The organism is Prevotella sp. C0026C3 (assembly GCF_056590795.1).
Genome location: NZ_JBWPWW010000004.1, coordinates 1 through 115,343 on the forward strand (window position 1 = coordinate 1; position 115,343 = coordinate 115,343).

The 115,343-nt window shown below is 45.6% G+C and carries 92 protein-coding genes, 1 tRNA gene and 2 pseudogenes (1 of these 95 running past the window's edge); 47 read left to right on the forward strand and 48 right to left on the reverse strand.

The features are described 5' to 3' along the window. Window positions 1-231: 231 nt before the first annotated feature. The gene (locus AC1EK4_RS03380; protein WP_480357002.1) at window positions 232-768 is read left to right on the forward strand and encodes an LOG family protein; all 537 of its coding nucleotides are present in this window, start codon (window positions 232-234) and stop codon (window positions 766-768) included. Between the two features lie 95 nt (window positions 769-863). Here the strand turns inward: AC1EK4_RS03380 and AC1EK4_RS03385 are convergent, their stop codons facing one another. The 3 genes from AC1EK4_RS03385 to AC1EK4_RS03395 form a co-directional block, all read right to left on the reverse strand. Next, complete coding sequence (locus tag AC1EK4_RS03385; protein ID WP_036898792.1) at window positions 864-2,048, reverse strand: FprA family A-type flavoprotein; 1,185 nt, start codon at window positions 2,046-2,048, stop codon at window positions 864-866. Window positions 2,049-2,056: 8 nt separating this feature from the next. Next, a complete protein-coding gene (locus AC1EK4_RS03390) occupies window positions 2,057-2,995 on the reverse strand; it encodes a carbohydrate kinase family protein (RefSeq protein WP_480357003.1) in 939 nt (312 codons plus the stop codon). 159 nt (window positions 2,996-3,154) lie between these two features. Continuing rightward, window positions 3,155-3,901: a four helix bundle protein gene (locus AC1EK4_RS03395; protein ID WP_062432304.1), complete on the reverse strand. Its 747-nt coding sequence runs from the start codon at window positions 3,899-3,901 to the stop codon at window positions 3,155-3,157. A 297-nt stretch (window positions 3,902-4,198) separates the two neighbouring features. Here AC1EK4_RS03395 and AC1EK4_RS03400 point away from each other — a divergent pair, with 297 nt between their 5' ends. Continuing rightward, a complete protein-coding gene (locus AC1EK4_RS03400; protein ID WP_480357004.1) occupies window positions 4,199-4,864 on the forward strand; it encodes a Crp/Fnr family transcriptional regulator in 666 nt (221 codons plus the stop codon). Between the two features lie 4 nt (window positions 4,865-4,868). Then, window positions 4,869-6,488 (forward strand): pseudouridine synthase, encoded by a 1,620-nt coding sequence (locus tag AC1EK4_RS03405; protein WP_480357005.1) that lies wholly within the window; start codon window positions 4,869-4,871, stop codon window positions 6,486-6,488. A 13-nt stretch (window positions 6,489-6,501) separates the two neighbouring features. Here AC1EK4_RS03405 and AC1EK4_RS03410 read toward each other — a convergent pair whose 3' ends face one another. Further along, the gene (locus AC1EK4_RS03410; protein ID WP_480357007.1) at window positions 6,502-8,163 is read right to left on the reverse strand and encodes a putative transporter; all 1,662 of its coding nucleotides are present in this window, start codon (window positions 8,161-8,163) and stop codon (window positions 6,502-6,504) included. Between the two features lie 127 nt (window positions 8,164-8,290). Between AC1EK4_RS03410 and AC1EK4_RS03415 the strand changes: the two genes are divergently transcribed. Further along, window positions 8,291-9,466 (forward strand): acyloxyacyl hydrolase, encoded by a 1,176-nt coding sequence (locus AC1EK4_RS03415; RefSeq protein WP_480357009.1) that lies wholly within the window; start codon window positions 8,291-8,293, stop codon window positions 9,464-9,466. Here the strand turns inward: AC1EK4_RS03415 and AC1EK4_RS03420 are convergent. The 5 genes from AC1EK4_RS03420 to AC1EK4_RS03440 all read right to left on the reverse strand — a co-directional run bounded on the left by AC1EK4_RS03420 (window position 9,463) and on the right by AC1EK4_RS03440 (window position 20,155). After that, entirely contained in the window at window positions 9,463-10,680 is a 1,218-nt protein-coding gene (locus tag AC1EK4_RS03420) for a sialidase family protein (protein WP_480357012.1), read from the reverse strand. The two genes, AC1EK4_RS03415 and AC1EK4_RS03420, sit on opposite strands and share 4 nt — an antisense overlap. A gap of 165 nt (window positions 10,681-10,845) precedes the next feature. After that, on the reverse strand, window positions 10,846-12,516 hold the full coding sequence (locus tag AC1EK4_RS03425) for a SusD/RagB family nutrient-binding outer membrane lipoprotein (RefSeq protein WP_036898811.1): 1,671 nt from the start codon (window positions 12,514-12,516) through the stop codon (window positions 10,846-10,848). Between the two features lie 22 nt (window positions 12,517-12,538). Next, window positions 12,539-15,664 (reverse strand): SusC/RagA family TonB-linked outer membrane protein, encoded by a 3,126-nt coding sequence (locus tag AC1EK4_RS03430; RefSeq protein ID WP_480357015.1) that lies wholly within the window; start codon window positions 15,662-15,664, stop codon window positions 12,539-12,541. Between the two features lie 575 nt (window positions 15,665-16,239). Continuing rightward, a complete protein-coding gene (locus AC1EK4_RS03435; RefSeq protein ID WP_480357016.1) occupies window positions 16,240-18,108 on the reverse strand; it encodes a heavy metal translocating P-type ATPase in 1,869 nt (622 codons plus the stop codon). A 64-nt stretch (window positions 18,109-18,172) separates the two neighbouring features. Further along, entirely contained in the window at window positions 18,173-20,155 is a 1,983-nt protein-coding gene (locus AC1EK4_RS03440) for a glycerophosphodiester phosphodiesterase family protein (RefSeq protein WP_480357017.1), read from the reverse strand. Between the two features lie 229 nt (window positions 20,156-20,384). Between AC1EK4_RS03440 and trxB the strand changes: the two genes are divergently transcribed. Then, on the forward strand, window positions 20,385-21,317 hold the full coding sequence (gene trxB, locus AC1EK4_RS03445) for a thioredoxin-disulfide reductase (protein WP_062432277.1): 933 nt from the start codon (window positions 20,385-20,387) through the stop codon (window positions 21,315-21,317). A 314-nt stretch (window positions 21,318-21,631) separates the two neighbouring features. Then, window positions 21,632-23,506, forward strand: a complete 1,875-nt coding sequence (locus AC1EK4_RS03450) for a DEAD/DEAH box helicase (protein WP_036898825.1) — start codon at window positions 21,632-21,634, stop codon at window positions 23,504-23,506. 110 nt (window positions 23,507-23,616) lie between these two features. Here AC1EK4_RS03450 and AC1EK4_RS03455 read toward each other — a convergent pair whose 3' ends face one another. Then, window positions 23,617-23,757, reverse strand: coding sequence for a hypothetical protein (locus AC1EK4_RS03455; protein ID WP_156431006.1), 141 nt, complete (start codon window positions 23,755-23,757; stop codon window positions 23,617-23,619). Between the two features lie 273 nt (window positions 23,758-24,030). Here AC1EK4_RS03455 and AC1EK4_RS03460 point away from each other — a divergent pair, with 273 nt between their 5' ends. Then, the gene (locus tag AC1EK4_RS03460; protein WP_036898829.1) at window positions 24,031-25,176 is read left to right on the forward strand and encodes a TlpA family protein disulfide reductase; all 1,146 of its coding nucleotides are present in this window, start codon (window positions 24,031-24,033) and stop codon (window positions 25,174-25,176) included. Between the two features lie 238 nt (window positions 25,177-25,414). On the opposite strand, the gene AC1EK4_RS03465 is transcribed toward AC1EK4_RS03460, so the two are convergent. From AC1EK4_RS03465 to dapB, 6 genes are all read right to left on the reverse strand, one after another. After that, window positions 25,415-25,864 carry a carboxylesterase family protein gene (locus AC1EK4_RS03465; protein ID WP_480357021.1) on the reverse strand — a complete coding sequence of 150 codons (450 nt, stop codon included), beginning with the start codon at window positions 25,862-25,864 and terminating at the stop codon, window positions 25,415-25,417. Then, window positions 25,836-27,074: a carboxylesterase/lipase family protein gene (locus tag AC1EK4_RS03470; protein ID WP_480357022.1), complete on the reverse strand. Its 1,239-nt coding sequence runs from the start codon at window positions 27,072-27,074 to the stop codon at window positions 25,836-25,838. The genes AC1EK4_RS03465 and AC1EK4_RS03470 overlap by 29 nt, the downstream gene beginning before the upstream one ends. A gap of 17 nt (window positions 27,075-27,091) precedes the next feature. Then, the gene (locus AC1EK4_RS03475; protein ID WP_036898834.1) at window positions 27,092-27,706 is read right to left on the reverse strand and encodes a WbqC family protein; all 615 of its coding nucleotides are present in this window, start codon (window positions 27,704-27,706) and stop codon (window positions 27,092-27,094) included. After that, window positions 27,700-28,107: a signal peptidase I gene (gene lepB, locus AC1EK4_RS03480; RefSeq protein ID WP_036898837.1), complete on the reverse strand. Its 408-nt coding sequence runs from the start codon at window positions 28,105-28,107 to the stop codon at window positions 27,700-27,702. The genes AC1EK4_RS03475 and lepB (AC1EK4_RS03480) overlap by 7 nt, the downstream gene beginning before the upstream one ends. A gap of 135 nt (window positions 28,108-28,242) precedes the next feature. Continuing rightward, the gene (gene lepB, locus AC1EK4_RS03485; protein ID WP_062432262.1) at window positions 28,243-29,691 is read right to left on the reverse strand and encodes a signal peptidase I; all 1,449 of its coding nucleotides are present in this window, start codon (window positions 29,689-29,691) and stop codon (window positions 28,243-28,245) included. A gap of 177 nt (window positions 29,692-29,868) precedes the next feature. Then, window positions 29,869-30,633, reverse strand: coding sequence for a 4-hydroxy-tetrahydrodipicolinate reductase (dapB, locus tag AC1EK4_RS03490; RefSeq protein WP_480357024.1), 765 nt, complete (start codon window positions 30,631-30,633; stop codon window positions 29,869-29,871). A 491-nt stretch (window positions 30,634-31,124) separates the two neighbouring features. On the opposite strand from dapB, the gene AC1EK4_RS03495 reads away from it, so the two are divergent. From AC1EK4_RS03495 to dprA, 5 genes are all read left to right on the forward strand, one after another. Then, window positions 31,125-34,313 carry a SusC/RagA family TonB-linked outer membrane protein gene (locus tag AC1EK4_RS03495; protein ID WP_232223179.1) on the forward strand — a complete coding sequence of 1,063 codons (3,189 nt, stop codon included), beginning with the start codon at window positions 31,125-31,127 and terminating at the stop codon, window positions 34,311-34,313. Window positions 34,314-34,334: 21 nt separating this feature from the next. After that, on the forward strand, window positions 34,335-36,326 hold the full coding sequence (locus AC1EK4_RS03500) for a SusD/RagB family nutrient-binding outer membrane lipoprotein (RefSeq protein ID WP_480357026.1): 1,992 nt from the start codon (window positions 34,335-34,337) through the stop codon (window positions 36,324-36,326). 160 nt (window positions 36,327-36,486) lie between these two features. Next, window positions 36,487-37,788, forward strand: a complete 1,302-nt coding sequence (locus AC1EK4_RS03505; RefSeq protein WP_480357027.1) for a DUF2851 family protein — start codon at window positions 36,487-36,489, stop codon at window positions 37,786-37,788. A 35-nt stretch (window positions 37,789-37,823) separates the two neighbouring features. Next, the gene (locus AC1EK4_RS03510) at window positions 37,824-38,222 is read left to right on the forward strand and encodes an acyl-CoA thioesterase (protein WP_036898852.1); all 399 of its coding nucleotides are present in this window, start codon (window positions 37,824-37,826) and stop codon (window positions 38,220-38,222) included. Continuing rightward, window positions 38,219-39,343: a DNA-processing protein DprA gene (gene dprA / locus AC1EK4_RS03515; protein WP_480357029.1), complete on the forward strand. Its 1,125-nt coding sequence runs from the start codon at window positions 38,219-38,221 to the stop codon at window positions 39,341-39,343. Before AC1EK4_RS03510 ends, dprA begins: the two co-directional genes overlap by 4 nt. Before the next feature lie 378 nt (window positions 39,344-39,721). Here dprA and ybeY read toward each other — a convergent pair whose 3' ends face one another. The 5 genes from ybeY to ruvB all read right to left on the reverse strand — a co-directional run bounded on the left by ybeY (window position 39,722) and on the right by ruvB (window position 42,857). After that, window positions 39,722-40,147: an rRNA maturation RNase YbeY gene (ybeY, locus tag AC1EK4_RS03520; protein ID WP_036898858.1), complete on the reverse strand. Its 426-nt coding sequence runs from the start codon at window positions 40,145-40,147 to the stop codon at window positions 39,722-39,724. A gap of 357 nt (window positions 40,148-40,504) precedes the next feature. After that, window positions 40,505-40,966, reverse strand: coding sequence for a pantetheine-phosphate adenylyltransferase (gene coaD / locus AC1EK4_RS03525; RefSeq protein ID WP_036899211.1), 462 nt, complete (start codon window positions 40,964-40,966; stop codon window positions 40,505-40,507). Further along, window positions 40,963-41,373 (reverse strand): PIN domain-containing protein, encoded by a 411-nt coding sequence (locus AC1EK4_RS03530; protein WP_036899214.1) that lies wholly within the window; start codon window positions 41,371-41,373, stop codon window positions 40,963-40,965. Before AC1EK4_RS03530 ends, coaD begins: the two co-directional genes overlap by 4 nt. After that, window positions 41,370-41,612, reverse strand: a complete 243-nt coding sequence (locus tag AC1EK4_RS03535) for a hypothetical protein (protein WP_036899216.1) — start codon at window positions 41,610-41,612, stop codon at window positions 41,370-41,372. Before AC1EK4_RS03535 ends, AC1EK4_RS03530 begins: the two co-directional genes overlap by 4 nt. Window positions 41,613-41,822: 210 nt before the next feature. Next, window positions 41,823-42,857, reverse strand: coding sequence for a Holliday junction branch migration DNA helicase RuvB (gene ruvB / locus AC1EK4_RS03540; protein ID WP_036899218.1), 1,035 nt, complete (start codon window positions 42,855-42,857; stop codon window positions 41,823-41,825). Window positions 42,858-43,472: 615 nt separating this feature from the next. Here ruvB and AC1EK4_RS03545 point away from each other — a divergent pair. Both AC1EK4_RS03545 and AC1EK4_RS03550 read left to right on the forward strand, forming a co-directional pair. After that, window positions 43,473-43,673: a hypothetical protein gene (locus AC1EK4_RS03545; RefSeq protein ID WP_062435859.1), complete on the forward strand. Its 201-nt coding sequence runs from the start codon at window positions 43,473-43,475 to the stop codon at window positions 43,671-43,673. Between the two features lie 18 nt (window positions 43,674-43,691). Next, window positions 43,692-44,621 (forward strand): annotated as a pseudogene (locus AC1EK4_RS03550) (porin). On the opposite strand, the gene AC1EK4_RS03555 reads toward AC1EK4_RS03550, so the two are convergent. Together AC1EK4_RS03555 and AC1EK4_RS03560 are read right to left on the reverse strand one after the other, a co-directional pair. Continuing rightward, on the reverse strand, window positions 44,618-45,826 hold the full coding sequence (locus AC1EK4_RS03555) for an SGNH/GDSL hydrolase family protein (protein WP_480357033.1): 1,209 nt from the start codon (window positions 45,824-45,826) through the stop codon (window positions 44,618-44,620). The pseudogene AC1EK4_RS03550 and the gene AC1EK4_RS03555 sit on opposite strands and share 4 nt — an antisense overlap. A gap of 57 nt (window positions 45,827-45,883) precedes the next feature. Beyond that, window positions 45,884-47,560, reverse strand: coding sequence for a S41 family peptidase (locus AC1EK4_RS03560; RefSeq protein WP_036899222.1), 1,677 nt, complete (start codon window positions 47,558-47,560; stop codon window positions 45,884-45,886). A 165-nt stretch (window positions 47,561-47,725) separates the two neighbouring features. Between AC1EK4_RS03560 and AC1EK4_RS03565 the strand changes: the two genes are divergently transcribed. The 3 genes from AC1EK4_RS03565 (at window position 47,726) to AC1EK4_RS03575 (ending at window position 48,928) form a co-directional block, all read left to right on the forward strand. Continuing rightward, window positions 47,726-47,799, forward strand: a tRNA-Asn gene (locus AC1EK4_RS03565). Between the two features lie 491 nt (window positions 47,800-48,290). After that, a complete protein-coding gene (locus tag AC1EK4_RS03570) occupies window positions 48,291-48,437 on the forward strand; it encodes a 30S ribosomal protein S7 (RefSeq protein WP_480357035.1) in 147 nt (48 codons plus the stop codon). Continuing rightward, window positions 48,434-48,928, forward strand: a complete 495-nt coding sequence (locus tag AC1EK4_RS03575) for a DUF6169 family protein (protein ID WP_480357037.1) — start codon at window positions 48,434-48,436, stop codon at window positions 48,926-48,928. The genes AC1EK4_RS03570 and AC1EK4_RS03575 overlap by 4 nt, the downstream gene beginning before the upstream one ends. Window positions 48,929-49,077: 149 nt before the next feature. Here the strand turns inward: AC1EK4_RS03575 and AC1EK4_RS03580 are convergent, their stop codons facing one another. The 6 genes from AC1EK4_RS03580 to AC1EK4_RS03605 form a co-directional block, all read right to left on the reverse strand. Further along, a complete protein-coding gene (locus tag AC1EK4_RS03580; RefSeq protein WP_480357039.1) occupies window positions 49,078-49,641 on the reverse strand; it encodes a YceI family protein in 564 nt (187 codons plus the stop codon). A gap of 168 nt (window positions 49,642-49,809) precedes the next feature. Further along, the gene (locus tag AC1EK4_RS03585; protein WP_480357041.1) at window positions 49,810-51,765 is read right to left on the reverse strand and encodes a beta-N-acetylglucosaminidase domain-containing protein; all 1,956 of its coding nucleotides are present in this window, start codon (window positions 51,763-51,765) and stop codon (window positions 49,810-49,812) included. A 345-nt stretch (window positions 51,766-52,110) separates the two neighbouring features. Next, a complete protein-coding gene (locus AC1EK4_RS03590; protein WP_036899226.1) occupies window positions 52,111-52,869 on the reverse strand; it encodes a succinate dehydrogenase/fumarate reductase iron-sulfur subunit in 759 nt (252 codons plus the stop codon). An 81-nt stretch (window positions 52,870-52,950) separates the two neighbouring features. After that, window positions 52,951-53,304, reverse strand: coding sequence for a four helix bundle protein (locus AC1EK4_RS03595; protein WP_480357043.1), 354 nt, complete (start codon window positions 53,302-53,304; stop codon window positions 52,951-52,953). 136 nt (window positions 53,305-53,440) lie between these two features. Further along, a complete protein-coding gene (locus tag AC1EK4_RS03600; RefSeq protein ID WP_480357044.1) occupies window positions 53,441-55,423 on the reverse strand; it encodes a fumarate reductase/succinate dehydrogenase flavoprotein subunit in 1,983 nt (660 codons plus the stop codon). A gap of 26 nt (window positions 55,424-55,449) precedes the next feature. Continuing rightward, window positions 55,450-56,133 carry a succinate dehydrogenase/fumarate reductase cytochrome b subunit gene (locus tag AC1EK4_RS03605; RefSeq protein WP_480357045.1) on the reverse strand — a complete coding sequence of 228 codons (684 nt, stop codon included), beginning with the start codon at window positions 56,131-56,133 and terminating at the stop codon, window positions 55,450-55,452. Window positions 56,134-56,421: 288 nt separating this feature from the next. Between AC1EK4_RS03605 and mnmG the strand changes: the two genes are divergently transcribed. From mnmG to AC1EK4_RS03645, 8 genes are all read left to right on the forward strand, one after another. Next, on the forward strand, window positions 56,422-58,293 hold the full coding sequence (gene mnmG, locus AC1EK4_RS03610) for a tRNA uridine-5-carboxymethylaminomethyl(34) synthesis enzyme MnmG (RefSeq protein WP_480357047.1): 1,872 nt from the start codon (window positions 56,422-56,424) through the stop codon (window positions 58,291-58,293). A gap of 82 nt (window positions 58,294-58,375) precedes the next feature. Beyond that, complete coding sequence (locus AC1EK4_RS03615; protein ID WP_062433643.1) at window positions 58,376-58,906, forward strand: adenine phosphoribosyltransferase; 531 nt, start codon at window positions 58,376-58,378, stop codon at window positions 58,904-58,906. 123 nt (window positions 58,907-59,029) lie between these two features. Then, the gene (uvrC, locus tag AC1EK4_RS03620; protein ID WP_480357048.1) at window positions 59,030-60,871 is read left to right on the forward strand and encodes an excinuclease ABC subunit UvrC; all 1,842 of its coding nucleotides are present in this window, start codon (window positions 59,030-59,032) and stop codon (window positions 60,869-60,871) included. Between the two features lie 24 nt (window positions 60,872-60,895). Next, window positions 60,896-61,348 carry a D-aminoacyl-tRNA deacylase gene (gene dtd / locus AC1EK4_RS03625; RefSeq protein WP_036899239.1) on the forward strand — a complete coding sequence of 151 codons (453 nt, stop codon included), beginning with the start codon at window positions 60,896-60,898 and terminating at the stop codon, window positions 61,346-61,348. A gap of 53 nt (window positions 61,349-61,401) precedes the next feature. Then, window positions 61,402-61,746, forward strand: a complete 345-nt coding sequence (locus AC1EK4_RS03630; protein ID WP_036899241.1) for a nucleotide pyrophosphohydrolase — start codon at window positions 61,402-61,404, stop codon at window positions 61,744-61,746. A 97-nt stretch (window positions 61,747-61,843) separates the two neighbouring features. Next, window positions 61,844-62,815 (forward strand): deoxyribose-phosphate aldolase, encoded by a 972-nt coding sequence (deoC, locus tag AC1EK4_RS03635; RefSeq protein ID WP_036899242.1) that lies wholly within the window; start codon window positions 61,844-61,846, stop codon window positions 62,813-62,815. 673 nt (window positions 62,816-63,488) lie between these two features. Then, entirely contained in the window at window positions 63,489-64,628 is a 1,140-nt protein-coding gene (locus AC1EK4_RS03640) for an acyltransferase family protein (RefSeq protein WP_480357050.1), read from the forward strand. Between the two features lie 25 nt (window positions 64,629-64,653). Next, complete coding sequence (locus AC1EK4_RS03645) at window positions 64,654-67,137, forward strand: glycoside hydrolase family 95 protein (protein WP_480357052.1); 2,484 nt, start codon at window positions 64,654-64,656, stop codon at window positions 67,135-67,137. Window positions 67,138-67,336: 199 nt separating this feature from the next. Here the strand turns inward: AC1EK4_RS03645 and AC1EK4_RS03650 are convergent, their stop codons facing one another. Further along, complete coding sequence (locus AC1EK4_RS03650) at window positions 67,337-67,531, reverse strand: hypothetical protein (RefSeq protein ID WP_480357053.1); 195 nt, start codon at window positions 67,529-67,531, stop codon at window positions 67,337-67,339. 15 nt (window positions 67,532-67,546) lie between these two features. Further along, window positions 67,547-68,524, reverse strand: a complete 978-nt coding sequence (locus AC1EK4_RS03655; RefSeq protein ID WP_036899250.1) for a polyprenyl synthetase family protein — start codon at window positions 68,522-68,524, stop codon at window positions 67,547-67,549. Between the two features lie 89 nt (window positions 68,525-68,613). Between AC1EK4_RS03655 and polA the strand changes: the two genes are divergently transcribed. The 4 genes from polA to lgt all read left to right on the forward strand — a co-directional run bounded on the left by polA (window position 68,614) and on the right by lgt (window position 75,718). Next, window positions 68,614-71,376, forward strand: coding sequence for a DNA polymerase I (polA, locus tag AC1EK4_RS03660; protein ID WP_036899253.1), 2,763 nt, complete (start codon window positions 68,614-68,616; stop codon window positions 71,374-71,376). A 513-nt stretch (window positions 71,377-71,889) separates the two neighbouring features. Continuing rightward, entirely contained in the window at window positions 71,890-73,380 is a 1,491-nt protein-coding gene (locus AC1EK4_RS03665; RefSeq protein WP_480357054.1) for a butyryl-CoA:acetate CoA transferase, read from the forward strand. 337 nt (window positions 73,381-73,717) lie between these two features. Beyond that, the gene (gene ychF, locus AC1EK4_RS03670; protein ID WP_036899257.1) at window positions 73,718-74,821 is read left to right on the forward strand and encodes a redox-regulated ATPase YchF; all 1,104 of its coding nucleotides are present in this window, start codon (window positions 73,718-73,720) and stop codon (window positions 74,819-74,821) included. Between the two features lie 72 nt (window positions 74,822-74,893). Then, on the forward strand, window positions 74,894-75,718 hold the full coding sequence (gene lgt, locus AC1EK4_RS03675) for a prolipoprotein diacylglyceryl transferase (protein WP_036899259.1): 825 nt from the start codon (window positions 74,894-74,896) through the stop codon (window positions 75,716-75,718). A gap of 31 nt (window positions 75,719-75,749) precedes the next feature. Here lgt and mutS read toward each other — a convergent pair whose 3' ends face one another. Continuing rightward, a complete protein-coding gene (gene mutS / locus AC1EK4_RS03680; RefSeq protein WP_036899261.1) occupies window positions 75,750-78,407 on the reverse strand; it encodes a DNA mismatch repair protein MutS in 2,658 nt (885 codons plus the stop codon). A gap of 244 nt (window positions 78,408-78,651) precedes the next feature. On the opposite strand from mutS, the gene AC1EK4_RS03685 reads away from it, so the two are divergent. Then, window positions 78,652-79,938, forward strand: a complete 1,287-nt coding sequence (locus AC1EK4_RS03685) for a histidine-type phosphatase (protein ID WP_036899263.1) — start codon at window positions 78,652-78,654, stop codon at window positions 79,936-79,938. Here AC1EK4_RS03685 and AC1EK4_RS03690 read toward each other — a convergent pair. From AC1EK4_RS03690 to AC1EK4_RS03700, 3 genes are all read right to left on the reverse strand, one after another. Continuing rightward, the gene (locus AC1EK4_RS03690) at window positions 79,926-80,594 is read right to left on the reverse strand and encodes an HAD family hydrolase (protein WP_036899265.1); all 669 of its coding nucleotides are present in this window, start codon (window positions 80,592-80,594) and stop codon (window positions 79,926-79,928) included. The two genes, AC1EK4_RS03685 and AC1EK4_RS03690, sit on opposite strands and share 13 nt — an antisense overlap. 90 nt (window positions 80,595-80,684) lie before the next feature. Further along, window positions 80,685-80,777 (reverse strand): smalltalk protein, encoded by a 93-nt coding sequence (locus tag AC1EK4_RS03695; protein ID WP_156431043.1) that lies wholly within the window; start codon window positions 80,775-80,777, stop codon window positions 80,685-80,687. A gap of 80 nt (window positions 80,778-80,857) precedes the next feature. Continuing rightward, complete coding sequence (locus AC1EK4_RS03700) at window positions 80,858-81,319, reverse strand: HU family DNA-binding protein (protein WP_480357057.1); 462 nt, start codon at window positions 81,317-81,319, stop codon at window positions 80,858-80,860. Between the two features lie 332 nt (window positions 81,320-81,651). Here AC1EK4_RS03700 and metG point away from each other — a divergent pair, with 332 nt between their 5' ends. The 4 genes from metG to AC1EK4_RS03720 all read left to right on the forward strand — a co-directional run bounded on the left by metG (window position 81,652) and on the right by AC1EK4_RS03720 (window position 87,304). Continuing rightward, on the forward strand, window positions 81,652-83,715 hold the full coding sequence (gene metG, locus AC1EK4_RS03705; RefSeq protein WP_036899271.1) for a methionine--tRNA ligase: 2,064 nt from the start codon (window positions 81,652-81,654) through the stop codon (window positions 83,713-83,715). 142 nt (window positions 83,716-83,857) lie between these two features. Beyond that, window positions 83,858-84,406 carry a transposase gene (locus AC1EK4_RS03710; RefSeq protein ID WP_480357058.1) on the forward strand — a complete coding sequence of 183 codons (549 nt, stop codon included), beginning with the start codon at window positions 83,858-83,860 and terminating at the stop codon, window positions 84,404-84,406. Window positions 84,407-84,690: 284 nt separating this feature from the next. Then, complete coding sequence (locus AC1EK4_RS03715; RefSeq protein WP_036896267.1) at window positions 84,691-86,757, forward strand: TonB-dependent receptor plug domain-containing protein; 2,067 nt, start codon at window positions 84,691-84,693, stop codon at window positions 86,755-86,757. Between the two features lie 100 nt (window positions 86,758-86,857). After that, entirely contained in the window at window positions 86,858-87,304 is a 447-nt protein-coding gene (locus AC1EK4_RS03720; protein ID WP_036896266.1) for a copper resistance protein NlpE N-terminal domain-containing protein, read from the forward strand. Window positions 87,305-87,383: 79 nt separating this feature from the next. On the opposite strand, the gene AC1EK4_RS03725 is transcribed toward AC1EK4_RS03720, so the two are convergent. Further along, complete coding sequence (locus tag AC1EK4_RS03725) at window positions 87,384-88,844, reverse strand: glycoside hydrolase family 18 protein (protein ID WP_062433664.1); 1,461 nt, start codon at window positions 88,842-88,844, stop codon at window positions 87,384-87,386. A gap of 160 nt (window positions 88,845-89,004) precedes the next feature. On the opposite strand from AC1EK4_RS03725, the gene AC1EK4_RS03730 reads away from it, so the two are divergent. Together AC1EK4_RS03730 and AC1EK4_RS03735 are read left to right on the forward strand one after the other, a co-directional pair. Next, on the forward strand, window positions 89,005-89,481 hold the full coding sequence (locus tag AC1EK4_RS03730) for a regulatory protein RecX (protein WP_062433666.1): 477 nt from the start codon (window positions 89,005-89,007) through the stop codon (window positions 89,479-89,481). Then, the gene (locus AC1EK4_RS03735) at window positions 89,465-90,169 is read left to right on the forward strand and encodes a ComF family protein (protein WP_062433669.1); all 705 of its coding nucleotides are present in this window, start codon (window positions 89,465-89,467) and stop codon (window positions 90,167-90,169) included. The genes AC1EK4_RS03730 and AC1EK4_RS03735 overlap by 17 nt, the downstream gene beginning before the upstream one ends. Window positions 90,170-90,704: 535 nt before the next feature. Here the strand turns inward: AC1EK4_RS03735 and ribD are convergent. Next, a complete protein-coding gene (gene ribD, locus AC1EK4_RS03740; RefSeq protein WP_052052753.1) occupies window positions 90,705-91,679 on the reverse strand; it encodes a bifunctional diaminohydroxyphosphoribosylaminopyrimidine deaminase/5-amino-6-(5-phosphoribosylamino)uracil reductase RibD in 975 nt (324 codons plus the stop codon). A gap of 474 nt (window positions 91,680-92,153) precedes the next feature. On the opposite strand from ribD, the gene prmC reads away from it, so the two are divergent. From prmC to AC1EK4_RS03790, 10 genes are all read left to right on the forward strand, one after another. Further along, window positions 92,154-92,999 (forward strand): peptide chain release factor N(5)-glutamine methyltransferase, encoded by an 846-nt coding sequence (prmC, locus tag AC1EK4_RS03745; protein WP_036896259.1) that lies wholly within the window; start codon window positions 92,154-92,156, stop codon window positions 92,997-92,999. A 540-nt stretch (window positions 93,000-93,539) separates the two neighbouring features. Continuing rightward, window positions 93,540-93,866, forward strand: a complete 327-nt coding sequence (locus AC1EK4_RS03750) for a nitrous oxide-stimulated promoter family protein (protein ID WP_480357061.1) — start codon at window positions 93,540-93,542, stop codon at window positions 93,864-93,866. Then, window positions 93,863-94,129 carry a DUF1294 domain-containing protein gene (locus tag AC1EK4_RS03755; protein WP_480357063.1) on the forward strand — a complete coding sequence of 89 codons (267 nt, stop codon included), beginning with the start codon at window positions 93,863-93,865 and terminating at the stop codon, window positions 94,127-94,129. Before AC1EK4_RS03750 ends, AC1EK4_RS03755 begins: the two co-directional genes overlap by 4 nt. Window positions 94,130-94,370: 241 nt before the next feature. Continuing rightward, entirely contained in the window at window positions 94,371-95,522 is a 1,152-nt protein-coding gene (locus AC1EK4_RS03760; protein ID WP_480357064.1) for an N-acetyltransferase, read from the forward strand. Window positions 95,523-95,555: 33 nt separating this feature from the next. Then, on the forward strand, window positions 95,556-96,707 hold the full coding sequence (locus AC1EK4_RS03765; RefSeq protein WP_480357065.1) for an N-acetyltransferase: 1,152 nt from the start codon (window positions 95,556-95,558) through the stop codon (window positions 96,705-96,707). A gap of 13 nt (window positions 96,708-96,720) precedes the next feature. Further along, on the forward strand, window positions 96,721-98,682 hold the full coding sequence (locus AC1EK4_RS03770; RefSeq protein ID WP_036896255.1) for a DNA topoisomerase IV subunit B: 1,962 nt from the start codon (window positions 96,721-96,723) through the stop codon (window positions 98,680-98,682). A gap of 69 nt (window positions 98,683-98,751) precedes the next feature. Beyond that, window positions 98,752-100,383: a S41 family peptidase gene (locus AC1EK4_RS03775; protein ID WP_480357066.1), complete on the forward strand. Its 1,632-nt coding sequence runs from the start codon at window positions 98,752-98,754 to the stop codon at window positions 100,381-100,383. Between the two features lie 19 nt (window positions 100,384-100,402). Then, a complete protein-coding gene (locus AC1EK4_RS03780; protein ID WP_480357067.1) occupies window positions 100,403-101,605 on the forward strand; it encodes a THUMP-like domain-containing protein in 1,203 nt (400 codons plus the stop codon). Window positions 101,606-101,633: 28 nt separating this feature from the next. After that, entirely contained in the window at window positions 101,634-102,500 is an 867-nt protein-coding gene (locus AC1EK4_RS03785) for an endonuclease/exonuclease/phosphatase family protein (RefSeq protein ID WP_036896253.1), read from the forward strand. Between the two features lie 197 nt (window positions 102,501-102,697). Then, window positions 102,698-103,147: a GNAT family N-acetyltransferase gene (locus AC1EK4_RS03790; protein ID WP_480357069.1), complete on the forward strand. Its 450-nt coding sequence runs from the start codon at window positions 102,698-102,700 to the stop codon at window positions 103,145-103,147. 275 nt (window positions 103,148-103,422) lie between these two features. Here AC1EK4_RS03790 and AC1EK4_RS03795 read toward each other — a convergent pair whose 3' ends face one another. Then, on the reverse strand, window positions 103,423-104,025 hold the full coding sequence (locus AC1EK4_RS03795; protein ID WP_036896251.1) for a ribonuclease HII: 603 nt from the start codon (window positions 104,023-104,025) through the stop codon (window positions 103,423-103,425). 141 nt (window positions 104,026-104,166) lie between these two features. Here AC1EK4_RS03795 and AC1EK4_RS03800 point away from each other — a divergent pair, with 141 nt between their 5' ends. After that, complete coding sequence (locus AC1EK4_RS03800; protein ID WP_062433696.1) at window positions 104,167-104,430, forward strand: hypothetical protein; 264 nt, start codon at window positions 104,167-104,169, stop codon at window positions 104,428-104,430. Here the strand turns inward: AC1EK4_RS03800 and AC1EK4_RS03805 are convergent. From AC1EK4_RS03805 to AC1EK4_RS03850, 10 genes and pseudogenes are all read right to left on the reverse strand, one after another. Further along, a complete protein-coding gene (locus tag AC1EK4_RS03805; protein ID WP_062433698.1) occupies window positions 104,427-105,626 on the reverse strand; it encodes a cysteine desulfurase in 1,200 nt (399 codons plus the stop codon). The two genes, AC1EK4_RS03800 and AC1EK4_RS03805, sit on opposite strands and share 4 nt — an antisense overlap. 2 nt (window positions 105,627-105,628) lie before the next feature. Continuing rightward, entirely contained in the window at window positions 105,629-106,969 is a 1,341-nt protein-coding gene (gene sufD / locus AC1EK4_RS03810; protein ID WP_480357072.1) for a Fe-S cluster assembly protein SufD, read from the reverse strand. 18 nt (window positions 106,970-106,987) lie between these two features. Beyond that, window positions 106,988-107,737, reverse strand: coding sequence for a Fe-S cluster assembly ATPase SufC (sufC, locus tag AC1EK4_RS03815; RefSeq protein WP_036896248.1), 750 nt, complete (start codon window positions 107,735-107,737; stop codon window positions 106,988-106,990). Window positions 107,738-107,826: 89 nt separating this feature from the next. Further along, window positions 107,827-108,093 carry a four helix bundle protein gene (locus AC1EK4_RS03820; RefSeq protein WP_480357130.1) on the reverse strand — a complete coding sequence of 89 codons (267 nt, stop codon included), beginning with the start codon at window positions 108,091-108,093 and terminating at the stop codon, window positions 107,827-107,829. Window positions 108,094-108,269: 176 nt separating this feature from the next. Beyond that, window positions 108,270-109,727, reverse strand: a complete 1,458-nt coding sequence (gene sufB / locus AC1EK4_RS03825; RefSeq protein ID WP_036896247.1) for a Fe-S cluster assembly protein SufB — start codon at window positions 109,725-109,727, stop codon at window positions 108,270-108,272. 141 nt (window positions 109,728-109,868) lie between these two features. Further along, the gene (gene infB, locus AC1EK4_RS03830; protein WP_480357074.1) at window positions 109,869-112,745 is read right to left on the reverse strand and encodes a translation initiation factor IF-2; all 2,877 of its coding nucleotides are present in this window, start codon (window positions 112,743-112,745) and stop codon (window positions 109,869-109,871) included. Window positions 112,746-112,772: 27 nt separating this feature from the next. Next, on the reverse strand, window positions 112,773-114,038 hold the full coding sequence (nusA, locus tag AC1EK4_RS03835; protein ID WP_036896245.1) for a transcription termination factor NusA: 1,266 nt from the start codon (window positions 114,036-114,038) through the stop codon (window positions 112,773-112,775). A gap of 64 nt (window positions 114,039-114,102) precedes the next feature. Continuing rightward, window positions 114,103-114,570: a ribosome assembly cofactor RimP gene (gene rimP, locus AC1EK4_RS03840; protein ID WP_062433704.1), complete on the reverse strand. Its 468-nt coding sequence runs from the start codon at window positions 114,568-114,570 to the stop codon at window positions 114,103-114,105. 444 nt (window positions 114,571-115,014) lie between these two features. Next, a complete protein-coding gene (locus tag AC1EK4_RS03845; protein ID WP_480357076.1) occupies window positions 115,015-115,272 on the reverse strand; it encodes a helix-turn-helix domain-containing protein in 258 nt (85 codons plus the stop codon). Window positions 115,273-115,297: 25 nt separating this feature from the next. Continuing rightward, window positions 115,298-115,343 (reverse strand): annotated as a pseudogene (locus AC1EK4_RS03850) (transposase family protein); its annotated part runs 194 nt beyond the window's last position; the annotation flags it as partial.

The following is a 115,343-nucleotide window of genomic DNA, read 5'->3' on the forward strand; positions in this document are numbered from 1 at the left end:
TTGTATTGCTGGTTGTTTCTTTTTCCTCGCCGAGAGATGCAGACAACCTCTCGCTACGCTTCGAGAACGTCTGCATCTCTCGGCGAGGCCTACTCTTTTATTGCACTTCGTTTTGGAACTTGCACATAATCTAGAACATAAACAAGGCAAGAAGTTATTGACACGAATTGTCATTGGTTATTTCCCACGAAATTATTATATTTGCAGAATTCGTTTCAAAAGATTAATAATATGAGGATTACAGTATTTTGTTCAGCAAACAACAATATCGACCCGGATTTCTTCAAAGCAACGGAGGAACTAGGGGCATGGATGGCTGCAAATGGGCATACTTTGGTATATGGGGGAACCGACCAAGGGCTGATGGAATGTATTGCCAAGGCCGTTCATGAGCACGGTGGGCAGACCATTGGAGTCGTACCGACGAAGGTAGAAGAGCACGGGCACACCTCCAAATACAACGATGTGGAAATTCCATGCGACAATCTAAACGACCGCAAACAGCTTATGCTGCTACATACCGACATCGCCATTGCCTTGCCGGGAGGCGTGGGTACACTCGACGAGATCTTCTCTATGGCTGCCTCCAAGTCTATAGATTATCACGACAAACGCGTGATACTCTACAATATGAAAGGCTTTTGGGACAAAACCATCGAACTCTTAAATGATATGCAACACCGAGGATTCATCCGTGGTGACTATCATCGCCTGATTACACCGGTGAATTCGTTGGAGGAATTAAAAGCCATTCTATCCGAAGAGTAATCTTCCTATTCCCCAATTATCGAATACAAGAAGTGCTGACAGACATTCCATATCATCGCATGGAGTCTCTGCCAGCACTTTCGTGTTTATAGATTTTATCCTCTCAGCTTCTCGGCCATTGCCTGACCAAGTGCCCTACACTTCTCTTTGGTTTCTTCCGTGAGTGCTTGTTTCATCTCTACCGGCTCACCCACTACGTCGAAATGGATGTGTTGCTCGTTCCATTCGCCTATCTTTTGAACGGCCTTGCTAGCCCATCCATAACTTCCGAACCAACCGATATAATGATTCTTGATGTCGCGATTGGCAATCTCTTGCAACAATACGTCCATCTCATGATAGAGACCATTGTTATAAGTCGGTGCACCAACTATCAAACCGCGATAGCGGAAGATGTCACGTAGAATATAAGAGTGGTGAGTCTTCGACACATTATACACCATAATATTCTTCACACCAGCCTGCGAAGCAGCACGAGCAATGGTTTCTGCCATACGTTCCGTGTTGCCATACATCGTACCATAGCATATTACCAAACCCGGCTCAGTTTCATATTTCGACATACGATCATACATAGAGACCACCTGATTGGCCTGTTCATGCCATACAGGTCCGTGTGTCGGGCATATATAATCAATCTGTTCTGCAGCCAATTTCTTCAATGCATTCTGTACAGGTGTACCATATTTGCCCACGATATTGCTGTAATAGCGGGTCATTTCCAGCCACGCCCAGTCGGTATTAATATCGCTATCAAGCAGTCCACCATTCAATGCTCCGAAACAACCAAAAGCATCTCCGGAGAAGAGCACGTGGTCTTCAACATCAAGAGTCATCATGGTTTCAGGCCAATGTACCATCGGTGTCATGAAGAACTTCAATGTATGGTGTCCCAAATCGAGCGTATCACCATGCTTCACTTCCAAATGATTGTCATCCATACCATAGAAACCGCTCAGCAAATCAAACGATTTCTTGTTACCAATCACCTGAATTTCAGGATAATATTTACGCAACAATTTGATGGAACCGCTATGATCCGGCTCCATATGATTTACCACCAAATAGTCTATTTTACGGTCACCCAACACCTCATGGAGACTTTCTATAAACTGTGAAAAGAAATCTACTTCTACTGAATCTATCAAACAGACCTTGTCATCATCAATCAGATAGGAGTTGTATGTTACTCCCGAAGGTAGAGGCCACAGCCCTTCAAACAGACTCTTATTACGGTCGTTGACACCTACATAGTAGATTTTGTTTTTTAATTCTATCATGATTTCGTCTAAACGTTTAAAGATTTCATTTTATTTCCGAACTCCGTTGATACGTAGTTAAATATATCTTTGCAACTCTCGGCAGAGAACATCTGCCCATATCCAATGGCTTTATCCCATTGTTCTTCGCTCAATCCACGGTCAATATCGTCGCGTGTCACCCCACCTTTCAGCAATCCATAGATGAATCCGGCATTGAAATTGTCACCGGCTCCGATGGTACTCACCACCTCTGTATCCATTACAGGATACTGTTTAGCTAGCTTATTCTCCGCTCTCAATTCGGTAGGAGCATCTCCGCAAGTGCAAATGAACTTCTTACAGTAGAAAGATATTTCCGCATTATATACTCTTTCGGCCTCTTTCAAGCGATAGAGTATCTCAAAATCCTCAATGCTCCCACGCACAATGTCGGCATATTCCAAATTTTCAATGAGGTTCGGCGTTATCTTCATAATCTCATGACGGTGCGACGAACGATAATTCACATCGTAGTAAAGAATTGCTCCGCGACTATGTGCATACTCCAAGAACGCCGCCACCTGCGGTCGAATCACCGGATTCACAGCAAAGAATGAGCCGAAAAGCACGATGTCATCGCGCTGTACATCGGGATAGATGAAGTCTAATTGATCGTGCGGATGATCTTTATAGAAGATATAATCGGCATTATTTTTCTCGTCCAAGAAGGCCAAAGAGATGGGTGACTTACTCTCAGCAAATACATTCACACTATCCGCATTCACACCGTTGTCGCGCAGAAAACTTACCACATACTCCCCTATCCGGTCGTTTCCAGCCTCACCGATAAACGTGGTATTCACACCAGAGCGTCCCAATGAGATCGTGGCATTAAACGAAGAGCCACCGGGAACCGCCGAAATGGGTTGTCCGTTCTTAAATATAATATCGAGTACTGTTTCCCCGATTCCTATTACCTTGCGCATAGATATATTAATAATGATATGCCCCTATCTGCATTCCAAGATTCCGGAATACAGCCACGGCTTTTCTTCAGTATGCAAAGATAATCTAAATATTCATATATCGTGACAATGCCAACCGGATTTTTAAAGAATTATTGAGGGAGAAGGGGGTGGAGACGATTATATATTCCGTGTTCCCTGACAATTCGGATAATCGCTACAACTCCAAAAATCTCGTCCTGCATTCGTTCCTCGCTTAGCCGTACGCCGTATCATTGGTTTGCCACATACAGGGCAAGATGGTGAACCTTGTGCCACAGCTTGTTCCCTCTGTGTACTCACTCGTTCTCGGGTGAGATTCTCAGTAAATCCACCTTCTTGTTTAAAGCGGTCTAACTGACTGCTTATCATCTTTTGCAACATAGAGATATTACGATTTATCAACAGCATCATTGCATTGAGTCGAGTTGACAAATCAGCACATTCTGTCCACAGTGCAAACTTCTTACGCTCGTTTTGGATATGTACCCAAGCATCATGTTCTATATCATCGCTGTATTGAGGACGAGATAATTGGATGGCATTAAACTTTTGATAATTTGCTGATTGCTTCGACCATGGCTCACATCCTATCTGCAACGACAAACTAAAAAAGTCGCCAAGCAATTCTGAAAGGCTGGCGCGAGCTACATCATTGAGCTTCATTTCTGTTTCACGTGATGTCTGATGCCTAGAACATCCCTCTGCTATATTGGCCGTAACCGACCGGGCAGCCATCGTCATTTGGTCGTATAAACGTCCACACGGGTCGTTATGCTGATTCAAATACCCTTTACAGAAAGCCAATGTGGCTTGTTGTACGATGTTGGCCATAATCCATACATCCAAAAAATAATAACCTTTGATAGATTTAATGGTAATAGACATAAGCTAATAGAATTTTATTCTTGACCGATTATTCGACTAATCGATTACTCGAATGGTCGATACAAATATACGAAAAAATCACATACACTCTGCTGCAAAGCCCTTGCAACATCACTGCAAAGGCGAGGCAGGAATGCTGAAGAGGGCACGCAGCATTGCTGCCACGGCCTTGCAGGATGACAATAGACGAATAAACGAGTTGACAAGTAAACAAGATAGAGTGACAAAGAGGACGGAAATGAGTTAACAAATGGAGGAGATTTGGCTGCTCAACCGATTTTTAGTATATTTGCCAACATGGACAATAAGATATTGAAAGCACTCAAGCTATGCCCGCTATTCGCCGGAATGAGCGACATAGAGATAGAGATGATACTCTCGGCAGCGCACTACCGCATCGTAGAATACGATAAAAAGGACGTATTTTCGCTCACGGGAATGCCTTGTCAGTACGCTGATATCGTCATCAGCGGTGTACTGATATGCCGCATGGTGGGTCTCAGTGGCAAGCAGGTAGAGGTGAGTCGGCTCACCGAAGGCGACATCGTGGCACCCGCTTTCATCTTCGCCAAGAACAACAAGATGCCGGTAAGCGTAGAGACCGATACCAAAGTGAGCGTTCTTCGCATGAAACCGGAGATGCTCATGGAACTGATGAACAACGACCCGAAGCTGAATCTGAATTTCATACGCGTGCTTTCAAACATCGACGTATTCCTCACCAATAAGATGAAAGTGTTGTCGTTGCTCACCGTGCGTGAGAAAGTGGCCTACTTTTTACGCGAGGCTGCTGGCAAACAAGGTTCACTCACCATCAAGATAGACCAATCACGACAAGAGATAGCCGACTCTTTCGGCATTCAGAAATATTCGCTCTTACGCGTATTGTCGGAGATGTCGGCCAATAGAACCATCAGCATCAACGGCAAAACCATCACCATTCTAGACCGCAGCAAACTGTAATAGCATGGTTTTTCATCCGCTTACAGGCAATAACGAGTGCCCACCACGCTTCAACAATCCCTTCTATTATGAGCCTCATTCACTCTGTTTGACAGCCGTCGAACAGCTAAAGGCAGAGTTATCAGCAGCAACTTCCACACCTTTCGGTCGTGAAATCGCTGCCGGAAAGATGTTCGGTGTGCTCATCGTAGAACGAGACAACGGTGAAATGGGATATTTACAGGCCTACAGCGGACAAATATGTGGGCGCAGCGATTGGCCAGATTATGTGCCGGCCATATTCGACTACCTGCAACCCAATGGCTATTTTAAGACCCATGAGCAACAAATCAGCGCCATCAACGACGAAATCAAACGCATAGAGAGTAGCCAAGAATATCGCCAACTACAGCAAGACTTGGCAACCACACAAGCAGAGGCACAAGACAGGATATCGGCTCAACGCAGCTTGATGGAACAGAGCAAGAAGCAGCGCGACCAACTCCGACAATCGGGCAAAGGCTTCGATGAAACCGCACTTATCAGAGAGAGCCAGTTCCAAAAAGCCGAATTGCGACGTATCAAACTACAATATGCTGACAAAGAGCAGCACATTATCGATGGAATCGGTCGTTTTGAATCAAATATACAAAAGTTAAAGACTAAGCGACATCAACGTTCGGACGCGCTACAGAGATGGTTATTCGAGCATTTCTCCTTGCTTAACGCGCGTGGAGAGACGCGTAATCTGCTTGATATCTTCGCTCCAACAATAAGCAAGATTCCCCCATCGGGCAGTGGGGAATGCTGTGAGCCTCGGCTGTTACAATATGCCTACGAACACCACATGCACCCACTACAGATGGCCATGTTTTGGTGGGGCGCATCGCCCAAGCAAGAATTGCGGCGCCACGGACAATTCTATCCAGCCTGTAACGGGAAATGCAAACCCATTTTAAATTGGATGTTGCAAGGACTGGACGTAGAACCTAACCCACTAGATGCCGACAATCATAACGAATTGCGCACGATAGACGTCGGCGAACACTATGTAGTAGTGAATAAACCGGCCGGCATGTTGAGCGTTCCGGGAAAGAGTAAACGCGAGTCGGCAGCCTCTATCTTGCGCGAACGATACCCAAAGGCCGACGGTCCGATGATGGTTCACCGGCTCGACATGGCTACATCGGGATTGCTCATCGCCACCCTTGACATGCCCACCTATATCTATTTGCAACGTCTTTTCGCTACCCACCGCATACGAAAACGCTACGTAGCCATCCTTAACGGCGAAATAGAAGTTCCTACAGAGGGTACCATTGCCCTACCATTGGCTCCCGACATCATGGATCGTCCACGCCAAAAGGTAGACCACGAACACGGTAAGCGAGCCATAACGCGATACCACATCATAGAAAGAAAGAACGGAAAAACACGCATAGCACTCTTTCCTGAGACAGGGCGTACCCACCAATTGCGCGTACACTGTGCCCATCCCGAAGGACTCAATTGCCCTATCTTGGGAGACGAACTATACGGTAAGAAGGCCGACAGGATGTATCTGCATGCCGAAGAAATAGAAATTGCGCCCGACGAAGTCAGTCCGTGGGGCGCAATGAAATGGATATGTAAAGCCGATTTCTAACATTCGGCCTTGTTCAAACAAAGAACATAACGATGACTTGGGCGATAATCACTCGCACAAACATGCTCAACGGATAAACCGTGGCATAACTTACATTGGCCGTCTCGCCCTCAAGTGTGTCATTAGCATAGGTCAATGCCATCGGATTGGCCATGCTTCCACAAAGTATTCCACAGATGGTTCCGAAATCAAATTTCTTCGTCTTCAGCGCGATGAAACCGACAATAATGACAGGTAGCACCGTGACAAGGAAGCCTAATCCTACCCATAACGCACCTTCTGGGCGCAACACGGTATCCATAAAATGCTTACCGGCTTCAAGCCCAAGTCCGGCTAAGAAGATTGCCAAACCGAGTTGGCGAAGCATCAGGCCTGCACTACGCGTCATATAAGAAATAAAATGAACGCGCGGACCGAGTGAACCAATGAGGATTCCCACTATGATGGGACCACCGGCAATACCTAGCTGGATAGGAACACTCATGCCGGGAATGACGAGAGGAATCGTACCAACGGCCAATCCAAGAATCATTCCGAGGAAGATGGCACCCAAATTAGGTTCGCTAAGCGTCTTCACGGCATTCCCCATAAAGCTCTCCACATGGTCTACATCTTCGGGAGCGCCCACCACTGTAACACGGTCGCCATACTGAAGGCGTAGGTCGTCGGTGGCCAAAAGTTTAATATCGCCACGGATAACACGACTGACATTCACGCCATACGTATTGCGTAGCTGCAAATTGCCAAGTAGTTTACCATTGAGCGTAGTGCGTGTGACCACGATAACGCGGCTTTCTACCTTGGTATCGAGCGCATTCCAATCTATCTGATCTCGATTCCAATCGGTCTCAACCTTCTGTCCGAAGAGCAACGTCATGGCCTCAACCTCCTCCTTATTCGACACCACAAGCAGGCTATCTTTAAGTTCCAAGCGCGTAGTCGCAAGCGGAACGATGACCTGACTATTACGCCAAATACGCGAAATGATGAACTTACGATGAGTCATATTGGAAATCTCGACGATGGTTTTGCCCTTCAATGCCGGATTGACGACAACAAATTGTCCCACAGAAGTGTGGTCGGCATCGTCTTTAATACGTGCTTTGAGGTCGTCGGGCTTGACAAACAACTTGCGCAACACAATCATGCCGAGGATAACACCTACCACACCCAAAGGGTAAGTGACGGCACATGCCAAGGCTGCCCCTTGACTAGGCAAGCCCATTTGAGCCAGCGTTTGCTGAGCAGCACCCAACGCAGGCGTATTCGTGGTGGCTCCACAAAGGATTCCAACCATATCGGGAAGCGACACGGGCGTGAAGATTGACAATAAAATAGTCATAACCGTGGCAACCAATGCCAGCGCCAATCCCCATAGATTAAAAGCCACTCCCTCGTGGCGCAAGGCTCCGAAGAAGTTTGGTCCCACGTAGAGTCCAAGGGTATAAACAAACAATGTGAGTCCGAAACTTTCGGCATAAGAAATCATTTGCGAATCTACCGTTAGGCCAAAATTGCCTACCACAATACCAACAAAGAAGACAAAAGCGATTCCAAGAGAAATTCCCTTGTAATGAAGTTTGCCTAATGCTAATCCGAGCGAGCAGATAAGCGACAATACGACGATAGCCTGTATCGCCGAATGCATACTGAATAAGCCCTCAAGCCATTCCATAAAAATGTGTTATTTTCTAACCATTGAAAAAAAACTTGCACAAAGTTACGACAAATACCTTGGGTCGGCAAAAATAAAAGGTATATATTTGCAAGTTTATAGAATAAATCCTAAATTTGTTGGGAAAATGATAACCATGAAAAGAGTGACGGCGCTTTGGCTCTCACTATGTTGTATATATCCTACAGAGATACACGCACAAGAGCCTGATACCACAACAACCATACACCATATTGAAGCAGATGTAATTCCATCGACCATCCTTCATACCAACCGTTACCTCCAAGGAGGCAACGCAGAAAGGCGTACGATGAACTACGCTTTCACCGCTCGACTGAAGTGTGCGTTCGCTTCGCCCGAAGGAAGCATGCAAGAACGCATCTACAGAGGTGCATATCAAGGTATCGGTATGGCCATACACGATTTCAATTGGCAACTAGGTCATCCTTGGTCGGCATTCATTTTCCAAGGCGCACGTATCAAGACCATCTCGCCATATATCAACCTGAACTACGAATGGAATCTGGGATTGACCGCAGGATGGCACCCTTACGACATAGAAAAGAATCCGGATAACAAGGTCATCGGTTCGCGCGTGACGGCTTATATAGATGCCGATTTATACTTAAACTTCCGCCTCTCACGCCATTTCGACCTGAATGCCGGTATTTCGGCCATTCATTTCTCCAACGGAAATACCACAGTACCGAATGCCGGATTGAACGTATTGGGCGGACGGATGAGCTTGGCGTACTATCTAAACCGGCCCAGACAAAGGACTCAAAAACAAGATACCATCCCCCATTTTCACCGTCATCTATACTATGACTTAGTGGCTTATGGAGCATGGTACCAATTGGGATATAACACAGACGACGGTCCGGTGATTATACCGGGTAAATATGGTGTCTTCGGATTCAACTTTAATCCGATGTATGGCATCAACCATTGGTTCAGTACCGGGCTCTCAGTCGATGGTGTCTACGACAGAGGAGCCAACATCTACAAACCTCTCGACAAAAAAGACAAATCGGTTGTGACGCTTGTACCGAATAAACCTAAGACCTTGGAACAAATGGCTATCGGCTTATCGGCACGTGCCGAGTTTATCATGCCATACTTTTCTATCAACGTAGGAGTAGGCCATTACCTGCTAGGAGCACAGGGCGACCTGAATGAGTGGTATCAGATACTCGCCCTGAAAGTGCATTGTACGCACCATCTATTCCTACATATCGGCTATAGTCTGCGTGATTTCAAGTACCCAAACCATTTGATGTTGGGTACAGGATGGCGATTCTAGTAGGTGTTACGCGTTAAAGTGGGCGTAAAGTAGCGCCCATTGGTAATCTCGCTGATAGACAACACCTCATAAGCTATATTATAAGTGGTAGGTCCTTCTTCCCATAAAAAGCCGATATTACCACCGATAAGCTGGGTCATCGTGGAATAAGCAGACAACTGTTGGCTTACTTGTAAGCCACGTGTCCATCCTGTGACAAGACCGGCTGTGCCAATATGAGTGGTGGGAAGTTCGCGATAGAAGAAGCCTACGTGGCGACGTTGCGGGCCGAAAGGTACACTCTGCAAAGCCAACCACACATCGGTTTCGTCGGAAGCACGACGTGCCTTAACCACTAAAATTTCTCCGTTGCAAGCATTCTGAATGCCATCGAAAGACTGACTCTTCATAGGTACATCCCAAGAGCCGCGACCTTTCTTGACATTAGTGAAGGTATAGACGTTGAACAAGCGGCCGTTGGCACGAGAACTAAGGATAACACTGCCATCGGGGAGTTCATCACACTTAGGCTCATCGCCTTTTGGACAAGGCGATTGAGTGGTGTTGCCTAAAGCTTTCCACGACTTTCCGAAATCATCGCTGTAAACAACGAAGTTGCCTTGTAGCGTACAAAGGGCTGCATAGAGACGATAGTAGCGCCCCACCTTAACATAACGGCTCTGGTGTATCTTACCCGAACCGAAGAAAAGGCTTTGTACTGGGCCGTCCTTATGCTTATCGAAGAGGCGGTATATTTTCTCAGTAATCTCCTCACCTTGATTCCATGTGTGGCCATTATCATCGCTATAGAAGCGAGCTACACGATTAGGATTGTTGCGACGAGCCTTGGTATAAGGGGTCTTTCCACACACACCGATAGCTAAAACACGTGGGCTGGTGCGGTCGGCCACAAGTGCACAGTCGCCAAAAGCGTAATTCCAACCAACAGAAGATTCGTCGCCTGTACCGTCGGCCAGCTTACGTTCGGCGCTCCAAGTCTTGCCTTGATCGCTGCTTTCGCGGAAGTGGAGGTCGATAGCACCATAACCTATATCGCTACCACAATAACGATAGTCGGCCACAGCAATGATATTCCCATTCTGAGCTTGGGCAATGGCCGGGATGCGATAAGGCACACTGTCGGGCAATGTACGGAAAAGAATCTGATGGAAATGCCCTGCCTGCGAGCAGAGAGCTACGGCCGAAAGGGCTACGGTCAATAGAAATTGTCTCATGGAGTATTGCTTTTTTAATCTTTTATACTATATATTGCAAACTTACAAAGAAATTTCCAAATAACCAACCACATAAGAAAGAAAAACGTCTCAGCCCTATACAACAAAAAACGAGTGCACTCTTGAGAATGCACTCGCTATTTTTGAATAGGGAATTAAATCGTATTATTTATCCCACCATACTCGTGTATCAAATCTATCCTTACCTTGACGAGCAATAGCTGCGTCGTAGTTGGCCTTATTTACCTGAGATTCCTTGCTAGGATAGATGAAGCGACGTGGGATAGAACCATCCTTTGTAGCACACTGACCATCTTCCTTAGCCATTGCATTAGGTGTCAATACAGGGAAACCAGAGCGACGCCAGTTTGTAAACACCTCATGAGGATCACCGAAAGTAGTGATGTAATACTGTGTATTAATCTGTTCCAAAGCCTTAGCTGCGTTGTAAGGATTAGCAGCGAGATAAGCATCTACCTTACCATCTAAGTACTGCTGATAAATCTTACCGGCATTGGGGAATTGCTTAAACTGCAAGAATGCAGCCTTTACACCGTCTTCATAGAACTTCTTAGCGTCACCGCTGATGTATCCACGAACTACAGCTTCTGCCAACAAGAAGTTTGTCTGCGCAGCTGTTACAACAAATGTAGGAGCTGTGGGGTCATTATAAGTGTAACGGTTAGGGATTGAGAAGTAGTTGGTGTAACGATCATACCAGTAAACAGGTGTACTCTTACCGTCTTTTACGACATGGTCAATGATGTGAGCATCGTCTTTTTTGAATCGAGGATCAACTTTAGCCATAGCGTAAGGACTGGTAGGGTTCAAGCTATAACCACCAGAAAGAAGACCTTCTTGCTTCTCTGGAGTCATATCACCATAGTCTTCGGCAGACAAATCTTTCTCAACCGACTTGATACCATTGGTTGCTGCAACAGTCGCAATCAAAGAGATACGTGGGTCTTGAGAATCCTTCAACATATCAACGAAAGTCTTGCTGAGGAAGAACTCACGGTCTTCTTTGGCATTGATTTTAGCAAATGGCTCAGCAGAATCATCCGAAGGAGATGCTCCGGGATGGTCCAATTTCACATTATCTGCGTAATCTGTGATAACACCATTGGCAAAAGCCTTAGCAGCATACTTCTTTGCTGTAGCCTCATCTACCTTTACTAGGCGCATAGCCAAACGAAGCATGAGAGAGTTAGCAAACTTCTTCCACTTAGCGGCATTACCTGCAAAATAGACATCATGGGCTCCCATGTCAGCAGTTCCAGATGCCAAATTAGCCTGAGCTTCATCCAATTCCTTCAGCATATCAGTGTAAATATCCTTCTGGCTATCGTAAACCGGATAAGAGAATTGGTCAGGACGACCAGCTTGAGAGTAAGGAATATCTCCGTAAAGGTCTGTCATCTTGCCGAAAGCATAAACACGCATCACACGAGCGATGTTCCAATCTATCTTCAATTTGTCGTTTCCTTTCCACTTATCAACGCAGGTAGTGACGTCACGCAAAGCTCCACGGTCACCATTGAAAGTATCCCAGAACGAAGCAGAGTAACCATCGCTGTAGTTATAGCGGCCATAACTATCCCACCAGTCGATAGATGTAAGTTGCTGAGTAAACTGAGCTGAGTAGATACATCCGGTACGCCACATATCCCAGTCGGAGCCCAATGCCTGATGTTCCGCATTTGTGAACAGCATAGCCGTAGGCACATTGGCCTCATTCAAGTGCTCCGGATCAATATTGAGGTCACCAAAATCTCCACAACTAGAGACTCCGAGTGCAACTACCGAAGCTAATGCTATATATTTAAACTTTTTCATTTTATTTTCTCATTAATGATAATTAGAACTTAATATTCACATTGAAACCAATGTTTCTAGTTGTAGGATAACCGTTCAACTCAAGTCCTTGACCGTTACCAGCATTGACTGCAGACTCTGGATCAATGTTCGGAGTATGCTTCATGATTGTCCATAGGTTACGAGCAACAAGAGATAGGCTCAATCCCTTAACAAAGTTCATGTGAGTAAACATTGATTTCGGGAATGTATAGCCTAACGACAACTCACGCAACTTGATGAAGTCAGCACTGTAAACGAACTCTTCGCCAATGTTTGCCTTGCAAATTGCCTGATAATAGTCTTGAGCTGATACAGAAACAGTGTTGGCCTTGCCGGTAGCTTCATCAATACCCGATGCCACGATAGCACCCTTTGCATTGTCGGCTGTACGACCGTTCAATGTGTTCTTGTGCATACCATAGGAGTAAAGCTGGTAGTTTGTACCAGAGAAAATCTTAGCACCGAACTTTGCATCAATCAAGAATGCCAATGTAAAGTTCTTATAGCTGAAAGAGTTACGGAAACCACCGGTCCACTTATAAACCCCATTACCGAGTATAGTCTGCTCACCTGCTTGTGGAAGCCCCTTACTCAACAGAAGATTACCATTAGCATCTCTCTTATACTTGTTACCGATAATCTGACCATAAGGCTGTCCTACAACATTGTAGATATAAACATTACCGTTACGGCTCTGAGCTCCATCGATAGACAAACGGTCTACACCATCACCCAAAAACTCTACATTTGAGTTGTTATAAGCAAAGTTCAAAGTAGTATTCCACTGGAAATTTTTGTTTCTGATAGGATATGCATCAACCATAAACTCAAAACCGTTGTTCTTCAATTTACCAACATTGGCAACCTTAGAACCATAACCTGATGCAGAAGATGTAGATACTACAGCGATGTCATCGGTGGTCTTCTTTACATAGTAAGCCATATCAAAGTTCAAACGACTCTCGAAGAATGACAGGTTCAAACCTACTTCAAACTCAGAAATATGAACCGGCTTCAATGTATTGCTAGGATACTTGTCACCATTGTTCTGTGTTGCTGCAATCTGTCCATTAACCTTATAGTTACGCAATTGGTAAAGAAGGAGGTTCTGATAAGGAGAAGTTCCGTTAGATGCAGAAGCCAAACCGGCACGCAACTTACCGAAGTCGAACCAAGCAGGAAGCTGGTTACGGAATGTATCGGTGAACACCCAAGAAAGTGTTGCAGATGGGTAGAAATAGCTATTGCTATTGTCTGCCAATGTAGAGAACCAGTCGTTACGAGCTGTAAGGTTCAAGAACACTTGGTTCTTCCATCCTAAATCAGCTGTACCATAGAGAGAATTAACCTGATAACGCTCTGTCTTTATAGCCGGACGCTTGTCACTCAAGTTGTTCACAGACCACAAACCGTCTACTACGAATGGGCGACCACCATCTGAAACCAAGAATATCTTGCTGATATCAAACTGCTTGTTACCACCGAAGGTAGCACCAACAGTCCAATCACCGAATGTTTTATTGAAGCCCAAAAGGAAGTTGTAGTTGTTCTCATGGAAGTTCTTAGAGTACTGAGTCATCCAACCTGCAGGGTCAGCAGCTGCACCAACAGGCTGTACCTGCTTGTATTCGAAGTTATAACCATCGTGTTGAACGGCACCTTGGATATACAACCAGTCTGTAATATCCCAACGTAAATTGACAGCACCAACCAAACGTGTGCGGTTCATATCGTTGGTCTTACGATATTGCAACCAATAAGGGTTGTTGAAATAAACATTGGTACCACCAATCATTTCGCTTCCGTCAAGGTTAGTACCCCAACCTTTTTCGGTTCCCTTCATCCACTCTATGTCGAAAGAGTTACCACGATAAAGCAGAGAAGCATTGGTATTACCGTTACCATCAGAAAGGTTTGCACGACCATTCGACTTATCCGTAGTATAGTTAGCGGTCACTGTCAAGTGCAGATTCTTAAAGATGTCATAGGTAGTATTCATATTCAAACCTACCTGGCGATTACCTGCGTTAGGCAGAATACTCTTCTCCTTATTATAAGAAGCACCGAAACGATAAGTAATATTTTGTGCAGAACCAGAAACTGAAGCCGAAGTATTAGTTGTAATACCGGTACGATAGAATTTAGACCAGTTGTCTACATCCTTATAAGCATAAGTATTACCAAGGAAGTTGGTAGCTTCAGAGCCATCTAAAGCGGCACCCCAGCTATTGCTTTCGCCTTCTTGAGCAGCCTTTACGTTAGTAGGCTTCACACCATATTTACCCAAACCGAAAGTCTTTTGCCAATCGCGATAGTCATAAATAGAGTTGAAAGTCAAGTTCTCATTTACTTCAATAGATACCGGCTGATTCTTCTTACCACTCTTAGTAGTAATCAAGATAGCACCGTTACCACCACGATAACCGTAAAGGGCAGAAGCGGCAGCCCCCTTCAACACCTGAATACTTTCGATATCATCAGCGTTGATGTTGCTCAAACCGTCACCCATATCCGAGCCACCCCACATACCTGCGGAGCCTTGGTTGGTATTATCAAATGGCACACCGTCCACTACATAGAGAGGCATGTTGTTACCTGTAAGTGAAGCATTACCACGAATGACTACACGAGAAGTACCTGTAGAACCTGTACCATTACCCGCTACGTTCACACCGGCAATCTTACCAGAGAGAGCATTACCAATATTGGGATCACGTGCCAGCTGGAAATCCTCACCACCTACCTTCGTTGTAGAATATCCCAACGAACGAGACTGGCGCTTGATACCCAAGGCTGTTACCACAACTTCATCGATAGCGGTAGCTTCAGGAGTCATTTTCACGTCTACCTTAGAGCGGTTACCCACTTTTACATAAGCTGTCTTGTAGCCTACATAAGACAATTCGAGTGTTCCGTTAGCCGGACAGTTAATCGAATAATTACCATCGATGTCGGTAATTGCATTGATGTTAGTACCCTGTACCTTGACAGTTGCACCAATAACCGGCTGACCGGTCTCATCAAGGACATTACCTTTGACTGTTGAGTTCTGTGCGAATGCTCCAAAAGCGAAGCATAACATCAGAACAGTTAGTTTGGTTCTCATTGAGATCCAAAAGAACTTCATTCCTTTACACATTTTGAATTAAGTTTAGTTACAGTTACCCTAAACAGGGATTGTTAAAGTTATATATCTGGTTTTACACAAGGCAAAATTAGCAAATGATTTGATAAATGCAAATTTTTTAATACTTTATTTTAAATAAATCAAACAAAATTACAACTTTAAAAATTCATATAAACCGCTCAATACGAATATATTACACCGTTTTTAAGCGTTTATAGACCGTCATGGCATTCCTATATACTCATTTGAAACAGTTTTGCTATTAAAATATTTTTAGAACTATACAGAAGTTACAAAACTAAAACCATTCCACATTTTTTAAATCATAAAAGCATATTATTTAATACTTAGAATAGCAAACAGAAAGAAAACTTAGCTTTAAAAAGAAAGAAATGAAAGCTAGATGGTTCTAATTTTCTAGTTTATTCTCCTTTTCTTACCCTTCATCAGGGAACAAAGAAGCTTTATATATAATATGGTGTAAATCCAACTGAAAGCCCCCGTGTCCCAAGAACAACCCATCTATAGTCGGCAAGTTAGAGTAAGTAGGGGCATACAGCCCCATCCTACCCTTTCTATCTCTTCCTTTCCAACAATATCCTTGTGGCATTCATCACGGCCAACAACGCCACGCCGCTATCGGCAAACACAGCTCCCCACAGATTGGTCAAGCCTAGCACGCCTAGCAACATCACCAGTGCTTTTACACTAAGAGCCAAGAATATATTCTGCCAAGCAATCACATACGTACGTCGCCCCATCTCCACAGCCTCGGCAACTTTCGTCGGTTGGTCGGTCTGCAAGATAATATCAGCCGTCTCAACAGCCAAATCCGATCCCATGGCTCCCATCGCTATGCTCACATCACTCATGGCCAATACCGGCGCATCGTTGATACCGTCGCCCACGAAAGCCACCTTCCGACCTTGTCGCTGCAACTCTTGGATATGTGCCACCTTATCTAGAGGCAACAAGTCACCATATCCATGCTGTATATGCAGTTCATTGGCCACCCTGTGTACGAGTTCCTGCTTGTCGCCCGATAATATTTCTACATGATTGACACCTTGAGAAGCCAAGCTTTCCACAACATGCCGAGCATCCTCTTTCGGCGTATCTGCCAATTTCAAGCAACCCACATATCGCCCATTACAAGCACAAGCCACCAATGTCTCGCTCACTTCTTGCAGCTCAACCGGATAGACCACCCTTTCTTGATCCAGTAATCTGAGTGTTCCCACGAGCCATCTGTCCTTACCATTGTGTGCTTCCAACCCATAACCGGGAATATCTTTGGCATCCAATCGCTTATCCGTGGGATGATATTCTGCTATGGCCTGCGCCAACGGATGATTGTTACTACTTTCCATTGCCGACACTACATCCTGCATTTCAGGCGTCAGGCCTTCCACCGAAGTAACGGTAAACTGCCCCGTAGTCAGTGTTCCGGTCTTGTCAAACACAACGGTATCTACCTCACGAATGGCATCTAAAAAATTTCCACCCTTAAAGAGGATACCGCGACGCGATGCCGCTCCGATACCCCCAAAATAGGTTAAAGGCACGCTAATAACCAATGCACAAGGACAAGAAATAACCAAGAACACCAAAGCACGGTGCAACCAAGTACTAAAAACAAAGGAAAAATCGGCCGTAATCAAACTATATAGCCACGGCAAAATCACCGTCAGCACGGCCAATAGCACGACAATGGGCGTATAAACACGTGCAAATCTACGAATAAAGAGTTCGGTCGGAGCCTTGCGTTCACCTGCTTTCTCGACCATCTCTAAAATACGCGAGATAGCAGAATCGCCAACCTTACGCGTCGTACGAATCCTAACTGGGCTGTCCACGACTATCATTCCGGCCAGCACCTCACTTCCGCCATCTATCAGCCTAGGCAGACTCTCACCCGTCAGAGCCGCTGTGTTGAAAGTAGCAGCGCCATCTTGCAGCACACCGTCCAACGGAACGCGTTCGCCGGGTTTCACTTCTATCACACTGCCCACACCTACTTCTGCCGCTTCGCGAGCCTCAACCCCACCGTTAACAATCACCATTGCACGGTCAGGACGATAGGCCACCAAGTCTTTGATATGGTCTTTGGCACAGTCTACCGCTTTATCTTGCAGCAGTTCGCCAATACAATAGAGAAGCATCACAGCCACAGCTTCCGGATATTCGCCTATGAAAAACGCACCAATAGAGGCCAACGACATCAGTGTAAACTCCGTAAACACATCGTGCTTCTCGCTGATATGCTCCCAAGCCTCTTGCATCACTCCCCATCCTACAGGCAGGAATGCAATGATATACCATGCCAAAAGCACCCACCAATGCCCGAACCAAGCCACATCAAGCCATGTCATCACCATCCCGACAACAAGCATCACTGCCGAGACTACTAGTTTCCAAGGTTGCATTATTTCTTCCTCTTCCATCTTTATAAATTTTGATTCATCGACAAAAGTAAAAATAAAAACATGCAACTCGGTTGCAAACTCCTTATTTACTCAGATATTCCACCAATCGTTCAGGTCGATTGGTCTTGATGATTGTACCTCCTTGTCGTATCAAGTCGCCCCACACGAGCTCGGCATCTCCATCCTTTTCCACATCTACATGGTTACCGGCAAGTCCTTTCTCGGTTGTATTGAAGCATACACGAGCATGTCCGCGCACCAGCGAGATGGCATGTTTGAGCAGCGAATTATTATTTTTGGAAAATCGTAATTCCACCATCACCGGCCACGACTTCAACGCCTTGCGTACACGAAGGATTGCACGTGGAGCGTCAAGGTCTACCACTGCCTTATGCATCCAGTTGCCTTCGTCTTTCACCGCACCCGGTAGTATGGCCACACTTTGCGCTCCTGCTTCTGCTACCACATCGCGAATATCCGACAAGAGGGCATCGGGAGCATTAATATCTACCAAGATACGCCCCTTGGCATAGTTCAAAACCTCTTTCAACGTAGGCATTACCCATTTAGTCACCTGCCCACGGTCGTCTTTCATCTTCAGTGCTTTTAATTCCGCCAGAGTCTTGTTGCCAACAAGTCCCTTACCATTAGTCAGTCGTTCTAAAGTCCTATCAGAGAAGCAAACGAGCTGTCCGTCCTTGGTCTTACGCACATCTACCGACACCATTTGGCGTCCTCGCTCCACCGATTTAAACACAGCATTTAGCGAATTTTCCGATGTTCCGTGCCAATCACCACGATGCGCATCGAGCAACACTTCTTTTCCTGTGACGTTAAGTAGGTGGGCACGCAATTCGTCTATATTCTTAGAAAGTCGTTGATCGAACAACCATTCACCCATACCCGGTATGCTATAGGCCACACGCCAAGCATCCTTACCGTCTCCACCCACCAATCGTGTGTGTTTGATATTACTTCCTGTGAGCATCAGCTCGTGCACTTCGGCAGCTCGTTCGGCAGCTGTAGCCTCCAAAGGCCAGTCTTTCTCGCTCACCATGGCGTCGTGTTCGTCCCATTCATCGAGCATCTTATCAACACCGGCTATCGTTTTCGTATCCTTTTTACCCGATACCAGCCACAGATTTTTCTTGGCCAAAGGTCCCAATTTTCTTGCATCCCAATGCCCAGAAACCAACAATGCCGAGGCAAAAAGGTCGGGGCGGCGTAGCAACATCACATAAGCCGACATGGCTCCCATGCCTTGTCCTGTGACATACAAGCGGTCGGCATCGAGCGGATACTGCTTTTTAAGGAAATCGACCAGCGACTGACAAGCGCGTATTTCGTCGCCATAATGATACGTATCGTCTGCCGTCAGGCGGTCGAACTGCGGTGCCACCACTACACAAGGATGTTTTTCCTGCCATTCGGGCGACGCCCACACCGTGGCGCCATTGCCTTGTACGAGTGGATTCTTCAGTTCCTTGCCCACCCCGGAGGCATCGTGCAGAAACAGCACCAATGGATATTTCACGCCGGGTTCAAACTTTCGGGGTATAAAGATATTGTAACGCAATCCTAAACCAGTCGACCGGTCTTTATAAGTCTGCTGCTTGAAGTCGTCTACCGCAATGTTTTGTGTCGACAAGGTGTAGATGGTATCTCTCAATGCCTTCACCTTTCCGCCTCCAAGAACCTTGATTTTTGCCTTCTGTACGACTGCGGCCGCACCGATCAATTTAGCTGCCGAGGCACGTTTAGAGGGCAAAGCTATAGGCGACTTCAGCGCGATAAGCACATACCGGCCACGCTTCGAGACTGCCGACTTCTCTGCTCGGTCGTTGGTATAGACCCTTGCCACCTCGCCCCCACGCACAGTGTATGTTTTCAACGTTAAACTTGTAGAGTCTATCGGGGCATCATATTCCAGCGCAACTGCCGTCAATTTTAGTCCGTCGCCAAACACCTCGTTGATGGCTTTGGCCCATTTCAACATGTGGTTACCGGCATTTGCCAGTGTAGCAGAGACCAGTAGTCCTGCCAATAATATCGTTCTTTTCATCATTCCAGATTGTTATGAGATTGCTGCAAAGCATCGGCAGCAATGCTGAAAGGCCTTTTCAGCTATTTTGCAAAGGTACAGCAGAAAAACTGCAATGCCTCTGCAGTTTCTCCAAAAAAGGTTAAATATATCTTCATTCAATCCATAATATCAAGCAAAAGAGTTACCTTTGTATCGCGGGCGTTAGAATATAACATATTGATATAACAACTATAACAAAAGGATAATAGACATGGAAAAGATTGATACACTGATTATCGGTAGCGGACCTGCCGGATATACGGCAGCCATCTATGCCGGTCGCGCTAACTTGAAGACCATCCTCTACTCAGGATTACAGCCGGGTGGACAGCTCACCACAACTTCCGAAGTGGAGAATTTCCCCGGTTATCCGCAGGGAGTAGACGGCAATCAGCTCATGATGGACTTGCGTGAACAGGCCGGAAGATTCGGTACCGAGATTAGAGATGGTGAGATTGTAAAAGCCGACTTGAGCAGCCGACCCTTCCATTGCGTCGACGACAGAGGCAACGAGATTGAAGCTCGCTCGGTCATCATTGCTACCGGTGCCACAGCAAAGTACTTAGGACTGCCCGACGAAGAGAAATATCGCGGTCAGGGAGTGAGCGCCTGCGCCACCTGCGATGGTTTCTTCTATCGTAAAAAGGTCGTTGCTGTCGTTGGAGGTGGCGATACAGCCTGCGAAGAAGCGATGTATCTGTCGTCTCTGGCAGCCAAGGTTTACCTCATTGTTCGTAAACCTTTCTTGCGTGCAACGGAGATTATGAAGCAGCGTGTCATTGATAAAGAGAATATCGAGATACTGTTCGAGCACAACACCGTGGGACTCTTCGGAGAGAATGGTGTCGAGGGTGCTCACGTAGTGAAGCGTTTAGGCGAACCTGATGAAGAGAGATACGACATCGCTATCGACGGTTTCTTCTTGGCTATCGGCCACAAACCGAATACCGAACTATTCAAAGAGTATTTGGATTTAGACGCTCAGGGCTTCATCAAGACCGTTCCCGGAACATCAAAGACAAACGTAGAAGGCGTCTTTGCAGCCGGCGACGTAGCCGATCCCAACTATCGTCAGGGCGTGGTAGCAGCCGGTTCAGGTGCTATGGCAGCCATCGATGCCGACAGATTCTTGCAAGCTAATTAGTTAAATAAGGAGGAAGAAGGAGTTAAATGCCCCCATCGGGCATTGGAGTTATCAGTAGTTAATGGACATTTGTCTGCTAACTACAAGTCTTAAAGAGACACTTACTCTTGATAGTTCCCGAAAACTCCTAAACCTACTCAAGCTATCCTATAAATTATAAAAAGAGAGAAGAGGCAGCAGTCTTTTCTCTCTTTTTATTTCGTAATGTCATTATTATTTCATACCTTTGCACCCGTTCAAACCGAGAAGACCATTTTTATTAGGATAAGTAGGGAGGTCCAAGAGCTTGAACAGGAATTTATATACATTTTATTTTGAAGACATTTGAAGAGTTAGGCGTTAACGAAGAGATTCGTAAAGCCATTCAGGAGATTGGGTTTGAGCATCCGATGCCTGTTCAAGAAGAGGTAATCCCGTATTTATTAGGTAATGGAAATGATGTCATAGCGCTCGCGCAGACCGGTACAGGTAAGACTGCCGCCTATGGAATCCCATTGTTACAAAAGGTAGATCCATCACAGAAAGTCACTCAGGCACTCATTTTGAGTCCTACACGCGAGCTTTGTTTGCAGATTTCCGACGACCTCAACGACTTTGGTAAGTACATTCCGGGCTTACATGTAGTACCCGTTTACGGCGGAGCATCTATCGAAACCCAGATTCGTTCACTCCGTCATGGCGTGCAAATCATTGTGGCTACACCCGGTAGATTGATTGACTTGATGCACCGGGGAGTCGCTAAGCTGGAGCATGTGAACAACGTTGTGCTCGACGAAGCGGACGAAATGCTCAACATGGGCTTCTCCGACAGCATCAACGAAATCTTTGAAGGCGTGCCAAGCGACCGCAATACATTGCTCTTCTCAGCTACAATGAGCCGTGAGGTGGAGCGTATTGCAAAGAATTATCTGCACGATCACAAGGAGATAGTAGTGGGCAGCCGCAACGAAGGAGCCGAGAATGTAAACCATATCTATTATATGGTGCATGCCAAAGACAAGTATTTGGCACTCAAACGCATCGTAGACTATTACCCACGTATATTCGGTATCGTCTTCTGTCGTACCAAATTGGAGACTCAAGAGGTTGCCGACAAACTCATCAAAGACGGATATAACGCTGAAGCATTGCATGGAGACCTGAGCCAACAACAGCGCGATTTAACCATGCAGAAGTTCCGTAACCACCTCACACAGTTGCTTATTGCTACCGATGTGGCTGCACGTGGACTCGATGTCGACGACTTAACGCACGTCATCAACTACGGAATACCCGACGATGTAGAGAGTTATACTCACCGAAGTGGCCGTACCGGTCGCGCCGGAAAGAAGGGTACAAGTATTTGTATCATCCACTCACGCGAGAAATTTAAGATTCGTCAGATTGAGAAAATCATCAGCAAAGAGTTTGTAGACGGCACACTGCCTTCGCCCGAAGAGATATGCAAGAAGCAACTCTACAAGGTTATGGACGACATTATGAAGACCGATGTGGACGAAGAGCAGATAGCTCAGTACATGGAAGAAATCAATCGACGATTCGAATATATTGATAAAGAAGACATCATCAAGAAGATGGTGACCATCACTTTCGGTCGTTTCCTCGACTACTACCGCAATGCACCGCAGTTAGAGAAACCTGTGACCGGTGGCAGAAAAGAGCGTTCGGAAGCCGGCAACAGCCGTGGACGCCGCTCAGAGGGTGGTCGTCGCAAGGCCGAAGGCGGTTATAAACGTCTCTTTATCAACCTTGGTAAAGACGATGGATTCTATCCCGGCGAGATGATGCAGTTCTTAAACAAGAATGTACGTGGCCGTCAAGAGGTGGGACATATCGACTTATTGAGTAAGTTCTCGTACTTTGAAGTACCCGAAAGCGACGCCCAAAAGGTGATGCGTGCCCTCAGTGGCTTGCGTTACAAGGGCAGAGAAGTGCGTTGTAACGATGCCGATGAGCCACAACGTGGCGGTGGTCGTCGCGAAAGAAGCGACTATAGCGAGCGTCGCGGACGCAGTGAGGCGCGTGGAAGACGTAGCGATGCACCTCGCAAGAGTGCTCCCCGTCGTCGTAATGACGATACCAACGCAACCGATTGGCGCTCTTTGATGAATGCCGGAAATAAGACCTTGAAAGGCGAAATCCCCGATTTCACCGAAGAGGGATGGGCAAGAAGAAAGAGTAAAAAGTGAAAAATAAGGAATCAAAGTATTGAGATAAGAAAATAGGGAGCGTTTGGCTCTCATGAAATATCAAGGAGGTAGGCACGAGCTTACCTCCTTTTTGTTATGCTATCAACACGCTATACAATGACCATATCTATCCTTATAAACCGCCAATCAGCCAATCCTACCTCATTAAAGCCATCACTTCCCACTCCTAACTTCTCAATCTCAACTCGCTGCAAAGGCTTCGCAACCTTGCTGTCTCGGCTCTGCAGCATCGCCGAATAGGCTTTGCAGTATCGCTGCCTCGCCCTTGCAGTAAACTAATGGACATCTAAACAAGTTAACAAGTAGGCGAATTAAGAGTGAGAAGTGAATTGTTTTGGCTACGACGAGGGCAAAAAACACTACTGCACACGGCCTCCTTTCATGTGCGAGACCTCCCCAAACAACTGCTTTTAGTTAAATACATTGAAAAGATTTTGAATGCTTTCGGTATTTAGCGAGAACGATATATATTTGCAAAATAACCAATTATAAAAGGAGAAATAATGAAGAAAAAATTGTATACTACCTTACTGACCAGCCTCATGATGGCCAGTGCAGTATCGGCACAAGCCGCTGACGACTTGCTACATGTCAAAGGTAAACTGGCCAACTTCGGCGATTCGGCCGTCGTTGCCTATGGAACGTTCGGCGGGGAAACTAAACAAACCAATGTCGTATTGAAGGATGGAACCTTCGATTTCACGCTCCCGATGAAGGAAGTCTCTTACGTTCAGATGGCCACACCGGCTACCATGCGCGACCAAGACAGAACTAGAGTGCTCGTAGTGGGTGTTCCCGGCGAGACGTTGGAGTTGACCGGTGACATGAAAACACGCTATGATACCGGTGGCTCTAAATTCTATCAACAGTACCATGAGGTGAACCTAATGTTGGAGAACTCATCTAAAGAGATGCAAGAATACAGCATGGGCATTCAGAAGAGACTGGATGCAGGTGAGAATCGTGAACAGGTGATGAAGGAATATCGCGAAAAAGCTGCTGAAATAGAGGAAAAGGCACAGCAACGTATGCTCGACTTCGTCAAGCAACATCCCGACTATGAGGCCAGTGCCGTCGTTATCAGCTTCCTCGAAGACGTAAAGAAGATGGAACAAGCAGCCACTCTTCTCACCCCCGAAGTGCAAAACGGGCGCATGAAATCGTACTATTCATTCTTCATAGACAGGGCTAAACAGCGTGCCGAAGCAGAAGAGAAAGCCAGCAAGACACAGGCTGCGGGTGTACAAGCTCCCGACTTTACACTTAATGACTTGGCTGGAAAGCCACTCGCCCTGAGCAGCCTGCGCGGCAAATACGTGGTTCTCGATTTCTGGGGTTCATGGTGTATATGGTGCATCCGAGGCATTCCAAAAATGAAAGAGTATTATAACAAGTACAGAGGACAATTTGAAATTCTTGGCATCGACTGTCGTGATAGCGATGAGAAGTGGCGTGCTGCCGTGAAGAAACACGACCTTCCATGGCTCCATGTGTACAATCCGGAAAACAGTAAGGTACTATCCGACTATGCCATTCAGGGCTTCCCAACCAAAATTATCGTTGGTCCCGACGGCAAAATCGTAAAGACCATCGTGGGTGAAGACCCTGTATTCTACACTATACTCGACGAGTTGTTCGGTAAAAAATAAACGGTTCAAGTTTAGAAAGATAAGAAGTTATCGGGAGAAAACGAGAGAAAAAGCCTCCAAGAGCCTTAAAGTCAATAGACATTTGTCCGTTAACTCTCATTCGTAATTTCTACGCCCAAAAGGCGTTTAACTCCCGATAACTCCGAAGTGGAGCGATATAGCAGAACGAAAATAAAGCAATGAATAAGGCCTGTGACACTCAATTGTATCACAGGCCTTATTGTTTCTACTCGTATTATCACTTTTGGAACACGAGTTTATCGAATAGTTGATAACGTCGATCCATCGTAGGATTGGTCTCAACACGCGTATTTACATCTATTTTCATCACTGGAACAGGATTCTTTCCGTTGATGGCGGGCCAGTCGGGGAGGCCCAGTCCATTGGGATTTCCGGTCTTAATGAAGTTCACATAGAAGTTCATGAAGATGCCGGAAACAGCATAATCATCGGCATTCCAGTCGAAAACTTCATTCGTAGAGAGGTTGCCCATGGCGTATTCTATATCCGATGAGTGGCTCGCTCCGATGTATTCATCCACCGGTTCAGTAGGTTTGGTATCGGTAGCCTTGGATGTTCCACCGGCCAGTTTGGCCACTAAACCTTTCTGTTTCATCGCCGGACGAGGATGACAATACTGATAACGATACACCGGACAATTACTTGTGGTACGGTGAAGTTCGCTCAAACGCCACGTACTGGTAGCAATAAACAAGAGTAGAACCAATCAGTGTGCCCGGCTCTTTGAACAAGTCGGCATCGTTATGAAAGCCATATAACTGCAACATCTCGTCGGTTGCATCGCCGAAAAGTGGCGTGATACGAGCCTTGACCGTCTCCAATGTGGGAGCACCGCCAAGCAAAACAGACCACGCAGCAGCCTCTTTCGAGGTACCACCGATAAGCAGTGGCACCTGTGCTTGCTCACCTTTCTTGAACACTTCCTCCGGTTGTTCGGTGAAGAAAAGGCCGTCTACTGTTCCGCGCGACATGCTTCTGACACCTGCTTGGGTCATCAATTCCTCGGCAGGCATGGCTCTTAGCTCCTTCAAACTCTTACAACCAATCTTTTTCATAGTCTTGACACCCTCGCTTTCAGCCTCTTTGAGCGATGGTAACTGACCATAAGCGATGTATAGATTACCTTTCTTGTCGACCTCATTATGCAACAATCCCACAATAGCACCACTCGAACCAATGACTTGAGAGAATGTTCCTTTGCCCATAGGTGATGCCATCAAAGCGCTCACCGACACCGAACCAGCCGATTCGCCCACGATAGTAATGCGTTTAGGATCGCCTCCAAAAGCTGCCACATTCTGTTGCAACCATTGTAAAGCAGCTACCTGATCCATGTAACCGTAGTTACCCGACCCTTTATACGAGGCCTCCTTAGAGAGTTCGGGATGCGAGAAGAAGCCGAAAATACCCTCGCGATAGTTTACCGTGATGCCCACTATACCACGTCGAGCCATGTTCAGTCCGGCGTAACGAGGCTCACTTCCGCTTCCTGCCATCAGTCCGCCACCATTGAAATATACCAACACCGGCAACTTCTCCTGCATGGTTTTAGCGGGCGTCCAGACGTTAAGATAAAGACAATCTTCGCTTTTTGTCTTCGCACCGAAGTTCATATCACCAAATATCGGTTCCTGCATGGGGTCGGGACCGAAGTCATCTGCCATCCTCACACCGTCCCAAGCAGCCAACGGTTGTGGCGCTTTCCAACGCAAATCACCTACAGGTGGTGCTGCATAAGGTACACCCTTGAAAACTTTAATACCCGAAATTTCAGTACCTTGCAGCACACCTTGTGCCACTTTTACGCGTGGTTGGTCTTGCGCACTTGCGCCTATTACCAAGCAAAACGCCAGCATTGATACAATAATTCTTTTCATTTGATTTAGTTTAGTTATTACAAGTAGAGTACACTCTCGTTACCTTCATTGAACAAGAGGTCTAAGATACTAAGGTTAGGTTGGAATCCATGTCGCTGCAAATAGACTTGATAATACGGTTTAGCAACAAATTCGGCATCCTCACCGGGATGCTTCGGCCGAATCACCTCACGAAAATCGGCATACCCTTCGACCTCATCCATGTACGAAGAGGTAAGTTTTACCGTCGGTTCTATGTCTAATAAACTGCACATTTTCTCCATGATTTCCATGTTGAAATCAAAGAGATACTTCCATTTTCGTTCAAAGAAAGGGCGCAAATCATCGGAATAGAACTCGAAGAAAGGGCTTTCTCCATAAGCACTCAATAATGCATTCCAGTGGATATGACGCCAGTTGCCATGGTCACTTATCTGTACATCGCGCATCGGACACTTCAAATTATCGGTTCGTTCCACCGGTACGGTGAGCGATTGCAAGCCATTGGCCGTCGCTATCGTGCACCGATTACGGTACGTTTGCTTCACAAAATTGTCGTGTTGTTCGATGAAACACACGCCATAACGGTTCAGTTTCTGATACCACTGCACCGGTCCGAAGTATGAGGAAGTGAGTATTGCGTTCTTTACCATGGTAGATAGAATAATCGGAAAGCCTGTCCAACCATTTGGTGTTGGTACACCAGCCGTCGGTCTTTGCCCGTATTGACCAAATAGAGTTTACAGTCTGCGCTCTGACAACGCTGACAACAGCGCGTCGGAACAAGATAGTGCGTGCCTCGTAGAGTGATGGTATCACCGGGAAGAGCCTCTACCCGACCAATGATAGTACCTTGTTGATGGAACACCACCATCGCCCCCGGCTTCAATTTTCGGTGTATAAATCTATCCACCATCACCCTATCGCCTGTCTTAAGCATCGGCCTGAGAGCCGAATCTGTCACTGTATAAACGGTGAAAGCGTATGCCCTGACGGCCAACATCAGCAAAACAGCCGCCACAAGCCCCAATATGAACTTGAAAGGGAAGCGCACTTTTCTTTATTAATAATTCATCATTGAGAATGGATAATTATGAAATGCGGATAAGGGAAAGCAGGACTAATATTCAGTGAATCACAATGCTGCTCATCATATCATCATTATCCATTTTCAATTTCCCATTATCACTTACTTAATATTATCTACCAAACTGAACAATCTGCTCCATCTGATACCGCTAAAGCCCTTGTGATCGGGGTCGTGCGACCACCAAATGAAGATAGGTTTACCCACGATGTGGTCTTCGGGAACGAATCCCCAATAGCGCGAGTCGGCCGAGTTGTGACGGTTGTCGCCCATCATCCAGTAGTAATCCATCTTGAATGTATAGCTGTTGGCAAGTTTTCCGTTGATGTATATCTGCCCATTGGTCACCTTTAAGTCGTTACCTTCGTAGGTACGGATGGGACGTTCGTAGACTGCTATATTATCCATCGTAAGCTTCACAGTAGCTCCTTTCTTCGGAATCCAGATGGGACCGTAGTTGTCACGAGTCCATCCCGTATAGCCATTGAGCGGATAAAGGTCGCCCGTAGTAGCATCAGTATTCAGTCGGATGCTTGCCACGAGGTCTTTACGAGCCTTCAATGCCTCGTAAGCCTTCTTGGTCAGAGGCAAGAAACCAGCCTGATTCAAGCTCATCATATCTTCCATTGAAATACCCAATTCGGCCATCACCTCTTCGGGCATGGGCTTCTTCAATTTCACATAGTAAGTATATTGCACATTATCCGGTTCCTTATTGGCCTTGCCATCAAGGTAGACGATGTGGTTTTTAATCTGCAACGTTTGGCCGGGTAAGCCCACACAACGCTTCACATAGTTCTCGCGACGGTCTGTGGGACGTGTGATAATGTCTCCATAGTCTTTCGGATTATTCGCTATATAGTTGCGACCAACGGCATATATCTGCCCAAAATATTCGTATTGCTGCTCCCGAGTAAGCTCAGCCAAGTTGGGTAACAGACCTTGTTGTTGTTCCACGAGCTGCTGACCAAATGAATATGCCATCTGATAGAAGTCGCTCTGCTGCCATTGTTCTTCGTTGACAAGCGTGTCACCGGCAGGATAATTGAACACTACAATATCATTGAGCTTCACATTACCTAGACCCTTCACACGACGATATTCCCAATGTGGCCAGTCCAAATAGCTCTTCACATTGATACCGGGCAACGTGTGTTGCGTCAAAGGCATAGTGAGTGGAGTCTGCGGAATGCGCGGACCGTAGCTCACTTTGCTCACAAACAGATAATCTCCCGTAAGCAACGACTTCTCCAAAGAGGAAGAAGGAATAACGAAATTCTGAAAGAAGAAGAGATTGATGAAGTACACTGCCACCAGCGCGAACACCAAAGCATCTACCCAACTCATGATAAATCGCACCGGACCTTCGGCATCTTTCCACCATTGCCAGCGTATCTTCTTTGATATATACACGTCGTATATAAAGGGAATAACTATCAATCCCAACCAACTCTTTAACCAAAAGAGGAATATAAGATACAATACCAGTACAACGACAAACTTAGTCCATTGTACTTTCATATTCAGTTTAGCTTTTTCTTTGTCTATCATAATCTTTTAATCGGTCTAATTTTGGGAATTAAGAAGGAGTTAGAAAGGAGTTCAAAGGGAGTTATCGGACAAATGTCCGTTATCTCCTGTTACCTCCCGTTACCTTCCCTTAGCCCCCATTACCTTTCGTTATCTCCTCAATATCCTTCAACTTGCGAAAGCCAGATTTATATTTTCTCAGCCCAATACTTCTTTAAACAAATCACTGGTAGTAAGCAATCCCGTATGGTCTTTGGTATACTCGGCAGCCAGTACAGCCCCCAACGCAAATCCTTTACGGCTATGTGCATCGTGAGAAATCACAATCTTGTCGGCCTCACTATCGTAAGTGATGGTGTGAATACCCGGAACTTCGTCGCGACGAACGCTCGCTATAGCCAACTCATTAGCTGCCACATGGTTCGTTCCGGTCACAGTGCCATCGGCATTATGCTGTTCTCCCTTCACCCACGTGTCTTTCCTGTCGAGTCGGTCGATGATTTCCTCAGCCAAAGTGATAGCTGTTCCCGACGGCGCATCAAGTTTATGGATATGATGGGTCTCCTCCATCTCTACCTGATACTGTGGGAAGCCGTTCATAATCTTGGCCAAATAGCGATTCACGGCAGAGAAAATGGCCACACCAACCGAGAAATTGGAAGCCCAAAACAAAGTCTGTCCCTCGTCACTACACAACCGTTCTACATCGGTCTTATGTTCGCTCATCCATCCTGTGCTGCCCGAAACCACCTTCACATGATGCTTAAACGCACGCAGATAGTTGTCGTAAGCCGCTGTGGGATTGGTAAACTCGATAGCAACATCAGCCGAAGCGAAAGCCGGACTGTCAAAGTCCTGCATGTTGTCAATATCTATAATACTCACGATTTCATGGCCGCGAGCTTTGGCAATCTGTTCTATCATCTTGCCCATCTTGCCATAACCGATTAATGCTATTCTCATTTTTGATGCTTTATTTTATTCTCATTTTCGTTCATACTCGTATATCTGCAAAGGTACTGTAAATCAGATGAAAAGCAAAAGAATCCTTTCTATTTTCTCGCTTTTGTCACATTTTTCATCTCATCTCATTCCATTTGTAATTTGAATCAGTATCTCTTTCATCCTCAAACCATCCACTTCTCACTCCTAACTCCTCACTCTTAACTCACTGCAAGGACGCCGCAACATTGCTGCCAAGCCTTTTCAGGATTGCTGCAGAGCCCGAACAACAAGACTGCTAGGGCTTTGCAGAAATTTGAGAGTGATGAGTTAAGAGTGAATAAAAACGTAGTCAAGTCACTAAATACCATGACTATAGCGATTTAAAGTATATTCATGCAGCTTTTATATAGGTTTGTATGTTTTAGAGCTATTTTTAGATTAATTAATAATCAATTCAAGATTGTTTCAAAATTTTCAACTAAATTCACCGCCATCTAATATCGATGCATATGAGAAAAAAACATTATCTGTTACCAGCATTCCTGCTTGCGCTGAGTATGGCAGTCCCCTATTCAGCCTCAGCTTTGGAATCTTCACCTGACTTACGAATCAGTCAGAAGTCGAACATCGTTACCGGTACAGTGGCCGACGAAAAGGGTGAGCCCATCATTGGCGCCAGTATCACACTCAAGGGAACTCGTGTGGCTACCGTTACCGATATTGAAGGTCACTTCAGTATCGAAGCTCCTGTGGGCAGTATCCTACAAATCACCTACGTAGGTTACGACGTCAAGGAGGTAAAGGTTACTTCGGCAAAGGCTTATTCCATCTCAATGACTGAGAATAGTCAGAACTTGAACGAAGTGGTCGTGACAGCCATGGGCATCCGAAAAGAGCGCAAAGCACTAGGATATTCGGTGTCTGAGCTCAACTCTAATGAAATTTTGAAAAACAAACAGACCAACATCGTTAACTCATTGGCCGGTAAAGTGCCGGGCGTCAACATCACCCAATCGAGCGGTGCAGCCGGAGCTGGGGCCACCATCATTATCCGTGGCGGTAACTCGGCGAGCGAATCGCGCGACAACCAACCGTTGTTCGTGGTTGACGGCATCATCTACGACAACTCCACACCTAACAGTGGAAACTCAGCTACCGACGGTGTGACGAAGAACAATACCAGCTTCTCTAACCGCGCCATGGACATTAACCCCGAAGATATAGAGTCGCTCTCGGTGCTGAAAGGTGCCGCGGCCGCTGCTTTGTACGGTTCTCGTGCTGCCGATGGTGTGGTCATCATCACCACAAAGAAAGGTAGCGAGGGCACGGTACGGGTGAACGTAAGCAGTAAGGTAAGCACGTCGTGGGCTACCAAGACGCCTGAATACCAGAAGACTTACGGTCGCGGATACTACAACGAGAAAGGTATCTTCAGCGATTACTCCACCCAATCGTGGGGTGAAAAGATTGGAGAGAGCAAGACTCTGAACCAAATATACGACAATGTAGGCAACTTCTTCCAAAACGGAGTGGTTTACGACAACAGCGTAAGCGTATCGGGAGGTTCAAAAAACGGGTCATTCTTCCTCAGTGCATCAAACTTCGACCAATCGGGTATAGTACCGCAAACAGGTTATAACAAGACAACTTTCCGCCTCAACGGTGAACAGAAGTATGGCAGACTGACCGTCGGAGCCAACGTGGCTTATACCAAAGCACACACCAAGAAGACGCTTACATCGGGCGGATTATGGGAACACGGCGGCAACGGTACAATGACAGCGCTCTATGGTTGGCCGCTTACCGACAATCTTACGCACTGGTTGAACGACGACGGTACCAAGTATCGCATGTTCGACGGCCTACAAGAGATTGCAGACGACGTGGAAAATCCATATTGGATAATCAATCGCAATAAGATGACCGACGACAACGACCGCTTGACAGGGTCTATCAATGCCAGCTTTAAACTCACGGATTGGTGGGACATCAGCGCCCGTGCCGGTCTGGATATGTATAAGACAGACTCTTATACCTACACCGCGCCTAACGGAGCTGTGGTAGAAAAGTATCAAAACGGCTTCTTGTCGAAGAACTACTCGAACTACCAATACATCACAACCAACGTGATGAGCAACATGCATAAGACATTAAAGGACTTCGACTTGAACTTCTTGCTCGGTACAACGACCGAAGCTACCAAGAGATGGTCGCAATCTCACTGGGGATATAAGTTTGTAATGCCCGGCACCATCAGCTTTAATAACATCGCAACAGCCAACCAGTTCTTTAAAGATGGTACCACTCGCAAGCGCATGGTGGGTGTATACGGTGAGTTCAGAGCCTCTTATAAGAGCATGGCCTACCTTACCGTAACCGGACGTAACGACTGGTCGTCTACACTTCCAAAAGAAAACCGTTCTTATTTCTATCCATCTGTGAGCGGAAGTTTTGTATTTACGGAACTGTTACCGAAGAGTAATATCCTCTCTTTCGGTAAGGTGAGAGCCTCATGGGCACGTGTTGGTAAAGACGCTGACCCCTATGTGACAAACAATTACCTATGGGCTGTGGGCACATTGAATAATGGCAAGCTCGGTTCGGGTAACAGTTGGACTGGTGGTGCGCCCGATTTGAAACCGGAAATACAAACCTCTTATGAACTGGGAGCGGAACTTCGCTTCTTCGACGGACGCTTAGGTATAGACTATACCTATTATCATACACAAACCAAGAACCAGTTGTGTTCTCCCCGTCTGGCCCAGTCTACCGGCTATATCTTCCTCACGCTGAACGGTGGGTCGGTCATCAATGACGGTATGGAAATAGCTATCACCGGCACACCCATCAAGACCAAGGACTTCAAATGGGAATCGATGCTTAACTTCTCATTTAATAATGGTACTTTGGGTAACTTCATTGACGGTGTAGGTATCTTCTATCCCACCGACGCACAGATAGGTACTGTCAAGGCAGGAGCTATCCCTAACGGTGGCGATTTCCTCGGTTTGACAGGTAATCACTGGGTGACCGACGACAACGGCCACTACGTTGTAGACGTGGCAACAGGCGTTTATAAGAACGCAAACAAGACTACCGACATCATTGGAAACCGTGAACCGAAACTCATCGGAGGCTTCAACAACACCTTTACATACAAGAATCTGTCGGTAGCATGCCTTCTCGATTTCCGCTTCGGTGGCGATATTTATAACGGTACAAACTATTATCTCACCTCTATGGGATTAAGCAAGCAGACCGAGAATCGCCAATCTGTGACATTGACTAACGTGGTTTACAGCGATGGTACAGCTCCAGAGAACAACACCATCACTTATGAAGCAGACAAGACCTACACAATTAACGGCAAAGAACGGTCAGGTCGCTATCTCATCCAGCAATACTGGAGTAGCTATTGCGCCAACTCTTACAACTTCATCCAGTCGGTGAATTGGCTGAAATTGCGCTCACTGTCTGTCAGCTACGACTTCACCAGTCTCATCAAGAACCACCGTGTCATCAAAGGATTGGTGGCTAATCTCACCGGAACCAACCTCTTCACCATCACCAATTACAAGGGTATGGATCCGGAAGTGGCCTCAGGAGCAGGTACGGGAGGTTCAGGCTCAGTGGGACTCGACTACTGTAGCGTACCATCTTCGACAAGTGTATCGCTCGGTATCAACCTTACATTCTAACCAATCTAAACAAGTAAGAATATGAAAAAATTACAAACCATCATATTAACCGGTGCACTGGTATGCGGACTGTCGTCATGTAACGACTATTTGGACGTGAATACAGACCCCGATAGCCCTACATCGGAGACGGCATCTCCCCAACTTCGCTTGCCTTGGATACAAAACTATCTAGACTATGCACTCGGTACGGCCTACATGAGAGCGGGTACTGCCGCCGGAACCTTCACCCAAACGTCTACCACTAGTAGCAATGGTATGTTGGCAAAGTGGGATCCTCTGCAGGGAACAGCGACCACCGTATATCAGAATTTCTACCTGGGAGCGGGCGTCAACGTGGCTCCTTTGATTGCAGCGGCAGAGGCTCAAAAGGCTTATCACTATGCCGGTGCAGCCTGTATCAGCTACGCGCTGGGCTTTATGACGTTGCTCGACCTCCATGGAGAAATCCCTATGAGCGAGGCCTTCACCGGTAAATACAACCCAGCCTATGATGATGGAAAGGCTCTTTTCAACCAGTGTATGGAGTATTTGGATAAAGGTATCGCCTATCTCAAGATGAAAAACGAGAACATTGCGCTCTCTGAAGGCGATATATGGAATAACGGTGATGCCAATAAATGGTTGAAGTTGGCTTATGGTTTGAAAGCTCGCTACTTGCTAAAACTGTCTAAGAAGAGCGATTTATACAAACCTGATGAAATCTTGGCCGCCGTTGCCAACGGTCCACAGTCGAATGCCGACAACACAAGTGTGAAATGTTATAATGTGGAAGGCGACCTAACCAACGTGACAATCGGTGACCCTTATCAGACCAATCCTATTTGGGACTGCGCCGCTTACGGTACTTCTCAGCGACTCACCAAATGGTATATCAGCCTGCTCAACAACAGTTTCACTGGCGGTTCGGGCGTTATCGACCCACGATTAACAAAGCTGGTGCCTGCAGCCATGACCCATGTAAAGCTCGATGCTGACGGTAATCTCGCCTCGTTCCAATGGACTCGCGACAAAGGTATTGACATGTTGACTCCCAACAACCCACGTCTCAACGGCAATATCATCAATGCCACCTACGCTTCTAACGCCGTAAAGCTGACCTATACCGTCGCTGATGCCACCGCACGCAACAAGTTTGTGGCCGACATGAAGACTACCAGCCATGCCGTAGAGACAAATGGAAACGACGTAGTAGTAACTTATGCACCGGGACAAATCTACTGTAACACCACCAACTACCTGCATGCGGGTGATACTTGCTACGTCAACATGCGGTCAAACAGTATGTCTACAAGCGGTCGTTCGGCTACCGATATGTATTATTATCCCATTGCCGGTAAGAGTTATGTAGCAGGTACGGGAACATTCTACACTCGTCCGAACTCCGATTTCGACATTATGACCTATTCGGAGATGTGCTTTATCAAAGCCGAAGTGCTCTTCCGCAAGGGCGATAAAGGTGGTGCTTTGGACGCATACAGAAAAGGTATACAGGCCAACTTCGACCGTTTACAAGCCGGATTGAAGCAATGGCAGAGTGATGGAACCACAAGTGACAAGAAAATAGGGGAGAATCCGGACATGTTACCTATGAAAGATGCCGATATAACTGCTTATATGAGCAGTGCCGCTGTGGCTCAAAATGCTGCTCAACTAACCATGGCCGACATCATGAGACAAAAGATTATCGCTATGGGAGGATTGAATTTAGAAATCTGGAACGACATGCGTCGCTTCAATTACAGTGCCGGTAACATCGAGAACTTTGGTAATGTATATCCCGACTTCGCCCGTCCATCAGAATTTACTGCCAGCAGTAAGATTATCGGAAAGTCACCTTCAGACCCTACTTATTGGTTGCGTCGCTGGACACAGAGCAGCCTTGAGAGAGATTATAACCTCACTCAGGTGAAAGCTTCCAACAAGTTGGCCCTGACAGATCCTATCTGGTCGTGTCCGGTTTGGTGGGATTGTGCTACCGATAGTGAATACTATGGTTATATAGGGAAATAATATCTATCCATCATATACACAAACAAGAGCGTGCCAATGCACGCTCTTGTTATTTTATTAGGTAGATTTAATTAGACACATAGAATTAATTAGAACTACAAGACCTTTTCATTTAAGATTTTTTTTGTATTTTTGCCATTGAAAGAACAATATCTATATCATGGAACAGCTCCTACATTACGTATGGAAACACAAGCTATTTCCGCTGAAATCACTTGTTACGGCCGATGGACTCGGTATAGAAGTGATAGATACGGGACTGCATAACCACGACGCGGGACCTGATTTCTTCAATGCAAAAGTGAAGATTGATGGGACACTATGGGTAGGAAACGTGGAGATACACGACCGAGCAAGCGACTGGTTCATCCATCATCATGAACAAGATGTACGCTATGACAATGTCATCTTGCATGTATGTGGGACTATAGATACCGAAGCCGTAGACAGCCAAGGCCGACCTATCAGGCAATTGCAGCTGGATGTGCCGGACGATATAGCGGAACATTACGACGAACTGATTCATTCCGACCACTATCCGCCTTGCTATCGCATCATTCCGGAGCTGCCGTCGCTCATGATTCATTCATGGATGAGCAGCTTGGAGACCGAGCGTTTAGAGCAAAAGACAGTGGCTATCAACGAGCGAGTTGTCCGATGTGGAGGCGATTGGCAGGCAGCTTACTTCGTCACCATGGCTCGCAATTACGGCTTTGGCATCAATGGAGAGGCCTTCGAGCAATGGGCTTGCAACATACCATTGGGCAGTGTAGCTCATCATAGAGACGATTTGTTCCAGATAGAAGCCATCTTTATGGGACAGGCAGGCCTCTTGGAGCCGGAAGCCTTGCCTAAAACATATCGCGACAAGGCCTTGAGAGATACGTATTATCAACGTATGGCGAGCGAATATCGCTATCTGGCGCATAAGTTTTCCATGCAAGCGATGGACTTCCATCAATGGAAATTCCTGCGATTGCGGCCGCAAAACTTCCCACATATACGCCTGTCGCAATTGGCACAACTCTACTATAACCGCACAGCAGGATTGAGCGAAATCATCGAATGTGGCTCTCTGCGCGAGTTAAGAGAACATTTGAAGACGCAAGCTACACCCTACTGGCAGACTCACTTTGCCTTTGGGGCAGAGCATACACCCAACGAGAAGCATCTGTCAGCGGCTTCATTGAATCTCATGATACTCAACACCGTCATCCCAATGCTCTTCGCCTACGGTCGACATATATGCAACGAAGGGCTTTGCGACCGTGCTTTCGAGTTCTTAGAACAACTCAAAGCCGAAGACAACCATATCATCCGTATGTGGCAAGAATGCGGAATGAAGGTGGAAAATGCCGGCGATACGCAGGCACTTATCCAACTCAAGAACGAATATTGTGACCATAAAGACTGCTTACGCTGCCGTATCGGATATGAATATCTGAAGTATGGCAACCATTAAATATTCACTATTATATCATATTAAAGACAAAACAGATGAAGTATATCTTTGAAACGAGAATGGAAGTACGCGACTACGAGTGCGACATACAAGGCATTGTAAACAACGCCAACTACCTACATTACACCGAACACACGCGTCATCGCTTCCTCAAAGCGACCGGACTGAGCTTCGCAGAGCTGCATGAGAAAGGTGTAGATGCCGTTGTGGCTCGCATGTCGCTGCAATATAAGACGCCATTAACATGCGACGACGAGTTTATTTCGCGCATGGGGTTGCGCAAAGAGGGGCTCCGCTGGGTTTTCACTCACGACCTTTTCCGCGCCAGCGATGAGAAACTTTGCTTCCATGCCGACGCCGATCTCGTGACACTTATCAACGGAAGGCTAGGCTATAGCGAAGAGTATGGCCAAGCTTTCGAGAAATTCTTATGACCCAAGAAACACTCTATACGCTCGCACTCAGTCGTATCAACTACTTCAGCCTCAGCGGTCTGTTGGAGTTGTATCGGCGGTTAGGCTCGGCCACGGCGGTCATTGAGCATCGTCATGATATCTTAGACGTGCTGCCCGATGCCTCACCTAAGTTGCGCGAAGCATTGAGCGACCTCAGCGAACCCATGGCTCGTGCAGAGGCAGAATTGCTTTGGGACGAGCAACATGGAGTGGAACCGCTTTGTATGAACGACGATCGCTACCCGCAACGACTGCGAGAATGTGACGACGCACCGTTGGTCTTATTCTATCGGGGCAATGCTTCGCTCAATTGTTCGAAGGTGGTTTGCATGGTCGGGACACGTCGATGCACCGCCTATGGACAAGACTTGATACGTCGATTTATGGCCGATTTGAAGACGTTATGCCCCGATGTACTCATCGTAAGTGGCTTGGCCTATGGCGTAGACATCCACGCCCATCGTCAAGCATTGGCCAATGGATACGATACCGTGGGCGTGTTGGCACACGGACAGGATTACCTTTACCCCCAAGTCCATCGACAAACAGCCAACAAAATGATAGAACATGGCGGCCTGTTGACAGAGTTTTTCACGGGTACGAATGCTGACAAAGTGAACTTTGTAAGGCGTAACCGCATCGTGGCTGGGATGAGTGATACATGTATTTTGGTCGAGAGTGCATCGCATGGAGGCGGACTTATCACCACAGGAATAGCTCGCAGCTACAACCGCGACGTCTTTGCTTTCCCCGGTTCTGTGGGTGCTCCCTACAGCGAAGGATGCAATATGCTCATTCGTGACAACGAGGCCGGGCTCATCATGTCGGCTTTCGACTTTGTAAAAGCGATGGGATGGGAAGAAGATATTAAACTAAAAAAGGCGCAACAGCAAGGCATTGAACGGCAGCTCTTCCCACTGTTGTCGGCAGAAGAACAACAGATAGCCGACGTATTGCAGCACCACAACGACCTGCAAATCAACATATTATCCGTTCAAGCCAATATCCCTATTGCGCAAATCACCTCTCTCCTCTTTTCAATGGAAATGAAAGGAGTGGTTAAGATGCTCCCCGGAGGGGTGTATCATCTACTCCATTAAGATAAAAAAAAGATTCATCCGATAAATTGTATGATGAAGCTATGACTGTCCGAAGGACAGCCCTATCAATAGCCGGTGGTTGAAGCAAAGCGTAAACCTCCGGACAATAAAAAAGCAAAACAACAAACGAGTCTGACAAGACTCCCCATTGATAATTATAGGATGGGCAGTCTTATCAGACTGGGTATTTTCTTTCACACAATACCATAGACCTAAAGGTCCACGGCTATTAAAAGGGTAGTCCTTCGGACTATTGACAATGGCACTATCAACAGATTCCTCGCACGACTCTAAAAAGAGCAAGTAATCAGGAGTTGGGGAATTATGGAGTCAGGCCAATAGTTGACAGTTCCCGATTACCATGGCTATATTCTCTGTTTACCTACTCTTTTTTCCCAACAACTTCAGCGCCGCATTCTCCGCAGCTTCCATGATTTCTCGCTCTCCCGGCCCCTTATCGTTGATGCCACAGAGATGCAATATGCCGTGAATAATGACGCGATGAAGTTCTTCTTCATACGATTTTCCTAGCATTTCGGCATTACTCCGCACTGTATCGAGGCTTATCACAAGATCGCCATTGAGCACATCGCCCTCATCATAATCAAAAGTGATGATGTCGGTGTAATAATCATGGCCTAGATATTCGTTGTTTACTTCGAGTATTTTCTCGTCGTCAACAAACATATATCCTATCTCTCCTATCTTCCTATCATATGTTGCTGCCACCGCTTTAATCCAAGTTGTGGTCTCACGCTTCTTGATTTTCGGCATCTTTACGCCGTCTGTATTGTATGTTATCATAAAAGGAATGTATATTGGAAGCCCCTCCCAACCCTCCCCATAGAGGGGAGGGCTATCTATCAGAGACCTGATTGCTTTGTTATATTTATCATCTTAGCAAATAAACTAGCCACACGCGCCACTCAAATAGAGGGAAGGGCTATCTATCAGAGACCTGATTGCTTTGTTATATTTATCATCTTATCAAATAAACTAGCCACACGCACCACTCAAATAGAGGGAACACCTATCTATCAGAGACTTGATTGCTTTATTATATTTATCATCTTAGCAAATAAACTAGCCACACGCACCACTCAAATAGAGGGAACACCTATCTATCAGGGACTTGATTGCTTTATTATATTTACCATGATGTTATTCCATTCCTCCTCCTTCAGGGAAGGGAATAAAGTCTGAGACCTCTTTCCCAAAGTGTATCAACTCCCTCACAAGTGACGAACTGATGCTCGCCTTTGCCGGGTCGGCATAGAGAAGAATGGTCTCTACATCTCCTATTTGCTTATTGACATCGGCCTGTTCACGCTCATATTCAAAGTCTTTCAGACTTCTCACGCCCTTAATAATGAACTGAGCCTGCTCCCGACGAGCAAAGTCGACCGTCAAATCATTGTATGCTTTCACCTCTATCTTTGCCTCGTTGGCATATATCTGCTTGATAGTGTTTACCCGAACATCCGCACTATACATGTATTGCTTGCGTTCATTCACTCCCACCCCTATCGTAATTCGATCGAAGAGTGGCAATGCACGTCGCACAATATCATCATGTCCAATGGTAAAGGGATCGAAACTCCCTACGAATATTCCTGTTCTCATAAATATTTCGAAATAAAATCATGAGGCGTAAGCACCTCTAAAGCGGAGGCTTCATAATCCTTTATATTCCTTGTTACTATACAATCGGCTTGGGCTTGCATAGCAGAAAGATACTGCAAAGAATCTTCAAAGTCCTTCCAATCTAAGTATAGAGCCTCTAATATATATGAGGAACCGACCTCTACAATATCCACAAATTCCGTCAATTTCAATATTGCAGCGTTAAACTCCGCCCTATTATAATCTTTTCGAGTAATATAATTAATATTAGCAACGGACAAATCGGACATTAACATGATAATACCTTTACCCACACAAGACTTGAAACACAACCTTGAGTCCTTGGATAAAGGACCTCTTTCTAGCAGGCAATCCAGTAGGATATTAGTATCTAAGAAAACTCTCATAGGTATTTCTTTCTTAGAAAATCTTCTTTTTCAGATTTCCAATCATCCACTTTGCTCTTGGAAAAAATGCCAAACAACTTGTCTACACGCTCTAATTTCTTTTCCATTTCAACTTTAGAGTCATTGTCCGATCTACTCTTTTCAGCAGTTATAAGCCATCCTCTACTCTTAGCAACCTTATCTAAAAAAAACATATCCCTAAGAGGGACATTCAGTTTTATATTCAAACTTCCTTCCATATTATCTTTCCTCCATTTCCTCATTCCTATTGCACAAATATAACTGTTTCTCTAGAACAATGCAAGGATTTATTTAAAAACGTGCTATCGCATCAATAACCAGAACCGTAAATCCAAGATATGGGATAAAAAACAGAGATACGAAGCGACTTCATTTATCGATCTCTACTTTTCACCCCTCTCCTTGGGAGAGGGGATGGGGGTGAGGTTCTACTCAAACAACCCCGGTGACATGATATCACCTTGATACGGATTGCGCCCCAAATGGTTGTAAGCAAGTTGTGTAGCCATGCGTCCGCGAGGCGTACGCTTGATAAATCCCTCCATGATTAAGAAAGGTTCGTACACGTCTTCCACCGTTCCGGCATCCTCACCGATAGCCGTAGCAATGGTCGAAACGCCCACCGGACCACCGCGGAATTTGTCGATTATCGTCAGCAATATCTTGTTATCAATCTCGTCCAGACCATACTGGTCGATATTCAAAGCTCTGAGCGACAGTCGGGCTATATCGCTTGTGATGGTACCGTTGCCCTTGACCTGAGCGAAATCGCGCACACGGCGCAGCAACGAGTTCGCAATACGGGGCGTACCACGCGAACGACGCGATATTTCCACAGCTGCATCGTCTTCTATAGGCACGTCCAATAATCGAGCCGAACGCTTGATAATAATCTGCAAAGTCTCCGGATCGTAGTACTCCAAGTGCATGTTGATGCCGAAACGGGCACGCAACGGAGCTGTCAACATACCACTGCGCGTGGTGGCACCCACCAGTGTAAACGGATTTAAATCTATCTGTATGCTTCGAGCCGAGGGACCTTTGTCTATCATTATATCAATGCGATAGTCCTCCATGGCCGAATATAGATACTCTTCAACGACAGGAGACAAGCGATGAATCTCGTCAATGAACAGCACATCGTTAGGTTCGAGCGAGGTCAGGATGCCTGCCAAGTCGCCCGGTTTATCCAAAACCGGCCCACTTGTAATCTTGAATCCCACTCCCAACTCGTTAGCAATGATATTGCTCAGCGTCGTTTTTCCCAATCCCGGAGGTCCGTAGAGCAATGTATGGTCTAACGGTTCATTGCGGTATTTGGCAGCTTCAACAAACACTTCCAAGTTCTCCACCACTTTCTGCTGACCGTTGAAGTCAACAAAACGCAAGGGACGGAGCGCATTCTCGAAGTCCTTTTCTGCCGAGGACAATCTCTCTTCTCTGATGTCGAAATCTTCTGTCATGCCACAAAGTTACAGATTTTTCCCGATACCTGTCCGTTCTTTATTCAAAACCTTTGGTTAGTTCAATGATTCTTATCCCATAATACAAGTGATTCAGTAAAAGGATAGTTGTACTACTTGAACTCCCTACGGACGCGACATGTCGCACAACTGGCTCAACAAAAACCTCTCCCCACCCCTCTCCAAAGGGAGAGGGAGACAGAAATAGACCTTTTCTGTCCCACAACTAAAGAACTTATAAACTCAAGAACTCACAAACTAAAAACCTAAACTCATCTACTTGTCAACTCAAAACCTTGTCTACTTGTTTACTCGTTAACTTGTCTACTAAAACATGTGGCTCGGGGTGGGGCTCCTGCACCGCCTCTTCAGCATCGCTGCATGGGCTTTTCAACGATACTGCTACGGCTCAGCAGCAACGTAAAAGAGCCTCTTTTACAACACGCTGATTATCAAACAGATAGACAATGTAGTTTAATACATTCCTATGAAGATTGATAATAGCCAGCTCGGAATGCTTGTAACATCGCAGAAAAGTGATAATTTTGAAGTTCGTACAACACAAGACCTCATAATAAAAGATTTCTGACAGAGACTTTCCTATCATAAGAAGCAATGAAAAACAGACTTTTAACAACGGCAATCGCCGTATGTATAGCCCTTGATATCGCTCATGCGCAAGAAGCAAAACTTACAGTACGCCCCATCGGACGCATCTTGATGGATGGCGAACTCTTCGATGCCAAGCATGAAAACAATCTGTTAAACGACAGATTTGCCATCCCCGACGCTCGCGTGGGCGTAAGTGCGAAATAGGGAGAATGGGCTGCTGTCGTGGATATTGGGTTTGCTTACAACAAAGTAGGCATCAAAGATATATACGTAAAACGTCAGCTTGGCCTCAACAACTGGGTACAAGCAGGCTACTTCGTACATCACTTTGGACTACAAAGCGCTACAAGTACGTCGTTCAAAATTTCGATGGAAGAACCTTTATGTGAATCGGCGTTCGACAGCGACCGACTCCTTGGTCTCATGTACGCACATAGCAAAGGACGATTTTTAGGTACATTCAGTTTCTTTTCGGAGACAGAAGCCATGAAGCTAACGTCCGAAAAACTAGGCAACCAAGACGTAGGAGCCATGACACGACTAGTATATCGCCCACTCCACGAAACAGGAAAGATATTGCAAGTGGGCATGTCGGCTGCCGTCATGTCGCCACAATACAGCAGCACAGACAGCCTCAACCACAAGCAATATACCTTGGCGGCCAACTTCCCTACCCGCATATCGAAGTTGAAAGCCGTTTCTAGCACCATCAACGAAGCACAAACGCTCTATAAATTCACCCCAGAACTATTGGCTGCTTACGGCTGATTAGCCCTTGAGACGCAGTATTACTACACACATATCAACCGCAAAGGCACACTACCGAGATATAAAGCAAGTGGCGTATATGCAGCAGTGCGCGGCCTTATCAAAGAGCATGCCTATCAATATAGTAACAATGACGGATGTATCAGTACACCGGAGGGCGGAAATATGGAACTGGTGGCAGCGTATAACTACACCGACCTCTCCGACCACAAGGCCGGCATACGAGGCGGAAGAAGCAATGACTGGTCGCTGACCTATAATTACTACATCAATAAATACGTATTGGTGCGTGTTCGCGGATCTTATACGCGCACTACCGACCGTGCCGGTTACGACGACAACGAAGTAAAGATACTGGAGACAAGATTGCAAATCAAATTTTAAAAGCCAAACTCAGCCATTCGTTCGGCAGCATAATGCCCCATGCGACAATAGCCTTCGGCATTAGGATGTAGCCAGTCTTCCTGACATTCGGGGATGAGTGCTTGAGGCTCTTTCGGATCGCTCATCAGCCTATCGAAGTCTATCACGCCATCAAGGTCTTTCGTGGTACGTATCCATTCGTTCACCGTCTCACGCGCAGCCTCATGGAATGGCGTATAGTAAGAATGGTTCTTAAATGGCGTAATGGTAGCTCCAAAGACCTTTAAACCGCGTGCATGTGCCTCTTTAGCAAATTTGGCATAAGCCTCTATCATCTGCGCAGCCACCTGTTCGCTATTACCTCGGCTATGCCCGATGTCGTTTGTTCCTTCAAAAATGATAACAGCTTTCAGACCGCGTTGCCCCATAATATCACGACTAAAACGCTTGATAGCAGGGTCGCCAAGCCCATATCCGAGAATCTCATTGCCTCCGATACCCAGATTCAACACGCCAAACTTCCCTCCCAATCGCTCGCTCATGATGTCGGGCCAGCGATTTTGATGGTTTGTAGTGCTGCCTCTGCCATCGGTAATGCTGTTCCCAAGAATGGCGATACTGCCATTTTCCACCCCATAGACATCAATAGCATCAATGGTAAACCAGTAATCGGCTTTGGCAGCATAGGTAAATTTTGTGCGAGGTGTGGACGCTCCGTTAAGGATATATGACGTCGTGCGCGAACCGGGATGCCACGTGATGTCCTTGGAAGCTGCACCATAGTTAATGGTTATAGCTAGTCGCTGCAAGGGCTTCAGATTATATTGTACGGCATCCGACACCACCGAACGCCCCGGAGCGATGGTAACATTGCGCTTCTTAGCAAATTCCAGATAGCGAGCGGAATGAATATCAATGGTCGAAGAGTCGATGGAATTGGCTATATAGACCGACTTGATTTGCAATGGGCTCTTACTATAGGCGTTAGACAACTGTAGTCGCAGCGTGTTTCCGCCCAGCGACACGTGCACTATCTGCCGAATCGACTTGCCGGTAAGTTCGGTTTTCTCCGACATATTGTTCTTCGTGATAAACTGTGGAGCCGTGGCCCACGTGCCAACCCAACTGAATGTCTTCGCCATCTTCAACTGCTGTGCAGGTCGCTGGGCATGAATGGACGGCAGCAGCGCCATGCCGAGAACTAAAAGTATGTATAAACGTTTCATTGCCAAAAGCATAAAAAAGAGACGGTAGGCGTCTACCGTCTCTATATACTGACCTAATTACTTCTTAGGCCTTAATATCTTATTATATTCATCGGGCTGACTCAACAATCGGAGCGCCTCTTTCATCGTCTTATCAAACCGAAGATTGAACTTTATTTGGCCGGCCTGATAGTAATAAGCCGACACGATGTTGCGCCCAAGTTCCTGCATCAATTCAGCTTTATTCTTATCCAAGTCTTTCGCAATGTTATGACTAAGCTTCTTCTCCAAATTATCGAAGTCGGCTTTAGCGTCGTCGTAATAACCTTCAAACTTAGCTAGTTTCACCAAATTCTTCAGATATTTCTCGCTCTCACGGTCGTAGCTGAACTTGCTATTGATGACACGCTGACGGAAATCTTGCCAGTCTTGCTCTGAGAGTTGGAACTCAGTGGGTTGCGCAATAGTCGGATGTTTGGCGATATATTCCTGTTCATAGGTCAACATTTGTTCGGTAGAGTCGATAATACCTGCATATCCGCTACGGTTAGACAGGTATAATGTCAAGTTTGACAAGGTATCTGGCTTCACCTCTACATCTGGTTTGATGCCGCCACCATCGCGTACTTCGCGCCCACCGGCCGTATAAAAGACTTTTGTCAAAGAGTCGGGAATGTGCTCGGTATATTCACCACGCTTGCGATTATAGTTGATAGCTTGGATACAACGACCACTGGGAATATAGTATTTGTTGGTCGTCAACTTCATCATACCGTTGTACGGCATTTCGAGAGTCATCTGTACAAGGCCTTTACCATAGGTACGTGTGCCCATAATCACGGCACGGTCGAGGTCTTGCAATGCACCGCTCGTTATCTCGCTTGAGCTGGCTGTGTGACCATCTACCAATACAACGATGGGCATCACGGTATCAAGTGGTTCCACCGTTGTGCGGTAATCGTGGTTCGACGATTTCTGTTTACCACGATTAGAAACGATGACCTTGCCATTCGGCACAAAGAGATTGACGATGTTCACAGCCTCTTGTTCCAGGCCACCACCGTTGCCTCTGAGGTCGAATACCAACTGTTTCATGCCCTGACCTTTAAGGTCTATGAACGCCTTACGCACGTCTTTGGAGCACTTTTCGGTGAATGAATTCAGATTGATGTACCCCACACTCGGTGTCACCATGCCATAATAAGGCACGGCCGGCATCTGAATGGCACGACGAGTAATCTTCACTTTCGTCGTTTTATTGGTAGACGGACGCTTGTATGTAAGGATAAAACTCGTACCGGCTTCACCTCTGAGGTGATTACTTACATAATCATTGGCTTTTCCTTCCATTGATTCATTGTCAATAGAAAGGATGATATCCCCCTTCTTCAGGCCTGCTTCAGCAGCTGGCATCCCCTCATAAGGCTCGTTGATAACAACCTTTTTCAATTTAAAATTATAGCTGATAATGGCACCAATACCCGCATACTTACCTGTGAGAACCGTTTTAAATTCCTTGGTCTTATCTTCCGGATAATACTCTGTATAAGGGTCGAGCGAAGAAAGCATGGCATTGATACCATTGCCGATGACAGTATTGGCATCAAGCGTGTCTACGTAGAGCAAGTCTAGATTCTTGTAGAGCACATTGAATACATCAAGATTCTTTGCCACATCGAAGTTATGTTCCTTGCCACTCTGTGCCATTGCAGGGAGAGTTGCTAGCAACAAGAAGAGAGAAAGTATTTTCTTCATACTATTTATGCGTGAAATTTGAATTACAAAAGTACGATATTCCACCCGTATAGCCCTCTAAACAGATAAAAATTATCATATTTTAGACTTCTCGAATAATTTTATTCCCAAAAGTTTGGCAGTTTCAAAAAAACACAATACCTTTGCATCGCAATTAGAAAACAAGCTTCAATAGCTCAGTTGGTTAGAGCACCTGACTGTTAATCAGGGGGTCGTTGGTTCAAGCCCATCTTGAAGCGCAAAGAGGATTACCGCAAGGTAGTCCTCTTTTGCGTTATAAATTGAGGTTTACTAAAGGTAAAGAAGTGGTAAGAATATCCACTAATGACTTCGTCAGGTTTGAAGTATTTACACCTACCTACGAATTATTAAAAGGTACACTCATAAGACAAGAAGTCAATAAATTAACACTCCACTATTGAGACCTGTTCTTCAAATAGTTTTCTCAACTCGCACAACACTCTGGCAAAAAGATTGTAGAAGATTACGGAACAAAGATTAAGCGGAAATTCCCATCTGCTTTTATATTACTTATTGATAAATAAATGAAGCCATTATCAACAAGAATTAGCAGCCTTAATTAGTTTCGAATAACAATGGCACAAGCAGATGGACATATGGACAAGACAGAAAAACGGCATTGAATAACCATTTGGTGCTATTGCTTTCATTTTTTTTGCAATTATCAAAACAAAGAGCTATATTTGCAATGTGAAAAGGATAATTGATTATGATCAAGTTCAAGGAAAAAACTAGAGAGGAACTCATTGCAGGCTTTAAGCGTGCCATAGAGCGTAAAAGAGCATTTGAGAGACAGGCTCAAAAAGAGTTTGCAGATATGCGTAGGCGTGGAACAGAGTTGAAAAGCGCATTATGAAGCCGCTTGATATTTCTGCCATCAATCTTAATGCGCCATATTCTGTTTGGAATGTGGGGGAGTATTACTATTTTCACACAAAACACGGAGCCATCTATAAAATAGGCTTCATGGATGATGATACAATTTGGGAAAGTGAGGCCTATCAGTTCATTATTGTAAACGAAAACAACACTCCATCTCCCAATGATCCCAAGTTACGTAATACCATTTTCTGTATTATAGAGGACTTCTTTAAGGCTAATCCAAAGATACTTCTCTACTTATGCGAAACAGGCGATGGAAAGCAAGCATCACGAAACAGACTTTTTGTGAGGTGGTTTGGAGAGTATGCAAAAAAACATCTTTATTATTTTGATACCGTAGAAATGGAATCTGATGGAATCGAGAATTTTGCTGCAATTATTGTACAAAAAGCAAATCCCCAGCTAAATGAGATTGTAGAAGTTTTTAATCACGTGGTGAAAACTCTCAAAGATAAACCAGAATAATATATAATGCCATACACGCGACCAATTCTCGAATAGCACCAACTATAATATTTTTTTAGACATAATTAGGCGTAATGGACATTTGGTAGACTGAAACCTCTCAAATGTCCATTACGCCATCTTTTATATATTCACTCCCTCTACCCTGTTTAATCCTGTGGACTAAACTCCACATCGGCAGTGATATAGATAGTATTGCCAATGAAATCAGGAAGATATTGAGGTGCAATACCGAAATCAGAGCGATTTACCGAACCTGTAATTCTGAAACCGGCAACCTGCTTCTTGGCCATTGGACTAGTGATAATGCCGAAGAATTGGACGTCAAGCGTTACTGGACGCGTCACTCCATGCATCGTAAGATTACCCGTCAGGCGACCACGATTCTTCTTAACCTTCTTGAGTCGTGTGCTCTTAAACGTCAATGTAGGAAACTTCTCTACATCAAAAAAGTCGGCCGTACGCAAATGATTATCACGCATTTCTACGCCTGTATTGATGCTTTTCACCTGTGCCGTGAGACTTATTTGAGCATCACTATAGTCGGCTTTCGACGTTTTTGCAACAATATGAAAGCTATCAAACTTGCCACGAACAAGCGAGACATTGGTATGTTTCACCTCAAACCCCAACTGCGAATGAGCCGGCTCGTTGTTCCATATAGTCTGTTGAGCTGTGGCAATATTGCTTACCATGAGGAGTCCGAAAACCACTCAAAATACTTTTTTTATTCTGTTCATTTCCATTATCTTATTCTTTTATAACTCTCTAATTCTTGCATTTTGTATGACACAAAGGTAGAGAGAACATACGAATGAGGCAAGGAAACGAACAGAATATCATCTATTACGATATAAAATTACCACATTTGTGGTACGGAATCAATTCAGTTTCGCAGCCAAATAATCGAGGAAGGGGCGCAATACCTTAGCGGCAGGCTCGGCCGTACGACTACTTAGCTCGATTTCTTCGCCCATTCCATTGAGTACGTTGAACTGATAATGAGCATTATGCTCTATCTCTGCCACCGTCTTTTGCAACTTCTTCACCACCACAGCATTACGCATAGAGGGCTGCATATCTATCTGTTCAAGCAATTGAAGAGTGAGATAAGCCATATCACTCACCTTATTCATCCATGGATGGATGTCGGCATAGAAGATACTATCAGACTCACAAGTAGACTTTTCCATCACATCTATCTTGCTACAAGCCTCCAATAGCTTCGTCATTTCGGCTTTTAAAGCGTGGCTATCACCCGTCTGCTTATAGTCGTTGACCAACGATGCCAACGGCTCATTGTCATAATAACGAAGATATTGCGTGAGATATTCGAAAGCAGGAGCTTTCTCTTGCCCCACCACAGCGCGCACGGCAGCTTTGAAATCGGCCTCGTTATCAAATCCGGCATTATTCCATCCATAGTCGCCCACGCCAAAGAGAGCTATTTTAGAAGCTGCACCTTGCTGCATAGGATTAGAGATAAGCGCACTCGCACCCTTCAATTCCTTAGGCAGTGTAGCTTTGTTGTCAATCCATTTTTCATCGGCAAAGTTGCCATAAGTGTCGCGAACAAAGAGTTTGGTCATATCGTTGTCGTTGCAAGGATAGTTCCACCACCAAGCAAGTCCACGTCCCAGCTCGCCCGAAACAATCTCCAAGTCCTTGGAATTAGGAACAGTCCACACTGCGGCTCCTGTGATATAGACAACCACATGCTTCGGTGTGTTGCCCAAAGCATTGAAGAAATTCTTGCGTTTATCCTCCTTTACCCACGAGTAAGCATAGAGTTGGGGTACGAAGTTAATCGGTTTCACCGTGTCGGCAGGCGCAGAATAATGGCGATTCCATCGGTTTTCGACAGCCTGTTGCACCAACGTGAGTCGCTCGGCATTGAGCTTGAGCGTGGGAGCATCGCTCGGAACGCCCACGTCATCAACGAAAACACCGAACTGACGGACACCCAGTCCGTACATCAACTCAAACTTCTGCATGATCTTATCTATCACTGCCGACTCCTTGGGGTCGGTAAACGCCTTACCCGGATGGATGGCCCAGATGAAGTTTACTTTGTTCTGATGAGATACATTCACGATGTCGCGCATCATATCCTCGGACAGATAGCCGATAGACTTCTGCTGTTCGGTAATCTTTTTGGGGTAAGCCTCACCCCACTTCTGCGAATGATAAGGGTCGCTCTTGGCACCATACATATAAGTATTCATCTTATAACGTGCCATAAAACGGAATAAATCCTTGGTCACATCGGCATTGTAAGGCACACCATAGTATCCCTCGATAACGCCACGATACTGTATATCGGCATAATCATCAATACGAACGCAAGGCAAATTCTTTGTTCCACGGTCCAGTATCTGCTCCAATGAGGCCAGTCCACAGAACGTAGCATCGGTATTTTCGCCCAAAATCAACACGTTAGCACGCTTCTTGACGTCCCCAGTCAGCACGAGAATATGACGGTCGAACTTACCTTTGGCGGTAAGTACCTTACGGTCTACCTTGAACTTCTTAGCCATACGGTCGGCATACCCCTTAGCATTGTTCACGCCAAGATAAACCACAGAGAAGCCTACGGGAACCTTCTTGCTTTCAACGGCCTTTAATCCTTTGTCGGCAAGAACGCCCTTTGCCCGCTCAATCGTGGTCTTATCAATACCCTCATCGGCCATGATATACACTTTGTTCGTAAAAGATACCGTTCCTGCCATCGCTTTCTGACTGTGCGTAACAGGATAAATGGTGTAGACATTATCCGCCTTGCCCACCACCGCGGAGGCTGCAACGAACAGTGTCAACATTAGATGTTTGATGTTCATATATTTAGATAAATTGTTATTTGATTGCTACAAATATACAACTTTTTCTGCTTTACGACGGTATCCTACGTAAGTTATGGACATAAACCCATCACTTTTCATAATAAATAAAAAACTAAAGAACTCAAAAACTTAGAAACTCAAATCGCTGCAAGGTCGATGCAGCATTGCTGTTCAGGCTTTTCAGTATTGCTGAAGAAGCGGGACAGTTTCCTTGCCAAGCCCCTGCAGTAGCCGACGAGTTATGAGTGAGAAGTGAAGAGTGGGGAATTTTGCGGAATAAGGGCAATAAAAAAGCCTCCCAAATCCGGCAGACTTGGGAGGCTCAATATAGTTAAAGGGCTATTAATCAGCCAACTTTGCTACGATATACTCGCGATTCAAGCGAGCGATATTGGCAATGCTTTCATTCTTAGGACATACGGCTTCGCAAGCACGAGTGTTGGTACAGTTACCGAATCCCAGCTCGTCCATACGTGCAATCATAGCCTTAGCACGCTTAGCAGCCTCAGGACGACCTTGTGGCAACAATGCCAACTGGCTGACCTTAGAGCTTACGAACAGCATGGCAGAACCGTTTTTACAAGCAGCTACACACGCACCACAGCCGATACATGTAGCACAATCCATGGCTTCATCGGCATTATCTTTCGGAATCAAGATAGCGTTGGCATCCTGAGCCTGTCCGGTACGAATGGTCGTATAGCCACCGGCCTGAATAATTTTATCGAAAGCTGAACGGTCTACCATACAGTCTTTAATAACGGGGAAGCCAGCAGAACGCCATGGTTCTACGGTGATAACGTCGCCATCGTTGAAGCGACGCATGTAGAGCTGGCAGGTAGTAGCGCCACGCTCGGTTTTTCCGTGGGGAACACCGTTGATATAAAGCGAGCACATGCCGCAGATTCCCTCACGGCAGTCGTGGTCGAAAACGAAAGGCTCTTGGCCTTCTTCTATCAATTCCTCGTTAAGAATGTCGAGCATTTCGAGGAATGATGTATCGTCAGGAATATCCTTCATTTCACGTGAATCGAAGTGTCCCTTGGCTGTAGGACCATTCTGACGCCAATATTTGATTGTGAAACTAATATTCTTTGCCATATTTTGTTATTTTTTTTAGTTGACAAGTAGACGAGTGAACAAGTAAACAAGATGATGATGAAGACGGTATAGAATTTGAATTCATTTCTGAAAGCTCTTTACTAATGCTGTCAACATGTAGATAACCTCATTATTTTGTTTCGACATTTCGGTATATTCAACTTCAGAAACATATCGAAGTTCACGACTTATTATAAGCTGTGTTTCCAATTCTGCAGCCGATCCTAATGCTATATTCAAGAAGTTAATAGGCTCTTTCGGAAAAATTCGTCCATAGCCTTCAGCTATATTGGATGAGATTGATACCGCAGCACGTTGCATTTGAGACTTCAGACCAAACGTTTCTTCCCTAGGGAATGCCTTGGTTAGCTCATAAATACTTTTAACTAGAGCAATACCTTTTTGCCAAACTATTAATTCTTTGTGGTTACTCATGCTTTATACCGCATTTTTTCTCCAAACTCGTCGTTGAAAGATATACTTATATACTCATAAACTTGTCTACTTGTAAGTTCTTATACTTATAGACTTGTTAACTCGTATACTTGTCTACTCGTCAACTTATAAAAACTTAATTTTTATAATTTCGTGTTTGTACCTTGATTGCCTCATACTCCAAAGGCTCTTTGAGAAGCGCGGGAGCAGTGTGGTCATCGCTTTGATATTCCCAACAACCTACGTAGAAGAAGTTCTCATCGTCGCGCTTAGCTTCGCCTTCTTCGGTCTGGTACTCTTCGCGGAAGTGACCACCGCAGCTCTCATTACGAGAAAGAGCATCGTTGGCAATCAACTCACCCATGAGAATGAAGTCGCGCAAGTGGATGGCTTTATCAAGTTCGATGTTCAAACCTTCCTTGGTTCCGGGGATGAAGAGGTTGGTATCGAATTCCTTACGAAGTTCTTTCATCTTCTCCAAACCGGTCTTCAAACCTTCGGCTGTACGACCCATACCTACGTACTCCCACATGATGTGGCCAAGTTCCTTATGGATAGAGTCTACAGAACGCTTACCCTGAATACCCATCAAGCGGTCAATTTCGTCGTTGACATTCTTCTCTGCCTCAACAAATTCGGGCAGATCGGTAGACAGACGAGGCCAAATTGCCTGATCGGCCAAGTAGTTCTGAATAGTATAAGGCAATACGAAGTAACCATCAGCCAATCCCTGCATCAGGGCAGATGCACCCAAACGGTTAGCACCGTGGTCTGAGAAGTTACACTCACCGATTGCAAACAAACCTGTTATAGAAGTCATGAGCTCGTAATCTACCCAGATACCACCCATCGTATAGTGGATAGCAGGATAAATCATCATTGGCTTGTAGTACTTCACACCGTTGATTTCATTAGCCAAATCGCCGGGGAATACATCGTTAATCTCTTCGTACATCTCGAAGAGGTTACCATAGCGCTGCATGATTTCGTCCAAACCTAGGCGGTTGATAGACTCAGAGAAGTCGAGGAATACGGCAAGACCTGTGTTATTTACACCAAATCCCTTATCGCAACGCTCCTTAGCTGCACGCGAAGCAACATCACGAGGAACAAGGTTTCCGAATGCCGGATAGCGACGTTCCAAGTAGTAATCGCGATCTTCTTCGGAGATTTCCCATCCTTGCTTGGTTCCTGCCTGCAATGCTTTAGCATCTTCGAGCTTCTTAGGAACCCAAATACGACCGTCGTTACGCAGAGACTCAGACATCAATGTCAACTTAGACTGCTTGTCACCGTGTACAGGAATACAGGTGGGGTGAATCTGAACGTAAGAAGGATTGGCCATGTAAGCACCCTTACGATAGCACTGGATAGCAGCTGTACAATTGCAACCCATAGCATTGGTAGACAAGAAATAGGTATTACCATAACCACCTGTTGCGATAACAACAGCATTAGCTGAGAATCTTTCAAGTTTACCTGTTACCAAATTCTTTGCTATAATACCGCGAGCACGACCATCTACGATGACAACGTCTTCCATCTCGTAACGTGTGAAGAGCTTAACCTTGCCCTTCTCTATCTGACAACTCAATGAAGAGTAAGCACCGAGAAGAAGCTGCTGACCGGTTTGACCCTTAGCATAGAATGTACGTGACACCTGAGCACCACCGAATGAACGGTTAGCTAACATACCACCATATTCACGAGCGAATGGTACGCCCTGAGCAACACACTGGTCGATGATGTCGTTTGACACTTCAGCAAGACGATAAACGTTTGCCTCACGAGCACGATAGTCGCCACCTTTCACTGTATCATAGAACAAACGATAAATAGAGTCACCATCGTTTTGGTAGTTCTTAGCGGCATTGATACCTCCCTGTGCAGCGATAGAGTGCGCACGACGGGGAGAGTCTTGGATACAGAAGTTCAAAACATTGAAACCCATCTCGCCAAGAGAAGCGGCAGCACTGGCACCAGCCAAGCCTGTACCAACAACGATAACGTCAAGTTTCAACTTATTCTTAGGGTTCACCAAACGCTGGTGAGCCTTATAATTGGTCCACTTCTCGGCCACTGGGCCTTCGGGAATTCTAGAATCTATTAGTTTAGCCATAATCGAATTAGTTTAAAGTTAATAGGTTACGCAGCACAAAGACTGGGAGCACAACCAAATGCAAAGGCCAATACAACAACGAGGAAGCCGAGCATCAATAAGGTAGTATATACCAAACCGATAACCTTCCAACGATTGAACCAAATCTTGCCATTAACACCAAGAGTCTGCATAGCGCTCCAGAAACCGTGTGACAAGTGGAACCAGATAGCTACAATCCAAATGACATACAGAACGACGAACACAGGATTAGCAAATGTTTCCTGAATCCAAGCAAATCCGTCAGCAGGACCATAGAGAGCCTCTGTACCGATAAGTTCGGCAAACATCATGTTGTACCAGAAGTTGTAGAGGTGCAGCAACAGACCCAACAAAATGATGATACCGAGTACCAACATGTTTTGGCTGGCCCACTCTACCTTTTCAGGACGAGCAGTTACTGCATAACGCTCTTCGCCACGAGCACGACGATTCTGTGCCGTCAAGATGAAAGCATAAACGATGTGGAACACAGCCAAGGCTGCTAAACCGAGCGTAGCCACAATGGCATACCAGTTAGCACCCAGAAGTTCACAAATCGTATTGTAACCCTCTCCAGAGAACAGAGCCACAATATTCATGCACAAGTGGAATGTCAGGAAGAGGATCAACGCGATGCCGGTAACAGACATCACAACCTTCCTGCCAATAGATGAATTGATTAACCACATAAATGATTGAAATTTAATTATTTAACTGATTGAAAATATTTCCACAACTCATATTGACAATGTTTTACACAGATATAAAACGTCGCCTTAGATACTTTGATATAGGTATAGATACCCACATAGTAGGTTGCAAAAATACTATAATTTAGTGATTAATCAAAAGGAATTCATAAAAAATCGGATTTTATTTGCTACTTTTGCGGAAAACAAAGAGGGGCTATTTTTTGACATGTCTTACACTTGATAGTAACCCTTTGTAAAACTTATAAATTTCAGGGAAAAGAACGGATGAACTTCCAGTATGACGTCATTGTGATTGGAGGAGGCCACGCAGGGTGCGAAGCTGCGGTGGCATCAGCTAACTTAGGAGCAAAGACATGCCTCATCACGATGGACATGAACAAGATTGCACAGATGAGTTGTAATCCCGCTATAGGCGGAATCGCTAAAGGACAAATAGTACGTGAGATTGACGCTCTCGGCGGAGAGATGGCACATGTGACGGACGCCACGGCTATCCAGTTTCGTATGTTGAACCAAGGAAAGGGGCCGGCAGTATGGAGTCCGCGTGCTCAATGCGATCGCGGAAAGTTCATTTGGAAGTGGAGAGAAATACTAGACCACACTGATAACCTTGATATTTGGCAGGATCAAGCCGATGAGTTACTCGTAGAGAATGGGCAAGCTATCGGTGTACGTACCATTTGGGGTGTTGAATTCCGCGCTCGTTGCGTTGTTGTTACTGCCGGAACATTCCTCAACGGGCTCATGCATATTGGTAGATTCCAATATCCCGGAGGCCGATGTGCCGAGCCTGCTGTACCACATTTCACAGAAAGTATCACTCGTTGGGGCATCCGTTCGGAACGTATGAAGACCGGAACTCCAGTGAGAATCGACCGACGTTCGGTGCATTTCGAAGACATGGAGATACAAGATGGTGAGCAAGACTTCCACCAATTTAGTTATATGGGGCCACATCGACAGCTAAAACAGTTGCCATGCTGGACTTGCTATACCACCCCTGAGTCGCACGAAGTACTTCGTGGCGGACTAGCAGACTCTCCCCTCTTCAACGGACAGATTCAAAGCACCGGTCCAAGATACTGTCCTTCTATCGAAACAAAGCTAGTTACATTCCCAGACAAGGATCAACACCCCCTATTCTTAGAACCCGAAGGAGAAGACACCAACGAGATGTATCTCAACGGTTTTTCCTCCAGCATGCCTATGGATGTACAATTAAATGCCATCCATCAAATTCCTGCACTGCGAGATGCCAAGATTTACCGTCCGGGATATGCCATCGAATACGATTATTTCGATCCAACACAACTCAAGCATTCGTTAGAATCGAAGATTATTGATGGTCTATTCTTTGCCGGACAGGTTAACGGTACTACAGGTTATGAAGAAGCCGGAGGACAAGGATTGGTCGCCGGCATCAATGCGGCATTGAAATGTGCCGGTAACGAACCGTTTATTATGCATCGAGACGAGTCATATATTGGCGTATTAATCGACGATTTGACAACCAAAGGCGTTGACGAGCCTTATCGCATGTTCACTTCTCGCGCCGAATACAGAATACTATTACGCCAAGACGATGCTGACGCAAGACTCACAAAACGTTCTTACCAGTTAGGATTAGCTACTAGAGAACGTTACGATTGGTGGCTTAAAAAGAAAGAAGGAATCGATAAAATCATCCGTTTTTGCGAAGAGTTACCTATCAAAGCGAGCGATATCAATACACAACTAGAGACACTAGGTACGACTCCTTTGCGTGCCGGATGCAAATTAGTTGATTTAATCGCACGTCCCCATCTATCTCTCAACAACCTATCGGAGATTATTCCTTCTCTAAAAGAAGTTATTGATTCTATCGACGAACGCCAAGGCGAGATCGTTGAATCGGCAGAAATTAAAATGAAATATAAAGGATACATCGAGCGAGAGCGGATGGTCGCCGACAAGATGCATCGTCTAGAAGACATTAAGATAAAAGGAAGATTCAATTACCAAGCACTCCATGAGATTAGTACAGAGGGAAGACAAAAACTCGAACGCATCGATCCCGAGACTCTAGCGGAAGCGAGTAGAATACCGGGAGTATCTCCCAGCGATATCAATGTAATGCTTATACTCCTAGGAAGATAAGTTTCACGTGAAACAAAACAACAAATATACAAAACGTAACAACCTATTACACAATCGATTATAATATAAACTAAATAATAAAATGAACAACCAATTACTATTAGACAACCTCCGTTGCATTCCGGATTGGCCTATCAAAGGTGTCAATTTCCGCGATGTCACTACCCTATTTAAAAGTCCAGACTGTCTCAAAGAGATTAGCGATGAGATGTACGACCTTTACAAAGACAAGGGTATTACAAAGATTGTAGGTATCGAAAGCCGCGGATTCGTCATGTCAACAGCTGTCGCGATCCGATTAAATGCAGGAGTTGTATTATGCCGTAAGCCCGGAAAGCTACCCTGTGAGACCGTACAAGAGAGCTACGACAAGGAATATGGCACCGATACTATCGAGATTCACAAGGATGCTATCAATGAAAATGATGTTATCTTACTACACGATGACTTACTTGCAACTGGTGGAACGATGAAAGCAGCATGCGACCTCGTTAAGAAATTCCATCCAAAGAAGATTTATTGCAACTTCATTATCGAACTCACCAACGAAGGTTTGAACGGTAGAGATACTTTTGATAAAGATATTGAAATCACATCCTTGATACAAATTTAAATACAACGACTTCCCAGTCCTCTCCCAAAGAGAGGGCTTTTTTATTCAACAAGGAATATCACTCGCTAAAGTTTCACGTGAAACTTTAATTATATAAAGCCTTCTCTACAAAGGAGTTAACACATGACAAAGGAAGAGAACAAACAAAGGATAGACCGCCTAAAGAACATAGTATTGAATATGCCGGAGAAGCCGGGGAGCTATCAATTCTATGACGACACCCATACTATTATATATGTAGGGAAAGCCAAGAATCTCAAAAGACGTGTCACATCCTACTTCCACAAAGAAGTGGACCGCTTCAAGACTAAAGTTCTCGTTTCCAAAATCCATGATATAAGTTACACGGTGGTCAACACCGAAGAAGACGCCCTACTCCTTGAGAACAGTCTTATCAAGAAGTACAATCCTAAATACAATGTATTATTGAAGGACGGAAAGACGTATCCCAGCATTTGCATTACCAACGAATACTTCCCACGCATCTTCAAAACTCGGCAAATCAATCGCAAATACGGCACCTATTACGGTCCTTTTCCCCATATCAGCAGCATGTATGCGGTATTAGACCTCATTAAAAAGCTATATAAACCGCGTACTTGCCGTCAGCCCATCACCGAAGAGGGTGTTGCAGCCCATAAATACAAGCCTTGTCTGGAATATCATATCCATAATTGCGATGCTCCGTGTATAGGCAAACAGAGTTACGAAGACTACCAGCAAAACATGAATCAGGCACGCGAAATTCTCAAAGGGAACACGCGTGAGGTAGGGAAATGGCTCTACAAGCTGATGATGAAGAATGCCGAATTAATGAAATTTGAAGTAGCTCAAGACCTCAAAATCAAGTACCAACTGCTCAACGAATTCGTCTCCAAGAGCGAGGTTGTAAGCCATACAATAGACGATGTAGACGTATTTACCATCATCGACGACGACCACAATCGCAATGCTTTTATCAATTATATCCACGTCAGAAAAGGCACTATCAATCAAAGCTTCACCTACGAATACAAACGTAAACTCGAAGAAAGCGACGAAGAGCTCCTTATCACCGCTATTCCGGAGATTCGCGAGCGTTTTGGGAGCACGGCCAAAGAAATTATCGTACCTTTTGAGATGGAATGGAAGCTCAAAGATGCCGAGTTTTTCGTACCTCAACGAGGCGATAAGAAGCACTTACTAGACCTTTCCGAGATGAATGGTAAACAGTATAAATTTGACCGTCTCAAGCAAGCCGAGAAACTCAATCCGGAACAAAAACAGACTCGATTGATGAAAGAATTGCAGCAAAAGCTACAACTTCCCAAACTCCCCTACCAAATAGAGTGCTTCGACAACTCCAACATAAGCGGTACAGATGCCGTTGCCGGATGCATCGTATTCAAAGGAATGAAGCCCTCCAAGAAAGATTATCGTAAATATAACATCCGAACCGTCACAGGACCGGACGATTATGCGTCGATGCAAGAAGTCGTTCGCCGTCGTTATAGTCGCATGATAGAAGAGAAAACACCACTTCCCGACCTCATTATAACCGACGGTGGAAAAGGCCAAATGGAGGTTGTTCGCGAGATTGTCGAGGACGAATTACACCTCCAAATCCCCATTGCAGGACTAGCTAAAGACGACCGCCATCGCACCAACGAGCTACTCTATGGTTTCCCGCCAAAAGTGATAGGTATGAAGACTGATTCCGAACTGTTCCACATCCTCACACGCATACAAGACGAAGTACACCGTTATGCCATCACATTCCACCGCGACAAGCGCAGCAAACACGCTCTCCATAGCGAGTTAGACGACATCAAAGGCATCGGTCCGAAGACCAAAGAAGCCCTTATCAAAGAGTTCAAGAGCGTCAAAAAGATACGCGAAGCCAGTCTGGAAACATTGACAACTGTGGTCGGAAGTGCCAAGGCTGCCATTATCAACGAATATTTCAACAACAAGTTGGCCGACTAAAATAAAATCTTTACCTTTGCCATTATGAGAATCGTTATACAACGTGTGCAGCACGCATCGGTCACTATTAACTCAGAAGTAAAGTCTGCCATCGAGCAAGGCTATCTTATCTTATTAGGCGTGGAATCCACTGATACTCAAGAAGATGCAGATTGGTTAGCGAAGAAAGTCATTGGCCTGCGTGTCTTCGATGATGAGGATCACGTCATGAATCGCTCCATCCAAGACATAGGAGGAAATATATTGGTTATCAGCCAGTTCACTCTCTTCGCCAGTTACAAAAAAGGGAACCGTCCCTCATGGTTTCGTGCGGCACCTCACAACATCAGTATACCACTCTACGAGTACTTCTGTAAGCAGCTGGAATCACTGCTTGGTCGCCCTATTGGAACCGGGGAATTCGGTGCAGACATGAAAGTAGAGTTACTCAACGACGGTCCTGTGACCATTTGCATGGATAGTAAGAACAAGGAATAATAGATATTTAAGAGGACTCTCCAAAACTATTTTCTAAAATAAATATAGACAAAATGGAAGATAAGAACACTGATATTACCGGACTTCGTGAGGCTCAACGACAGGTGGATGAGTGGATTCACACCTATGGGGTGCGCTATTTTAGCGAACTCACCAACATGGCTTGTCTCACCGAAGAGGTAGGCGAATTGGCGAGAGTGATGGCGCGCGTATATGGCGACCAGAGCTTTAAAGCCGGCGAGAAGCCTAATTTAGGCGAAGAGATGGCCGATATTCTTTGGGTGCTCTGTTGTCTAGCCAACCAAACCGGTGTTGATTTGGCCGAAGAGTTCCGCAAAAGCATGAAGAAGAAGACCAAAAGAGATAAAGATAGACATCAAGGACTATCAAATCAGTAGCAACAAATAATTATAATAACATCAATAACAATGTCCACATTTCATCTCCCTCCCCTTTTAGGGAGGGTTTGGGGTGGGGCTATTAACCAGCAAAATTATGGCATATACTAAAGACATTGAACCCACAGTTCACAACCATCACGACCACGAACACGATCATCACGAGCACCATCATATCTTCAAAGAGCAGAGCAAGTATGATGAAGTATTGGCAAAGTATAACTTCAACATCACCGAACAGGAAGTGAGCGCTGCTGTCAAGAAGATTATTGCCGAGAAAGCTCATGAGAACGACACCCTCGACGTGAAGAAATTCCTCTTCGGCAGCATTGAGTTGACATCACTCAGCACCACCGATACCGATGAGAAAATCCTCGCTATGACGGAGAAAGTCAACCAGTTTGCAACAGCCTATCCCGACCTTCCCCACGTAGCTACCATCGTAGCATATCCCCGCTTCTGCCGCCTCATCAGCGAATCTCTTGAAGTAGACGGTGTAGAAGTAACCACCGTAACGGGCGATTTCCCCCACTCTCAGACGTTTATCGAGGTTAAGACCATAGAAACCTCACTCGCATTGAAAGACGGCGCCACAGAGATTGATATCGTACTTCCTGTAGGTAAGTTCCTCAGTGAGGACTATGAAGGCGTAGCCGATGAGATTAGCGAACTGAAAGAGGTATGTGGCGACCATGCCATGAAGGTCATCTTGGAGACTGGCGACCTGCAGACTGCTTCTAATATCAAGAAGGCTGCCATCGTTGCCATGTACTCTGGAGCCGACTATGTGAAGACTTCTACCGGCAAGGAAAAAGTAAGTGCTACTCCCGAATCGGTATACGTCATGTGTCAAGCCATTAAGGAATACTACGATCAAACAGGCATACAGATAGGTTTAAAGCCCGCTGGCGGCATTAATACCGTCATGGATGCAATTATATACTACAGCATCGTTAAAGAGGTTCTAGGCGAAAAATGGCTCACCAACAAGTGGTTCCGCCTCGGAACTAGTCGTTTGGCCAACCTGCTCTTAAGCGAAATCGAGGGTACAGAGACCAAATTCTTCTAAGAAGAAAGCATATAGAACATTGCTACAAACCACATTATACGCTCGTTCAGTAGCAATATTCTACCATTAAATAGTAGAGACGATGCCTGCATCGTCTCTTTTTTTGCGCCTAATTCAAAGGGAAACACCCTAAAATGAAGTGATAAGAGTTCTGCTTAATATACTGTTACCCCTAGTACACACTATCTTGCCCACTGGAGAAGAAGCACATTCCGTCTCTACCATTGTCTATCTTCATCTGCAAAACCTTGTTTACTTGTCTACACGTTAACTTGTCTACTTAAACGAGAGGGTTGGGGTGAGGTTGCTGCAACAGCACCTCAGCATCACTGTCTCACCTTTTCAGCAATACTGAATAGACGAAACAGAAAGCCTGCCCCAACGCTGCAGTCAGTTGAGTTCTTGAGTTTTTTAGTTCATAAGTTTTATCCCCTCCCCTTGAAAAAAGGCTTTTGTAGAGCAGAGAGGACTATCGTCTCCCTAACAGACGACATTACTAATCAGCAATTTAAACGATATAAGACCGTATACATCGTCTCTACTACATCGGAACAAAATTGGCCAACAAATCATAAGGAACACATTATATACCGGCAAACAGTATTTTCCTCTATCAAATCAAAATAAATATAAAGGAAAATACTTAACTTTGTCACGAGAACATTATACTACCATGGATTCTAATACAACTACCAACAAACCTCAACGCCTGCAATCGCTCGATATACTCCGCGGTTTCGATATGGCGTGCCTCGTGTTAATTCAACCAATACTGTATCACTACCTCGAAATTGCCGCCCCTGCCGACGATACTTTCGGTGCATTTCTGAACAGCCAAGTCACCCATGTGGAATGGATCGGATTCAGCTTTTGGGACATCATCATGCCACTGTTCATGTTTATGTCGGGCATTACGATTCCTTTCGCATTCTCCCGTCAGAAGCGAGAGGGAGCCGACAGCACTTTCTATCGTCGACTTCTGAAACGTTTCTTGATACTCTGGGGCGTCGGAATGGTGGTTCAAGGCAACCTGTTATCGCTCGATTGGCATCAATTTAAATTCTTCTCCAACACGCTACAGAGCATCGCTGTGGGTTATGTCGTGACTGCCCTTCTTTTCGTCCTCACTTCCAAGCGTACACAAATAGCCGTCGTTGCAGCCTGTTTCATCGGTTATATCGCTGCGTTTGCCATTTGGGGCGATATGGATTTCAGCATGGGTCACAACATAGCCGATGCCATTGACATGGCTGTACTGGGCGTCTTCCGCGATGGCATGAATTGGGATGGCACATCATGGAACTTCAACGGTACTTACAACTACACATGGGTATTGAGCAGTCTCAATTTCATCGTAACGGTCTACTTAGGTTGTTGGGCAGGATACATCCTCAAATCGGGCGACACCCAACAACAAAAGCTCCGCAAACTCTGCATCATGGGCACCATATTGATTGTTGCTGCACTCGCCATGAGTCCCATATTGCCCATCATCAAGCGTATCTGGTCTAGCTCAATGACCCTGTTTGCTGGTGGAATCTGCTTCTTGCTCATGGCTCTTTTCTTCTATATCATCGACATGCGCGGTTGGACCAAGGGCACCCAATGGCTTAAATACTACGGTATGAATTCGCTCGCAGCCTATTTTTTAGGAGAATACATGAACTTCAGATCCATCTCAGGCTCACTCTTCTACGGTTTAGAACAATATTTGGGCGACTTCTATCCCGTGGTCGGCACGACTGTCAACGTAGGCGTTGTGTATCTCATCATTCGCTGGATGTACAAACAAGGCATCTTCATCAAAGCATAACCAATAATATAAACGATATAAGAACATGAAAAAATCAAGTTTGATACTCGGAGCAGTCCTACTCTTGTCGTCCACCACAATACGGGCACAACTGTCGAATTTGGTGGTATGGTTCGATACTCCATCCACATTAAATGGTCGAACAGCTTGGTATGGCGGGCATCCCGATATGTGGAGCCAAGAGAACAAGCCTACAACGGCCGGCGATGGTATTCACAATCCCGATCAAGAATGGGAATCGCGCTCCCTCCCTATCGGTAATGGCAACCTCGGTGCCAATATAATGGGGTCTGTTTCGGCCGAGCGATTCACGCTCAACGAGAAGAGTTTATGGCGTGGCGGTCCCAATGTAAAGCAAGGACCTGCCTACTATTGGAATGTCAATAAACAGTCGGCTCACGTGCTCAAAGACATTCGCGATGCTTTCACACGTGGCGATCAGAAAACAGCCGAAGAACTTACGGCCAAGAACTTCAACGGACTGGCAGCATATTCAGCCAATGAAGAAGAGGATTTCCGCTTCGGAAACTTTACCACCATGGGCGAATGCTACATCGAGACAGGTCTAAGCGAAGTAGGCATGACCCATTATCGTCGCGAACTATCGCTCGACTCAGCACTGGCTAAGGTTAGTTTCACGAAAGACGGCACCCACTATCAGCGCACAGCTTTCATCTCCTACCCTGCCAACATCATGGTGGTGAAGCTGAAAGCTGATAAACCCGGTATGCAAAACCTGCTATTCTCGTATGCCCCGAACCCTGTAGCTACAGGCCATATACAGGCCGATGGCACCGACGGAGTGGTCTATCAGGCAGCACTCGACAACAATGGAATGCGCTTCACTGTACGCATCAAGGCCGTGGCCAAGGGCGGAAAAGTAAGCGTGACAGACGGAAAGATACGTGTAAACGGAGCCGATGAAGTGACGTTCTACATCGCCGGAGACACCGATTATCAAATGAATTTCGACCCGGATTTCACCAATCGCAAGGCTTATGTAGGCGTTGACCCTGACGCAACCACCCAACAATGGATGCAAGCTGCCATAGCCAAAGGCTACGATGAACTGCTGAGGGAGCACGCGGCCGATTATATGCCCCTCTTCAACCGCGTTCAGCTGACACTGAATCCAGATAAAGCCGTGAACCTTCTACCCACCAATCTGCGCCTACAGAACTATCGTAAGGGCAAAGCCGACTTCGGATTGGAAGAGCTCTACTATCAGTTCGGTCGCTATCTGCTTATCGCCTCATCACGTCCGGGTACATTGCCTGCCAATCTACAGGGCATTTGGCATAACAATGTAGACGGTCCGTGGCGAGTAGACTACCACAACAACATCAACATCCAAATGAACTATTGGCCTTCGTTACAGGCCAATTTGGCTGAATGCGCCCAACCGCTCACCGATTTCATTAAGACTCAGGCAAAGCCCGGAGCCGTAACAGCCAAGGCATATTACAATGCTCGCGGTTGGACATCGTCTATCTCGGCCAACATCTTCGGCTTCACCGCTCCCCTCTCCGATGAACAAATGCAGTGGAATTTGTGTCCCATGGCGGGTCCATGGCTTGCTACACATCTGTGGGAGTACTACGATTTCACTCGCGACAAGAACTTCTTGCGCACCACGGGTTATCCACTGATGAAAGGAAGTGCCGACTTTGCCGTGGATTATCTATGGAAACGCGCCGACGGAGTGTACACAGCAGCTCCTTCTACATCGCCCGAACACGGTCCAGTAGACCAAGGTGCCACCTTCTCTCATGCCGTTATTCGTGAGATTTTGACCGATGCCATCGCAGCCAGCAAAGTATTAGGTGTAGACGCTAAGGCTCGCCAAGAGTGGGAGAATGCCTTACGACACCTCGCACCTTATCGCATTGGACGTTACGGACAGATTATGGAGTGGTCTACCGACATCGATGATCCCGACGATCATCACCGCCATGTCAATCATTTGTTCGGACTACATCCCGGTCATACCATCTCGCCCATCACTACCCCCGAACTGGCTAAAGCTGCCAAAGTCGTTTTGAAGCATCGTGGCGACGGCGCTACGGGCTGGAGCATGGGATGGAAACTGAATCAATGGGCACGTCTACACGATGGTAATCACGCTTATACCCTCTATAGAAACCTATTGAAAAATGGCACACTCGACAACCTTTGGGACACCCACGCACCTTTCCAAATAGACGGAAACTTCGGTGGGACAGCCGGAATCACAGAGATGTTGCTGCAAAGTCAGATGGGATTCATCCATCTACTCCCTGCCCTTCCCGATGCATGGAGCACCGGTAGCGTAAGCGGATTAATGGCTCGTGGCAATTTTGAAGTAGGTTTGAACTGGACTAACGGACTATTAAGCGAAGCGACTATCAAAGCTAAGAGTGGCGGTAAATGCACGCTACGCTACGGTTCTCATACCTTAAGCCTCAACACCAGAGCGGGAAAGACCTACACCCTCGCTTATGACAAGGAAAAAGGGTTAAAAGTCAAATAATGCATATTTGCCAAATTAAATACAGCACAAGCTCATTATATGTGATAAATCTTACTCAAGATTTAGCTTAATAAAACAACTTGTAGGGCGCGGCATACCGCGCCCACAAGAAATTACAACTGTGCTGCAAGTTACAAAACGAAGTGCAATAAAAGAGTAGCCCTCGCATGTCACGACAGAAATTACCTCTATCGCGCCATCAAGTGATTCTCAAGCTGCCATCTACAACCTTCGTGGGCACAAACTCGGCATGGTTCATATAATCAATGGTACGCCACAACTGCATGCTTTGCCCCATGATGTATACATCGTCAATGGTAAGAAGTTTATCAAATAAGGACGCTAACAAGCTCATATACAACAAAAAAGCCTCGCATTTGCGAGGCTTTTTCATTATACTACAAGTGTTTTACTTATTCCTTTTAATCACATAATCAAGATAAGCCATCAGAGCATCCTTGATATTTTGGTCTTTGATGTATTGATGAACGAAGTTTACAGCTTCTTCATGGAACTCATTCATCTTCTTTTCGGCATACTCTATACCACCATTTTCTTTCGCAAAAGCTACTAATTGAGCAATACTCTCCGTGTTGATTTGCGACATCTTCACCTTTCGGGCAAGCTGTAACATCGCCTCATCGCCTGTAGAATTAAGCGCATAGATAATAGGTAAGGTCAGTTTACCTTCTTCCATATCGTTTCCGGTAGGCTTTCCTATCTCCTCTGAATCGTAATAATCAAAGATATCATCGCGAATTTGGAAAATAATACCAAGATTCTGCCCGAACTTAGCAGCAGCTTCTACTACCTCTTTGCTTGCTCCTACCGACTCAGCACCAAATACGGCGCAAGCTTCAAACAGTGCTGCCGTCTTGCGTTTGATAACCTCATAATAGACATCCTCGGATATTTCTTGATTCGAGATATTCGTCAATTGTAAGATTTCTCCATCAGAAAGGGTTTGTCCCAAGCGAGCCAAATAACGGATAATAACCTCGGAACGCGTATGAGAGACACTAAGCAAAGATGTAGACAAGATATAGTCGCCCACCAGTACAGCCACCTTATTATCGTAAGTCGCATTCACACTGGCCTGTCCGCGGCGCTCTCCACTCTCATCTACCACATCATCGTGCACCAAACTAGCCGTATGGAGTAACTCCAAACCTACAGCTGCATATTGCGTAGCTTCACTTATCTGCCCGAAAGCCTTTGCCAATAGCAAAATAAGCATGGGTCGCATACGCTTGCCCTCGCGCTTACGAATGTGGTCGAGAGCCTGTGCCAGCAAACCATTACTATGTTCTAGCGAGTGGCTGAAATACTCGGAAAAGTCATCCAACTCCTTTATTATTGGATGTTTGATGCGAGACAGGTAGTCCATGAGAATACTATATTTGTCACAAAATTAATGATTTTAATCGGGATTATTTCCTTTTTTTTCGTAATTTTACTGCAAATAAATTTGATTTTATGAATAAACTCTTTCTTCTGGATGCTTATGCACTCATATATCGTTCCTATTACGCTCTCATCAGATCGCCACGTATTAATTCCAAAGGACTCAATACGTCGGCCGTCATGGGATTTGTGAACACCCTCAACGAGATTCTCACTAAAGAGAAGCCCACTCATATCGGTGTGGCATTCGACCATGGCAAGACTTTCCGCCATGATGCTTTCCCTGCCTATAAGGCGCAACGTGAGGAGACACCGGAAGACATCAAGCGCTCGGTACCCATCATCAAAGACCTTCTCACAGCTTTCAACATTCCCATCCTACAGGTTGATGGCTTCGAAGCCGACGATGTAATCGGCACTTTAGCCACCAAAGCCGGTGAGCAAGGAGTAGAAACCTACATGCTCACACCCGATAAAGACTATGGTCAACTCATCCGAGATAACGTCTACATGTACCGCCCTCGGCATGGCGGAGGGTACGATATTATCGGCCCCAAAGAAGTCTCAGAGAAGTATGGCATTGATAGTCCTGACCAAGTGATTGATCTCTTGGCACTCATGGGCGACTCCGCTGACAACTTCCCCGGCTGTCCCGGCGTGGGAGAAAAGACTGCCGTGAAACTTATCAACGAATTCGGTAGCACCGAAAACCTTATCGCCCATACCGACCAACTTAAAGGAAAGATGCGCGAGAAAGTTGAAGGTGCAATCGAAGATATTCGCATGTCAAAATTCTTAGCGACCATTCGAACCGATGTTCCCATCGACTTGGATTTGGAAAATCTGAAAACCGTTGAACCCAATGAAGAAAAATTGAGAGAAATCTTCACCGAATTGGAATTTAAGAGTCTTTCTAACAAAATCTTAAAGAAAGCAAATAAGAAGCCAACAGTTGTTAATTTACAACTTGATATATTTGGGAATAATCCGACCAACGATGCAGAAGAGCCTAAAAAAACAGATATTTTTAAACAAGATACAGGAGAATTTAAATACGAACTTATTGATACAGAGGAAGAAAGATTAAAAATTTGTGATTTTTTCAAGACAAAACAATTTATCAGTCTAGACACAGAAACCACATCAACCAATCCGATGGAGGCTGAATTAGTGGGTTTAAGCTTCTCTGTGGAAGAAAATACGGGATTCTATGTTCCAATTCCTAGCGACCGTCAAGAAGCCGTAAGAATTGTTAATATATTCAAACCTATCTACGAAGATCCACAAATTTTAAAAATCGGACAAAACATCAAGTACGACTTAGTGGTGCTCCGAAATTATGGAATCCATCTTCAAGGCAAGATGTTCGATACCATGTTGGCTCATTATGTGTTGCAACCGGAATTACATCACAATATGGATTACATGGCCGAAACATTACTAGGGTACAAGACCATCCACATAGACGAACTGATAGGCCCCAAGGGTAAGTATCAGAAAAATATGCGCGACCTCTCCCCTACCGACATTTGTCGCTATGCATGTGAGGATGCCGATATCACATTACGACTCAAAAACGTACTCGAACCACGCCTTCAAGAGATGGGCATGAGCGATCTGTTCTGGAACATAGAGATGCCCCTGCTTCCCGTGTTGGCCGAGATGGAAATCAACGGCATTGCATTGGATACCAAAGCATTGGAAGAAACGTCATTCTTATTCAAAGAGCGCATGGCTGAATACGAGCAACGTATCTATCAACAAGCCGAAGAAGCGTTCAACATCTCGTCGCCTAAACAGGTAGGCGAAATTCTCTTCGAGAAGATGAAAATCGTAGAAAAGCCCAAGAAAACCAAGACCGGACAATATGTTACAAGCGAAGAGGTGTTGCAACAACTCAAGAGCAAGGCGCCTATCGTAGAGGATATTCTAGCCTATCGCGGCTTGAAGAAGCTCATCGGAACGTATGTTGACGCCCTACCCAAGCTCATCAATCCGCATACCGGACACATTCATACCTCATTCAATCAGGCAGTTACGGCCACTGGTCGACTTTCGTCGAGCGACCCCAATCTGCAAAACATTCCCGTACGAGGCGAAGACGGCAAGGAAATCCGCAAGTGTTTCATCCCCGATCCCGGCTGCCTGTTCTTCTCGGCCGATTACAGTCAGATAGAATTACGCGTAATGGCGCACCTGAGCCAAGACGAGAATATGATAGAGGCATTCCGCGAAGGCCACGACATACATGCCGCCACAGCTGCCAAAATCTATCATGAGACCATGGATACCGTGACACGCGACCAGCGTACCAAGGCTAAACGAGCCAACTTTGGCATCATTTACGGCATCACCACTTATGGATTGGCACAGCGACTAGACATTGATAATCGCGAGGCCAAGGAACTGATAGAGGGCTACTTCCGCACCTTCCCAAAGGTACAGAGCTACATGGAAGAGGCTAAAGAGAAAGCGCGACAGAACGGTTACGCCGAAACATTCTTCCATCGTCGCCGCTATCTGCCCGACATCAACAGCGGTAACGGTACCGTGCGAGGCTTCGCCGAGCGCAATGCCATCAATGCGCCTATCCAAGGTAGTGCTGCCGACATTATCAAAGTGGCGATGATCAACATCTTCCAACGCTTCCAACGCGAGCAAATTCGCTCAAAAATGATACTCCAAGTGCACGACGAACTCAACTTTTCCGTCGTTCCCGAAGAGAAAGAGAAGGTAGAACGCATTGTACTCGAAGAGATGCAAAAGGCCTATCCGCTCGATGTGCCACTCGTAGCCGATGCCGGATGGGGCAGCAACTGGCTCGAAGCCCATTGATACCGAGCTTTTTCCAAAAGCTTGAATGAGCTGTAAAGAGTCTGCCAACATAGGAAAAACAGAAGAGCAACATACTTATTTGTCCGGAGGACAACCTCTTCATAACCGTAGGTTGGAGCAAGGCGGAAACCTACGGAAAATAGAAAAGAAGAATTAACGAGTCTGAAAAGACTCCCCAATAGGGTCTCTTTCTGTATTTCAGCTAACTTTTAAGGGCAGTCTTATCAGACTGTAAACTACATTCACATACACACCGGAGACTATCTTCGCTTTCGCTTGATAGTCCCCGGCTATGAATGGATAGCCTTTCAGGTTTTTGTTAGTATAAGCTTACTTATAAGGTATTGATAGAAGAACTCATATCAAAAGTTTTACCACACTCTTTGAATGCAGAGACAAAAAATCACTATCTTTGCAGAAGATAGGCTGCGGTCGGCAATAAGAAAACAAGTTCTCATTGCATCCACTTGCACTCTGTTTACAAAAGATAATAATAGATGAGAAACGATACCTATGACTTACACAAGAATGACGGCCGCCGAAGCGGCACAGATGATTAAGAATGGTGATACATTAGGCCTCTCCGGATTCACTCCCAACGGCAATCCGAAAGCCGTTTTCCGCGAAATTTCCAAACGCGCCATACGCGAACACGAAACCGGACAGGCATTCCAAGTTGGTATTCTTACCGGAGCCTCATCGTGCCAAAGCGTAGAAGGCGACATGGCAGCAGCCAAAGCCATCAAATTTCGTGCCCCTTTTTCCACTAATAAGGACTTCCGCGACCACACCAATTTGGGCGAAGTAGACTACGAAGACATGCACTTAGGACATATGGCCGAGCGACTACGTCGTGGATTCTATGGCGATATAGACTGGGCCATTATCGAAGTGAGTGCTATAGAAGAGGGAGCCGACACGTGCAAAGTTTCTCTAACATCGGCCGGTGGCATTGTGCCCACCATCGCACGAATGGCCAAACGCGTCATCCTCGAACTCAATCACTTCCACAATCCCAACTCCCGTTTCTTGCACGATGTCGTGGAATTGGCCGAATACCCCTATCGCCAGCCCATCCCCATCACGCGTGTGGCCGAGCGATTTGGCAAAGATTATGTGGAGATAGACGCCAAGAAAATAGTGGGTGTGGTCGAATGTAACATCCCCGAAGAAGCACGTGCCTTCAAAGACTTAACCCCTGAGACGAAGAAAATTGGCGAAAATGTGGTCGATTTCTTCTTGAGCGACCTTCGAGCAGGTCGTATCCCAAAAGAGTTCTTCCCCATCCAGAGCGGTGTGGGAGCCACCGGGAACGCCGTGATGAAAGCCATTGGGCAATGCGAAGGGCTGCCGGTGATGAACGTGTTCAGCGAAGTGGTACAGGATGCCGTGGTCGACATGATGCTCAAAGGGCAGATTGGCTACGCTTCGGCCACTGCTACAACCGTCACCAACGAGTGCCTACAGAAGATTTACGATAACATGGACTTCTTCAAAGAGCGCCTGACAATACGCCCCAGCGAGGTGGCCAACGCCCCGGAACTGATTCGGCGGTTCGGTGTCATCGCCATGAATACAGCGTTGGAATGCGACCTTTACGGCAACGAGAACTCCAGTCATATCTGTGGGTCGAATCTGATGAACGGTATCGGAGGCTCATGCGACTACGAGCGCAACGGCTCTATCAGCATCTTCTATACCCCATCTACGGCTAAGGGTGGCAAGATAAGCGCCATCGTACCCATGTGTAGCCACGTAGACTCTACCGAGCACGACGTCGACATCATCGTGACCGAGCAGGGAGTAGCCGACTTACGTGGCAAAGGGCCATTGCGACGGGCACAGGAAGTCATTGAAAACTGTGCGCATCCCGACTACAAACCACTATTACGCGACTACTTGCGACTGGCCGGAAGGGGTCATGAACCGCAGAGTATGACGGCTGCCTTGGCCATGCACCAAGCCTACTTGGAGAAAGGCGACATGCGATTAGTAGCGTGGTAAAGAGAAGAAAAAAGAAAGGAGTCTTTTCCATACCATAAACTTTAAGAACTCATCAACTCAAAAACTTACAAACTTTAAACTCTAACTTATTAACTTACCAGCTTAAAACGATTTCCCTCCCCTTTTGGGGAGGGGCTGGGTGAGGCTCCTGCAGCGACTTATCAGCATTACTGAAAAGGCCAAACAGCGATGCTGACACGGCCTTGCAACGAGCCCAAATAGGCTCTTTTGCAAACTCGCAATAAAGTAAGCTGCACACAACAAAACCAAAATAAATTTTGCTTTTGTCCTCATTTGCACTACCTTTGTAGTCAAAGTATATATTTGAAATAAAGACATGGCTTTAAAATGCGGTATTGTAGGACTTCCGAACGTCGGTAAGTCAACACTTTTCAACTGCCTGTCGAGTGCCAAGGCACAGGCAGCTAATTTCCCTTTTTGTACAATAGAACCCAACCTAGGCGTTATCACTGTACCCGATGAGCGACTCACCAAGTTGGCCGAAATAGTCCATCCCGGACGCATCGTACCCGCTACCTGCGAGATAGTAGACATTGCCGGGCTCGTCAAGGGAGCCAGCAAAGGCGAGGGATTGGGCAATAAATTTCTTGGAAACATTCGCGAGACCGACGCCATCATCCACGTATTGCGTTGTTTCGACAACGACAATGTGGTGCGCGAAGGCGGAGATCCCGTCAATCCTATCAACGATAAGGAAATCATTGATACCGAATTGCAGTTGAAAGACTTGGAAACCATTGATTCTCAACTGGCTAAACAACAGAAAGCTGCGGCCGCCGGAAACAAGGATGCCAAGCTGGCTGTGACCGTTCTAGAGGCTTACAAAGGTGCATTAGAAAAGGGATTAAACGCCCGTACGGTGGAGTTTGAAAGCAAAGACGAGCAAAGCTTTGCCCACGACTTGTTCCTACTCACAGCCAAACCTGTGCTCTATGTATGCAATGTAGACGAAGCGAGTGCCAAAACCGGTAACGAATACAGTAGACAAGTAGAAGAAATGGCCAAGAGCGAGGGTGCAGAAGCTTTGGTGATTGCTGCCAAGACCGAGGAAGATATTGCTTCGCTCGAAACATACGAAGACAAGCAGATGTTCTTGGAAGAACTCGGACTGGAAGAAAGTGGCGTGAACCGTCTCATTCAAAAAGCTTATTCGTTGCTGAATCTACAGACATTCATCACTGCCGGTGAAATGGAGGTGAAGGCTTGGACATACCATAAGGGTTGGAAAGCACCGCAATGTGCAGGTGTCATCCACACCGACTTCGAGAAAGGATTCATCCGTGCAGAGGTCATCAAATACGAAGATTACCTGAAATATGGCTCTGAAGCTGCTGTTCGCGAGGCTGGCAAGCTGGGTATCGAGGGTAAGGAATACGTCGTACAGGATGGCGATATCATGCACTTCCGCTTTAATGTATAGTGATAAAACAGGAGAGGGATAAGAAAAATAAATTCCCTAATCCATCCCTCACCACCTATAATTAATAAATAAATGGAACATTTATTATACATCATCTGGAACCCCGACCTCTACCTGATACATCTAGGTGGCTTCGGACTTCGCTGGTATTCCACGTTTTGGCTCATCGGATTGATAGGCGCATACTTCATGGTGAAGTGGCTGTATCAAGACCAAAAGGTGAAAGAAGAATTGTTCGACCCGCTCTTCCTATACTGTTTTGTCGGTATACTGGCCGGTGCCAGACTGGGACACTGCCTGTTTTATCAGCCTGATTACTTCCTGACAAGCTGGGACCACATCATTGAGATGCTCCTACCCATTCACCACATGCCGGATGGAGCGTGGAAAATGACCGGTTATGAAGGACTGGCTTCGCATGGCGGAACGCTCGGACTGATGATTGCCCTGTGGCTCTACGTTCGCCGTACGAAGATGAATTTGTGGCAAGTGCTTGATAATATCGCTATTGCCACGCCTATCACAGCCTGCTGTATACGCTTGGGTAACCTGATGAACTCTGAAATTATCGGGAAAGTGACGGATGTTCCATGGGCTTTTATCTTCCAACAGGCAGACCAATATCCACGTCATCCGGGACAATTATACGAAGCCATAGCCTACTTCCTGTTCTTTTTTATCGGGTGGTATTTCTATCGCTATGCGAAGAAACCGGTGGGCAGAGGATTCTATTTCGGCTTATGTCTGACGTTGATATTCACATTCCGCTTCTTCATTGAATATACAAAGGATATTCAAGTAGACTTTGAAGCAGGCATGCCTTTCAATATGGGACAGTTATTGAGTATTCCCTTTGTTGCTTTGGGAATCTTCTGTATGTCCAGAAAGAAATCATGAAACAAAAAAAAGAAGATTATAAACCCTCTTTCTATGGGTTTATAATCTTCTTAATATCATTCAATTTATTAAGTGCTTCCATCGGAGTGAGGTTGTCAATATCCAACCCTGAGATTTCATCGCGTATCTGAGAGAGTACCGGATCATCCAATTGGAAGAAATTTAACTGCATCCCTTCCCTACTCTCTTCTATCTTTCGAGCATCCGAACGACCCACCGTGCCAACGCCGGCATTATCATTTTCCAATTCTTTAAGGATGACATTGGCTCGCTTAACGATACTTTTCGGCATGCCGGCAATCTCTGCCACGTGGATACCGAAGGAATGTTCGCTGCCACCTTTCTCCAGTTTTCGGAGGAAAATCACCTTCCCATCCACCTCTTTCACACTGACATTGTAGTTCCGGATACGTGAGAAGCCCTTCTCCATCTCATTCAATTCATGGTAATGAGTGGCAAAAAGAGTACGCGCGTTGGCTCTCGCGTGCTCATGAAGATACTCTACGATGGCCCACGCAATGCTGATACCGTCGTATGTACTCGTACCTCTACCCAGCTCATCAAAGAGTACCAAACTCCTATCCGAGACATTATTGAGGATGTTGGCTGCCTCCGTCATCTCCACCATAAAGGTAGATTCGCCCAAAGAAATATTGTCACTGGCTCCCACACGAGTGAATATCTTGTCCACCAAACCCACTCTCACGCTCTCTGCAGGCACAAAGCTGCCTATCTGAGCCAACAGTACAATCAACGCCGTTTGACGCAACAGCGCCGATTTTCCGGCCATATTAGGACCGGTTATCATCATTATCTGTTGGTGAAAAGTATCAAGAAGCACGTCGTTGGGCACGTAATGCTCGCCCAAAGGCAATTGTGTTTCTATCACAGGATGGCGCCCTTGCTTGATATCCAACACATCACTGTCGTCAACAACGGGTCGTACATAAGTATGTTCTTCTGCTGTTTTGGCGAAACTCAATAGACAATCGAGTCTCGCAAGGAGGTTTGCGTTGATTTGTATTTGCGGTATGAAGTCTTGCATATACACGATGAGCTCATTAAACAACCTTGCTTCCAACGCCAGAATCTTCTCATCGGCACCTAAAATCTTCTCTTCATACTCCTTTAATTCTTGAGTTATGTAGCGTTCGGCTTGCGCAAGCGTTTGTTTTCTAACCCACTCTGCCGGTACTTGGTCTTTATATGTATTGCGAACTTCGAGATAATAACCGAACACGTTGTTATATCCGACTTTCAAACTGGATATACCGGTACGTTCGGTTTCCTCTTGTTGAATCTTCAAGAGATAGTCCTTGCCGTTTCGACTGATAGAACGTAACTCATCAAGTTCCTCACTATAACCATCGGCTATCACATTCCCTTTGTTCACAAGCAATGGAGGATCGGACTGAATTTCATGAGCTATACGGTCTTTCAAGTTTTCACAAAGATTCAATTGCTCCCCTACCCGCTTCAAGACTTCATTATCCGTCTGCAGACAAGCAAGCTTAATAGGGCGCACAGCATCCAATGCACGCTGTAATTGTACGACCTCTCGCGGTGAGACTCTGCCCACTGCCACCTTCGAAATAATACGTTCAAGGTCGCCAATACGATGCAATTGCTCGTTCACGCAATCTCTGAAATCCGGTTGTTTGAAGAAATATTCAACTATATCTTGACGATGCGTGATGGCCTGAACATTCTTCAAAGGAAATACAACCCATCTTCTGAGCATACGACCACCCATAGGTGTCACCGTTCGGTCAATGACATCTAGCAGCGAACTACCGCCATCTTGCATCGTACCAAGCAATTCCAAAGAGCGAATTGTGAACTTATCCAATCGCACATATTTCTCTTCTTCAATGCGAGCCAACGATGTTATATGCCCTATCTGGGTATGTTGCGTCTGCTCCAGATATTGCATGATGGCTCCACTGGCAATGACTCCATTGTGAAGATGTTCCACTCCGAATCCTTTAAGATTCTTCGTACCAAAATGTTTCAGAAGTTTTTGTCGAGCTGTCTGTTCGGTAAACACCCAATCATCAAGCTCGAATGTCACAAAGCGTGACCCAAAATAACGTTCAAAATCTTTCTTCTTCGTTCGATCATAAAGCACCTCTTTTGGCGAGAAATTACTTAATAATTTCTCTGCATAATCAAAAGTACCCTCGGCTGTCAGAAATTCTCCCGTTGAAATATCCAAGAATGCCACACCGCAAGAGGCTTTACCAAACTGTACGGCAGCCAAGAAATTATTCTCTTTATAGTTGAGCACGTTGTCGCTCATGGCTACACCGGGTGTCACAAGTTCCGTGATTCCGCGCTTCACCATCTTATCCATCTCGCTCAAGCCTTTCTTTCCTTTGATGGCTTCGCGCTTCTTTTTAGGGTCTTCCAGTTGGTCACAGATGGCCACTCGCTTTCCGGCACGAATCAATTTAGGCAGATAAGTATCTAGCGCATGGTGCGGAAATCCCGCCATATCGGTAGGATCCTGTGCTCCATTATTCCTTTTCGTCAACGTGATACCAAGGATACGCGCTGCTTCCACTGCATCCTCGCCATAGGTTTCATAGAAGTCGCCACAGCGAAAAAGCATCAACGCCTCCGGATGTTTAGCCTTCAACGAATAGAACTGCTTCATCATCGGTGTCAATGCTTTATTATCTTTTGCCATATCTATAGAATCCTTCCTTTATCATAAATTATTTGTGAATAGCTTTTACTATCTTTCCTTTGATTGTATTTGCCCATACTGTTTTTGCAAAGATACGGCAAATCATAGATAAAAACGAAGCTTCAATAATTTTTGTCTGTTAGTTAGGCATCTCTCTTCGAACGTTTTTATTGAAATATTTATTATCTTTGCAAGCATATACATGTTGATTCTATCACGACAGAAAACCTAAACTATTTATATAATGAAAAAAACAACCCTGATACTTTCGGCTTTATTGTGTGCAGCAATGGGCTTCGCTCAACAGTCACGTACCGACATTAAAACCAATCCTCTATTCTCTGCCAGCAGCTATTATGCCTATCCCGGCCCTCTACAGCAGAAACTTACCCCTGCTCCTACCGGGTATAAACCTTTCTACATCAGCCATTATGGTCGACACGGAAGCCGCTGGCTCATCAATAAGAACGATTATCTACAGCCGGTTGCCATTCTACAACGCGCTGATAGCCTAGGTAAACTCACCGCATTAGGGCGCGATATACTTCGCCGACTTATCATGATTCGCGATGCAAGTAAGAATCGTTACGGCGAACTCACGCAACGAGGAGGCGAACAACACCGCCAAATTGCCAAACGCATGATACAGAATTTCCCGGAAGTCTTTGCCGGTCGAACCAATATCGATGCCCGTAGTACCACTGTCATCCGGTGTATTTTCTCCATGGAGAATGCCCTACAACAATTGCTTCTCATCAATCCCGAATTACAAATCAAACAGGATGCCAGCAACCACGACATGTATTACATGAACTATGACGACCCTGTACTGAACAAAAAGAAAATGCCGGCCAAAGCCGACGAGGCCTACAAAGCATTTGGAAAGAAATTTCTTCACTACGATCGTGTAATGAATAACCTCTTCAACGACTCCAGCTATTGGAAGCATCAAGTAAAATACGAGCAGTTATACAGGCGTTTATTCAGTAATGCAGCTAATTTGCAAAGCACAGAATTGCGCCATACGATTTCTTTATACGATCTCTTCAGCGACCAAGAGATTTACAATAATTGGCGCACAGAGAATGCTTGGTGGTATATTACTTATGGTGGTAGCCCATTAAATGGTGGTACACAGCCTTTCACACAACGCAATTTGCTTCGTAATATCATTGCCCAAGCCGACTCTTGCATACAGTTAGAGCATCCCGGAGCTACCCTTCGCTATGGTCACGACACCGTTATCATGCCACTCACCTGCCTCCTCGACCTAGACGGACTGGGCATGCAGGTAGAGAATCTCGAAGAGTTGGAGACACGCGGATGGTACAATTATCGTATATTCCCAATGGCTGCCAACATTCAATTCGTATTCTACCGTAAGAATGCAAACGACAAAGACGTCATCTTCAAGGTTTTACGCAACGAAAATGAAGCTACGCTGCCCATCAAGACAGACATAGCTCCATATTATCATTGGAAGGATTTCAAAGATTACTTCCTCAAAAAACTCGATAGTTATAAAGAATAAGAGTCGTAAGATTCTACTACTTTCAATAGATCCGCGAAGTCATCGATGATGTGTTCAGCTTCAACACTCACCATGTCTTCGCGGCTTCCGTTTCCATAAGTCACCCCACACGTATGCACACCGGCAGCCTTTCCCATCATCATGTCAAAGGTTGCGTCGCCTACCATCAAGGCCTCATCGGGCTGTAAGTTAAACATTGCCAGTGTTTTCTCAACCATTTCGGGATCTGGCTTACAATGTTCTACATCCTGAGCACTCACTACCGCCGACATATAATCGTCTAGCTCGAACTCATGGATAAAATTGAGTAACGAGCCACGATACCGACTACTGGCTATCGTCAGTTTCAAACCGCGCCGATGTAATTCCCTGATAGTATCTATCACATGCGGAAATGGTGGAACGGCATGCGGAACATTGCGCCGCGTAAATATCTCAGCATAGACCTCTGCACACTTGTCTCCCATTTCATCCGACATAGGAATCAATCTGGTAAACGTTTCTTTCAGTGGCAACCCAATCATGGCTGCACACTCTTCTCGCGTACGTTTATCCAATCCCAATACATCAATGGTATCAAGCATGGTGTCTGTTATCAACTTCTGAGTATCACCCAGTGTTCCATCAAAATCCAGTAATACGACTTTTATTGCCATCCGCTCATTTTTTACAGAGCAAAGGTAAGCATAAAAGCATTGTAAAACGAACGGCCGTTCATCTTTTATTCTTATTCCAATCTATCTTGATCACATTTGGCTACTCACGCCAAGCGCTCCTAACAAAGCCGTAGCTACAGCCACAATTACTTTCAACACCATCTTCCATTTATTTCCATTCATCGCTTTACCTCCATTTTAATTTTTTAATGATAAAGAGTGGAGTAGGGAGACGTGTCCCCCTTACTCCTAATTCCACATTCTTATTGTCCGACTTCCTTCTTATCGGGAGCTGCGGCATCGGTCTTCTTCACATCATAGTTGGTCAATTCAGCCAACTTAGCCCCATTCACGAGCACCTTGCTGCGCTTGTGAGACCCTGCATCTATCTTGGTCTCAGGCATAAACAGTACATGAACTCGTTTCACATGCTTTGCGAGCGTGTACTCTTTTGCAGTAGGCGCTGCCAACGAACTGATTCCCAACTTGAAACTTCCAAGTCCGTCGATACGTACACGCTTTGAATTTTGCAATTCGTCTTGCATCACTTCTACCAACTCGGTAAGCACTGCCTTGATGTCGCTCTTCTTCACAGTACAGTTTCGCTGCATGATTTCTGCGAGTTCATCAGTTCCTACCACACCGTTATGTACGGCTCTTGCATACCATTTACCAAGAAATCTACCTTCACGCTTGCACTGATAAAGTTTGTAATTCACTGCCATAATTGTTACCCTTTCTTTAAGTTTTAAATTGTTGTTAATAATTAGATTAGTTATGTTCTTCATTCTCTCCCGTCACCCAGACCTTATAGTCGACATCAAAGTCAGCCGTGTCGTTGATTGAATGGTTATCCTGAACACGATGCAAAGATACAATATCGCTCACCCATTGTCAAGCACTAATGCGATACACAATGCGATACATTCATCACAAAGAGCCCAAACTTCTATCCGAAATAGCTAAAACCAGCTTTTGAACACCTATTTATAATGACATTATCCCATTTTTTTCGTACTTTTGCATGCAAAGAATCAATAAAGAGAAACAGAACGTTATGGAACAGAAGAAATATCTACGCACCACTGTCACTTCCGCTTTGCCCTATGCAAACGGTGGTGTACACATTGGCCACTTGGCCGGCGTATATGTACCGGCCGATATCTACGTGCGCTATTTACGCCTTAAAAAAGAAGATGTACTCTTCATCGGAGGTAGCGATGAGCACGGTGTGCCTATCACTATCCGTGCCCGTAAAGAGGGTATCACACCTCAAGACGTAGTCGATCGTTATCATAACATGATTAAGAAGAGTTTTGAAGATTTCGGCATCAGCTTCGATATATACAGTCGTACCACCTCTGATACACACAGTAAATTGGCTTCCGACTTCTTTAAGAAGCTATACGAAGACGGTAAACTCGTTGAGCACGAAACCGAACAGCTATACGACGAAGAGGCTCATCAGTTCTTGGCCGACCGTTATGTGATAGGGGAGTGTCCTCATTGCCACAACGACCATGCTTATGGCGACCAATGTGAGAAATGCGGTAGCGATCTCTCACCTATGGAACTCATCAATCCTCATAGCACTATCAGTGGTTCCGCACCTGTCATCAAGAAGACCAAGAACTGGTATCTGCCCTTGAACGAATATCAAGAGTGGCTCAAACAATGGATTCTTGAGAGTCACCAAGAGTGGCGTCCCAATGTCTATGGACAGTGTAAGAGCTGGCTCGACATGGATTTACAGCCTCGTGCCATGACACGCGACCTCGATTGGGGTATTCCCGTACCCGTAGCCGATGCCGAGGGGAAAGTGCTCTACGTATGGTTCGATGCTCCTATCGGCTACATCTCCAACACCAAAGAGTTGTGCGATGCTCAACCTGAGCGCTGGGGCTCATGGGAGAAATGGTGGAAAGACGACGATACGCGCTTGGTACACTTCATTGGTAAAGACAACATCGTATTCCACTGCATCATCTTCCCAACTATGCTCAAGGCACACGGAGACTATATTCTACCCGATAATGTGCCTGCCAACGAATTCTTGAATTTGGAGAATGACAAGATTTCTACCTCTCGTAACTGGGCTGTATGGTTACATGAATACCTCGTTGATATGCCCGGAAAGCAAGATGTATTACGCTATGTGCTCACAGCCAATGCTCCTGAGACCAAGGACAACAACTTTACGTGGAAGGACTTCCAAGAGCGCAACAACTCCGAATTGGTAGCAATCTATGGTAATTTCGTTAATCGTGCCCTCCAACTCACCAAGAAATACTTCGAAGGAGTCGTACCCACATGCGGCGAATTGCTCGACATAGACAAGCATACCCTCGACGAGTTCAAAGATGTTAAGCAAAAAGTCGAGAGTCTTCTCAATGTATTTAAGTTCCGCGATGCACAGAAAGAGGCTATGAATCTGGCTCGTATCGGTAACAAGTATATCACCGATTGCGAACCTTGGAAAGTTTGGAAGACCGATCCGGAACGTGTCAAAACCATTCTCTACATCTCTTTGCAACTCGTAGCCAATCTAGCTATTGCTTTCGAACCATTCCTACCATTCTCTTCAGAGAAGTTGCGTAAGATGATTAATATGGACAACTTCGATTGGGCACAGTTGGGCGACACCGACTTACTCAAAGCCGGACACCAATTGGCTGAACCCGAACTGCTCTTCGAAAAGATTGAAGACGAGATTATCGAAGCCCAACTGAAGAAGTTGGAAGATACCAAAAAGGCCAATGAAGCAGCTGCTTACAAAGCCAAAGACATCAAATCAACTATCGCATACGAAGATTTCGAGAAACTTGATATTCGTGTAGGACACATCGTCAATTGCGAAAGGGTGAAGAAAGCCAATAAGTTATTGAAGTTCACCATCGACGATGGCAGTGGTCAACCGCGTACCATCGTGAGCGGCATTGCCAAATTCTATGAGCCCGAACAGCTCATTGGCAAAGATATCTGTTTCATTGCTAACCTTGCACCTCGCAAGTTGATGGGTATCGAGAGTCAGGGAATGATTCTTTCTGCCGAGAATTTCGATGGTAATCTAGCGGTTACCCGTGTCGACCGAGAGGTCAAACCGGGCAGTCAAGTACTGTAATTTCTCCTTTTAGTGTCTGTTGCGAATGAGATATAGAGTCCCTTATCAACTTTAAGAATTATCACAATGGATTCTCGGTAAAGGGTTTCTACTCCCGATTTGCAACAGACATTAAATATAACAATCAATATCTAATAATCCCATGAACATGCCTTGTCGACATACGGTTCGCGCCCAATGGCATGATTATAATGCAGGTAGCTATTTTATTACTATCTGCACTAAAAAGCAACAACATTATTTTGGACATATCACTTGCGAAAATTCCAATCCTAAAATAATTCTATCAACCATTGGAAGTTATGCAGAGAGATACCTACAATCTATCCAACATCACTTCCCTGATATTCAGATACCCCTTTACAGCATAATGCCTAACCACATCCATGCGCTGGTTTTTATCTCCGGAAACTTTTCCTTAAAAGAAAAAAGAAATCAGGCAAAATCCCCTCCTTATAATATTCAGATGCATTATGCAAATGCAACTGCTCAAAAAGGAAGATTATCTACTGTCATAGGAAGTTACAAAGCAGCCATCACAAAATATGCATATCAAAACAATATCACCTTTGCTTGGCAAACTAGACTTTTTGAACACATCATCAAACATCAAGAAGAGTATAACGCCATAGCAGAGTATATACAGAATAATGTAGCACGATGGTATCTTGATAAGTATTATAAACAGTAGGGACGCGACATGTCGCGTCCGCAAGTTGAATACACTTATAAAAGCATTATCTTATCATTTTAATGAATAAATATTCCCATTTCCTGCAACGGACGCGACGTGTCGCGTCCCTACAGTCTTCTGCAAGATGGCAAGATTGCTATTATTAGGTATACGCTCATTTATCTTCGTACCCCCTTTGCTATTTGTTCGTTCGACTATTTAATGAATCGAAATACTTTGAAGAATCACTATTTTATCGTACCTTTGCAACTGTTTTTATACAAATCAGTATTTAATAATTCATGTACAAACAATTTTTCAACAAGCGCTGTAGCCTCAAGTTCAAGCATTTCTCGAACAAGGGCTATGCTCTCTTCTCCGTATTGGGACGCGAAGTGCTCGTTGGCACGTTGAGCATCGCAACACTCTCTCACGCGAAAGCAGAGGGAGTAAGCACCGTTCAGACTGCCAATGTAGACTCTGCTCTCTATGACAACGGACGTGAAGTGAGCCTCGACGAAGTCAGTGTGACGGCATCGAGAGCACCGCTGACACAAAGTCAGCAAGCGAGAATGGTCACTGTACTGAGCAAAGCCGACATTGCGGCCGCTCCAGTACAAAGTATTAATGATTTGCTGAAATATGCTGTAGGCGTCGATGTACGACAACGAGGTCCTTTAGGCACTCAAACCGACGTCAGCATCAGAGGTAGTAACAGTGAGCAAATCACAATTCTACTCAACGGTATTAACATCTGCGACCCGCAGACAGCACACAACGCCTTCGATTTCCCGGTTGATATTTCTGAAATCGAACGCATAGAAGTGCTGGAAGGCCCCGCCGGACGCATCTACGGAACGTCTTCCTTGCTCGGCGCCATCAACATCGTTACACGTATTCCTAAACAGTCTGGAGCCTCAGCCCATGTAGAAGCCGGCAGCTACGGTTATCTAAATGTCGGTGCACGCACCTACTACTCGCGCGAACATTGGGCACATTCCGTCTCCGGAAGTTATGCCCGTAGCGATGGGTACAGTCGTAACAAGGCCGGTAGTCTCAATGCCGATTACCGTGGTGGCAAAGCTTTCTATCAAGGACGTTACGACGATAACAGCGTCACCGTGAATTGGCACGCCGGCTTATCTACCAAGAATGTAGGAAGCAATACATTCTATAGCCCCAAATCCGACGATCAATTTGAACACACTTTCAAGACTTATACGGCTGTACAAGCCCTCACCAAGCAGGGACGCCTACATTTCCGACCATCCATTTATTGGAATCGCAATATGGATAGGTTTGAGTTCTTCCGTGGAAAGCTTGATAAGGTTCCATTCAACTACCATCGTACCGATATCTACGGTGTCAACCTCAACAGTTATTTCGACTGGTCTTTGGGACGTACAGCCTTCGGTGCCGAGCTGCGCAACGAAGACTTGGTGAGTGGAAATCTCGGAGAACCGCTCAACACTCCACGACATATCCATGGTACCGACCGCGATTATACATTGGGATTGAACCGCACCAACATCAGCCTCAACCTTGAGCACAACCTCATCCTACAGCGTTTTACGCTCTCTGCCGGTCTAGTTGCTGTCAAAAACAGTTGGGCAGAGATGAACATGCGCGTCTATCCGGGTATCGATGCCGGTTACCGTATTGGCAACAACTGGAAAGTATATGCTTCTTACAACACCTCGCTTCGCATGCCATCGGTCACCGAACTCTACCTAAAGAAAGATGGTTACTTTGCCGATAAACACTTGAAGCCCGAAGAGTTGTCGGCTCTTGAAGCCGGTGTGAAATTCCGTTCAAATGCCATTAGTGCCAGTGCTAGTATCTATCACAACCACTATAAAAACCTCATCGACTGGATTCGCGATACCCGTCAAGCTGATAATGTGTGGAAATCGGTCAATTTCGGCCGTATCAATGCGTTGGGCATAGAGACCAACGTAGACATGTCGCTCGCTCATTTACTGCCTTCACAGCGTATTTTAGAGCGTCTTTCAGTGGCTTATAGCTATATTAATCAAGACCGACATGAGGCCGATGGTATCCAGAGTCAATATGCTTTGGAATATCTACGCCATAAATTGGTTGCCAATCTGCGTACCCATCTTTGGCGGAATCTGCATCTTGCATTGAATTATCGACTACAAAAACGTACAGGCTCCTATACCAATAGCGATGGAGCAGTATGTCGATATGCCACCTTTGGATTGCTCGACACACGTTTATCATGGGATGCCAAACACTACCAAGCCTACATTGTGGGCAACAATCTGCTCAACAAGAAGTACGTAGACTATGGTATTGTGCCACAACCCGGAACATGGTTAGTAGCCGGTTTCAGCATCAAAATGTGATTATAAAATCTATTTTTAACCAATAATAACACGAGTTCGCATAGGATGATATTCATATATCCTTACCTTTGCAACCGATTAATTTAATTAAGCAGCAATAATGAAAAAAACATTTATTATGTTGTTGGCTGCCGGTGCTTTGATCGCATCTTGCCAACCCAAGTCTAAAACTGGAGCAAATTCAGAAAGTACGGACTCTGTAGCAGCAGTTGCCGACACTACCGTATTCGAAGGTACTGTTCCCGCTGCCGATGGTCCCGGTACTCGTTACACTGTAAAACTGGCTAACGATTCTACATTGGGATTCGCAGTTGTTGAGACTTATCTCGAAGCAGAGAATGGTCAAGACCAGACCAACAACTACACTGGTAAGGCAGAAAACATTGAGAAGACCGTTGATGGCAAGCAAGTAAAGGGCTTGAAGCTTCATCTAGGCGATGCCAACGACCTCTACTTCACACAACCTAACGACTCTACACTCCGTATGGTTTCTGATGAGTTGCAGGAAAGTGCCACAGGTCTCAACTACGACTTGAAGAAGAAGTAAGCCAACTCAATATTCATAACATGCAAATAGGCCTGTCCAAATGGACAGGCCTATTTTTATATACGAATCGTCCAGATTCTTATTTCATCAAAAGAGGTATCACTTCCTCTGCCTTGGCATCGTTCCCTACACAGAAGAGATTGCGTCCCATCTTCGTGGTATTGCTCCAATACTTCTCATTCAATGGACATACACGCAGGTCTTGACTGAATGCGTTGTACCAATCCCAACCTTTCACCGTAGCATCTGTGACTGCAAAGAAAGCTCCGTGCGACGCATCCACATAGGTTTCAAACTCTTTACGAGCTTGGTTACCCCACTTCGAGAGGTTGGCATCCAACTGATATATCAAGTGGAAACGATCAAAGTATTCCGGCGTATAAGCAGCATCGTCGGCTAATTCCGTCACGTCAAAATGGCATTTCTCTCCAAGTTGCTTCAGTTGTTCTATTATTTGGCGAACCACAGCTACTGATTTTCCACCGGTCAACACAAGTACATGCTTCAATGGAATCGTACCCTTATTGTTTTTCAACAACGATTCATAAATAGTTACCTGCCCATCTCGCTGAGCATTGTCTTCCGTCGTCTCCCAATACATACCGCCTAACAAGCCTCTATCAATGATATATTGGCACTTGGCAGCCCACGACTGGGGATTATCAAAGCCCCATACCAACTTACCAGTCTTATCGGCTAGGTAAGGTACTTCGCCGATACTGTCCCAACGTTCTACATAACGCCCATCGGTAAAACCGGTCTTCATAAACTTATCCAGTATCTTATTACTATGGTCGCCACGACCATAGAGAGGCATACCCAAGGTCAACTTCTCCGGTGGTACACCATTCTTGATATGTGCATCGATACCTTCCTCTAGACTGATATGGCCCGATAGAGGAGAGCGATGGATGGTGGTATGGTGCATCGGCGGGTTAGACTGGTCGTAACCCATAATATTAACGAAATTCAAATACTTCACACATGCACGGAAATCAATATACAGTCCGTCTTGGATAGTAGCAATAGTCAATAGCTTCTTGCTTCCTAGAGCTTTACGAAGGTCGCGCATCAGCAGCGTGAAATTCTTGGTGTCATCGGGCGAAGAAGAGATGCCCGACTCGCTACTGGTAGGATATTCCCAGTCAATGTCGATACCATCGAGTCCATACTTGTCTACGATACGCCGGCAATCGCGGGCAAAAGCCGTACGATTAGCCTGTGTAGCTGCCATCTCAGAGAAGTTTCCACTCGTCCATCCACCTATTGATAGGTTGATTTTCAAGTTTGGATTCTGCTTCTTCAGAGCCACCACCTTCTCTAAAAATGGCGGGTTCTGAATATCAACACCGTTAAAGGCCTTATTCACATGGCCGAAAGCATAGTTGATATGGGTCATAAGCGTGGGGTCAGGAAGCCGAAGATCGGTCCACGAACAAACGTAGGCTACAACCACACGGTCTTTGGGTTTGGCCGTAACCGCGAGCATGGTGAATGCCGCTATGGCAAGCATCACCAGTCGACTGATATAAATTTTCATTGTCTCTTGGTTTTATATAGATGAATTCTCTTTTGCAAATTTACGAAAAAAAAGAAGAGAGTACAAAGCTGAAATCGCCTAAAAAGCGTATTTTTGTATGGCTGTCCGACTCTGAAACAGAAGCCTCGAAGGCGTCTTAACAACTAGAAAAACAAGGAACATGAAAGAAATGACCGAACAACAGGCTCTCTTTAAACTCTCTGCCCTCTGCTCGCAAGCCGAACATTGCAGCGGTGAGATGCTCGACAAGATGTGTAGATGGGGTATTGATGAGGCCGCACAAACACGCATCATGGCACATCTCATAGAAGAAAAATACGTAGACGATGCCCGATATACACGTGCTTTTGCCCGTGACAAGATACGTTACAATGGTTGGGGACGTCGCAAAGTAGAGCAAGCCCTCTATGCCAAACATGTGGAACGAGCCGTCTATATGCCCGTACTCGATGAGATTGACGACCAAGAGTATCTGAATGTGCTGCGCCCTTTGTTGCGAAACAAGCAGAAATCCATCAAGGCGGCCAGCGACTACGAACGCAATATGAAACTCATCAAGTTTGCCATGGGGCGCGGTTTCGACTATTCACTCATACGCCAATGTCTGGAGGGCGATTTCGATGAGCCGATGGAGTGATTGGGGCAAAGCGCTCCTAGATGTCATAGCACCACGTTGTTGTGCGGTGTGTGGTCGTCGGTTGAGTGTCAACGAACAGGTGATGTGCGGTCGATGTAACCTCCATTTGCCCCGAACCGGTTTTGAATTGCAGCCTTACGATAACGAAATGGCCAAGATGTTTTGGGGACTGATACCTGTCGAACGCTGCGTTGCCTTCTTTTACTACACCAGCCATGCGCCCGAAAGTCGGCTTATCTACGACCTGAAATATCACCACCATCCCGAAATAGGCTATCAACTGGGGCACATGTTGGCTCGCGACTGCATGCAAGCAGGCTTCTTCGAGGGTATCGACATGATTATTCCCATCCCTCTTTATAAGAAACGAGAACGCCAACGAGGGTATAATCAAAGTGTGGAGATAGCGCGCGGAGTGGCAGAAGCGACGGGATTACCTTTAAAGAAAGACGTTGTGGAGCGCATTACCTTCGGGGGTAGCCAAACTCTACGCGACCGTTGGCAACGCACAGAGAACGTAGAAGACGCCTTTCGACTGAAAGACACTGGTATCACAGGCCACCATATTCTTCTTATAGACGACATTGTAACCACCGGTGCCACTATCTGTTCGTGCGCACAAGAGCTATTACGAGCCGGCAACGTGAAGTTTAGCGTACTTTGTCTAGGCTTGGCGAATAGGGAATAAAAGGAACACTTATCTAGGCTTCTCCCAAAAGTATGGTATTTTATTATAATAAGAGAAAGTCTTTCTATTCTAGGAAGTATAAGGAAAGACTTTCTTCTTGATCTTATTTATTTCTTATACCATTTGTCATATAAAGTATTACAATCTAATAACTTTGGCCAACTAAAATCGTATTTCCTGTATGTACCCATGTTTTCTGATTCCTTCTTTTCTTTAGACAAGACCCTTTTCACAGCAAACGTACCATCCTTGCTTTGTGAAACGTCCAACCTATATTCATAACCCGGTTCATACTCAAAGTTCTCGATATATTGAGTAGTAGTCCAACTCTGTTGCCCCTCATATTTGACTATATATTCGCGAAAAACCAAATTGGATTCTCCTTCACAATAAAAAGTACATTGTGAAGCCACTACTAAAAACCTCTTCGCTTGAGCATCCTGCTAATAGCAGGGTAGCCAATAGAAATAAAATACTCGTTTCATATCAATTATAAGTGTATATTTGTCAACTTGTCTTCCGTTTACTCAGCTTCTCATCCACGCTTCCGATACCAAACTATCTCGTTTCCATCATACAATTCACTTTTATACAGAGTTACGTCAGTGGGTAATACAGGGGCAGACGTACCGTCATCGACTACCTGTACACTCGTTTCTACGCGTATTTCATCCCACAATCCGGCTTCTATGAAACTCTTATGGGTCTTGGCTCCCCCCTCGACGATGAGCGATTGCACCTTATCTTCATACAACCGGTGGAGCAATTCCGGAATTGGTGTCTTGTGGCTGAGTACCAACCGGCGCGGACTCCCTCCACTCCAGTCGCGCACAGTCAATGCTGGATGCTCACGCTCGTCGGTCATTCGCCCTACAAGAATGGCATCGTTTTCAGCTCGTAGTTGATGGGAGAGCATACGCGTAAATTCGTTTGAAATAGCCAGTGCATGTCCATGGTTGTCTAGAAAACCATTGGCTGTCTGCGCCCACTTCAAGATGATATACGGGCGCTGCTCGGTATTGAACGTGCTAAAGCGACGATTGAGCCACAGACATTCCTCTTCGAGCACACCGACTGTCACCTCTATACCTGCTTCACGGATACGTTGGATACCACGTCCCTGCACTTTGGCAAATGAATCGACACATCCGCACACCACACGACGCACCCCCTTGCTCACAATCAGGTCGGCACAAGGAGGCGTCTTGCCGTAGTGTGCACAAGGTTCAAGGCTCACGTAGACCGTTGCTTGGCGTAATAAAGCCTCGTCTACTTTACGAATAGAGGCGAAAGCATTCACCTCGGCATGCCCCTCCCCGCATCGTACATGGTAGCCCTCGCCAATAATGCGTCCGTCGGCTACGATGACAGCTCCCACCATCGGATTAGGTTTGGCATTCTGTCGCCCATTCTTAGCCAGTTGGATACACCGACGCATGTAGCGTTCATCGATTTGTTGTTGCATTAAAGTAATGGTATCATCGTGATAGTTCCATTTATTTTCTTCCATATTTCCTCGTCGTTTGACGGCCACAGCGATGCTATGCCTTCCTGTCTATACAACAAAGATAGTATTTTTCCACATCATCCATTCACTCTTCCCAATGATTTTACCTAACTTTGCGAATAATATATGCCTAATCAGGTAACATCATGGGCAGTCTTTCAGACTGGAATCTCTTGCCAATCTCCTTTCCGTAGGCCTAAAGGCTCACGGCTATGAAAAGGCAGTCCTTCGGACTGATGAGCCCTAAATGCCTACATAGGACAAAAGATAACATACCAATAAGCGCCAAACAGAAGGATGGACAACCCTGAATGTGGCTACATTGTCCGAAGAGTAACCCATCAATAGCCGGGGGTTGGAGCGAAGCGAAAACCTCCAGAAACAAAGACGAAACAATAAAAGAGTCTGATAAGACTCCCCAATATTAATAACAATCAATTCTCCTGACTGAATCTTATTAAATACAACTCCATATCTATGTCCACATTTCGATCTCTTTGGCAACGCCTGACACCTCTATACGATGACCACGAAGCCGCATCCATCGTACGGTTGATGCTGGAAACTCGTTTTACAATGACCTATACTGACATTGCTTGTGGCGCTATCGGCAATCTAAACGATGACGACACACGAGAATTAGAGGCATTGATGCGGCGACTAGAGACCGGAGAACCAGTGCAATATGCCCTTGGTGAGGCGCAATTCATGGGACGGACGTTTCGAGTTGAGCCGGGCGTACTCATCCCACGTCCCGAAACGGAAGAGCTATGTAGATGGATTATCGCAGAGAACAAACATACGTGCGACATCCTCGACATAGGCTGTGGCTCCGGATGTATTAGCGTGACACTGGCAGCTGAACTCCCCATGGCGCACATATCGGCATGGGATATATCAGATACGGCCTTGCGAGTGACCACGGAGAATGCATACAGACTCGGCACACAAGTGAATACTACCAAACAAAATGCCCTGCAACCACCGACCGATGAGCACCGTTGGGACGTCATCGTGTCAAATCCACCCTATATCTGCTTTCGAGAAAAGGCCGACATGGAGCCGAATGTGCTTGAACACGAGCCCTCATTAGCTCTCTTTGTGCCAGACGACGACCCACTATTGTTTTATCGGGCCATTGCCCAATATGCCCATCGAGCCCTGAAACCGGGTGGAAAACTCTACTTTGAAATCAACCCTCTCTATGCCCAAGAGACCGCTCAAATGCTACAGACGATAGGGTTTGAAGAGATAGAGACACGACATGACGAATTCGGGAAGCAAAGAATGATTCGCTGCCAAGCCACAGCAGCATCGTTGTAAAGCCTTAACAGCAATGCTGAATGGGCGATGCAGTAATGCTGCCACAGCCCTGCAGTCTGGAAATGGCTAAGTAGACGAGTTGACAAGTAGAATATATTGTCCGAAGAATAAGCCCTTCGTAGCCAGCAAGGTAGAGTGAAACGAAAGCGTAAAAACGCTCTCTACTTCCCACATAAAGGGAAAAAACATTGCAATTAAAAGAAATTATTCGCCCTCTCCTTCATAGAGAGGGATGAGAAGAAGTACCCTATTGGGCAGTCTTTCAGACAGGATTCCCTTATCAATCTCCTTTCCGTAGGCCTAAAGGCCCACGGCTATGAAAAGGCAGTCCTTTGGACTGATGAATCCCAAATGCCTACATCGGACGAAAGATAACATATCAATAAACGCCAAACAGAGGGATGGACAACCCTGAACATGGCTACATTGTCTAAAGAACAACCCATCAATAGCCGGGGGTTGGAGCGAAGCGGAAACCTCCGGAAACAAAGACGAAACAATAAAAGAGTCTGATAAGACTCCCCAATAAAAAAGAAACTTGTGAAATCAATCAACCAAATAGAACAGGATAAACAAACCATTCGCCTGATGATAGAACTCTATTGCAGGCATCACCTACACCAAGACGCGCCGTCAAGGGAATACGTGGAACTCATCAACTATGCTTGCCGGCGTATTGACCATTGTCCTTTTGGTGTAGATAAACATGCCTGTAAAGACTGTCCGGTGCATTGTTATACGCCGCAAAAGCGCGAGAAGATACGGCAAGTGATGCGGTGGAGCGGTCCGCGTATGCTATTCTATTCGCCTCGTGCCACACTCCGACATCTACAACAAATATTCAAACATCAATTCAGAAAGAAATGACTCTACAACTCGTCACCCTATATCTCCTCGGCATCAATATCATAACACTGGCAGCCTACGGCATAGATAAATGGAAAGCTCGGCATCATCAATGGCGCATTTCAGAAGTGATGCTCCTATTTTTAGCCTTCATTGGCGGAGCCATGGGAGCTTTTCTGGGCATGCGCTTATTCCACCACAAGACACAGCATTGGAAGTTTCGCATCCTTGTACCACTACTCCTTATCCTACAAATAGCCGCCTTGGTGTATTGCCGAAGTTAAGAGAAGACACAAAAGAACACATGAAGAGCCAGTCCATGCAACTCAAGCAATCCGGCATCGCTATGCTTTTTCACCTTATTATTTGCTTTTCTGCGCTAAATTATGTAATTTTGTAGACCTATATCAACGATAAATCATTAGAAATCAACGTTTTCTAAACATAGTGAACAGAGGCAATCTTTGTCGGATGTTCAGCATATTGAGATAGTGATTTCGAAGTAAATAGTAAAAGAAAGAAAAGATGCCATCTGTAGAAATCAAGAAGGTAGAATCTAAGAAGGAACTCAAAGATTTTATCGAGTTCCACTATGACTTATACAAAGGGAACCCATATGACGTCCCAAACCTGTTCAGTGACGAACTAAACACACTCAGCCCGAACAAGAATGCTGCCTTCGACTTCTGCGAAGCCGAATACTATTTGGCTTACAAAGAAGGTAAGTTAGTAGGGCGTGTGGCTGCCATCATCAATCATAAAGCCAACGATAAGTGGGGCCAAATGAACGTTAGATTCGGATGGTTAGACTTCATAGACGACGAAGAGGTGTTGCGCGCACTGCTCAAAGCCGTAGAAGACTATGGCCGACAGAAAGGAATGCAACACGTAGTGGGGCCATTGGGATTCACCGATATGGACCCGGAAGGAATGCTAATAGAGGGATTTGACCAGTTGGGCACAATGCCTACTATCTACAACTATCCCTACTATCCACAACACATTGAGCACATCGGAGGTTTTGAAGTGGACAATCGGTATGTAGAATACAAAATAGCCGTGCCGGATACCATACCTGAAAAATTTGCCAAGATAGCATCAATGATAGAGTCAAGATACAATCTACACGTAAAAAAACTTACGAAGAAGGATGTCTTTGAAGGGGGATACGGACGAAAAATATTCGAACTCATCAACTCAACTTATAAAGACTTGTACGGATACTCAGAGCTCTCAGACAGGCAGATAGACCAATATATCAATATGTACTTGAAATTGGCCGACCTGAATCTTATCACTTTAGTGGAAGATTGGAATGCCGATAAGAAGCTGTGTGGTATCGGTATCACCATTCCCTCGCTGTCTATAGCCTTGCAAAAGTGCCACCGTGGACGACTGTGGCCAATGGGTTGGTGGCACCTGTTACGCGCCATTAAGTGTCATAAGACGGAGGGTGTAGACCTATTACTGATGGGTGTGCTGCCCGAATACCGTCCCAAGGGAACCAACGCCTTGCTATTTGCCGACCTCATACCACGCTGCCAAGCCTACGGCTTCAAGTGGGGGGAGAGTCAGGTAGAGATAGAGAGCAACGAGAATGTGCAGAGTCAATGGGAATATCTGGAACGTACGTTGCACAAACGTCGTAACTGTTACAAGAAAACCATCACACAATAACGCGGCCAAGAAGCCTTTTATCTATAAAAATTGATGAGCAATATAGAAGTAAGACAGATAACGAGCCGTAAACAACTGAAGGAGTTTATCAAGTTCAGAAACGACTTATACCGCGATTGTGAGTATGCTGTACCCTTCTTATACAGCGAAGAGATGGCTACACTCGACAAGAATAAGAACGCATCGTTCGAATGTTGCCAAACCATTTACTTTATGGCTTATCGCGAGGGGAAACCGGTTGGACGCATCGCAGGTATCATCAACGAACGCGCCAACGAGGCATGGAAGAACAATACCGTACGTTTCGGATGGTTCGACTTTGTAGACGACATTGAAGTATCCCGCAGTCTGCTCAACGCAGTGGAAGAGTGGGGACACAACAAGGGTATGGATGTGATGGCAGGACCATTGGGATTCACCGATATGGATCGCGAAGGAATGCTGATAGAAGGATTTGATCAGCTCGAAACAATGTATACCAATTACAACTATCCTTACTATGCTGACCACATGGAAAGGCTCGGTGGATTTGAAAAAGACAACGACTATAAGGAGTATCTCATCAAAGTACCAGAGAAAATACCGGAAAAATTCGGCAAACTCAGCGCGATGATAGAGCAGCGATACAACCTGCATGCACACCAACTCACACGTAGAGAAATACTGAAAGAGGGGTATGGACGCAAAATATTCGACTTACTGAACATTACATATAAAAACCTTTATGGGTTCTCGCAGCTGTCAGAACGACAGATAAAACAACTCGTAGAATTCTATATGCGTATAGCCGACGTGAATCTCATATCGGTTATAGAAGATGGAAACAATCCCGGCAAGCCGGTAGGGTTCGGCGTTACGTTCCCATCTTTCTCTCAAGCGCTACGCAAATGCAATGGAAACCTGTGGCCACTTGGTTGGTGGGAAATGTTGAAAGTGGCACTATGGCACCGTACAGAGGTGGTAGACTTGTTATTGATAGGCGTTCTTCCCGAATACAGAAGCAAGGGAGTGAATGCCCTTATCTTCAATAAACTCATACAACAGTGCCAAGAATATGGTTTCAAAATTGCCGAAGCTCTGCCTCAGATGGAAACCAACGAAGGGGTACAAAGCCAATGGCAATATCTAGAATCCATACAACATAAACGCCACAGGTGCTATAAGAAACAATTGATAAAAGAATAACAACCAACGATATATGAAAGAAGAGGACAATATACCACAGACAGAACAAGTCGTCTACAACGAAGATAACATCCGAACACTGTCGGGTACGGAACACATCCGTACTCGACCGGGTATGTATATCGGCCGATTAGGCGATGGAACGTTGCCCGAAGACGGTATCTACGTGCTACTGAAGGAAGTCATCGACAATTCTATTGACGAGTTTAAGATGAATGCCGGTAAGCGCATAGAGATTGATATAGAGGATCACTTGCGCGTGACGGTGCGCGACTATGGCCGTGGAATCCCACAAGGAAGTCTTATCTCGGCCGTATCAGAGTTGAACACAAGCGGTAAATTCGACTCGAAGGCCTTCAAAAAGAGTATCGGTCTGAATGGAGTAGGTGTGAAAGCTGTGAATGCACTCAGCTCTCATTTCACCGCATCGTCGTACAGAGACGGTAAAGTAAGGGTCGCTGAGTTTGAATGTGGTAAGCTTATTAAAGATACAACTGAAGACTCTGAAGACGAAAACGGAACGTGTATTTACTTTGAACCCGACAAGACGCTGTTCAAAAACTATAGCTTTCACGACGACATCGTGGAGAATATGCTGCGCAACTACACTTACCTGAACATAGGACTGACCATTATGTTCAACGGAAGACGTATCCACAGCCGCAACGGACTGGAGGATTTGTTGAGCGACAACATGACTAACGACGGACTATATCCTATCATCCACATCGCAGGAGAGGATATCGAGATAGCCTTTACACACACCAATCAGTATGGAGAGGAGTATCATTCGTTTGTCAACGGACAGCATACGACGCAAGGCGGAACCCATCAGACGGCATTCAAGGAGCACATTGCGCGTACCATCAAGGAGTTTTTCAACAAAGGTTACGAGTATACGGACATTAGAAACGGACTGGTTGCCGCTATTGCTATCAACGTTGAGGAACCTCTTTTTGAAAGCCAAACGAAGATAAAGTTAGGGTCTCTCACCATGAGTCCGCAAGAAGGAAGCGTAAGTGTGAACAAGTTTGTGGGCGATTTCCTCAAAACTGAGGTTGACAACTATCTGCATAAAAATCCTGCCGTGGCCGAGGTGATGCAGCAAAAGATACAATCGAGCGAACACGAACGAAAGGCTATGGCCGGCGTTACCAAACTGGCACGTGAGCGAGCAAAGAAAGCTAACCTCCACAACCGTAAACTTCGCGACTGTAGAGTACACTTCTGTGACGCAAAGAACGAACGTAAAGAAGAGAGTTGTATCTTTATTACGGAGGGTGATTCGGCCAGTGGAAGCATCACCAAGAGTCGCGATGTGACCACACAGGCGGTATTCTCACTGCGTGGAAAGCCCCTTAATTCGTTTGGATTGACCAAGAAAGTGGTTTATGAAAACGAGGAATTCAACCTTTTACAGGCCGCTCTCGACATAGAAGACGGGTTGGATATGCTGCGTTACAACAAGGTGATTGTTGCCACCGATGCCGATGTTGACGGCATGCATATTCGCTTACTCATCATCACTTTCTTCCTTCAGTTCTTCCCGGAACTCATAAAGAAGGGACATGTATACGTGTTACAGACTCCATTGTTCCGTGTTCGTAATCGCAGAACGAAAATAAAAGACAAGGAAGTGATTGCAGAAGCCGATGCCAAACTGCGTAAAGGCGAGCGTAAAAACGACTTTATCACGCATTATTGTTATACCGACGAGGAACGCAAAGAGTCTATCCGACGCCTCGGTCCGGATCCGGAAATCACCCGATTCAAAGGACTTGGCGAGATTAGTCCGGAAGAGTTTGCCCACTTCATCGGCCCAGACATGCGCTTGGAACAAGTCACTCTCCACAAAAACGACCAAGTACAGAAGCTCTTGGAATACTACATGGGCAAGAATACTATGGAGCGCCAGAACTTCATCATTGATAATTTGGTAGTGGAAGAGGATATTCCAGAAGAAGCAGACTTATAAATTTGTTTCTCGAAAAGATAAGAGGTAGGTGGCAAAATCTATAAAATCAAATATTAGAAGAGAACTTTCATGAATACATTAAAAAATAGAAGAAAGAGCCAAAATAAAAGTATTTTAGAGTGTAAGAGCCATTCCCATTCTCTTACCTCATATCTCTTCGCTTTTATATTATTGTCGTTTGTCTGTGCAGTACAAGCACAAACAAATAACAATATGCGTAAGCTACAGATAGCAGAAATGGCTATCAACAACCTGTATGTGGACAGTGTGGACGAAGAGAAACTGATAGAAGACGGCATCAGAGGCATGCTGTCGAAGCTGGATCCACATTCTTCCTATACCACAGCAAAGGAAACAAAAAGCATGAACGAACCACTTGAGGGGTCATTCGAGGGTATAGGCGTGCAGTTCAACATGGTTCAAGACACGCTACTCGTCATCCAACCGGTCACCGGTGGACCTTCCGAGCGTATGGGAATACTTGCCGGCGACCGTATTGTCAGTGTCGATGGTGTCGCCATTGCCGGTGTCAAGATGGCGAAAGAAGATATTATGAAACGCTTGCGTGGCCCTAAAGGCACGAAAGTAAAGCTCGGTGTCATCCGAAGAGGCATTGCCGACCGTCTCACTTTCACTATTACACGCGACAAAATACCCGTTAAAACCATCGACGCTACCTACATGATTCGGCCTCAAGTAGGCTATATTCGCATCGAAGGATTTGGTGCTACTACCTATAACGAGTTCATGGAAAGCGTCAAGAAACTACAACAGCAAGGTATGCGTGACCTCATTCTCGACCTTCAAGAGAATGGTGGAGGCTATCTTATGGCTGCTGTCCAAATAGCAAATGAGTTCCTCCACAAGAACGATTTGATAGTCTATACCCAAGGGCGCACCGTTCCACGTCAAGAATACCGTGCTCAGGGCGATGGCAAATTGCTCGATGGAAAGGTCATTGTGCTTGTAAATGAATTCTCGGCATCGGCTGCCGAGATTGTCACCGGTGCCATCCAAGACCAAGACAGAGGTCAGGTAGTAGGCCGACGAAGCTTTGGTAAAGGGCTCGTTCAACGCCCCATCGAGTTTCCCGACGGCTCTATGATTCGCCTCACCATCGCACATTACTACACCCCAACGGGCCGTTGCATCCAAAAGCCCTATACCAAAGGCGACAACGAAGACTATGGTATGGATCTCGAAAAGCGCTTCAAGCATGGCGAACTCTATAGTGCCGACAGCATCCACTTTGCCGATTCGCTGAAGTATCAGACCCTTCGACTCAAGCGAACTGTCTACGGTGGTGGTGGTATCATGCCCGATTACTTCGTTCCACTCGACACTACGCAGTACACATCTCTGCACCGTCAGTTGGCTGCCAAGAGTATTATCATCAACGCCAACCTCAAGTATGTGGACAATAACCGCAAGCGTTTGCAGAAAGAATACACTTCTTTTACCGATTTCAACGCCCGCTACACTACGCCACAGAGTCTGATAGACGAGATTATGGAGGAGGCTAAGAAGCAAAAGATCAAGCCCGTTGACAACAAAGAGCTGCAACGTACGCTCCCCACACTGCGCAACCAGCTGAAGGCACTCGTTGCTCGCGACCTTTGGGATATGAGCGAATACTTCCAAATCATGAACGAACAAAACCACGTGGTACAAAAGGCCGTAAGTCTATTGAATCATGAATAGTCGCTGAGAAGAAGTATCTATGAATACGGCAACTTCCGAATTTATCCGTCTACATGCCACTGAAGATGTGCGACAGTTGGCTTTTCAAGCCGCTCGCTACCCTGATGTAGACATGAGGTTGGCTCTCGACCAAATAGCAGGTCGACAGGCTGCCTACACGAAGTTGCCCACATGGGCTGCCACCGACGGCTTACTCTATCCTCCACACCTCTCCATGGAGCAATGCAGTTCGGAACAAACGGCACACTATAAAGCACGTTTGGCCGAACGTCTCTGCCCACATGCCGGCTCATTGGTCGACCTTACAGGCGGTTTTGGGGTCGACTTTTCTTTCATGGCACGTTCATTTACATCGTGCACCTATGTAGAGCAGCAGACTCATCTCTACGAAATTGCCCATCATAATTTTAATCTTCTAGGGCTAACACAGGCTCATATCATCTGCGGAAATGGCATTGAGCACCTTGAATCAATGCCTGCTGCCGACATCATCTTTATTGATCCGGCACGTCGAGATGCCCAAGGAGCGAAGACAGTAGCCATATCCGACTGTACACCCGACGTACTTCGACTGGTTTCGCAACTCAAACAGAAATCTCTTTATACACTCATCAAACTCTCTCCCATGCTCGATTGGCACCAAGCCGTGGTCGATATGGGCCGACAAGGCATGCCTGTTTGCGAAGTACATATCGTTTCGGTAAAGAACGAATGTAAAGAGTTGCTCCTCGTAGCCGAGGGTGAAAAGGCCGCACACAGTCCGCTCCACGTCTTCTGTGTGAATGATAATGAAATGTTCTCTTACGACGATGAGGCCGAAGGAAACTATCCACAACGTATTCTGAATGGCGATATCACGCCCGGCAAATATCTCTATGAGCCACACGCTGCAGCCATGAAAGCCGGTTGTTATGGTTTGCTCACCAAGCAATGGGATGTGACTGCCGTCGCTTCCAACTCCCATTTATTTGTTTCCACCGATTTACAAGCCGATTTCCCCGGTCGCCGATTCCGCATCACAGCCGTCACTTCGATGAACAAGAAGAGCCTGAAAACAGCCTTGTCGAGCATCCATCAGGCTAATATAGCTACTCGCAACTTCCCTCTTTCAGCCCCTGAACTACGCAAACGACTACGACTGAAAGACGGTGGAGACGTCTATTTGTTTGCCACAACCGACACTTTGGGCAATCATCTTATCCTCATCACGAGTCCCTGTTAAGCAAATACAATCATAACTATCAAATAACATGAAACAGTTAAAGACTATCATTCTATTATCAATGGTGCTTCTGACCATCGCATTACAACCGGCAGAAGCTCGTAAAGTACAGAAAACACGCCTTACCATCGCCTCATTCAACCTGCGCATGGACACCAAAGACGACGGTATCAACCAATGGAGCAATCGCAAAGAACTCGTCAAAAGCCTTATCCGATTCCATGATTTCGACATCGTGGGAACGCAAGAAGGCTTCAAACACATGCTCGACGGCGTGGCAGAATTACCTGAATACGCTTGGATAGGAGAGGGACGCGACGGTGGAGACGATGGAGAACACTCGGCCATCTTCTACAAACGCGTCAAATACGAACTGTTGAAACATGGTGACTTCTGGTACTCAGAGACACCAAATCAAGTAGGCTTGGGATGGGATGCGAAGTGTTGCAACCGCATTTGTTCGTGGGGTAAGTTCCGCGATAAGCTCACCGGAAAAGTATTCTTTGTCTTCAACTCGCACTACGATCACGAAGGAGAGGTGGCACGTCGCGAATCTTCCAAGCTTTTACTTAAGAAAATACGCGAGATAGCAGGCACTGATGCCACCGTATTTGCCACCGGTGACTTCAACGCAGTGCCTACCGACGAGCCTATTCAGACCCTTTTGGGCGACGGATTGCTGGCCGATAGCTACCGCATTACGCAACAGGCACCCTACGGAACAACCTGTACCTACCACGGATATAAAGTTCCCAAGCCCGGAAACGATTATCGTATAGACTACGTTTTCGTCACCAAGGATATTCGTATCTTGCAATACGGCAGCTTAAACGAATTGCCTTACGGCCGTTTCCCATCCGACCACTTCCCCATTATGGTCAAAGCTGAGATGTAATAAAACCTATCCTCTCCCTCTCCCTAGGAGAGGGAGAGGATGGAAGTTAGCAGAAGTAAGCTAGAATAAAAACTACTAGAAAGTTTGAAGTTAACAGACATTTGTCCATTAACTCCCGTTATCTCCCTTATAACTTCTAATTACTCCTGCTATAACTCCTTTCCCCCTTTTATCTCCCCATAACTCCTTTAAACGACATGCAATACCAAATAGAAACTGCCACAGGGCAAGATACAGAGACCATCGTACAATTCCAATTGGACATGGCACGCGAAAGTGAAGATAATAAATTGGATTATGCCACCGTACGCGAGGGCGTAAAAGCTGCCATCGAGGATGATTCCAAGGCTACATATTTATTGGCCAAAGCCCCAGAGACAGGCGACGTATTAGGCTGTCTAATGCTCACTACTGAGTGGTCTGACTGGTGTAACGCACCCTATTATTGGATTCAATCGGTATATGTACGCCCTACAGCACGTCGAAAGGGAGTCTTTAGGGAATTGTTCGAATTTGCAAAGATAGTCGCTCAGAGCGAAAATGCGGCTGCTCTACGCTTGTATGTCGACAAGAACAACAACGTTGCCCAGCGTGTGTATCAATCTTTGGGCATGCACGATAGCCTTTATCTGATGTACGAGCTATAAGATTCGTCAACTTTATAGCGGCGATTATACATCGTTTCCCGTTGTTGATTTACTAATAATGTACGCCTTTTCACGAGGGAGACGAAAGACTTTCCATCCTACAACTCAAGAACTTAAAAACTCAACTCGTCTACTTGTCAACTTAAAACCATCTCCCTCTCCTTGGGGGAGAGTTGGGGTGGGGCTTCTGCAGCGCCTTCTCAGCATCGCTGCCTAGCCCTTTCAAGAATGCTGAAAAGCCCAAACAATAATGCTGTCTAGCCTCTGCAGTAACCTCAAAACTCCAAACTGAGTTCCTCATTTCCTAATAAATTATACGATTTTCGATGATAAGGAGTGATGCCATATTGCTTAATGGCCTCACGATGCTTGCGTGTGGGATAGCCCATATTGTGTTGCCAATCGTACATGGGATACTCCTTGGCAATGGATTCCATATAATCATCGCGAAAGGTTTTGGCCAAAATACTGGCCGCAGCAATGGCTTGGAACTTACCATCGCCCTTGACTATCGTAGTATAAGGCACATCGTGATAGGGGCGGAAACGGTTTCCATCGACAATAATCGCTTCCGGTCGTACCTGTAACTGGTCGAGTGCACGGTGCATAGCCAAGAAACTTGCATTGAGAATATTAATATGGTCTATCTCTTCAGGGGTGACAATGCCCACGGCCCATGCCTCTGCGTCGCGTATAATCAGTTCGCGCAGCTGATTACGTTTGGCATGTGAGAGTTGCTTACTATCATTGAGCGCAGGATTATCATAATCAAGTGGCAGGATGACGGCGGCGGCATAAACGCTTCCGGCAAGGCATCCACGACCGGCTTCGTCGCACCCGGCTTCTATTAAATTGGTATAATAATGTGGGGAAAGCATAGAGGAGTGGAGAGTTAAGAGTGAGAAGTAAGGAGTTAGAAATATTGGATATTAACTTTATTAAACCTTATTCGATATATAGTGAAATAACACTTCCACCAATTGTCCTAACTTTGCACCTACTAAAGAAAGGAATGAAAGATGGAAAAAAATATCACTCTGCCCGTACAAACAAACATGTGGAAGGACGTAACCGATAAGTTGCTTATGCCTATTGACTGGTTGCGTAACTATTATGGCAGCGTTCTGGGCAAGGAAATCACGATAAGACAGACTGCACTGTTGCTAAATGTACAAGCAGCTTTTGCCATGAGTGCACTGCCGGTAGATGGTTCTTCGCTCATGAGACTGGCTTGCTGCGGATGGTTTATCTACGCATTGAAGTGCTGCAAAGATGAACTTTAGAACATCTTTGCAACACGCTTGATACCATCGACAAACACATCTACCTCCTCCTTTGTATTGTAAAGGGCAAAGCTGGCACGCACCGTACCGAGAATACCAAGACGATTCATGAGCGGTTCGGCACAATGATGACCGGTACGAACAGCTATGCCGAGGCGATCGAGTAGGGTACCCATATCCATAGGATGAATGTTGCCGACAAGGAAACTGATGACGGCATCCTTATTGGTAGCCGTTCCGAAGATGCGCATACCGTCTATTTCCTGCATACGTCGGGTCGCATAGCGCGTAAGTTCCTGCTCATGTGCCCGGATATTATCCATTCCTATCTCGGTCATAAAGTTGATGGCTGTGGCCAAACCATGTGTTGCAATATAGTCCGGTGTACCGGCTTCAAACTTCAACGGTGGGCGCTCGAAAGTGGTTTCTTCAAACGATACGGTGGCAATCATCTCGCCACCACCCTGATAAGGAGGCATCTTCTCCAACCATTCTTCTTTGCCATAGAGCACACCGATGCCTGTAGGACCATACATTTTATGCCCGCTGAAGGCAAAGAAATCACAATCCAACTGTTGAACATCAACGGCAAAATGGGGGGCACTCTGCGCTCCATCTATCATTACCGGCACATCATGAGCGTGAGCAATGCGTATCATCTCTTCTACGGGATTCACCGTGCCAAGCACATTACTTACATGTGCAACGCTCACTAGGCGTGTGTGAGCGTTGAAAAGCCCCTGATAGACCTCCATATCAAGTTCACCGGCATCGTTCATCGGGATGACACGCAACTTGATACCGTATCGACGAGCCTGCAACTGCCAAGGAACGATATTGGAATGGTGCTCCATCGTGGAGATAATCACTTCGTCGCCGGCCTTCATAAAGCCCTCACAGAACGACGAAGCAACAAGGTTTAAACTTTCCGTAGTACCACGCGTGAAAACGATTTCCGCGGTACTGCGGGCATTGATAAACTTGCGAACGGTCTCGCGAGCAGCCTCATGAAGCTCCGTAGCCTGCTGCGACATCCAGTGAACACCACGATGTACATTGGCATTCACGTTGAGATATTCCTCGCGCATGGCATCCAATACACACAAAGGTTTCTGTGTGGTGGCCGCATTATCTAGATAAACAAGTGGTTTACCATAGACTTCGCGAGAGAGAATAGGAAATTGATTGCGATTCATAATTACTTGCAACTACAGCCCTCACACTGTTTTAATTCACCCCTAAAGCGCATTTCGACCAAATGACGGAGTCGGTCGCGAAGCGGTTCGAGTGAGATTTGGTCGATAACTTGTCCGATGAAAGCTATCTGAAGCAACATCTTAGCCTCTTTCATCCCGATTCCACGCTGACACATATAGAAGAGTGCAGCATCGTTGAGCTGTCCTACGGTGCTACCATGCGCACATTTTACGTCGTCGGCATAGATTTCCAACATCGGTTGGGTGTACATGCGAGCCTCACGAGTAGCGCATAAATTCTGGTTGGTCATTTGAGAAGAAGTCTTCTGAGCGCCCTCACGAACCAATACCAATCCGGCAAATGCGCCTACAGCATGGTCGTTGAGCACATACTTATACAGCTCATTACTTGTACAATGAGGTACCTGATGGTCAATTACCGTATTGTTATCAACGCGTTGTTCCTTGTCGGCTATCACGCAACCGTTGCAAAAACACTCCGCCCCTTCGCCTTTGAGAGTAAGGTCGAGACGGTTGCGCGTATACCCATTATGCAATGTAATAACATCGTGGTTGACTCGACTATTGGCTTGTTGCTCTATATATACGTTGCTGACGCGTGTATTTTTAAGATGAGTCTCTTCCAGACAATACATCTCCAAGCTTGCATTCTCGCCTACATAAGCCTCTATGACCTGTGTAGCAAGGAAGTTTCGGTCGTCGGCACTGTCGTCACAAAAGAGCAACCTAGCCTCGGCACCTTCTTCCAAGACAACAAGTACACGGCGATTAACCATCAAATCGACATCCGAACGGAGGATGTTGACCACTTGAATGGTGCGGTCTACCTTCACATTTTTGGGAATATAAACCACCAATCCATCTTGTGCCAACATCGTATTCAAGGCCGTAATGGCATCTTGACCTGGCTTGGCCAGCTTGGCATAATACTTCTGTATCAATTCAGGATGTTGTGTGGCAACGGCTTTCAAAGAATCTATCATGACACCATCGGGCAATTGTCGAGGGGGTAATGACTTAGTATAAAAACTGTCGTTGACCACAAAATAGAGTTGCGTACTCAAGTTTGGAACACCACACTTGAATGCTTGATAGGGATTAACCGGTATATCCAGTCGGTTCAGATTGAGTCCGTAATCGGGCTCAAACAACTTGCTGATATCCGTATATTTATATCTTTCAACCTTCGTAGACGGGAATCCTTGATGCTTAAAGTCTTCGAAAGCCTCATCGCGGACGGTATTCATCACGTCGGCGGAGTGCTCGAAGATAGTCCGGCGTTCCTGTGTGTAAAGGTCTATATATTGCTTTTCTGCCTGCATAATATATCTCCTTTGCGTTTATTCCACCTCGGCCTTAATCCAATCGTACCCCTTGGCTTCTATTTCCTTAGCCAGTTCGGGACCAGCGGTCTTCACGATACGACCATTCCAAAGCACGTGGATGACATCAGGACGAATAATGTCGAGCAGTCGGTCGTAGTGGGTGATAACGATGGTACTGGTCTCCGGTGTCTTCAACTTATTCACACCTTCGGCCACAATACGCAAGGCATCAACATCAAGACCGGAATCAGTTTCATCAAGGATAGAGAGTTTCGGTTCCAACATGGCCATTTGGAAAATCTCATTACGCTTCTTCTCACCACCCGAAAAACCTTCATTCACACTGCGATGAGCCAATTTGGAGTCTAATTCCACGATAGCTCGCTTCTCACGCATGAGCTTCATGAACTCAGAAACGTTCATAGGTTCGAAACCTTGGTACTCACGTTTGGCATTGATAGCTGCACGCATGAAGTTGGTCATCGATACACCGGGAATCTCAACGGGATATTGGAACGACAGAAAAAGTCCCTCGCGAGCACGGTCTTCGGGTGTCATAGCCAATAAATCTTTATTGTTGAAGAGGGCCACACCGTCGGTTACCTCGTACAAAGGGTTACCGGTAAGCACAGCACTCAACGTAGATTTACCCGAACCATTAGGTCCCATAATGGCATGAACCTCACCGTCGTTCACCGTCAGGTTGATACCTTTCAATATTTCTTTGCCAGCAATCGTGGCATGTAAGTTCTTTACTTGTAACATAAAACCTCCAAGTTAGGAGTGAGAAGTTAGGAGTGAGGAGTTAGGAAGCACCATAGACTCCGCTCAAAACATTCCCTACCCATATTATTTTATATTTTATTTAATGATTCTTTCGTTGTCTTTGTTATAGATATGAGCAACTTTCTCAATTCAGTACACTCTTTCATCAGAATTTCATATTGTGAGTTAGTAATATAATTTGTTTTTAAAAGCAAGTCCAACCAGTAGAGAGTTTCGTTACACTCTTTGAGTGATATGGTACATTTCAATAAAAAGTCTTTTCTGCTCATGCCATATTGAGCCTCCGAGAGATTAGCACCAATACTCGTTCCACTACGAGCTATTTGTTTAGAGATAACGTATTCTCCTTGCTCTCATTGCAGATATTGAGTCAATTTTATAACTCTCACAGCAAAGCCAAGCACTTTATCATACATAAACTGTCCAAAATTCTCCATGGAACATAGTATATTTTTCTTTTGAACTAGTTGCTTTAAAACTTCTCACTACTCACTCATAACGCCTCACTATATTACCCAACAGTTCCTTCAAGGGACACGGAAAGTAGCTTCTGTGCTTCTACCGCGAACTCCATGGGGAGCTTGTTAAGCACTTCCTTTGCATAACCGTTCACGATAAGCCCCACAGCCTGCTCTGTAGGGATACCTCGTTGGTTACAGTAGAACAGTTGATCTTCGCTGATTTTCGAGGTAGTAGCCTCATGTTCTACAATAGCCGAATCGTTATGAATATCCATGTAAGGGAACGTGTGGGCTCCACATTGGCTGCCAAGAAGCAGACTATCGCACGAACTATAGTTGCGAGCGTTGTCGGCATTAGGTGTGGCGCGCACCAATCCACGATAAGAATTCTGGCTATGACCGGCCGAAATTCCTTTCGAGATAATGGTACTCTTGGTATTCTTTCCCATGTGTATCATCTTGGTTCCGGTGTCTGCCTCCTGATAATTATTGGTTACAGCCACACTATAGAACTCTGCCACAGAGTTATCCCCGCGCAAAATACAAGATGGATATTTCCATGTGATGGCGCTACCGGTCTCTACCTGCGTCCACGAAAGTTTTGAGTTCACACCACGAAGATCTCCACGTTTGGTTACAAGATTAAGTACTCCACCCTTTCCATTCTCATCACCGGGATACCAGTTCTGCACCGTTGAGTATTTCACTTCGGCATTGTCCAACACAATAATTTCTACAATGGCAGCATGCAACTGGTTTTCATCGCGCATCGGAGCGGTACATCCTTCGAGATAGCTTACATAAGAGTCATCTTCGGCAATAATCAATGTACGTTCAAACTGTCCGGTATTGCGTGCATTGATACGGAAATAGCTACTCAATTCCATTGGACACCGCACCCCTTTCGGGATGAATACGAATGATCCATCGCTGAAAACAGCACTATTTAAAGCCGCGAAGAAATTGTCGCGATAGGGAACTACACTTCCCAAATACTGCTTTACCAAGTCGGGATGATTCTTCACTGCGTCTCCGATAGAGCAAAAGATGATACCTTTCTCGGCTAGTTTCTCCTTGAATGTAGTCTTTACCGACACAGAATCCATGATTGCATCCACGGCCGTACCGCTCAATGCCAATCGCTCTTCGAGTGGAATACCCAGCTTATCGAATGTCTTTGCCATCTCCGGATCAATCTCCGTATTCTTTGGCTTCTTCGCCAAAGGGTCGGCATAGTAAGATATTGCTTGATAATCAATAGGTGGAATATGAACATGAGCCCATGAAGGTTGCTTCATTGTTTCCCAAAAACGAAAGGCTTTCAAGCGAAAATCGAGCAACCATTCGGGCTCTCCCTTCTTTTGGGAAATCAGTCTCACGACGTCTTCGTTAAGACCTATGTCTATAATATCGGTATGAACGTCTGTTGTAAAGCCGAACTCATATTTCTGTTCGGCCACTTTCTTGACGTAGGCGTTCTTTTCCTGTTCGTTTACTTGATTCTCCATACATTATAAATATATAAAAGGACGTATCTCCTGTGCACGTCCTTCCCCTATAGTGTGAGGGACATACACGGGGAATACGCCCCTTTGTTATATGCGGCAAAAGTGATGCCACACACGGTGGCAATCACATTTGTTACTATACTAAAGTTTTTGTTCTACTTCAATCTGAGTGAATGTCTCAATAACATCACCTTCTTGAATATCGTTGAAGTTCACCAAAGAGATACCACATTCCATGCCCATAGGTACTTCCTTCACATCGTCTTTGTAACGTTTCAGGGCATTGATGTCGGCCGTACGGATGACAATACCATCGCGAACCAATCGTGCTTTGTCTTTAGCGTGTACCTTACCCTCGGTAACAAGACCTCCGGCAATGGTTCCAACCTTCGATATCTTGAATACCTGACGTACTTCTACCTGACCGGTAACGATTTCCTTGACTACCTTGTCGAGCATACCGACCATGGCATCCTTCACATCATCAATAGCATCATAGATGACTGAGTAGGTATTGATTTCCACACCGTCGTTGTCGGCCAATTTCTTGGCTGCTACAGAAGGACGAACTTGGAATCCGACGATGATTGCATCACTGGCATCAGCCAACGTTACGTCGTTCTCGGAAATCTGTCCTACAGCCTTGTGGACAACGTTCACTTTCACCTTCTCGGTACTCAACTTCAAGAAAGAGTCGCTCAATGCCTCAATAGAACCATCGGTATCACCCTTCACAATGATGTTCAATTCGTGGAATTCACCACGTGCTATACGGTGAGAAATATCTCCCAAGGTGAGACGCTTCTGCGTTCTCAAACCCTGTTCACGCTGCAATTGCTCACGCTTATTGGCTATATCGCGTACCTCTTGTTCTGTTTCCAACACGTGGAAAGCATCACCGGCGGTCGGCGCACCGTTCAAACCAAGGATGATAGCAGGCTCTGCGGGGCGTGCTTCTTCGATACGTTGGTTACGCTCATTGAACATGGCTTTGATACGTCCCCAGCTTGTTCCGGCCAAGATATTGTCGCCTATGCGCAACGTACCATTGCTAACAAGCACTGTAGATACGTAACCGCGGCCTTTATCAAGCGAAGATTCAATGATAGAACCGGTAGCACGGCGATGAGGATTGGCCTTCAAATCAAGCATATCTGCCTCTAAGAGCACCTTCTCCAAGAGTTCATCAACACCGACTCCCTTCTTGGCACTAATCTCTTGACATTGATATTTACCACCCCATTCTTCAACAAGCAGGTTCATATTAGCCAAGTCTTCACGTATCTTATCCGGATTTGCTCCCGGTTTATCTATCTTGTTGATAGCGAATACCATTGGAACACCAGCAGCTTGAGCATGTGCGATAGCCTCTTTAGTAGTAGGCATCACAGAGTCGTCGGCCGCAATGATGATAATGGCAATATCGGTTACCTGAGCACCACGGGCACGCATGGCGGTGAAGGCTTCGTGTCCCGGCGTATCGAGGAACGTCACCTTACGACCACTCTCCAGCTGAACACTGTATGCACCGATGTGCTGTGTGATACCACCGGCCTCACCCGCAATAACATTCGTATTACGGATGTGGTCGAGCAATGAGGTCTTACCGTGGTCTACGTGACCCATGACGGTTACAATCGGGGCACGTGGCTCCAAGTCGTTCTCGTCATCAATCTCCTCACTTACGGCTTCTTGCACCTCAGCGCTTACGTATTCTGTCTTATAACCAAACTCCTCTGCCACCATATTGATGGTCTCTGCATCGAGTCGTTGGTTGATAGAAACCATGATACCTACCCCCATAAGCGTACCAATGATTTGGTTCACGCCGACATCCATCATCGTAGCCAACTCGCTAACGGTCACGAATTCTGTCAGTTTCAGTATCTTGCTTTCTTTCTTTTCTGCATTAGCCTCTCTTGCCAACTTCTCCTGAACAGCATCACGCTTCTCCTTACGGTACTTAGCACCTTTCTTATTCTGATTCTGTTTGTTGGTCAATCGAGCCAAAGTCTCCTTTACCTGACGTGCAACATCTTCTTCGTTTACTTCTAGCGGCTTCTGATTGCGCTTGTTGTTACGATTCTTTTTGTTGCCACCGTTGCCGGAATTATTATTGTTATTGTTGCGGTTGTTATTGTTTCCACCACGATTTCCACCTTGCTGATTAACGGCCGCGTTGATGTCTACGCGCTCTTTATTGATGCGTACACGCTTCTTGCGCTCACCGTTTCCGGCATGTCCATTCTTCTCCTCGCGCTCTTTACGCTTCTCGTCTTTCGTCTTCTTCTTCGGACGAGTACTCTGATTGATGGTTGAGAGGTCTATCTTACCAAGCACATTCACCTTTGGAGTGTTGAGCATACTGTTCTCACTCTTTGTGGTAAAAATACCATTTTCGTCGATAGTTCCACCCTGTGTCTTGATTGTTTCGGGCTTTTCTTCCGTAGCAGGAGCTGTTGTCTCAGCAACAACATCTTTCTTTGGTTCTACAGGACCTGAAGTTTCTACCTTCTTTTCAGCCAGTTTCTCTACCTTCTCATCCTTTACTATCGGCTTCACCTCCACCTTAACCGATTCCGATTTTGGAGCCTCAACAGGCTTCTCCGATGTCGAGCTGACGGCAGCAGCTTTCACCTCTGGAGTTTTTTTCACTTCAGGAGCAACAGACTCCTTCTGTACAGGCTTCTTCTTACCAATGCTATCAAGGTCTATCTTACCCACCTGCTTGAATTGCTGTTGGCGGTTGGTCGACTCCAATAAGCTTTCGGCACGATGATCCTGCACTTCAGGGCGCTTCTTGGTCTTAGGTTTTTTCTGTAAGAGTTTCTCTGCCTGATTACGTACTTCCGCATCTTGCTTGAAGCCTTCTACGAGCGCTTGATACTGCTCTTCGGTCAACTTAAAGCTAGGTTCGGCTTTTACTTCTCCCAGTTCAGTTCTCTTTTCTAGGAATTCAACTGCCGTTTGAAGTCCTATGTTTAATTCGCGTAACGCTTTATTTAATCTGATACTCATTCTGTGTTTTTTAATCTTTTTATCTGTTTAGCTTTCGAATTCAGCACGTAGTATTCTCAAAACGTTCTCTACGGTTTCTTCTTCGAGGTCGGCTTTCTCTACCAACATCTCGCGAGGAGCGTTCAATACTGCCTTTGCTGTATCCAGACCAATACTCTTAATAGCATCAATGACCCACTGATCTATTTCGTCAGAGAATTCATCCAAGTAGATATCTTCGTCGGCTTCACCCTCAGGTACCTCACGGAATACATCGATGGTGAACTCTGTCAACATAGATGCCAACTTAATATTCAAACCACTACGACCGATAGCCAAGCTCACTTCCTCCGGTTGCAAATAAACCTCGGCCTTATGTTCTTCCTCGTTGATGTTGATACTGCTTACTTTAGCAGGGCTCAATGCACGCTGAATAAAGAGTTTGATATTGGATGTGTAATTGATAACATCGATATTCTCATTGCACAATTCACGTACAATACCATGTACACGACTTCCTCTTACCCCCACACATGCACCTACAGGGTCAATACGATCATCGTAGCTTTCTACGGCAACCTTCGCACGTTCGCCCGGCATACGAGCTATCTTACGAATCGAAATCAATCCTTCGGCAATCTCAGGAACCTCAGTTTCGAGCAATCTCTCCAAGAACATCGGACTTGTACGCGAAAGGATAATCTTCGGATTGTTGTTCTCATTATCCACACGAGCAATGACAGCTCTTACCGTCTCGCCCTTACGATAGACGTCAGAAGGTATCTGCTCGCTCTTTGGCAATATCAACTCGTTGTTCTCATCGTCTACAATGAGCACTTCGCGCTTCCAAACTTGGTACACCTCGCCTGAGATAATCTGCCCCACGCGATCCTTATATTTATTATAAAGAGAGTCGTGTTCCAGTTCCAGAATCTTTGAAGCCAATGTCTGGCGCAAGTTCAAGATGGCACGGCGACCAAACTTAGCAAAGTTCACACGCTCCGAAACGTCTTCGCCCACCTCATAGTCGGGCTCAATCTTGACGGCATCTTTGAGTGCAATCTGCTTATTTTCATCCTCTACCTCTCCATCTGCCACAACCACACGGTTTCGATAGATTTCGAAGTCGCCCTTATCCGGATTCACGATAACGTCGAAGTTCTCGTCGCTACCGAAGATTTTGGCCAGCACGTTGCGGAAACTTTCCTCTAGCACGCTCACCAGTGTCGTGCGATCGATATTCTTCGTGTCTTTAAACTCACGAAAGGTATCGATCATGCTCACCTGCTCTTCTTCATTTTTCTTTGCTGCCATAGCTTGTCTGTCGTTTAAAGAGCCGCTGTTCGAGATTCAAACCTACGTCTATCTCGCCTGCGGCTTATTTGAAACTTATTAAGTATTTAGTATATTTCACTTGATCCATTTGGTAAGTATGGTCCACTTCTTGCAGTTGCGGACGCTTCTTACCTTCCACCTTCACCTTTTCTTCTACGGTCACGGTGAAGTCATTACCTTCAACACTCTTCAATATACCCTTGACCTTACGGCCGTCGGTATCTAGCACTTCCACTTCTTTGCCGATGAAGTTGATGTATTGTTGAGGCACTTTAAAAGGTTGTCCCAGTCCTGCTGAGCCCACCTCTAGTTCATAGTCCTGCTCATCGCGGCTGAGTCTGTCTTCTATATATTTACTCAACTCCACACAATCTTCAATCCACACACCGTCTGCGTGGTCGATTTCTACTACGATTCTGTCGTCCTGACTGATTTCAATGTCTACAAGGAAATACTCTTTTCCCTCTAGCCATTCGTCTACCAATGATTTTACGACGCTTTTGTCTATCATACACTATGTTATGTGATTATAACAAAAATGAGGAACTCGCGTGGAGCTCCTCATTCCTCTGAACGTTTGCAAAGTTACAACATTTTTCCACAGATTCCAAATTTTCCGCCACCTTTCTTTATTTGACTCATAATTGTATCACATTCATACGCCAAAGAGCCGTCAGCATTAGCTATATGTGTGATAGTAGTATAGGAGATTTATCATTAAATAAGGCTCTGTATCCAATTCCATTCAAGAGAGAAAACATCCTCATTACCTTTCCTCTTGTTACCAAGCAAATTTGTTCCACAACAAAATATATGATTCACAACAATTTTTCTTTTTCAAAGAATGTCTTTAATTCATATACGAATCCCATTTTATCAAAGGCTTTCAATTTGACTGGATACTTTAAATTAGATACAGTTTCCATGATAGCGGCAACAAGCATCTTCAATCCTCTTATTTTATCGCTATGAATAAACTTTTTACGGCAAACTCGTCAATGCCAATGCTTTCTACACCCTTAAGAGAGGGAGGGTTATAATGGCACTGCAAGTAAACGGAGTGTATCTCTTTAATCACATCCCACGATATACCGAGATGGTTGGCAACGTCCTTTAGCGTCATTGCTCGAAGAAGGTCCACGACATACTTTGCAAAACGATGGGTATAGGTTCGGCTGCCAGTAGCAAAGGGGGATTTTCTCCTGTCTGTCATAATCGCAACCCTTGTGCTTGCATTTATAACGTTGAACCTTCATGCGAATGACAACTCGCCGACCTCCAATG

Excerpts from the sequence above, each read along its gene's own strand:
- AC1EK4_RS03380 (WP_480357002.1), top strand. The coding sequence starts at position 232 with ATGAGGATTACAGTATTTTGTTCAGCAAACAACAATATCGACCCGGAT.
- AC1EK4_RS03385 (WP_036898792.1), bottom strand. The coding sequence starts at position 2,048 with ATGATAGAATTAAAAAACAAAATCTACTATGTAGGTGTCAACGACCGT.
- AC1EK4_RS03390 (WP_480357003.1), bottom strand. The coding sequence starts at position 2,995 with ATGCGCAAGGTAATAGGAATCGGGGAAACAGTACTCGATATTATATTT.
- AC1EK4_RS03395 (WP_062432304.1), bottom strand. The coding sequence starts at position 3,901 with ATGTCTATTACCATTAAATCTATCAAAGGTTATTATTTTTTGGATGTA.
- AC1EK4_RS03400 (WP_480357004.1), top strand. The coding sequence starts at position 4,199 with ATGGACAATAAGATATTGAAAGCACTCAAGCTATGCCCGCTATTCGCC.
- AC1EK4_RS03405 (WP_480357005.1), top strand. The coding sequence starts at position 4,869 with ATGGTTTTTCATCCGCTTACAGGCAATAACGAGTGCCCACCACGCTTC.
- AC1EK4_RS03410 (WP_480357007.1), bottom strand. The coding sequence starts at position 8,163 with ATGGAATGGCTTGAGGGCTTATTCAGTATGCATTCGGCGATACAGGCT.
- AC1EK4_RS03415 (WP_480357009.1), top strand. The coding sequence starts at position 8,291 with ATGATAACCATGAAAAGAGTGACGGCGCTTTGGCTCTCACTATGTTGT.
- AC1EK4_RS03420 (WP_480357012.1), bottom strand. The coding sequence starts at position 10,680 with ATGAGACAATTTCTATTGACCGTAGCCCTTTCGGCCGTAGCTCTCTGC.
- AC1EK4_RS03425 (WP_036898811.1), bottom strand. The coding sequence starts at position 12,516 with ATGAAAAAGTTTAAATATATAGCATTAGCTTCGGTAGTTGCACTCGGA.
- AC1EK4_RS03430 (WP_480357015.1), bottom strand. The coding sequence starts at position 15,664 with ATGAAGTTCTTTTGGATCTCAATGAGAACCAAACTAACTGTTCTGATG.
- AC1EK4_RS03435 (WP_480357016.1), bottom strand. The coding sequence starts at position 18,108 with ATGGAAGAGGAAGAAATAATGCAACCTTGGAAACTAGTAGTCTCGGCA.
- AC1EK4_RS03440 (WP_480357017.1), bottom strand. The coding sequence starts at position 20,155 with ATGATGAAAAGAACGATATTATTGGCAGGACTACTGGTCTCTGCTACA.
- trxB (WP_062432277.1), top strand. The coding sequence starts at position 20,385 with ATGGAAAAGATTGATACACTGATTATCGGTAGCGGACCTGCCGGATAT.
- AC1EK4_RS03455 (WP_156431006.1), bottom strand. The coding sequence starts at position 23,757 with ATGCTGCAGAGCCGAGACAGCAAGGTTGCGAAGCCTTTGCAGCGAGTT.
- AC1EK4_RS03460 (WP_036898829.1), top strand. The coding sequence starts at position 24,031 with ATGAAGAAAAAATTGTATACTACCTTACTGACCAGCCTCATGATGGCC.
- AC1EK4_RS03470 (WP_480357022.1), bottom strand. The coding sequence starts at position 27,074 with ATGAAAAGAATTATTGTATCAATGCTGGCGTTTTGCTTGGTAATAGGC.
- AC1EK4_RS03475 (WP_036898834.1), bottom strand. The coding sequence starts at position 27,706 with ATGGTAAAGAACGCAATACTCACTTCCTCATACTTCGGACCGGTGCAG.
- lepB (WP_062432262.1), bottom strand. The coding sequence starts at position 29,691 with ATGATAGACAAAGAAAAAGCTAAACTGAATATGAAAGTACAATGGACT.
- dapB (WP_480357024.1), bottom strand. The coding sequence starts at position 30,633 with ATGAGAATAGCATTAATCGGTTATGGCAAGATGGGCAAGATGATAGAA.
- AC1EK4_RS03495 (WP_232223179.1), top strand. The coding sequence starts at position 31,125 with ATGAGAAAAAAACATTATCTGTTACCAGCATTCCTGCTTGCGCTGAGT.
- AC1EK4_RS03500 (WP_480357026.1), top strand. The coding sequence starts at position 34,335 with ATGAAAAAATTACAAACCATCATATTAACCGGTGCACTGGTATGCGGA.
- AC1EK4_RS03505 (WP_480357027.1), top strand. The coding sequence starts at position 36,487 with ATGGAACAGCTCCTACATTACGTATGGAAACACAAGCTATTTCCGCTG.
- AC1EK4_RS03510 (WP_036898852.1), top strand. The coding sequence starts at position 37,824 with ATGAAGTATATCTTTGAAACGAGAATGGAAGTACGCGACTACGAGTGC.
- dprA (WP_480357029.1), top strand. The coding sequence starts at position 38,219 with ATGACCCAAGAAACACTCTATACGCTCGCACTCAGTCGTATCAACTAC.
- ybeY (WP_036898858.1), bottom strand. The coding sequence starts at position 40,147 with ATGATAACATACAATACAGACGGCGTAAAGATGCCGAAAATCAAGAAG.
- coaD (WP_036899211.1), bottom strand. The coding sequence starts at position 40,966 with ATGAGAACAGGAATATTCGTAGGGAGTTTCGATCCCTTTACCATTGGA.
- AC1EK4_RS03530 (WP_036899214.1), bottom strand. The coding sequence starts at position 41,373 with ATGAGAGTTTTCTTAGATACTAATATCCTACTGGATTGCCTGCTAGAA.
- AC1EK4_RS03535 (WP_036899216.1), bottom strand. The coding sequence starts at position 41,612 with ATGGAAGGAAGTTTGAATATAAAACTGAATGTCCCTCTTAGGGATATG.
- ruvB (WP_036899218.1), bottom strand. The coding sequence starts at position 42,857 with ATGACAGAAGATTTCGACATCAGAGAAGAGAGATTGTCCTCGGCAGAA.
- AC1EK4_RS03545 (WP_062435859.1), top strand. The coding sequence starts at position 43,473 with ATGAAAAACAGACTTTTAACAACGGCAATCGCCGTATGTATAGCCCTT.
- AC1EK4_RS03555 (WP_480357033.1), bottom strand. The coding sequence starts at position 45,826 with ATGAAACGTTTATACATACTTTTAGTTCTCGGCATGGCGCTGCTGCCG.
- AC1EK4_RS03560 (WP_036899222.1), bottom strand. The coding sequence starts at position 47,560 with ATGAAGAAAATACTTTCTCTCTTCTTGTTGCTAGCAACTCTCCCTGCA.
- AC1EK4_RS03570 (WP_480357035.1), top strand. The coding sequence starts at position 48,291 with ATGATCAAGTTCAAGGAAAAAACTAGAGAGGAACTCATTGCAGGCTTT.
- AC1EK4_RS03575 (WP_480357037.1), top strand. The coding sequence starts at position 48,434 with ATGAAGCCGCTTGATATTTCTGCCATCAATCTTAATGCGCCATATTCT.
- AC1EK4_RS03585 (WP_480357041.1), bottom strand. The coding sequence starts at position 51,765 with ATGAACATCAAACATCTAATGTTGACACTGTTCGTTGCAGCCTCCGCG.
- AC1EK4_RS03590 (WP_036899226.1), bottom strand. The coding sequence starts at position 52,869 with ATGGCAAAGAATATTAGTTTCACAATCAAATATTGGCGTCAGAATGGT.
- AC1EK4_RS03595 (WP_480357043.1), bottom strand. The coding sequence starts at position 53,304 with ATGAGTAACCACAAAGAATTAATAGTTTGGCAAAAAGGTATTGCTCTA.
- AC1EK4_RS03600 (WP_480357044.1), bottom strand. The coding sequence starts at position 55,423 with ATGGCTAAACTAATAGATTCTAGAATTCCCGAAGGCCCAGTGGCCGAG.
- AC1EK4_RS03605 (WP_480357045.1), bottom strand. The coding sequence starts at position 56,133 with ATGTGGTTAATCAATTCATCTATTGGCAGGAAGGTTGTGATGTCTGTT.
- mnmG (WP_480357047.1), top strand. The coding sequence starts at position 56,422 with ATGAACTTCCAGTATGACGTCATTGTGATTGGAGGAGGCCACGCAGGG.
- AC1EK4_RS03615 (WP_062433643.1), top strand. The coding sequence starts at position 58,376 with ATGAACAACCAATTACTATTAGACAACCTCCGTTGCATTCCGGATTGG.
- uvrC (WP_480357048.1), top strand. The coding sequence starts at position 59,030 with ATGACAAAGGAAGAGAACAAACAAAGGATAGACCGCCTAAAGAACATA.
- dtd (WP_036899239.1), top strand. The coding sequence starts at position 60,896 with ATGAGAATCGTTATACAACGTGTGCAGCACGCATCGGTCACTATTAAC.
- AC1EK4_RS03630 (WP_036899241.1), top strand. The coding sequence starts at position 61,402 with ATGGAAGATAAGAACACTGATATTACCGGACTTCGTGAGGCTCAACGA.
- deoC (WP_036899242.1), top strand. The coding sequence starts at position 61,844 with ATGGCATATACTAAAGACATTGAACCCACAGTTCACAACCATCACGAC.
- AC1EK4_RS03640 (WP_480357050.1), top strand. The coding sequence starts at position 63,489 with ATGGATTCTAATACAACTACCAACAAACCTCAACGCCTGCAATCGCTC.
- AC1EK4_RS03645 (WP_480357052.1), top strand. The coding sequence starts at position 64,654 with ATGAAAAAATCAAGTTTGATACTCGGAGCAGTCCTACTCTTGTCGTCC.
- AC1EK4_RS03650 (WP_480357053.1), bottom strand. The coding sequence starts at position 67,531 with ATGAAAAAGCCTCGCAAATGCGAGGCTTTTTTGTTGTATATGAGCTTG.
- AC1EK4_RS03655 (WP_036899250.1), bottom strand. The coding sequence starts at position 68,524 with ATGGACTACCTGTCTCGCATCAAACATCCAATAATAAAGGAGTTGGAT.
- polA (WP_036899253.1), top strand. The coding sequence starts at position 68,614 with ATGAATAAACTCTTTCTTCTGGATGCTTATGCACTCATATATCGTTCC.
- AC1EK4_RS03665 (WP_480357054.1), top strand. The coding sequence starts at position 71,890 with ATGACTTACACAAGAATGACGGCCGCCGAAGCGGCACAGATGATTAAG.
- ychF (WP_036899257.1), top strand. The coding sequence starts at position 73,718 with ATGGCTTTAAAATGCGGTATTGTAGGACTTCCGAACGTCGGTAAGTCA.
- lgt (WP_036899259.1), top strand. The coding sequence starts at position 74,894 with ATGGAACATTTATTATACATCATCTGGAACCCCGACCTCTACCTGATA.
- mutS (WP_036899261.1), bottom strand. The coding sequence starts at position 78,407 with ATGGCAAAAGATAATAAAGCATTGACACCGATGATGAAGCAGTTCTAT.
- AC1EK4_RS03685 (WP_036899263.1), top strand. The coding sequence starts at position 78,652 with ATGAAAAAAACAACCCTGATACTTTCGGCTTTATTGTGTGCAGCAATG.
- AC1EK4_RS03690 (WP_036899265.1), bottom strand. The coding sequence starts at position 80,594 with ATGGCAATAAAAGTCGTATTACTGGATTTTGATGGAACACTGGGTGAT.
- AC1EK4_RS03695 (WP_156431043.1), bottom strand. The coding sequence starts at position 80,777 with ATGAATGGAAATAAATGGAAGATGGTGTTGAAAGTAATTGTGGCTGTA.
- AC1EK4_RS03700 (WP_480357057.1), bottom strand. The coding sequence starts at position 81,319 with ATGGCAGTGAATTACAAACTTTATCAGTGCAAGCGTGAAGGTAGATTT.
- metG (WP_036899271.1), top strand. The coding sequence starts at position 81,652 with ATGGAACAGAAGAAATATCTACGCACCACTGTCACTTCCGCTTTGCCC.
- AC1EK4_RS03710 (WP_480357058.1), top strand. The coding sequence starts at position 83,858 with ATGAACATGCCTTGTCGACATACGGTTCGCGCCCAATGGCATGATTAT.
- AC1EK4_RS03715 (WP_036896267.1), top strand. The coding sequence starts at position 84,691 with ATGTACAAACAATTTTTCAACAAGCGCTGTAGCCTCAAGTTCAAGCAT.
- AC1EK4_RS03720 (WP_036896266.1), top strand. The coding sequence starts at position 86,858 with ATGAAAAAAACATTTATTATGTTGTTGGCTGCCGGTGCTTTGATCGCA.
- AC1EK4_RS03725 (WP_062433664.1), bottom strand. The coding sequence starts at position 88,844 with ATGAAAATTTATATCAGTCGACTGGTGATGCTTGCCATAGCGGCATTC.
- AC1EK4_RS03730 (WP_062433666.1), top strand. The coding sequence starts at position 89,005 with ATGAAAGAAATGACCGAACAACAGGCTCTCTTTAAACTCTCTGCCCTC.
- AC1EK4_RS03735 (WP_062433669.1), top strand. The coding sequence starts at position 89,465 with ATGAGCCGATGGAGTGATTGGGGCAAAGCGCTCCTAGATGTCATAGCA.
- ribD (WP_052052753.1), bottom strand. The coding sequence starts at position 91,679 with ATGGAAGAAAATAAATGGAACTATCACGATGATACCATTACTTTAATG.
- prmC (WP_036896259.1), top strand. The coding sequence starts at position 92,154 with ATGTCCACATTTCGATCTCTTTGGCAACGCCTGACACCTCTATACGAT.
- AC1EK4_RS03755 (WP_480357063.1), top strand. The coding sequence starts at position 93,863 with ATGACTCTACAACTCGTCACCCTATATCTCCTCGGCATCAATATCATA.
- AC1EK4_RS03760 (WP_480357064.1), top strand. The coding sequence starts at position 94,371 with ATGCCATCTGTAGAAATCAAGAAGGTAGAATCTAAGAAGGAACTCAAA.
- AC1EK4_RS03765 (WP_480357065.1), top strand. The coding sequence starts at position 95,556 with ATGAGCAATATAGAAGTAAGACAGATAACGAGCCGTAAACAACTGAAG.
- AC1EK4_RS03770 (WP_036896255.1), top strand. The coding sequence starts at position 96,721 with ATGAAAGAAGAGGACAATATACCACAGACAGAACAAGTCGTCTACAAC.
- AC1EK4_RS03775 (WP_480357066.1), top strand. The coding sequence starts at position 98,752 with ATGAATACATTAAAAAATAGAAGAAAGAGCCAAAATAAAAGTATTTTA.
- AC1EK4_RS03780 (WP_480357067.1), top strand. The coding sequence starts at position 100,403 with ATGAATACGGCAACTTCCGAATTTATCCGTCTACATGCCACTGAAGAT.
- AC1EK4_RS03785 (WP_036896253.1), top strand. The coding sequence starts at position 101,634 with ATGAAACAGTTAAAGACTATCATTCTATTATCAATGGTGCTTCTGACC.
- AC1EK4_RS03790 (WP_480357069.1), top strand. The coding sequence starts at position 102,698 with ATGCAATACCAAATAGAAACTGCCACAGGGCAAGATACAGAGACCATC.
- AC1EK4_RS03795 (WP_036896251.1), bottom strand. The coding sequence starts at position 104,025 with ATGCTTTCCCCACATTATTATACCAATTTAATAGAAGCCGGGTGCGAC.
- AC1EK4_RS03800 (WP_062433696.1), top strand. The coding sequence starts at position 104,167 with ATGGAAAAAAATATCACTCTGCCCGTACAAACAAACATGTGGAAGGAC.
- AC1EK4_RS03805 (WP_062433698.1), bottom strand. The coding sequence starts at position 105,626 with ATGAATCGCAATCAATTTCCTATTCTCTCTCGCGAAGTCTATGGTAAA.
- sufD (WP_480357072.1), bottom strand. The coding sequence starts at position 106,969 with ATGCAGGCAGAAAAGCAATATATAGACCTTTACACACAGGAACGCCGG.
- sufC (WP_036896248.1), bottom strand. The coding sequence starts at position 107,737 with ATGTTACAAGTAAAGAACTTACATGCCACGATTGCTGGCAAAGAAATA.
- sufB (WP_036896247.1), bottom strand. The coding sequence starts at position 109,727 with ATGGAGAATCAAGTAAACGAACAGGAAAAGAACGCCTACGTCAAGAAA.
- infB (WP_480357074.1), bottom strand. The coding sequence starts at position 112,745 with ATGAGTATCAGATTAAATAAAGCGTTACGCGAATTAAACATAGGACTT.
- nusA (WP_036896245.1), bottom strand. The coding sequence starts at position 114,038 with ATGGCAGCAAAGAAAAATGAAGAAGAGCAGGTGAGCATGATCGATACC.
- rimP (WP_062433704.1), bottom strand. The coding sequence starts at position 114,570 with ATGATAGACAAAAGCGTCGTAAAATCATTGGTAGACGAATGGCTAGAG.
- AC1EK4_RS03845 (WP_480357076.1), bottom strand. The coding sequence starts at position 115,272 with ATGACAGACAGGAGAAAATCCCCCTTTGCTACTGGCAGCCGAACCTAT.